This window comes from Campylobacter sp. BCW_6461 (assembly GCF_001762735.1).
GTDB classification, from domain to species: Bacteria; Campylobacterota; Campylobacteria; order Campylobacterales; family Campylobacteraceae; genus Campylobacter_D; species Campylobacter_D jejuni.
Genome location: NZ_MJXJ01000023.1, coordinates 230,687 through 345,703, shown reverse-complemented (window position 1 = coordinate 345,703; position 115,017 = coordinate 230,687). Strand labels below are relative to the sequence as shown.

Here is a 115,017-nt window from a genome sequence, read left to right as displayed (position 1 = left end):
AGCTACGGGGAGCTGTCAAGAAGCTTTGATCCGTAGATTTCCGAATGGGGCAACCCAATGTATAGAGATATACATTACCTATATAGGAGCGAACGAGGGGAATTGAAACATCTTAGTACCCTCAGGAAAAGAAATCAATAGAGATTGCGTCAGTAGCGGCGAGCGAAAGCGCAAGAGGGCAAACCCAGTGCTTGCACTGGGGGTTGTAGGACTGCAATGTGCAAGAGGTAAGTTTAGCAGAACATTCTGGAAAGTATAACCATAGAGGGTGATAGTCCCGTATGCGAAAAACAAACCTTAGCTAGCAGTATCCTGAGTAGGGCGGGACACGAGGAATCCTGTCTGAATCCGGGTCGACCACGATCCAACCCTAAATACTAATACCAGATCGATAGTGCACAAGTACCGTGAGGGAAAGGTGAAAAGAACTGAGGTGATCAGAGTGAAATAGAACCTGAAACCATTTGCTTACAATCATTCAGAGCCCTATGTAGCAATACAGGGTGATGGACTGCCTTTTGCATAATGAGCCTGCGAGTTGTGGTGTCTGGCAAGGTTAAGCAAACGCGAAGCCGTAGCGAAAGCGAGTCTGAATAGGGCGCTTAGTCAGATGCTGCAGACCCGAAACGAAGTGATCTATCCATGAGCAAGTTGAAGCTAGTGTAAGAACTAGTGGAGGACTGAACCCATAGGCGTTGAAAAGCCCCGGGATGACTTGTGGATAGGGGTGAAAGGCCAATCAAACTTCGTGATAGCTGGTTCTCTCCGAAATATATTTAGGTATAGCGTTGTGTCGTAATATAAGGGGGTAGAGCACTGAATGGGCTAGGGCATACACCAATGTACCAAACCCTATCAAACTCCGAATACCTTATATGTAATCACAGCAGTCAGGCGGCGAGTGATAAAATCCGTCGTCAAGAGGGAAACAACCCAGACTACCAGCTAAGGTCCCTAAATCTTACTTAAGTGGAAAACGATGTGAAGTTACTTAAACAACCAGGAGGTTGGCTTAGAAGCAGCCATCCTTTAAAGAAAGCGTAATAGCTCACTGGTCTAGTGATTTTGCGCGGAAAATATAACGGGGCTAAAGTAAGTACCGAAGCTGTAGACTTGCACACAACTTAGATTATTTAAGTTTAGAATATGAGAAACTAAGTTATATGTTTAGTTATATTTTTACTGATTTTTATAGAGTAAAGATAGAAATAAAACTTAGTAAAATCAGTAAAAATATTCTTAGACTAAAGTTAAGTAGTTTAAGTTGTGTGCAAGTGGTAGGAGAGCGTTCTATTTGCGTCGAAGGTATACCGGTAAGGAGTGCTGGAGCGAATAGAAGTGAGCATGCAGGCATGAGTAGCGATAATTAATGTGAGAATCATTAACGCCGTAAACCCAAGGTTTCCTACGCGATGCTCGTCATCGTAGGGTTAGTCGGGTCCTAAGTCGAGTCCGAAAGGGGTAGACGATGGCAAATTGGTTAATATTCCAATACCAACATTAGTGTGCGATGGAAGGACGCTTAGGGCTAAGGGGGCTAGCGGATGGAAGTGCTAGTCTAAGGTCGTAGGAGGTTATACAGGCAAATCCGTATAACAATACTCCGAGAACTGAAAGGCTTTTTGAAGTCTTCGGATGGATAGAAGAACCCCTGATGCCGTCGAGCCAAGAAAAGTTTCTAAGTTTAGCTAATGTTGCCCGTACCGTAAACCGACACAGGTGGGTGGGATGAGTATTCTAAGGCGCGTGGAAGAACTCTCTTTAAGGAACTCTGCAAAATAGCACCGTATCTTCGGTATAAGGTGTGGTTAGCTTTGTATTAGGATTTACTCCGAAAGCAAGGAAACTTACAACAAAGAGTCCCTCCCGACTGTTTACCAAAAACACAGCACTCTGCTAACTCGTAAGAGGATGTATAGGGTGTGACGCCTGCCCGGTGCTCGAAGGTTAATTGATGGGGTTAGCATTAGCGAAGCTCTTGATCGAAGCCCGAGTAAACGGCGGCCGTAACTATAACGGTCCTAAGGTAGCGAAATTCCTTGTCGGTTAAATACCGACCTGCATGAATGGCGTAACGAGATGGGAGCTGTCTCAAAGAGGGATCCAGTGAAATTGTAGTGGAGGTGAAAATTCCTCCTACCCGCGGCAAGACGGAAAGACCCCGTGGACCTTTACTACAGCTTGACACTGCTACTTGGATAAGAATGTGCAGGATAGGTGGGAGGCTTTGAGTATATGACGCCAGTTGTATATGAGCCATTGTTGAGATACCACTCTTTCTTATTTGGGTAGCTAACCAGCTTGAGTTATCCTCAAGTGGGACAATGTCTGGTGGGTAGTTTGACTGGGGCGGTCGCCTCCCAAATAATAACGGAGGCTTACAAAGGTTGGCTCAGAACGGTTGGAAATCGTTCGTAGAGTATAAAGGTATAAGCCAGCTTAACTGCAAGACATACAAGTCAAGCAGAGACGAAAGTCGGTCTTAGTGATCCGGTGGTTCTGTGTGGAAGGGCCATCGCTCAAAGGATAAAAGGTACCCCGGGGATAACAGGCTGATCTCCCCCAAGAGCTCACATCGACGGGGAGGTTTGGCACCTCGATGTCGGCTCATCGCATCCTGGGGCTGGAGCAGGTCCCAAGGGTATGGCTGTTCGCCATTTAAAGCGGTACGCGAGCTGGGTTCAGAACGTCGTGAGACAGTTCGGTCCCTATCTGCCGTGGGCGTAAGAAGATTGAAGAGATTTGACCCTAGTACGAGAGGACCGGGTTGAACAAACCACTGGTGTAGCTGTTGTTCTGCCAAGAGCATCGCAGCGTAGCTAAGTTTGGAAAGGATAAACGCTGAAAGCATCTAAGCGTGAAGCCAACTCTAAGATGAATCTTCTCTAAGCTCTCTAGAAGACTACTAGTTTGATAGGCTGGGTGTGTAATGGATGAAAGTCCTTTAGCTGACCAGTACTAATAGAGCGTTTGGCTTATCTTTAATAAAGCATCACTTCCTTGTTAAGGTTTTTAAGAAGACTTTGAATATAGATAATATTTAGAGTTTAATAGAAATCTTTCAAGTAGAGTTTGTATTAGAACTTGCTCTTAACATTGTTTTTTAAGTATTCTATATAAAAACTTATCAAAGATAAAAGATAAGAAAAGAAGAAAGAGAATAAAGAAAAAAGTAAAGAAATAAAAGATTAAGCTTTATTTTTTAAATTCAATCTTTCAAAGAATATTTAAATAACAATGTCCGTGATTATACAGATGTGGAAACGCCTTGCTCCATCCCGAACCAAGAAGCTAAGCACATCGTGGGTGATGATACTACGCCTTACTGGCAGGGGGAAAGTAGCTCATTGCGGACTTGTTAAATGTCTTCATTACTTACTTTATATATAAATCCTATGTTTATTTTTATTGTTGTTTTAGATGATACTTAGAATCGTGTTTAAAAAAGAGTTTGCTGCTGGTTAGGGTTTTTAGAGAGAATAGGGTGTTTTTAGGGGTTTGAAAATACTAGAAGGATAAAATTTAAAATTTTCTATGAAAAGTAAAATAAATTAAATTTTATTCACACATTCTTTAAAGACTTTTCCACGCTCTGCGTAAGAGTTGAACTGATCTAAACTTGCACAAGCGGGACTTAAAAGAGCTACTTCATTGACTCTTAAGTGATTTGAAATTTCATTTACAGCTTTAGATAAAACTTCACATTTATAGGCTTTCAAATTCGCTTTTTTTGCATAATCAAGCATTTTTTCGGTACTAATGCCTATAGCATAGAGTTCTATATCAAATCCTTTCATAAAATCAAATAAATTACTAAGATCTACACCCTTATCATCTCCCCCTATGATAAGATGGATTTTTTTATCTTTATAGCGACTAAGCGCAGCCATTACTGCACTTTCATTTGTGGCTTTAGTGTCATTTACCCAAAGCCTATTTTGACTGTCTTTAATCTCTTCGAGTTTATTTTTTTTCATTACAAAGCTATTTAAAAGCTCATAGCTTAAAGTATCAAGTAGAATTTTTTCTATAGCTAAAGCCATGATAGCATCGAGTAAAAAAGGACTTTTAAAGGAAATTTTTTCCGTATCAATGCCAAATTTAACAGCTAGATCTTTTTCATCTTCATAGCTTATTTTATGAGCTTTTGTTGGAGTATTTGCATAAATTTTAGGCAGTATTGTTACATCACATTCATTCATTCTTTTTAAAACGCTTAGCTTATCTTGAACATAATTATCAAAACTTCCATGCCAAGAAAGATGATCAGGACTGATGGGTAAAAGTGCATAAATTTCAGGTTTAGCTTTATGAGTGTAGTGTAGGGTAAAAGATGAAGTTTCAAGTATCCAAAGTTTTTCATAAGGATTAAGCTCTGCTAAAGGAGTTCCAACATTTCCACCCATAACAGCACCAATATGTGATAATAAATGTGTAGCCATTTGAGTAGTGGTTGTTTTTCCATTAGTTCCACTTATCCAAACAGATTTTGGCATGACATCGTAAAAAAAGTCATATTCACTTTGTAAATTTTTTGCTTCTTGAATGAGTTTGTGCTTTGGTGGAAAACCTGGACTAGGAATTTCAATGTCGCTTAAATTATCATCAAAATCATTAGGATTTAAAAGTAAATTTCCTAGTGTATCTTTTTTTGTTTCTGTAAAATGATCATCATAAATATCAAAAGGTCCAAATTTATCTACTAAATTTTCAGCAATAGCACGTGTGGTTTTTCCGTATCCAAAAAGTGAAATTTTCATTATCTTAGCTTTATTGATGCAAGTGCAAGCAAATTTGAAAGTAAGGCTATCATCCAAAAACGCACTATAATTTTATTTTCCACCCAGCCAACTTTTTCAAAATGATGATGAATAGGCGCCATTTTAAATACTCTTTTATTAAAAATTTTAAAACTTCCAACTTGTAAAATTACAGAAACAGTTTCAAGAACAAAAACAAAACCTATGAGTAAAAGTAAAATTTCATTTTTGCTAATAACGGCTAAAAATCCTATAAAGCCACCTAAAGCTAAACTTCCACTATCTCCCATAAAAACTTGTGCAGGATAACAGTTGTACCATAAAAATCCCATTAAAGCACCAATTAGCGCTGCACAAATAATCACTACTTCACCAAGTCCTTGAATTTTTGGCAAAAGTAGATATTCACTATAATTTAAATTTCCACTCAAATATAAGAATATCCCTAAAGTAGATAAAGAAAAAATGCCTGGAACTGTAGCTAAGCCATCAAGTCCATCGGTTAAATTTACAGCATTAGAGCTAGAAATTAAAACCAAAATCCAAAAAGCAATGGCAAAAATTTCCATATCAAAAAGAGGGTGTTTGTAAAAAGGTATAAAAAGTTCCGTGCTAAGCTCTGAACTAAAATATAAAGGTAAGATGCAAATAAGTCCAGCGATGATTTGTGCTAAAAGCTTCATTCTTGGACTAAGTCCTGAATGATTATCTTTTTTTAGAACTTTGCCTAAATCATCTATGAGGCCTATCAAACAAAAAAGTATCAAACAAAGTAAAGCACTTATAGCAAAAATATTATCAAATTTGATACAAAATAAACTTGCGATTACCGCAGAACTGATGAAAATAAGCCCACCCATGGTTGGAGTATGGCATTTGGTTTTATGAGTTTCTGGGGCGTATTCGTAAATAGGTTGACTAGCATTTTTAGCTTTTGCCCAAGTAATAAATTTAGGCATTAAAAATAAAGACAAACATAAAGCGATAAAAAATGCAAAGCCTGCACGCACACTAATATAAGTAAAAAAAGCATAATGACTTAAATCTGAAAGATAATACAAAACCTAGCCTTCTTTTTGGTTTTTAAAAGTTTAATTTTAGTAAAATCTAACCAAAAAAATTCTTATAAAAGAGAGAAAAATGAAGCAAAAATGCGTTTTAATTATTACAGATGGAATAGGGTATAATAAGAATAGTAAGTTTAATGCTTTTGAAGCAGCTAAAAAACCAAGTTATGAAAAGCTTTTTAAGGAAGTCCCAAATTCTTTACTAAAAACGAGTGGTTTAGCTGTAGGTTTGCCAGAAGGGCAGATGGGAAATAGTGAAGTAGGGCATATGTGTATAGGAAGTGGGCGTATTATTTATCAAAATTTAGTGCGTATTAATAAAGTCATTGAAAACAAAGAACTTGAAAAAAATGAGAATTTACAAAAACTTTTAGCAAAATGTAAAAGAGTGCATATTATAGGGCTTTATAGTGATGGCGGGGTACATTCTATGGATACGCATTTTAAAGCCATGCTTGAAATTTGTGCGAAAAATGGCAATGAAGTTTTTGCTCACACAATCACTGATGGGCGTGATGTAAGTCCAAAAAGTGGCTTAAATTTCATAAAAGATTTAAAAGAATTTTGTGAAAACTTAGGCGTGCATTTTGCTACGCTTTGTGGGCGTTTTTATGCTATGGATAGAGATAAGCGTTGGGATAGGGTAAAAGAGTATTGTGAGTGCTTGTTAGGTAAGGCTTATAAAGTGCCAAATTTATTAGAATACCTACAAAAATCTTACGATGAAAATGTTACTGATGAGTTTATCAAAGCAGCTCAAAATGAGAATTACAAGGGCATGAGAGAAGAAGATGGCATTATCTTTATCAACTTTAGAAATGATAGAATGAAACAACTTGTTGAAGTGTTAAATTCTAAGGATTTTAAAGAGTTTGAACGCGAAAAAATCTTTGAAAATTTACTTACTATGAGTGTTTATGATGATAAATTTAAACTCCCTGTGCTTTTTGAAAAAGAAAAAATTGAAAATACTTTAGCGCAAGTGATTTCTAAAGCAGGGCTTAGTCAGCTTCATACCGCAGAAACCGAAAAATACGCCCATGTAACTTTCTTTTTTAATGGCGGAAAAGAAGAGCTTTTAGAAAATGAAACAAGGGTTTTAATCCCAAGCCCCAAGGTAAAAACTTATGATGAAAAACCCCAAATGAGTGCTTTTGAAGTGTGTGATGCAGTGAAAAAAGGCATAGAAAAGGGTGAGGATTTTATAGTGGTAAATTTTGCAAATGGAGATATGGTTGGACATACAGGTGATTTTAATGCTGCTATAAAGGCTGTCGAAGCGGTGGATACTTGTTTGGGCGAGATTATAGAATGTGCAAAAAAGCATGATTATGCTTTTATCATTACAAGTGATCATGGAAATTGCGAGGCTATGCAAGATGAAAAAGGAAATTTGCTTACCAATCACACCACTTTTGATGTTTTTGTTTTTGTGCAAGCAAAGGGAGTTTCAAAGATTAAAGATAATATGGGGCTTAGCAATATCGCTGCAAGCGTGCTTAAAATTTTAGACTTAGAAATTCCAAAAGAAATGAATGAGGCTTTATTTTAGTTTGTTTGCCTTTTTTATAAGAAATTTGTTAAGATTGCAATTTTTAAAATTAAACTTATTAAGGATAGATAATGAAATTTAGTGGAAAAAATGTTTTAATTACTGGAGCAAGTAAGGGAATAGGTGCTTCTATCGCAAAAACTTTGGCGGGTTTTGGACTTAAAGTTTGGATCAATTATCGTTCAAAACCTGAACTTGCAGATGCTTTAAAAGATGAAATTATTGCAAGTGGTGGCGTTGCTGCTGTGATTAAATTTGATGCAAGCAAAGAAGATGAGTTTGAAAACGGTGTAAAAACTATAGTTGAGAGTGATGGAGAATTAAGTTATCTTGTAAATAATGCAGGCGTTACAAATGATAAACTTGCTTTAAGAATGAAATTAGAGGACTTTAGTAGCGTTGTAGATACAAATTTAAGCTCAGCTTTTTTAGGTTGTAGAGAAGCTTTAAAAACCATGAGTAAAAAACGTTTTGGTGCTGTTGTAAATATCGCTTCTATTGTCGGAGAAATGGGCAATGCTGGACAAGTAAATTATTCTGCTAGTAAAGGTGGAATGATAGCTATGACTAAATCTTTTGCTAAAGAAGGAGCAAGTAGAAATTTACGCTTTAACTGTGTGACTCCAGGTTTCATAAAAAGCGATATGACTGAAGTTTTAAGTGATGAAATCAAACAAACCTATCAAGACAATATCCCTTTAAAACGCTTTGCAGAACCTGAAGAAGTGGCTAATTGTGTAGCGTTTTTACTTAGTGATTATGCCTCTTATGTGACAGGCGATGTGCTTAAGATCAATGGTGGTTTATATATGTAAGGAAAAATGATGGATTTAAAAGAAATAGCACAATTTTTAGATGATAATGCACCAGCATTTTTAGCCACTTTAGGAACTTGTGGAAATCCTAGAGTGCGTCCTATACAAAGTCCATTGCTTGTGGGAGATAAAATTTATTTTTGCACAGCAAATACAAAAGGACTTTTTAAGCATATAAAAAATTATAATGGTATTGAATTTTGTTCTTGTGCAAAAGATGGGACTTTTTTAAGACTTAGAGCTAATGCGGTTTTTGAACCAAATTTAGAAGTTAAAAAAATGATGTTTAAAAAATATCCTTATCTTGTAAATCTTTATGAAACTCCGCAAAATCCAAAATTTGAAGTTTTTTATCTTGATCATTTAAGCGCTAGAATGCAATTTGTGAATGGAGAATTTAAGCTTTTTAAGGCTTAATGATTTGATAATTTTATTAACTATATATTAATTAAGATAAATATTATCTTAATTAATATTAACTTTTTGTTATTTTTTTTAAGGTATAATCATTCCGTTTAATTTGCAAGGAATAGATTATGATATATTGCAAAAATTTTTTAATATTTATTTTATTATATTCATCTATCTTCTTTGATTACTTATCTTATGCTTTTTTATATTTACTAAATTATAAATTTGTTTTTAATCCATTTTATATTGAAAGGAGAGTTTGTTTTTGGATTTTTGGCATGCGGTTATGTAAGATTGACTTACATTAAAAATTATTATTAATTTTTTTAAATAAGGAGAATGATATGGGTGAATTTTCTAGAAGAGATTTTATAAAAACAGCCTGTATTAGTGTAGGAGCTTTAGTTGCAAGTTCAAGTGGAGTTTATGCTTTAGATGATTCATCTAAGATGGATAAAGATACAAATTTACCTTCTTGCGATGTTTTGGTAATTGGATCAGGTGGAGCAGGTTTGCGTGCTGCAGCCGCAGTGAGAAAAGAAAATCCAAAATTAAGCGTTGTAGTAGCTACAAAGATGATGCCATCGCGTAACGCAACTTGTATGGCAGAGGGTGGAATTAATGGAGTTACTGATTTTTCTAATGGAGATTCCTATAAATTACATGCTTATGATACTATTAAAGGCGGAGCTTATTTGGTAGATCAAGAGGCGGCTTTAAAATTTTGCGAATTAGCTGGAAAGGCTATTTTTAATATGGATTTTATAGGAACCTTGTTTTCAAGAAATGAGCAAGGTGGAGTAGCTCAGCGTTTAATGGGAGGAGCTTCCAAGAAACGCTGTAACTATTCTGCAGATAAAACAGGTCATATTTTAATGCATTCTTGTTTAGATGATGCTATTAGTAGTGGTGTGAAATTTTTAATGGATCATGAACTTTTGGATATAGGTGTTGTGGATGGAAAATGCGAGGGTGTCGTTTTAAGAGATATACAAAGCGGTGGAATTTATCCTGTGTTATGCAAAGCTTTGGTGATTGCTACAGGGGGATACACAAGGATATTTTATAATAGAACTTCAACTCCTTTTATTGCCACAGGAGATGGTGTGGCAGCTGCTCTTAGAGCAGGACTTGGTTTTGAAGATCCTGAGATGATACAATTTCACCCAACAGGAGTTGCAAATGGTGGAACTCTTATTACAGAAGCGGCGCGCGGTGAAGGGGGATATCTTTTAAATAATCGTGGTGAGCGTTTTATGAAAAATTACCATGAAAAAATGGAGCTTGCACCGCGAGATATGGTTGCGCGTGCTATAGAAACAGAAATTCGTGAAGGTAGAGGTTATGGCGAGGGACTTGGAGCTTATGTTTTGTGCGATGTACGCCACTTAGGAAAAGAAAAAATTTTAAAAGATTTACCAAAAATTCGTCACACTGCAATGCTTTTTGAAAATATTGATTTAGTAGATACTCCTGTACCTATCCGTCCAACGGCACATTATTCTATGGGTGGAATTGAAGTGGCTAAATTTGAAGATATGAGTACTAAAATTGCTGGAATTTATGTAGGTGGAGAAGCTTCTTGCATTTCTATACATGGAGCTAATAGACTAGGGGGAAATTCTTTAGCCGATGCAGTTGTAACAGGGCATTTAGCAGGCATTGGTGCGACAAATTATGCTAAAGATGCAAGTTTTGGAAAAGGGGCAAAAACTCATGAACTTGCTCAAAAATGGCAGGTTAGATTTAAAGAAATTACAAATAATGGCGGAAATGGTCAAGAAATGTATGAATTGCGAGAAGAGCTAGGAAGTCAAAATTGGGATAATATGGGGATTTTTAGAACTCAAGAAAAACTCGATCTTCTAGCAAAAAAATTAGAAGATATACAAGCGAGATATGAAAAAATTCGTATTCCAAATCCTAATGAAGTGATGAATACTGCTTTTACAGATTATGTAGAGCTTGGTAATTTGATTTTACTTTCTCGCTGTGCTTGTTTAGCAGCTAGAAATAGACTTGAAAGCCGTGGGGCTCATACTAGAGAAGATTATCCAAAGCGAGATGATAAAAATTTCTTAAAACATAGCATTGTAAATTTAGAAAATGATGAATTAAAACTTAGTTATAAAGATGTCGTGGTAACTGAGTTTTCACTTGATGGAAGGAGAGTACAATGAAAATCATCATAGATCGTTTTAATGGCAAGGAAAAATATGAACAAAGTTATGATATTGATGATAAGGATATACAAGGAAAAACTCTGCTCTCTCTTTTACTTTTTATTAAAAAAACAAAAGATATTACTTTAAATTTTACCGCCTCTTGTCAATCTGCGATTTGTGGGGCTTGTGCAGTTCGTGTGAATGGGCATTCTTATCTTGCTTGTGATACTAAAATGCAAGATTTATTAAAAGAATATGATAATCCTTCAAGTATACGCATTTCTCCGCTTGGAAATTTTAGAGTAATTTCTGATTTAATTGTGGATTGGGAGCCTTCTATAGAAAATTTAAGAAAAATTCGTCCTGCCATGGTGGCAAAAAATGAATTTTCAGCGGAAAAGGGCTGTAAACAAAGTCAAGAAGAATTTGATCGTATTAGCAAGCAATGGGATTGTATTTTATGTGGTAGCTGTGCTTCAGAGTGTAATAAATTAGAAGCAGATAGTAGCGATTATATGCAACCTTTTGTTTTTACTCATGCTTGGCGTGCAGCGGCGGACTCTCGAGGTAAGGATCCTATGTTGCATGTAAAACCCAGCGTAATGAATGGACTTTGGCTTTGTGTTCATTGTCAAGAGTGCGCTGATCGTTGTCCAAAGGGTATAAGTTCAGTAAGTGATATAGCAAATTTAAGAGTGATGGCGATTAAAAAAGGTTTAAATGAAGGCTTAGGGCCTGATCATGCTGAAGCTTTTTATAAAGATTTAGTTGAAGGTTCAGGACGCTTGAATGAAATTTATCTTGCTTTGCGTTCTGAGGGTGTTATAGGTTCTATGGGTAAAACAGATATAGCTTTTAAACTTATGCGTGCAGGAAAAATGAATCCTATGCATGTTTTTGGCGAGGGTGAAATAGAAGGGCATAAAGATTTGGTTAAAATGATAAAGGCGGCACAAGAAGCTGCTGTTAAGGAGTAAAATATGCAAAAAGAGTACGCTTTTTTTCCAGGTTGTGTTTTATCTCAAGCTGCAAAAGAATCTAAAATTTCACTTGAAGCTATTGCACCTATTTTGGGTTGGAAGTTGAATGAAATTAAGGGGTGGAGTTGTTGTGGGGCTTCTCAAGCGCAGTGTGTTGATCCTATTGCGACTTTGGTAGCTAATGCAAGAAATATTGCTTTAGCAGAAGAGATGAAAATGCCAATGCTTACAACTTGTAGTACTTGTATGCTAACTTTAGCTAAAGCAAAAAATACTCTTGATAAGGGTGCAAAAGAACGCATCAATACTTTTTTAGCAAAAGGTGGAATGAAATATCAAGGTTCAACGCCTATTACAAGTCTTTTGTGGGAGCTTTATGAGGATTTGGATAATTTAAAAAGCAAGGTGAAAAAGCCGCTTTCAAATTTAAAAGTAGCTTTATTTTATGGTTGCCATAGTTTAAGACCTGAAGATGCTTTCGGTAAAAAAGAAAGTTCAACCAATCCAAAAAGTTTTGAAAGTGTAGTAGAAGTTTTAGGGGCTAAAATAGTTCCTTTTGAAAAACGCCTTGATTGTTGTGGTTTTCATGCTTCTTATCCTGCAGAAAAATCTGTGAAAAAAATGTCTAGTCAAATTGTCAATAATGCAAGTGAAAATCAAGCTGATTGTGTTGTAACACCTTGTCCACTTTGTCAAATGCAGCTTGATATCTATCAAGAAAGATTTCAAGATTATACTAATTCTAAAGCAAGATTGCCTATTATTCATTTATCACAATTAGTAGGACTTGCATTAGGACTTTCTAAAGAAATGGTTGGTTTAGATTATAATATTATTGATGCAAGTAAAATTGCATAAAAACATGGGCAAAAAGCCCATGTTTAAAGATTTAATTCCATTCTTAAAGAATGCTCCCAAAAAGCCACTTCTAAGCGTGTTACAGTATGAAAAATTTCGCTGAGTTTTTGGAATTTTTGTGCACCAACACTTGAAGTATAAGAATTAACAAAATCTTCAAATTCTTTAGCTTCATTTTGAAAATTTTCACTTCCATAGGTCAAAATCCATTCCTTGTAAGGATGATCTTTTAAATTTTCATTTTTTAAACGATTTATAATTTCAGCACCTATTTTTGCATAGCCTATAGCGCAAGCACTAAGAGCAACTAACATATCTAAAAAATCTCCATTTTCACCTACGCTTAACATATAACGCGAATAGGCTATATTGACTAAACTTTCATCTTTTATATCGAGTTCATCTGCATTAATGCCAAGAGATAAAATTGCACGATGAAGTTCCATTTCTCCTTCAACTATATAATTTTGAAATTTCATAGCAAAACGAAGTTCTTTTGCAGTATTTGAGTTAAGTGCTAATCTTGCATAACATTTTGCGTAATTAAGCAAATAAATATAATCTTGCTTGAGATAAAAAAGAAAATTTTCTTGCTTTAGGCTTTTATCTTCCAATTTTTTAACAAAATCATGATGTAGATAAGCATTCCAAATTTTTTGATTTTCTTTGATTAAATTAGAGAAAAGCATCATTTTTCCTTTATGTTTTAATATTTTATTTTCAAGTATAATGAAAAACTATAAATATTTTAAGCTTTTTATAGTAAAATACGCTTTATTTTAATTTTTTGAAGGAGAACAAATGGCAACATTTGATGATGTAAAAGCAGTAGTAGTAGAGCAATTAAGTATTGATGCAGATGCAGTTAAAATGGAATCAAAAATTATTGAAGATTTAGGTGCTGATTCTTTAGATGTTGTAGAGCTTATTATGGCTTTAGAAGAAAAATTTGAAATAGAAATTCCAGATAGTGATGCTGAAAAATTAATTAAAATTGAAGATGTTGTAAATTATATTGACAATCTAAAAAAATAATTTTTTTTCTTGCAAGGAGCTTATTCTTGAAAAGAGTTGTAGTTACAGGTATTGGTATGATCAATGCCCTTGGTTTAGATAAAGAAAGTTCATTTAAAGCAATTTGCAATGGAGAAAGCGGAGTAAATAAAATTACTCTTTTTGATGCTACGGACTTTCCTGTTCAAATTGCAGCTGAAGTTAAAAATTTTGATCCATTAGAGGTTGTTGATGGCAAAGAAGTAAAAAAAATTGACCGTTTCATACAACTTGGAATTAAAGCAGCAAGAGAAGCAATGCAGGATGCTGGATTTAGTGAAGAATTAGATAAAGAAGAATTTGGCATTGTTTCGGCTTCTGGTATTGGAGGTTTGCCTAACATAGAAAAAAATTCCATTATTTGTTCCGAGCGAGGTCCGCGTAAAATTTCCCCTTTTTTCATACCTTCAGCACTTGTAAATATGTTAGGAGGTTTGATTTCTATAGAGCATGGGCTTAAAGGGCCAAATATTTCTTGTGTTACAGCTTGTGCAGCAGGAACTCATGCTATAGGAGAAGCTTATAAAAGTATAGCTTTGGGAAATGCTAAAAAGATGTTAGTCATAGGTGCAGAAGCTGCGATTTGTCCTGTAGGTATAGGTGGTTTTGCTTCAATGAAAGCTTTATCAACTAGAAATGAAGATCCAGAGCATGCTTCAAGACCATTTGACAAAGAAAGAGATGGTTTTGTCATGGGAGAAGGTGCTGGAGCTTTAGTTTTTGAGGAATATGAAGAGGCTAAAAAACGCGGTGCTACGATTTATGCTGAATTAATTGGATTTGGAGAAAGTGCAGATGCGCATCATATTACTTCACCAACTTTAGATGGGCCTTTAAGAGCTATGAAAAAAGCTTTAAATATGGCAGGGAATCCAAAGGTAGATTATATCAATGCACATGGAACTTCAACCCCTGTAAATGACAAAAATGAAACAGCAGCAATTAAAGAGCTTTTTGGCAATAATATCCCGCTTATAAGTTCCACCAAAGGACAAACAGGTCATTGCTTGGGTGCTGCAGGTGCAATTGAAGCAGTTGTTAGTGTTATGGCTTTAAGAGATGGGGTAGTTCCACCTACAATCAATCAGCTTGTAAAAGATGATGAATGTGATCTTGATTATATTCCAAATATATCAAGAAAAGTAGATTTAAAAGTGGTGATGAGTAATTCTTTTGGTTTTGGTGGCACAAATGGCTGTGTTGTATTTAAAAAAGTAGATTAATATGGCTTCTTATTTAGATTTTGAAAAAAATATTCAGCAAATTGACGAGGACATTATCAATGCTCAGATTAAAGGAGATACTGAAGCTGTATCGATTTTAAAGAAAAATCTTGAAAAAGAAATTTCTAAAACTTATAAGAATTTAAGTGATTTTCAGCGTTTGCAATTAGCGCGTCATCCAGATCGCCCTTATGCTCTTGACTATATTGAACTTATTTTAAATGACGCTCACGAAATACATGGTGATCGTGCCTTTAGAGATGATCCTGCTATTGTTTGTTTTATGGGTTATTTAGGAGAGAAAAAAATAATTGTAATTGGTGAGCAAAAAGGACGTGGAACAAAAGATAAAATCGCTAGAAATTTTGGGATGCCACATCCTGAAGGATATCGCAAAGCCTTAAGAGTAGCAAGACTTGCAGAGAAATTTCAAATTCCTATTTTATTTTTGATAGATACTCCAGGTGCTTATCCTGGAATAGGTGCTGAAGAAAGAGGACAAAGTGAAGCTATCGCTAGAAATTTATATGAATTAAGTGATTTGAAAATACCGACCATTGCTATAGTTATCGGAGAAGGCGGTAGTGGCGGGGCGTTAGCTATAGGGGTTGCAGATAAACTTGTAATGATGAAAAATTCTGTTTTTTCAGTAATTTCTCCTGAAGGTTGTGCTGCAATACTTTGGAATGATCCTGCAAAAAGTGAAGCTGCAACCAAGGCTATGAAGGTAACGGCTGATGATTTAAAATCTCAAGGTTTAATTGATGATGTTATAGATGAGCCTACAAATGGTGCACATCGCAATAAAGAGGCTGCAGCAGTAGCTATTGCTGATTATGTAAAAAAATCTCTAAATGAACTTGAAAATATTGATGTACGAGAACTTTCTGCAAATCGTATGCAGAAAATTTTAAAGCTTGGAGCCTATCAAGAGGCTTAGGCTTTTACTTCGCTTTTTTAAATAATTTTATTATTTATAATTGTTATCAAAATTAAGTTAATTAAAAGTATTCTTTTTTTATACTTCAAAAATGATTTTAAATATCAAAATAATTATTTTTAAAGGAATTAATTTGACTCAAATCAAAAATATAAAATTTAAAAAAAGTTTACTGTGTTTTTTAATTTTATCTGGAGCTTTGTTAAAAGCAGAAGAAAAATATCAACTTAATGATGTTGTGGTTAGTGCTAGTGGTTTTGAACAAGATTTGGTTGATGCGCCTTGCTAGTATTTCTATCATTACAAAAGAAGAGCTTGAAAAAAGCCAATTAAGGATATAGGAGAGGCTATAGGAGATATTCCAGGTGTAGATGTGACTATGAATAAAACAGGCACTTATGATTTTAGCATACGAGGTTTTGGTAGTTCTTATACTCTAGTTTTAATTGATGGAAAACGTCAAAGTGTTGCAAATGGGTTTTATGATAATGGTTTTAGCGGCAGTGAGTCAGGATATCTGCCACCTTTGTCTATGATAGAGTGTATTGAGGTTATACGTGGTCCAGCTTCTACACTTTATGGCAGTGATGCTGTAGGCGGTGTGGATAAATATTATCACTAAGAAAAATCCTGATAAAATCGAAGCAAATATAGAATTTAATACTCTTTTACAACAGCACTCTAATCACTATGGTAATGCTGAGGGATTTAATGCTTATGTAGCAACTCCTTTGATTGAAGATATATTATCAATTTCTGCAAGGTTGAAGTATTATGATAAGGCAGCTTCTGATTTAAAATGGCCTACACCGGTTTGGAATAATAACAATCAAAGACCTGATAATTACCAAATTGCTAGTCATAGTCCAGGTGCTTTTACTAGTTTAGGTTTTGGTTCTAGGCTTAATTGGACAGTAGATGATAAAAATAATATATATTTTGATATAGAGCGATATATTAATGAAATTTCAGTGAATTCTACAAGTAGTAGGGCTATTAAAAGTGAAAGACAACTTTTTAAGGATAATATTGTTTTAAATCATGATGGTAACTATGATTTTGATTCAACTAACTCATATTTACAATATGGTAGCACTAAGGATAAGGAGCTGCATAGCCAAATTTGGGTAGGAGAAGGTAAGGTTGTTTTACCTTGGAATTTAGGTCAATACGGTAATTTAGTAAATACCTTTGGTGCAAGGATTGATTATGAGATATTAAAAAATGATCAAGCGAGCGCAGGTAGTCAAATAAGAGGTAAAAATCTTGATCAAACCACGGTTGCGCTTTATGGGGAAATGAGTATTTTATAACCGATGATTTGATTTTTACTACAGGTTTGCGTTATATTTATAGCGATTTGTTTGATTCTGAATTTACGCCTAGGGTTTATTTGGTTTATCACTTAAATGATAATATAGCCTTGAAAGGAGGTGTTTCAAAAGGCTATAAAACTCCTGCTGCCAAGCAGTTGACAAATGGATATTATAATTATGCCAATAATAATGCTTATTTTGGAAACCCTGACTTAAAACCAGAAGAAAGTATAAATTATGAATTGGGTGTTGATTTTATGGTATTTGATTTTGCACATTATTCTATTACAGGATTTATTACTGATTTTACAAATCAAATCAGTAGTGAAGATTTAACAGGTATGCAAAATGATATTAATTGTAGCAATGGCATTGTTTGTAAGCGTCCTATTAATCTTGGAAAAACGCAGACTAAAGGTATAGAATTTGCATTTAATACCAAAACTTACAATGGCTTTAGCCTAAATTCAAGTTATACTTTTATGGATAATCGCTACAAAGATGGTCAAAAAAATTGGTTTGGTGGTGATAGAATAGAAAATTTACCAAGACATATAGCAATGTTAAAATTAAACTATGAGCGAGGTAAATTTAGTTCCTATATAAAAACACGAGCAAGACTTGATACTATAGCTAAAGCAAAAGGTGGCGGTAATGGTAGTCTGCCATGGTAAAAATATAAGCCTTTTTATATAGTAGATTTAGGGATAAATTATAAAATCAATAAGCAATCTAGCTTAAGTTTTGCAGTGCAAAATCTTTTTGATAAAAATTTCTTTGATCCGCAAGTTACAAGATGGGATGGGGCTAATCCTGCTGGATATGCAAATCGCTATCAAGATTATACAGAAGGAAGAAGTTTTTGGTTAAGTTATAAATATGATTTTTAATTTTTTAAGGCTTTAATCACCTTTATATTTTCAAAAAAGCAAAAATAAAGTACAATGTGAAAAATAAATAAAAGGTTTTATTATGGCGTTTAAAAATTTAAAAGAACTTTCTTTTGAAAAATCAAATTATATTAAGCCTAAGAGATTTGTTTATGAAAGTAATGGTAGGCTTTGCACTTGGGATTTTATAGAATCTAAAGATAGTGTTTCAGTGCTTTTGTATCATAAAGAATTAGAAAGTTTTATTTTTGTACGCCAATTTCGTATACCACTTTGGTATCATCAAATGCATGATAAAGATTATGTAAAAGATGATGATATGGGCTATACTATAGAGCTTTGTTCTGGGCTTGTGGATAAAAAATTATCTTTAGAGGAAATAGCAAAAGAAGAATGTATAGAAGAACTAGGATATGCTCCTAAAAATTTAGAAAAAATAGGAGATTTTTATACAGGGTTTGGTTCAGGTGTAAGCAAGCAAAGCTTTTATTTCGTAGAAGTTGATGAAAAAGATAAAATTTCTTCTGGAGGTGGAGTTGATGATGAAGAGATTGAAGCTGTTTATGTTAAGGTACAGGATTTTGAAAAAAAATGTAAAAATATGATAAGAACGCCTTTGCTTGATTTTGCTTATATGTGGTTTTTAAAGGAAAAGTGGGGAAAATTAAAGATTATTTAGGTTAAACCTTAAAAAGGTTCAACCTAGGATTTTAATGATCTGACTCATCAAGCATTTCTTTAAATACATTGAAAAGATCAAGCGATGCATTTTCAGCAACTTCGCATTTATTAATTATGCTGTGTTGAGTAATATCTTTGCTAATATCTTCTGTATTTGCTATTGTTATAGCATTATTCATATTTTCATGAACTTTTTCATGTGGCTCGTTAATTTTTAAGAAGCTTTTATTTTGCCCAAATCTTTCTTTTCCTGTGCTAGCAAGCCATTTTCCTAAGCGACAAGATGTATGATCGGCTAATTGCTTTCCTGATTTGGAAAAAATTTCTTTATAACCATTTAATTTAAAAGCTATATGATCTAGTTTTGCTAAAGATACGAAAGCTTCTGAAGCGATACCAACTGCATTTGAATTAGTAGAATGCGCTTCATTTACTAAGTGAGTAAATTTTTCGGAAAAACTCATAATATGAGCATTAGAATCTATAGAAATTTTTTCAACTTGCTCACTTTGAGTATACATTTCATTTGCATTTTGCTTTAGAAGGTTGATATTCATTTCAACTTCTGTGGTTGCTTTTTGTGTTTTTTCAGCTAGTTTTCTTACTTCATCGGCAACAACAGCAAAACCACGCCCATGTTCACCTGCGCGTGCAGCTTCTATGGCAGCGTTAAGAGCTAAAAGATTGGTTTGATCGGAAACATCTTTAATTAGATTAATTACATTAGTAATTTCATCTACACTTCTATGCAATGTTCCTGCAACATCTCTTGTTTTATTGGCTGATTCTGTAATATTTCCCAAAGAGGCATTGATAGAATTAGCAATATGGTTAAGTTCATCCATTTCAGCAAGAGAAGTTTTAGAATAGCTAGAGATAACTTCTGCCTTATTTACATTTTCTAACATATCGCCTTGAATAATAGTAATATTTTTTAAAACCCCAGTTAATAAAACATTTAAAAGATCTGTTTTAAGTTTAGACTCTAAAGCCGCTTGTTCTAATGATGTAATTTTATTTTTTAATTCTAAATTTTCCGATTGAAATTTTTCAATTTTATGTGTAAGATTTTTATTTTCTTCTTCAAGTTTTTGAAGATCAGAATGGTTTATTTTACTTCCAAACATTGTTTTGCCTTATTTTTTATAATTTGCTAGATATTGGCTAAGTTCATCTTTTACATGAAGCTTTTCTTTTTTTAAAGTTGAAATTTCCATGCTGCTAAGAGAAGTTCTACCTTCTTCTGCATCTTTAATCATGTCATCAAGTTCATTATGACGATCAAATAGTTTATCAAAATGAGCATCTTTACCTTTTAGCTCTGACATTAATTCTCTATATTCATGTAGCATAAACTCTCCTTGTATTAGTGAAATTTAAAATTCATTTAACAAGGTATTTTACACTATTAAAAGATATTTTTAGCTTAAAAAATAATAAAATTAATAATAATTTTTAAATGTGTGTTATATAAGTGATTTGTTAAAGTTTATTTTTAAATTGGAAATTTTAAAATTGAGGAATAAATCCTCAAAATTATTTAGAATTTTGTTTTTTTAGAGTTCTTAGAGTAGAAGCTGCAATTCTCATTTTTCTCGTGGTGCCATCTTCTAAAGTTACACGAACTGTTCTGAGATTAGGTAAAAAGCGTCTTTTTGTTTTATTGTTAGCATGGCTGACATTATTACCCACCATTGGACCCTTGCCTGTGATTTGACATACTCTTGCCATTTTTTTGTCCTTATGAAAATTTTTAAATGGAGATTTTATCAAAATTAAGCTTAAAATATTCCATAATTTATAGTTTTTTTAATATATAAGTCGATAAAATATTATTTATCACATTTATATATAGTTTAAGGTTTTGATCATGTATGTAGCTCCAAGTTTATTGTCTGCAAATTTTTTGAAATTAGAAGAAGAAGTTAAAGCTATTGAAGCTGCAGGTGCAGATCTTTTGCATATTGATGTAATGGATGGACACTTTGTTCCAAATTTGACTTTCGGACCTTGCGTGATCGAAAAAATTTCAACTATTAGTAAGTTGCCATTAGATGTGCATTTGATGGTTAAAGATGTAAGTAAATTTATAGATCTTTTTATCCCTTTGAAACCAAAATTCATTTCTTTTCATATGGAAAGCGAAGTTCATCCTATAAGGCTTTGTGAATATATAAGAAGTCAAGGAATCCATCCTGCTATTGTTTTAAATCCACACACTCCTATTGATTCTATTAAACACATGCTAGAATTTGTAGATATGGTGCTTTTAATGAGTGTTAATCCTGGATTTGGTGGACAAAAATTTTTACCTTTGGTACATGAAAAAATCAAAGAATTACGCCAAATGATTGATAAAAAAAATGCTAAAGTTTTTATAGAGGTTGATGGTGGTGTTAATGGTTTAAATGCTAGCGATTTAGAGGAATCCGGAGCTGATATTTTGGTGGCTGGAAGTTATATTTTTTCTTCTAATGATTATAAAACTGCAATTTCATCTTTAAAGCTTGAATTTTGAGTTTACAGCAAATTGATCAGATTATTTCTATATTAAACAAGCAAAGCAAGCCTTATGATTGGGTGATGCAAGAGTTTGCCAAAGTTGAAGAATTAAAAAATTTTGATTTAGATTTGGAAACTTTTGAGCTTTTGGGTTTGGGCTTAACTTTGAATAAAGATAATATTTTTATCCTTAAAACACGCACAACAAAAATTAAAGATGAAATTTTTTGTATAGTAGATATAGAAAGTACTGGCGGTGTAAGCAAGGGGGAAATTTTAGAAATTGGAGCAGTAAAAATTCAAAATTCTAAAGAAATTGGACGCTTTCAAAGTTTTGTTAAAGTAAAAGAAATTCCAGAAAATATAACCGAACTTACGGGTATTACTTATGAGATGGTGGAAAATGCTCCAAGTTTAACAAAGGTTTTAAGTGATTTTAGGCTTTTTTTAAAAGACAGTATTTTTGTAGCACATAATGTGCGTTTTGATTATAGTTTTATTTCTAAGGCTTTAAATGAGTGTGGTTTTGGCATTTTACTTAATCGTCGTATTTGTACTATAGAATTTGCACAATGTTGTATAGAAAGTCCAAAATATAAACTAGAGGTTTTGAAAGAATTTCTGGGCGTGGAAAATACGCATCATAGGGCTTTAGATGATGCTTTGGCAGCTGCTGAAATTTTTAAATATTGCCTTGGAAAACTTCCCTATCATATAAAAACTACAGAAGAACTTATAAATTTTACAAAGACTGCCACGCATAAAGCAAAAATAAATATTTAAAGAGTATAATTAAGACATAAATGACGGGAGCTTGTGTAACAGGCTGAGAGTAAGCTAAAAGCTTAGACCGAACCGGATCTGGATAATACCAGCGTCGGGAAGATTTATAAATTTCAATACTTTAAAAATTTATACTCACCCTTCATTTATCCAAATTTTTTAAAGGATAAATTTATGAAAACTCAAATGAATTATGCCAAAGAAGGTATTTTTACTAAAGAAATGCAGATTGTTGCACAAAAAGAAAATTTAAGTAAAGATTTTTTGCTTGAAAATATTGCTTGCGGTAAAATTATTATCCCTGCAAATATTAATCATAAAAGTCTTGATCCAAATGGTATAGGTTTTGGACTGCGTACTAAGGTTAATGTAAATTTAGGAGTTTCAAATGATTGCGTTGATTATAGCGAGGAAATGAAAAAAGTAGAGCTTGCTCATAAATTTGACATAGAAGCGATTATGGACTTAAGCAATTATGGCAAAACAAGTCGTTTTAGAGACGAGCTTGTTAATGTTTCAAAAGCTATGATAGGAACAGTTCCTGTATATGATGCGGTAGGATTTTTAGAAAAAGATTTAAAACAAATTGGTGCTAAAGACTTTTTAGATGTTGTATATCATCATGCTAAAAGTGGGGTTGATTTTATGACAATTCATGCAGGTATTAATTCTCGCGCAGCGCATATTTTTAAACAAAGTAAAAGACTTACAAATATAGTTTCAAGAGGAGGCTCTGTGCTTTATGCTTGGATGATGATGAAAGATGCTGAGAATCCTTTTTTTGAGTATTATGATGATTTGCTTGACATTTGTTTAAAATACGATGTAACTTTATCTTTGGGCGATGCTTTGCGTCCTGGCTCTACTCACGATGCAAGTGATGGGGCGCAAATTTCAGAGCTTATAGAATTGTCACTCCTTACTCAAAGAGCTTGGGATGTTGGGGTTCAAGTAATGATAGAAGGTCCAGGGCATATGGCTATTAATGAAATAGAGGCAAATATGCAATTAGAAAAGCGTTTATGCAAAGGAGCGCCTTTTTATGTCTTAGGACCTTTGGTAACAGATATTGGCGCAGGGTATGATCATATTAGTGGTGCTATTGGAGGAGCTGTGGCTGCAGCTAGCGGTGCTGATATGCTGTGTTATGTAACACCTGCTGAACACTTAAGACTTCCAAATTTAGAAGATGTTAGAGAGGGTATAGTTGCGACTAAAATTGCAGCTCATGCGGGAGATATAGCTAAACTTCCAAAAGAAAGAGCAAGAGATGATGAGATGAGTAAGGCTAGACAAGAGATAGATTGGGAGAAAATGTTTAAACTTGCTATTGATGGAGAAAAGGCTAAAAAAATGTTTAATGAGCGTCGCCCTGATGATTTAAACTCATGTTCCATGTGTGGAAAAATGTGTGCAATGAATACTATGAATCAAATTTTAAAAGGCGAAGATGTGAGTTTAGCTTGAATAAACTTTGAGAGTAAGATCTATAGAGATACCTTGCTCTCCTGCTTTAAGATTAAGTGGATAATCAAGCTTGATTAAGTTATTATAGTTTTTTAGAGCATCAATAAAATCATAAAGCCTTCTAGGATTGTTCATTGTCGCTTTAATGGCTAAGCGGTTTTTTAGATATTTTTCTTGTTTTTCGGGCTTAGTTTCTTGAATTTTTACATTTTGAAAATATTTTTGTAAAAAAATATCAAAATTTCCTATATTAAAATTTTGCTCAAATTGCTCTAAACTTTTGTTGTTTTCGCTTCTTAGAGTTGATATTTTATCTTCACTAAAGTCAAATTTTAATTTAGCGGCTTTTAAGATAGCAAGTTGTGAATTTTCTCTAAGATTTGCTTGTTTATAATTTTTTAATGTCGGTAAAAGTAAAAATAAGATCAAGGCTGTGCAAACGCTTATAAAACTTAACGCGCAAATGATAAGCTTTAATAAATCAATTTCTTCTAGACTTTTATCTTTCATCTGCAACTCCTGGAATTTGTTTACTAATACTAACAAAACGATACCACCCATTATCTAAGCGATAATAGATTGTATAGCTTTGATCAAAGATGCTTTTTAAAGGGGTTTCTAAAAGTAGAGTAAACATTTCTCTTGTAGGAGTGACTCCGATAAGTTTTAAGGAATATTCGTCTTGTTCAACACTTTCAAGAGTAATATTATCAGTTTTTACAATAATATCAAATAGATTTCTTAAGCTTTCTTTAACAATTTGATTTTGAGTGTTAAAATTTTTCGCTATTTGGCTTTGATCAAATAAAATTTCATAAAGCATTTCATTTTGCTTAGTTTGATTTTGAAGCACTATAACTTGTTGTTTTTCATTATCGATAGAGCTATTGATTAATGCAATTTTTATTGTATATGTAAAATATACTAGCAAGATAAATAATATACTAAAACCAAAAAGTCCTAGCCAAATTTTATCAAAGAGTGTGAAAATAGGTTTTTTTCTTGGCTGTATGAAGCTATAAGTCATTTAAGCTCCTTTTGCATCAATTCTATCATAAGATCTAAGGTGTTGATTTGTTTCGTTTTTATCTCTAAAAAAGTTTCACTTTCTAAAAAATCAATAGCACTTATGTTAATATCTGATTCACTATATAATAAAATACCATTGATAAATACCCCAGCATATTTATCATCATTATAAAATTTTTCAATGCTCGTAATAATATAACGGCATAGTTCCATATCATTGCTAAATTGATTTAATTCATCAAGATTAAAATTATCATTATTATTCAAAGTTTCAAGATTATTTTCTTGATCAAGTAGATCAAATTTATTATTTAAGGCTTCATTGAAGTTATCTAGGGTAACTTCAGTATCATTGTTGTTGTTTTCAATTTCTTGATTATCTTCTGATGGAAGTTCAAGCTCTAAACCTAATTCTTGCTCAAATATTTTAAAATCACCGTATAAAATAGTATTGCCTTTAGCAACAATAATTGCCAAAAGATGTCCTTGCTTAAATCCATAAAGTAAAATTTGATCATCAGGCTGTTTTTCTTTTTGTATATTGTAGTAAAGAAGAGCAAAAGGGGAATATAAAAAATCTAAACCTCTATATTCTTCAAAAAGCTCGCTATAATATTCCACATGTTCGGTAGCCGTATAAACAAGGGCATTATTAAACAAAATATGCTGTAAGCTGATTTTTCCTATATTAAAATGCTCACAATCTTGAATATTTGTACTAGGTATTAATCCTTGTTCTTTGGCATCTAAAAATAAAGCAGTGTGGTAAAATAAGAAATGCCTGCTTAAATTTTTTATGTATTCTAGTAAATTTTCGCTTTTATCAAAAGTTTTTTCATTGCTACTGATTAGTTTATTTCCTCTATAAATAGAAGCTTTTACAATATTTTTTTTATCTTCTAAAATAATACTAATAAAAAGTTGTGGAAATATTTTTTTAAGTAAAAATAACATTTCATTCCTTAAATTGATCAGCTAAGCTAATTTTATCAAATTGTTTCATTAGAAATTCTTTAGCTTTTTCTTTATCTAAAGATAAAATATCCAAAGGTTCACTTAGACTATAAGTAATCTTACTAAAAGGTTTTGGCAAGATCATCTTATCCCAACTTTTAAATTTCCAAAAACGATTTGCTTCATAGTTTAAAATTCTTATCTTTAGTTCTTTTTTTTGAGCCAAAATGATAGAACCATCTGAAATACTATGATAAGGCCCTCGTGGACCATCGGGCGTGATAACTATATCGTCATTTTGTTCTAAAACTTTAAATGCAGCTCTAAGTGCACTGCTAGCACCCCTTGAAGTACTTCCTCTTACAGTATCAAGACCGAAAAGCTTGATGATTTTTGCAATTTGTTCTCCATCTTTATGGTGGGAGATCATGACATAGGCTTTTTTATTTTTTTGTCTATAATGTCTAAACGCAAAAGGCATGAGTGCTAATTTTCCATGCCAAAAAAGTATCACACCAGCTTTACGGTCAACTTTTTCACCTTTATAGTGCTTTTTACAGCTTAAAAAAATAAGCCATTGCAAGATGAAAATTATATATGTTAAGCAATGGATTTTAAACGATTTCCCCATATAAAACCATACGCTTTGCATTAGTTATTTTTACTTCTTTAAATTGCCCTAAAAGTTCTTCGCTACCTTCAACTTGAACTAAAAAATTATTATCTGTTCTTCCAGCAATGCTATTGCCTGCTCTTAATTCTTCAAATAAAACTTTAAAAGTTTTATTTTCTTGTTTTTTTACAATTTCATCTAAAATTTCACTATGACGATTTTGTAAGGTGCTAAGTCTTCTTGAAGCTGTTTCTTCATCGATTTGATTAGGCATGGTTGCGGCTTTTGTTAAAGGGCGTTTGGAGTATTTAAAAGAAAAAATTTGTTCAAAACGCACTTTTTCCAAAACATCCATAGTTTCTTCAAAATCTTTTTCACTTTCCCCTGGAAAAGCTACAATAATGTCTGTAGAAATGCTAACATTTGGACAAAGTTCTCTAAGTTTTAAAGCTCTATTTAAATACCATTCTTTAGTATAGCCACGCTTCATAGCTTTTAAAATTTCACTTGAGCCGCTTTGTAAAGGCATGTGCATGGATTTGCAAACTTTTGGATTATTGGCAAAAACTTCTAAAAATTTATCATCCATATGCAAAGGATGTGGACTTGTAAAGCGAATGCGTTCTAAATCTTCTATGGTGCTAAGTTCTTCTAAAAGATCTGAAAAGTCCATTTTTTTATGCTCGTTTCTAAATCTTTTGCCGTAGTTATTGACATTTTGTCCTAGCAAAAAAATCTCTTTAGCACCTTTTTCAACAGCTTTTTGAGCTTCTTTGTAGATAATGTTAAAAGGTATGGAAATTTCATCTCCTCTAGTATGTGGCACTATACAATAAGTGCAGTGTTTATCACAACCTATGGAGATATTAATATAGGATTTATAAATACTATTTCTAAAATCTGCAAAAGCAAATTCACTTTCATCATAGTCTATGTCCACGCCCATAAATTTTGGAGTTTTTATAGCTTGAGTGATTTTGGAAATATTTCTTGCTCCTAGAACAAAATCCACATAAGGAGCACGTTTGAAAATTTCATTTCCCAAATGCGATGCAGTACATCCACAAACTCCTATTTTAGCACCTTCTTTTTTAACTTTTTCAAAACCACCTACTTCTGAGAAAAGTTTATGCACAGGTTTTTCACGCACTGAACAGGTATTGATAAGAATAAGATCTGCTTCTTTGATATCTTCTGTTAGTGCGTAATTTTCTTTTTGTGTTAATTCTGCGATCATATGCTCAGAATCTCTAACATTCATCGCACAACCTAAAGTTTGGATAAAAAGTTTTTTAGCACTCAAAGAATATGTACCTCATACATAAAATCATTATCATCAAGTCCGTATTTTACGGTTCTATGATAAATGCTTACTCCTTTTTTTTCAAAATGATTTACAAGGGCAATGAGTTGTTTGTGTGTATTATCTTTATCAAAATAAAAAAACTTTTGTCCTTCTTTTTCTATAGCCTCTTCGATTTTTTCTAGGCTAATATTTTTAGGTTTTTCATTAATCAAAGTTCTTGCCAATTTTAATTCCATAGCTAAATCCTTAAGAATTTTCATTTTAATCTATAATTTTAGCAAATTTTACTTTTAATTAAACTTATTAAGGATATAATTTTTATCTACATTTTTAAATTTCCCACAAAAAAAGGTTTTATAAGATATGGAAAAGATAGCAGATATTATCGAATCTATTGCTAATGAAAAAAATTTAAACTTAGAGAATGTAAGAGAAAAGGTAGCTACCGCTTTAATCAATACTGCAAAAAGAATTTATGGACAAGAATATGAGTTTTTTGTGGATCCTAAAAATTTAAATCTTTATCAAAAAATTACCATAGTAGCAGATAATGACGAGAGATTGCAAAATAAAAGTGAGAGTTTTATCGCGTTAAGTAAGGCAAAATCAGAAGCTCCAGATGTTGAAATAGGAGATGAATTAACCTATGAATGTTCTTTGGAAAATTTAGGAAGAACTGCGGTAAATACCTTGCATAAAGAACTTGAATATCATATACAAAAATTATTAGAACAAACTATTTTTGAAAAATATAAAAACAAAGTAGGGCAAATGGTTTTTGGTACAGTTGTTAGAGTGGATAATGAAGAAAATACTTTTATTGAAATAGATGAATTAAGAGCTTTTTTACCGAGAAAAAATCGCATTAAAGGGGAAAAATTTAAAATAGGTGATGTGGTAAAAGCTGTGATACGCCGTGTTTATACAGATAAAGGTATTAAAATCGAGCTTAGTCGTACAAGTCCTAAATTTTTAGAATGTTTACTTGAAGCTGAGGTTCCAGAAATCAAAGATGGTTATGTCAATATTATAGGATGTGCTAGAATTCCAGGTGAAAGAGCAAAAATCATTCTTCAGGCCAATGGAGCAAATATCGATCCTGTAGGAGCTACAGTAGGTGTTAAAGGTGTAAGAATTAATGCGGTAAGCAAAGAGCTTCATAATGAAAATATTGATTGTATAGAATTTACAAATGAGAGTGAAATTTTAATTTCTCGTGCCTTGGCTCCTGCTATTGTAAATTCTGTAAAAATTGAAGATAAAAAAGCTATTGTAAGTTTAAATAGCGAACAAAAAAGCAAAGCTATAGGAAAAAATGGTATTAATATTCGCCTTGCTTCTATGTTAAGTGGTTATGAAATAGAGCTCAATGAATTAAGCTCATCGCAGCTAAATAATGCCATCAGCAATGAAGAAGCAATGAAAAATCTTCAAGATTTGTTTAAAATTTAAAATATTTGTGAATTTTCACAAATATTTTTTATAAAACCACTTCCAATAAAATGCCGCAAAGATAAAAATCATACCCAATAAACCTGTAATCAGTTTTAAACTCAAGCCTATTTCAAATAAAAAGCCCATAAGCATTGAAATAATAGCGCTAAAACTAAGATAAATCATATCTGTATAAGCGATCACTCTACCATGATATTCTTTGTCAGCATTTTTTTGTATCATGGTGTAGGTATAAGCCCAAAGCGCTGAGGTAAAAAAACCTGCACCAATTAAACCTAAAAAAGAAATATAAAAATTAAATTGAGTTAAAGCCCAAAGTATAATACCCAAGCCTTGACCAAGATACATATAAAATAAATTTTTATTATTAATAAATTTGCTTAAAACCATAGGCCCTATAGCTAAAGAACAAGCACGTACCGCATTTAAAAACCCTATTACTAAAGCAGCAGATAAAACTTCTTTGTATTGATGTTGTGCTAAAAGCGTAACCAAGGTTTCATAAGCAGTTAAACCTATAAAAGCGTGAAGCAAGATAAGATGAAAAATTATTTTATTATTTAAAACATAGAAAAATCCTTCTTTTATCATAGTAAAAAAGCGACTTTGTGTTTTGTGATGAAAATCAGGAATGCTTAATCTTACTAAAAAAGAAATGCCTATGAGTATAAGCATACAGTCAAATAAAAAAGCGGTTTTAACTCCTAGAAAATAAATAAAAATTCCCGCACTTGCCATACCTGCTGTATAAGAAATCGCCCAAATGACACTGTGCATTTCATTAGCGAGTTTAAGTTCTTGAGGGGTTAAAATTTTGGCCAATAAACTCATTTCAGCTTGAAAATAAATCGAAGCAACACAAAGTCTTATGAAAATTAAAATAAACAAAAGCCAAAGCATACTAAGACTTGTGACAAAAATAAGACAAAAAATAGAAATTAATTCTATGCTAATCATACTGAGTAAAAGTTTTTTAGGTTTATTTTTCTCTACTATAACCCCATTAATAGGAGCAAGCAAAACTCCAGGTAAAAAAGCAAGCATAGCACTTGTAGCTGTTGCCCAAGTAGGAGCATTAAGCTCGACTAAAAGGGTAAAAACTCCCGTTTGAGAAAACCATGCTCCAAAATATACTATAAACTGAACCGAAGCCAATATTCTGATATTTTTATTATTTTTTAATAGTTCAATGTAATTCATAAGCGAAACTATAGCATAATTTATATTTTAAATGCTATAATTATTTTAATTATGTAAAAAAACAAGGAAAAATTTTGAAAAGACTGGATAAAAAAGAAGCTTTAGATTTATTACATCATGCGAGTTTAACTGAACTTGGAGAAATGGCTTATAAAAGAAAATTAGAACTTCATCCTGAAAAAATCACCACTTTTGTTGTAGATAGAAATATTAATTATACCAATGTTTGTTGTATTGATTGTTCTTTTTGTGCTTTTTATCGCCATCATAAAGAAGATGATGCTTATATTTCAAGCTTTGAGGAGATAGGCAAGAAGATAGAGGAGCTTGAAGCTATTGGGGGTACGCAAATTCTTTTTCAAGGCGGGGTGCACCCAAAGTTAAAAATAGAATGGTATGAAGAATTAGTTTCTTGGATAAAAGAACATTATCCAAATATCACTGTACATGGTTTTTCAGCGGTTGAGATCGCTTATATCGCAAAGGCATCTAAAATTTCAATTACTGAAGTACTTCAAAGACTACAAGCTAAAGGTTTATTTTCTATACCAGGAGCAGGTGCTGAGGTGCTAAGCGATAGGGTGCGTGATATTATCGCACCCAATAAATGTGATACAGCTACTTGGTTAGAAGTACATCGCCAAGCTCATAAAATCGGCATGAAAAGTACAGCTACTATGATGTTTGGAACGGTTGAAAATGATGAAGAAATCATCGATCATTTTGAGCATTTGAGAAAATTGCAAGATGAAACAGGGGGATTTAGAGCTTTTATTTTATGGAGCTTTCAAAGTGATAATACTGCTTTAATCCAAAAACATCCAGAGATTATGAAACAAAGTTCTAACAAGTATTTAAGACTTTTAGCTTTAGCAAGACTTTATTTAGATAATTTTAAAAATTTACAAAGTTCTTGGGTAACTCAAGGCTCGCTTATAGGTCAACTTGCTTTAAAATTTGGGGCCAATGATTTAGGTTCAACCATGATGGAAGAAAATGTAGTAAGTGCTGCAGGAGCAAGTTATAGAATGAATCAAGATGAGATGATAAGGCTGATTAGAAGTTTAGGCGAAAATCCAGCTAAACGCAATACCGCTTATGAAATTTTAGAAAGGTTTTAATGCAGTATTTAGAGAGTAGGGGTATTAAAATCCCTTTTATTTTTGAAAAAAATTCTGATTTTCCTATTGTTGTTTTAAAGCTTGTTTTTAGAAATTGTGCTAGAAGTTATGATGAAATAGCAGGCTTAGCTAAGATGTTTTCACGTATTTTAAATGAAGGCGTGGATGATAAATTTTTTAAGGATTTAGAATTTAGAGCGATAAATTTAGAGGCAAGTAGTGGTTTTGAAAGTTTGGAAATCAATCTTTCTTGTTTAAAAGAAAATTTTGATTTTGCTTTAAAGAGCTTGGAAAAATTGCTTTTAAAACCAAGAATAGAAGAAAAAATTTTGCAAAAATTAAAAATCAATGCCTTAGGTGAGCTCGCGAGTAAAAATAGTGATTTTGATTATTTAGCAAAAAATTTACTTAATGCTCAAATTTTTAAATGCAAAGAATTTCAAAGCTCAAACGATGGAGATGAAAAAAGTATAGAAATCTTATCTTTAAAAGATTTACAAAATTTTTATAAAAATTTTATCCATCTTAGTGATTTGGTTGTGATTTTAGGAGGAGATTTAGAAGAAAAACAAGCCAAGGAAGATCTTTTAAAACTCTTATCAAAACTTCAAATAGGCAAAAAAAATACTCCAAAAAAATATGAATTAAGCAAAAACATTAAAGATGAAATTTTGATACGCCCAGAAAGCGAACAAGCTTATATTTATTTTGCTACGCCTTTTTTTGCTGATTTTAAAGATAAGGATTTATATCTTGCAAAAATTGCTTTATTTGTTCTAGGGCAAGGGGGGTTTGGTTCAAGGATTATGGAAGAAATTCGTGTTAAAAGAGGTCTTGCATACTCAGCTTATGCTATGCTTGATATGAATATGTCTTTTTCTAGAGTTTTTGGATATTTACAAACTAAAAATGAAAGCGCTAAAGAAGCTAAAAAAATCGTAAAAGAGCTTTTTGAAGATTTTATAAAAAATGGCATGACTCAAAATGAACTTGATCAAGCTAAAAATTTTCTCATAGGATCAACTCCTTTGCGTTATGAAGGCTTAAGCAAGCGTTTATCTATGGCCTTTAATGAATTTTATCAAGGTTTAAATTTGGGATATTATAAAGAAGAGTTAAAACTTATGGAAAAGGTTAAACTTGAAACCATCAATGCTTATATTAACAAACATCAAGAGCTTTTAAATATAAGTTTTGCAAGCATACAAAATGAAAATTAAAGAAAGTGATTTTGAATTTTTTAAAAAATTAAAAATTAAAAGTGCTATTGATTTAGCGCTTCTTTTACCTAAAAAAATTGAAAATTTAAATCCAAGTAAAAATCCTAAAGAAAATGAAATTTGCACCCAAAAAATCACTATAAAAAGCGTTAGTTCAAGAAAAAATCAACTTTTTGGTTTAGGTTTTTGTGAAGAATGGCAAGAAAATATTTCTTTTGTGTTTTTTCATCCTAGAGCTTGGCATTTTGGGATTTGTAAGGTAGGAAAAGGGCTTATTTTTAATGCTAAACTCTCGCGTTTTAATCACACTTGGCAATTTAACAATCCTAAAATTTTAACTTCTTTTGAGGGTTTTAGTCCAAAGTATCAAATTTTAGGTTTAAAAGATGCAAAAATTGCTGCTTTTATACATAAATATCTTAATTATGAAAATTTACAAGAAAGTGGCATAGGGGATAAATATATACATTTTCTTTTAAATTTGCATGCTTATGATGAAAAAAGTTTTTTTATGTTTGAAAATTTGCAAAATTTTAGCAAAGATTTAAAATATATAGAAATATATAATTTTTTAAAGCGTTTAAAAGCTAAAAAAACACATTTTAAAGCTCATCAAATCAATGTTTTTAACATAGCTAATTGGCTTAAAGATTTGCCTTTTTCTCTTACTAAAGATCAGCTTAATGCCTTAAAAGATATAGAAAAAGATTTGCATTCAAAAGAAGCTAGAAGGCGTGTAATTATGGGTGATGTAGGGTGTGGTAAAACCTTGGTTTTGCTTGGTGCGGCTTTGATGGTTTATCCTAAACAAGCTATTTTGATGGCACCTACTAGTATTTTAGCGCATCAGCTTTATGAAGAGGCTAAGAAATTTTTGCCTGATTTTATGAATATTTTGTTTATTAAAGGGGGTAAAAAAGAAAAAGATTTAGAACAAAATATTCAAAAAGCAAATCTTATTATAGGTACTCATGCTTTAATTCATTTAGAAAGCCATAATGCCGTACTTGTAATGATAGATGAACAACATCGTTTCGGCTCGGCTCAGCGTGAGAAAATTTATTCTTTAAGTAAACAAGAATTTGCCCCTCATTTTATACAGTTTTCGGCTACGCCTATTCCAAGAACCTTAAGCATGATACAATCTGAACTTTTAAATTTTAGTTTCATTAAACAAATGCCTTTTAAAAAAGATATCACAACTTATTGTATACAAAATGAAGACTTTTCTAAGCTTAGCGAGAAGATTAAAGAAGAAATCGCTAAAAATCATCAAATTATCATTATTTATCCCTTAGTGAGTGCTAGTGATAATATTCCTTATCTTTCTTTAGAGCAGGCTAAAGAATATTGGCAGAGTCACTATGAAAAAGTTTTTGTAACTCATGGGAAAGATAAACAAAAAGATGAAATTTTAGAGCGTTTTAGAGATGAGGGAAATATTTTACTAAGCACTACAGTGGTGGAAGTGGGCATTTCTTTGCCAAGATTGAGTATGATAGTGATTGTAGGAGCGGAACGTTTAGGACTTGCTACCTTGCATCAACTTCGTGGTCGTGTAGGTCGTGTAGGGCTTAAAAGCACTTGTTATCTTTATACTAAACTTAAAGAAATTCCAAGTCGTTTAAAAGAATTTGCTAGCACTTTAGATGGGTTTAAAATAGCAGAGCTTGATCTTAAAAACCGTTTGAGTGGAGATTTGCTCGATGGTTTTATGCAACATGGAAATGAGTTTAAATTTTTTGATTTTTCTAAGGATGAGGAGATTTTAGAAAAGGTAAAAAAAGATTTGGCAAAAAAAATGCCAAATTAATGTCCACCATACTTATAAAGCATATTTTGAAAATGTGAAGCTATCATTTGTGCACGCTGTAAAATAACTGTTTTCATTTCTTCATTATAAACTATATTTAAACTTTCTTCAAAAAGTCCTAGCCAAACTTCAAAAAATTCTTGAGGAAAAGGAGGTAGATCTAGATGCTTTTTTAAGGGTTGCCCATTATAATCACCTTCGCCTAAAAGCATGCCTGCCCAAAAATTTCCTATTTTTGCTTTATGTTCTTTCCACTCTTCATCACTTGTTCCAATAGCATTGTTAAAAATAGGACCTAAATCCTTATCTTTTCTAACTTTTTCATAAAATATTTCCATGAGTTTTGCTATGCTTTCTTGATTAATTGTTTCAAATTTCATATAAGCCTTTCTTGAATGTTAATTTTATGGCGTTAATATAGCAAAAATAAGATAAATTAAATTTAACATAAGTTAAGAATGGAAAATATTATATAATGAAAGATTATTTAGAACTTTTATCTAGTGTAGGAAAATTAAAAAAATTTCAAAAAAATAGTATTTTATTTTATGAAGGCGAAGAGGCTAAAAAATTTTTTATTTTACTCAAGGGAAAAATACGCATTTATAAAAGTACATCAAGTGATAAAGAAATTACTTTGCATTATTTTAATCCTCCAAATTTTATAGCAGAAATGCCTGCTTTTAAAAAATTAAATTATCCTGCTAATGCCATCTTTGAAGAAGATGGAGAAATTTTGGAAATTGATTTTATTAATTTTCAAAATTTATGCAGTGAAAATAAAGAATTCAATTTTTTACTTATCAGCTCACTTTTTGATAAAATCAAAATTTTAGAAAAGAAATTATCTCAAAATGCATTAGATTTAAGAACGAGATTGTTAAAGTATCTTTTGGAAAATGAAAAAAAATTAGATACAATTTCACAAAAACAAATTGCAATTGATTTAAATGTTAGAGCGCAATCTTTATCTCGAGTGTTAAAAGAGCTTAAAATTTCAGAACTTATTGATACAAAAAAAGGTAAAATTGAAATTTTAAATAAAGGTGTGATTATAAAAGAACTTTGGTAAAATTTAAGGTAGAGAATGGATTTTGATTTTATATTAGCTCAAGCTCCCGCTTTTTTAACAGCTGCTTGGCTTACGATAAAACTAAGCTTTTTTGGAATTATTTTTTCTTTAATAATAGGCTTGTTTTGCATTTTAATGAGTTATTTTAAAATAAAAATTTTAGAAAATATTTGCAAGCTTTATATAGAGTTTTCAAGAAATACGCCTTTATTAATTCAACTTTTTTTCTTATATTATGCTTTGCCTAAATTTAATATACATTTAGAGCAAATTCCACCGCTCAATTTAATTTGTTTAAGCGTAGAAGAAACTTTAAGACCTTCTTTTGCTTGTGCTATAGTAGGACTTAGTTTTTTAGGGGGTTCTTATATGGCTGAGAGTTTAAGGGCGGGATTTGAAGCCATAAGAAAACAGCAGTTTGAAGCAGGACTTTCTTTGGGTTTTTCAAAATTTGGAAATTTGCGTTATGTGATTTTGCCGCAAGCTTTGGCTATTTCTATGCCAAGTATTAGTGCTAATATTATATTTTTAATCAAAGAAACTTCAGTTGTTAGCATTATTGCCTTGCCAGATTTGGTAAATTTAATGAAGAGTTTAAATTCCTTAACTTATAAGACAGATGAGCTATTGTTTTTGTTGTTTATGGGATATTTGTGCATTATTTTGCCTTTGTCTTTTATTTTGCTAAAGTTTGAAAAAAGGTTGCTTTATGCTTGAACTTTTAAATACCGATACGCTTTTAAGACTCTGGCAAGGGCTTTTTGTCACTCTTGAAATTTCATTTATCAGCATTATTATTACTTCGATAGGTGGGTTATTTTTAGGAATTTTAATGAGTTTTAAAAATACCTATATCTATGCTTTTTGTCGTTTGGGTTTAGAATTTGTGCGTGTTATGCCACTTTTAGTATGGCTTTTTGTGGTGTATTTTGGTTTTCCTAGATGGTTTGGGTGGGATTTGAGTTCTGTAAGTGCAGCTATTATTGTTTTTAGCATTTGGGGTTGTTTTGAGATGATGGATTTGGTGCGTGTTTCCTTGCAGAGTATTCCAAAACATCAGTATGAAAGTGCATCATCTTTAGGTTTAAATACGGTGCAAAGTTTTGCTTATGTTATTATTCCACAAGCTATGCGTCGTTTAACTCCTATGAGCATGAATTTACTTACTCGCATGATCAAAAGTACAACCTTTGCTTATTTAATCGGCGCGGTAGAGCTTGTAAAAGTAGGGCAACAAATTATAGAATTTCATAATAGAAATGATTTTGCACCTTTTATTATTTATGGTTTGATTTTTTTTATCTTTTTTATACTTTGTTATCCTATCACTTTATATTCAAGAAAATTAGAGAAAAAATGGAGCTAAAATGAGTATACTAAAAATAGAAAATTTACAAAAGTATTATGGTTCGCATCATGCTTTAAAAGATATTAATTTAGAAGTTAAGGATAAGGAAGTTGTGGTGATTTTGGGTCCTAGTGGGTGCGGAAAATCTACGCTTTTGCGTTGTATTAATGGGCTTGAAGAGATTGCAAGTGGTAATATTTATATTGACAATGAAAAAATAGATAAAGATTTCAAAGAATGGCCAAGAATGCGTCAAAAAGTTGGTATGGTTTTTCAATCTTATGAGCTTTTTGAGCATTTAAGTGTTGAAGAAAATATACTTTTAGGGCCTATGAAAGTGCAAAAAAGAAAGAAAGATGAGGTTTTACAAGAGGCTAAAATTTGGCTTGAAAAGGTGGGGCTTTTGCATAAAATTCATGCTTATCCAAGAGAACTTAGCGGAGGACAAAAACAAAGAATTGCTATAGTAAGAAGTTTATGCATGAATCCTGAGTTAATGCTTTTTGATGAGGTTACAGCAGCGCTGGATCCTGAGATTGTCAGAGAAGTTTTAGAAGTGATGTTAAATCTTGCAAAAGAGGGTATGACTATGCTTATTGTTACTCATGAAATGGGTTTTGCTAAAGCTGTAGCAGATAAAATTATTTTTATGGATGAAGGAAAAATCATCGAAGAAAATGATCCTAAAAGTTTTTTTAAAAATCCAAAAAGCGAAAGAGCAAAGAAATTTTTAAATTTATTTGATTATCACAAATAGATAAAAATAATATTGGTTTATGATAATAAAATTTACAAGACTAAAATTTTATAGAAAAACTAAAAAAGTCTTGACAAAATTTTTTTTTTGAGTTATAATCTTACTTTTATTTTTGCTGGTTTAGCTCAGTTGGTAGAGCAGCTGCCTTGTAAGCAGCAGGTCGGGGGTTCAAGTCCCTTAACCAGCTCCATTTATTTTTAGCAGTGTTTGACCAGAATATTGAAAAAGCAATATTTTTATGGTGAGTTACTCAAGTGGCCAACGAGGGCAGACTGTAAATCTGCTGGCTTTCGCCTTCCGTGGTTCGAATCCACGACTCACCACCATGCTTTGCGGGAGTAGCTCAGTTGGCTAGAGCATCAGCCTTCCAAGCTGAGGGTCGCGGGTTCGAGTCCCGTTTCCCGCTCCAATAATTTAAAAGAACTGGGAGCTGTATTTTAAAACCTTTAACTTACAGTATATATCCCAAAGAGTTTTTGTTGTCTGTTATTGTGTATAATTTTTCTGAGCGCTCGTATGGCTCAGAGGTAGAGCACTCCCTTGGTAAGGGAGAGGTCGCGGGTTCAATTCCCGCTATGAGCTCCATGAATTGAAAAAATTATATAGATATAAGACTTGCTTTGCTCAATTTATTTTTTATACGGAGGAAAAAAATGGCTAAAGAAAAATTTTCACGTAATAAGCCACACGTAAATATTGGTACTATTGGTCATGTTGACCATGGTAAAACTACTTTAACAGCTGCTATTTCTGCTGTTCTTTCTAGAAGAGGTTTAGCAGAGCTTAAAGATTATGATAATATCGATAATGCTCCAGAAGAAAAAGAGCGTGGTATTACTATTGCTACTTCTCATATTGAATATGAAACAGACAATCGTCACTATGCACACGTTGACTGCCCAGGTCACGCAGATTATGTTAAAAACATGATTACAGGTGCTGCACAAATGGATGGAGCGATCTTGGTTGTTTCTGCTGCAGATGGCCCTATGCCACAAACTAGAGAGCACATTCTTCTTTCTCGTCAAGTAGGCGTTCCATATATTGTTGTTTTTATGAATAAAGCAGATATGGTTGATGATGCTGAACTTTTAGAGTTAGTTGAAATGGAAATTAGAGAATTATTAAGCTCTTATGATTTCCCAGGCGATGATACACCTATTATTTCTGGTTCTGCTTTAAAAGCTCTTGAAGAAGCTAAAGCTGGACAAGATGGTGAATGGTCAGCAAAAATTATGGATCTTATGGCTGCAGTTGATAGCTATATTCCAACTCCAACTCGTGATACTGAAAAAGACTTCTTGATGCCAATTGAAGACGTTTTCTCAATTTCAGGTCGTGGTACTGTTGTTACAGGTAGAATTGAAAAAGGTGTTGTAAAAGTAGGTGATACTATCGAAATCGTTGGTATTAAAGATACTCAAACAACAACTGTAACAGGTGTTGAAATGTTCAGAAAAGAAATGGATCAAGGCGAAGCAGGAGATAACGTAGGTGTTCTTCTTCGTGGTACTAAAAAAGAAGAAGTTATCCGTGGTATGGTTCTTGCTAAACCAAAATCAATTACTCCACACACTGACTTCGAAGCTGAAGTTTATATCTTAAATAAAGATGAAGGTGGTAGACATACTCCATTCTTTAACAACTATAGACCACAGTTTTATGTAAGAACAACTGATGTTACAGGTTCGATTAAATTAGCTGATGGTGTTGAAATGGTTATGCCAGGTGAAAATGTGAGAATTACTGTAAGCTTGATCGCTCCAGTAGCACTTGAAGAAGGAACCCGTTTTGCTATTCGTGAAGGTGGTAAAACTGTTGGTTCAGGTGTTGTTTCTAAAATTATTAAATAATTTAATAAAGCCAAGTTAAAAGCTTGGCTTTAATTTTTTAAGGAAAATTGAAATGAGAATTAAAGTTGGTTTAAAGTGTGAAGAATGTGGTGATATTAATTATAGCACCTATAAAAATAGTAAAAATACTACTGAAAAATTAGAATTAAAAAAATATTGCCCAAGATTAAAAAAACATACACTTCACAAAGAAGTTAAGCTAAAAAGTTAAGCTTGCGCCCTTAGGGCAATAGCTCCAACGGTAGAGCGCCGGATTCCAAATCCGATGGTTGGGGGTTCGAATCCCTCTTGCCCTGCCATAATTAAGGTTTAAATAAATGGAAAAATTAATAACTTATTTTAAATTATCAAAAGCCGAATTAAGGAAAGTAATTTTTCCTTTAAAAGAACAGGTAAGAAATGCCTATATTACAGTTTTTGTGGTTGTTGCGGTGATTTCTTTGTTTTTGGCGTTAGTGGATTGGCTTATGTCCTCTATTGTTTCTGCGATCGTATAAGGAGAGTAAATGAGTACTCATAAATGGTATGCAATTCAAACTTATGCTGGCAGTGAAATGGCAGTTAAAAGAGCCATTGAAAATTTAGTAAAAGATAACGGAATTGAAGAACAACTTAAAGAAATTGTTGTTCCAACTGAAGATGTTATTGAATTTAAGAATGGAAAGGAGAAGATTAGCGAAAGAAGTTTGTATTCAGGATATGTTTTTGCACTTCTTGATTTAAATACAGAGCTTTGGCATCGCATTCAATCTCTTCCAAAGGTTGGTCGTTTTATTGGAGAATCCAAAAAGCCAACCCCTTTAACAGAAAAAGATATTAATTTGATTTTGGAAAAAGTTCACAATCGTGCAGCGCCTAAACCAAAGATTTCTTTTGAAGAAGGGGAAAATGTGAGAATCACAGAAGGGCCATTTGCAAACTTTACTGCAATTGTAGAAGAGTATGATATGGTTCGTGGTTTATTAAAATTAAATGTTTCTATTTTTGGACGTTCAACTCCAGTGGAGATCTTATATTCTCAAGTTGAGAAAATAATTTAATTTATATCAAATAAGGAGATTTGTTATGGCTAAAAAAGTCGTAGGCGAAATTAAATTGCAAATTGCTGCCACAAAAGCAAACCCATCACCACCTGTTGGTCCTGCTTTGGGTCAGCAAGGTGTTAATATTATGGAGTTTTGTAAGGCTTTTAATGAAAGAACAAAAGATATGGCAGGTTTTAATATCCCTGTTGTTATCACTGTTTATGCAGATAAAAGTTTTACTTTTATTACAAAACAACCGCCAGCTACGGATTTGATCAAAAAAGCAGCTGGAATTTCTAAAGGTACGGATAATCCACTTAAAAATAAGGTGGGTAAGTTAACTCGTGCTCAAGTTTTAGAAATAGTAGATAAGAAAATTGCAGATTTAAATACTAAAGATAGAGATCAAGCTGCTAAAATTATTGCAGGTTCAGCTCGTTCTATGGGTGTTGAAATCGTAGATTAATCCTTTCACCGCCAAGGTAAAAGGCGGTAGCACTTTAAAATGCGGAGAAAATAAATGGCTAAGATAGCAAAAAGATTAAAAGAATTATCACAAAAAATTGATTCAAATAAAGAGTATGCTTTAAGCGATGCAATTGATACAATAAAGACTTTAAAGTCTGCTAAATTTGATGAGACTGTAGAAATTGCTTTAAAACTTAATGTTGATCCAAGACATGCAGATCAAATGGTAAGAGGATCTGTCGTTTTACCTGCTGGAACGGGTAAAAAAGTTCGTGTTGCTGTAATTGCAAAAGACGCAAAAGCTGATGAAGCAAAAAATGCTGGTGCAGATATTGTGGGTAGCGATGATTTAGTAGAAGAAATTCAAAAAGGTAATATGAATTTTGATGTTTTGATTGCTACTCCAAATTTAATGGGACTTGTTGGTAAAGTTGGTAGAATTTTAGGGCCAAAAGGTTTAATGCCAAATCCTAAAACTGGAACAGTGACTATGGATGTTGCTCAAGCAGTTAATAATGCAAAAAGTGGTCAGGTAAATTTCCGTGTTGATAAGCAAGGAAATATCCATGCAGGTCTTGGTAAAGTAAGTTTTTCCAAAGAACAATTATGGGATAATGTTAGCACTTTTGTAAAGGCAATTAACAAACATAAACCTGCTGCAGCTAAAGGTAGATATATTAAAAATGCGGCTTTATCTTTGACAATGAGCCCTTCTGTAAAGCTTGAAACACAAGAATTGCTTGATATGAAATAAGAGTTGCTTTTTTGCAACTCTTTTGTTTTAAAATAAACATTTGAAAAAATTTTTGATTTTTTGAGATGTTTATTTTAGATTGAAGATAGTCGAGGCGTAAGCTTAATTGGATTTCCACTCTACTTGAAATCTCAATCGGAAAGGAGAAAATGTGACTAGAAGCGAAAAAGTTGAGATTATTGCTAAACTTGAAGAAGGTTTTAAAGCTAGTGAAGCTATTGTAGTTTGTAATTACAGAGGTCTTAGCACAAAAAAACTAGAAGAGCTTAGAAATAATGCAAGAGAAAACAATGTAAAAGTTCAAATTGTTAAAAATACTTTGGCTAACATTGCTCTTAACAATTCCGGTAAAACAGGTCTAGTTCTTAAAGATACAAATATTTATCTTTGGGGTGAAGATCAGCTAGGTGTTTCAAAAGTAGCTGCTAAATTTGAAGAAAATAACGATAAATTTGAAATCAAAACAGCTCATATTGAAGGCGAAGTTGCAGATGTTGCTAAGGTTAAAGCTCTTGCTAAAATGCCTTCACGCAATGAGTTGCTTGCTATGCTTTTGCAAGTTTGGAATGCGCCAATTACCAATTTCACAATAGGTTTAAATGCGCTTAAAAATAAAAAAGAATCTGAATAAATTAAATAAAAGGATAAAAAATGGCAATCTCTAAAGAAGATGTATTAGAATATATTTCAAATTTAAGTGTTCTTGAGTTATCAGAACTTGTAAAAGAGTTTGAAGAAAAATTTGGTGTGTCTGCTGCTCCTGTAATGATAGCTGGTGGTGCTGCAGCTGGTGGTGCTGCAGCTGCTGCTGAAGAAAAAACTGAATTTGATATCGTTTTAACTGATGGCGGTGCTAAAAAGATTGAAGTTATTAAAATCGTTCGTGCTCTTACAGGCCTTGGTCTTAAAGAAGCAAAAGATGCAGTTGAGCAAACTCCTTCAACTCTAAAAGAGGGTGTGGCTAAAGCTGAAGCTGAGGAAGCTAAAAAACAACTTGAAGAAGCTGGTGCTAAAGTAGAACTTAAGTAATTTTAAGCTTTAAAGTTAGAAGAAGATTTGCCAAGGCAAGTCTTCTTTTTTTATTTTTACCTAATTTTTAGGTCTTCTTTTTTAAATTTACAAAATTTACCATGAGGTATGTGCGATATGTTAGATAATAAATTAGGAAATCGTTTAAGAGTAGACTTCTCAAACATTTCAAAACAAATAGAAATCCCAAATCTTCTACAATTACAAAAAAAGAGTTTTGATTATTTTTTAAATCTTGATAATGGTGAAAGTGGTATAGAAAAAGTTTTTAAATCAATTTTTCCTATTCATGATCCGCAAAATAGATTGAGTCTTGAATATGTTAGTAGTGAAATAGGCAAGCCAAAATATACCATTCGCGAATGCATGGAAAGAGGTTTGACTTATTCTGTAAATTTAAAAATGAAAATCCGTCTTACTCTGCATGAAAAAGATGAAAAAACAGGGGAAAAAGTTGGCGTAAAAGATATTAAAGAACAAGAAATTTATATCCGCGAAATTCCTTTAATGACAGATCGTGTATCTTTTATCATTAATGGGGTTGAGAGGGTGGTTGTAAATCAATTACATAGAAGTCCTGGTGTTATTTTTAAAGAAGAAGAAAGTTCAACGGTTGCAAATAAGCTTGTTTATACAGCACAAATTATTCCTGATCGTGGTTCGTGGCTTTATTTTGAATACGATGCCAAAGATGTTTTGTATGTAAGAATCAATAAGCGTAGAAAAGTTCCTGTAACTATGCTTTTTAGAGCTTTAGGGTATAAAAAACAAGATATTATTAAGTTGTTTTATCCTATTCAGACTATACATGTGAAAAAAGATAAATTTTTAACAGAATTTAATCCAAATGATTTTATGGATAGAATAGAATATGATATTAAAGATGAAAAAGGAAAAATCGTTCATCAAGCTGGAAAAAGACTTACAAAGAAAAAAGCAGAACAGCTTATTAAAGACGGTTTAAAATGGATAGAATATCCTGTAGAAATTTTACTTAATCGTTATTTAGCAAATCCTATTATTGATAAAGAAAGTGGAGAGGTTTTATTTGATTCTTTAACTTTGTTAGATGAGAGTAAGCTTGCTAAGATTAAAGAGCAAAAAAGTTTTGATATAGCAAATGACTTGGCTAATGGCGTTGATGCAGCGATTATTAACTCCTTTGCTCAAGATGGAGAAACTCTAAAACTTCTTAAACAAAGTGAAAATATCGATGATGAAAATGATTTAGCTGCGATTAGAATTTACAAAGTTATGCGCCCAGGTGAACCTGTGGTAAAAGATGCAGCGAAGGCTTTTGTAAATGATTTATTCTTCAATCCTGAAAGATACGATCTTACTAAGGTAGGTCGTATGAAAATGAACCATAAGTTAGGTCTTGAAGTGCCTGAGTATGTTACTGTTTTGACTAATGAAGATATTATTAAAACTGCAAAATATTTAATTAAAGTAAAAAATGGTAAAGGACATATTGATGATAGAGATCATTTAGGAAATCGTCGTATCCGTTCTATAGGTGAACTTTTAGCTAATGAACTTCATTTAGGTCTTGCAAAAATGCAAAAGGCGATCAGAGATAAATTTACTTCTTTAAATGCGGATCTTGATAAAGTAATGCCTTATGATTTAATCAATCCTAAAATGATTACTACAACTATCATTGAATTTTTTACAGGAGGTCAGCTTTCGCAATTTATGGATCAAACCAACCCTTTAAGCGAGGTTACTCATAAGCGTCGTTTGTCAGCGCTTGGTGAAGGTGGACTTGTAAAAGAAAGAGCAGGTTTTGAAGTGCGTGATGTTCACGCGACACATTATGGTAGAATTTGTCCAGTTGAAACACCTGAAGGTCAAAATATTGGTTTGATTAACACTCTTTCTACTTATGCAAAAGTAAATGAACTTGGCTTTGTTGAAGCGCCATATAGAAAAGTTGTAAATGGTAAAGTGACTAATGAAGTTGTTTATCTTACAGCGACACAAGAAGAAGGCTTGTTTATCGCACCAGCTTCAACTAAGGTTGATGCTAAAGGCAATATAGTAGAAGAATTTGTTGAGGCTAGGCAAGATGGTGAAACTATACTTGCAAGACGCGAAGAAGTGCAATTAATCGATCTTTGCTCAGGTATGGTTGTTGGAGTTGCAGCTTCTTTGATTCCGTTTTTAGAGCACGATGATGCAAACAGAGCGCTAATGGGTTCAAACATGCAACGTCAAGCTGTGCCACTTCTTACTGCTTCAGCTCCGATAGTAGGAACAGGTATGGAACAAATTATTGCGCGTGATGCTTGGGAAGCTGTTAAAGCAAAGCGTGGCGGTGTGGTTGAGAAAGTGGATAATAAAAGCATTTTCATTTTAGGTGAAGATGATAAAGGTCCATTTATTGACCATTACACTATGGAGAAAAATTTAAGAACCAATCAAAATACAAATTATATTCAACACCCTATTGTTAAAAAAGGTGATATAGTAAAAGCAGGACAAATTATCGCAGATGGTCCTTCTATGGATCAAGGCGAACTTGCTATAGGTAAAAATGCTTTAATCGCTTTTATGCCTTGGAATGGTTATAACTATGAGGATGCTATAGTTGTAAGTGAGAGAATTATTCGTGAAGATACTTTTACAAGCGTGCACATTTATGAAAAAGAAATTGAAGCAAGAGAACTAAAAGACGGTATAGAAGAAATTACCAAAGATATTCCAAATGTAAAAGAAGAAGATGTTGCGCATCTTGATGAGAGCGGTATTGCAAAAATTGGTACCCATATCAAACCAGGTATGATTTTGGTGGGTAAGGTTTCTCCAAAAGGTGAGGTTAAACCAACTCCTGAAGAAAGACTTTTAAGAGCGATTTTTGGAGAAAAAGCAGGACATGTTGTGAATAAATCCCTTTATGCAACCGCTTCTTTAGAGGGTGTTGTTGTGGATGTTAAAATTTTCACTAAAAAAGGCTATGAAAAAGATGATCGCGCAATAAAATCTTATGATAAAGAAAAAATGGCTTTAGAAAAAGAGCATCATGATAGACTTTTGATGATGGATAGAGAAGAAATGCTTCGTGTTTGTGCTCTTCTTTCCAAAGCCTCTTTAAATAGCGATCAAAAAATTGGAGATAAAAATTATAAAAAAGGACAAACTGCAGATATTAGCGAACTTGAAAAAATCAATCGTTTTACTTTAACAACTTTGATTAAAGCTTATTCTAAAGAGATTCAAAAAGAATACGATGATTTAAAAAATCATTTCCAAAATGAGAAGAAAAAATTAAAAGCAGAACACGATGAAAAGCTTGAAATTTTAGAAAAAGATGATATTTTACCAAGTGGGGTAATTAAGCTTGTTAAAGTTTATATTGCTACAAAAAGAAAGCTTAAAGTCGGTGATAAAATGGCAGGACGTCATGGAAATAAAGGTATAGTTTCAACTATAGTTCCTGAAGTAGATATGCCTTATTTGCCAAATGGTAAGAGTGTGGATATTGCGCTTAATCCACTTGGCGTTCCAAGTCGTATGAATATAGGTCAAATTTTAGAAAGTCATTTAGGTTTAGTTGGACTTAGACTTGGGGATCAAATTCAAGAAATTTTTGATAGAAAGCAAAAAGATTTTCTTAAAGAATTAAGAGCGAAAATGCTTGAAATTTGTTCTATTCCAAGACTTGCAAACGAAAAAGAATTTATTAAAAGCTTAAGCGATGAAGAGCTTTTAAACTATGCTAGAGACTGGAGTAAAGGAGTTAAATTTTCTACTCCTGTTTTTGAAGGTGTAAATATAGAAGAATTTAGCAAGCTTTTTAAAATGGCTAAGATAGATATGGATGGCAAAACAGAACTTTATGATGGACGCACGGGGGAAAAAATTGCAGAGCGTGTTCATGTAGGATGTATGTATATGCTAAAACTCCATCACTTGGTTGATGAAAAAGTTCATGCAAGAAGTACAGGACCTTATAGCTTGGTTACCCAACAACCTGTGGGTGGTAAAGCACTCTTTGGGGGACAAAGATTTGGAGAAATGGAAGTTTGGGCACTTGAAGCTTATGGAGCGGCTCACACTTTAAGAGAAATGTTAACCATAAAATCAGATGATGTAGAAGGTAGATTTAGTGCTTATAAAGCATTGACAAAAGGTGAAAATGTTCCAGCAACAGGAATTCCTGAAACATTTTTTGTATTAACCAATGAGCTTAAATCTCTTGCTTTAGATGTTGAGATTTTTGATAAGGATGAAGATAATGAGTAAATTTAAAGTAATAGAAATTAAAGAAGATGCAAGACCTAGAGATTTTGAAGCATTTCAACTAAGACTTGCAAGTCCTGAAAAAATCAAATCATGGTCTTATGGAGAAGTAAAAAAACCAGAAACTATTAATTATAGAACCTTAAAGCCTGAAAGAGATGGGCTTTTTTGTGCAAAGATTTTTGGACCTATAAGAGATTATGAGTGTCTTTGTGGTAAATACAAAAAAATGCGTTTTAAAGGCGTTAAGTGTGAAAAATGTGGTGTTGAAGTAGCAAATTCAAAAGTGCGTCGTTCTAGAATGGGGCATATCGAGCTTGTAACTCCTGTGGCTCATATTTGGTATGTTAATTCTCTTCCAAGCCGTATAGGAACGCTTTTGGGTGTTAAGATGAAAGATCTTGAGCGCGTGCTTTATTATGAAGCTTATATTGTTGAAAACCCAGGTGATGCTTTCTATGATAATGAAAGTACTAAAAAAGTGGAATATTGCGATGTTTTGAACGAAGAGCAATATCAAAATTTAATGCAACGCTATGAAAATAGCGGCTTTAAAGCAAGAATGGGTGGAGAAGTTGTTCGTGATTTACTTGCAAATTTAGATCTTGTAGCGCTTTTAAATCAGCTTAAAGAAGAAATGGGGGCTACAAATTCAGAGGCTAAGAAAAAAACTATCATTAAACGCTTAAAAGTTGTAGAAAATTTCTTAAATTCAAATTTAAACGCCAATACCGATAGCGACGAAGCTGTACCAAATCGTCCTGAATGGATGATGATTACAAATCTTCCAGTTTTACCGCCAGATTTGCGTCCTTTAGTGGCTTTAGATGGTGGGAAATTTGCAGTTTCTGATGTGAATGACTTATATCGTCGTGTTATCAATAGAAATACACGTCTTAAAAAACTTATGGAACTTGATGCACCTGAAATCATTATCAGAAATGAAAAAAGAATGCTTCAAGAGGCTGTTGATGCGCTTTTTGACAACGGTCGTCGTGCTAATGCTGTAAAAGGAGCAAATAAACGCCCATTGAAATCTTTAAGTGAAATCATCAAAGGGAAACAAGGACGTTTTAGACAAAATCTACTAGGTAAAAGGGTGGATTTCTCAGGTCGTAGCGTTATTGTTGTAGGTCCAAAACTTAGAATGGATCAATGCGGTTTACCTAAAAAAATGGCTTTAGAGCTTTTTAAGCCACATCTTTTAGCTAAGCTTGAAGAAAAAGGTTATGCAACCACAGTAAAACAAGCTAAAAAAATGATAGAAAATAAAACCAATGAAGTTTGGGAATGTTTAGAAGAGGTAGTAAAGGGACATCCTGTTATGCTAAACCGTGCACCTACTTTGCATAAGCTTTCTATCCAAGCTTTTCATCCTGTTTTAGTGGAAGGTAAGGCTATACAACTTCATCCTTTGGTTTGTGCAGCATTTAACGCAGACTTTGATGGGGATCAAATGGCAGTGCATGTACCGCTTTCTCAAGAGGCTATTGCAGAATGTAAAGTGCTTATGCTTTCATCAATGAATATTCTTTTACCAGCAAGCGGTAAGTCTGTAACCGTTCCATCGCAAGATATGGTTTTAGGAATTTATTATCTTTCGTTGGAAAAAGCAGGTGCTAAAGGTTCGCATAAAATTTGTACAGGCATTGATGAAGTGATGATGGCACTTGAAAGCAAGTGTTTGGATATTCATGCGAGCATACAAACTATGGTAGATGGTAGAAAGATTACCACTACAGCAGGAAGATTGATTATTAAATCCATCTTGCCTGATTTTGTGCCTGAAAATAGTTGGAATAAAGTCTTAAAGAAAAAAGACATTGCTGCACTTGTAGATTATGTTTATAAACAAGGTGGTTTAGAGATTACAGCAAGTTTCTTAGATAGACTTAAAAATTTAGGTTTTGAATATGCAACTAAAGCAGGTATTTCAATTTCGATTGCAGATATTATTGTTCCTAATGATAAACAAAAAGCTATCGATGAAGCAAAAAAACAAGTAAGAGAAATTCAAAATTCTTATAATCTCGGTTTGATTACTTCAGGGGAAAGATACAATAAAATCATTGATATTTGGAAAAGTACAAACAATGTTCTTTCAAAAGAAATGATGAAGCTTGTAGAAAAAGATAAAGAAGGTTTTAACTCTATTTATATGATGGCAGATTCTGGTGCTAGGGGTAGTGCAGCTCAAATTTCTCAGCTTGCTGCGATGAGAGGACTTATGACCAAACCTGATGGTTCTATTATCGAAACGCCTATTATTTCAAATTTCCGTGAAGGGCTAAATGTTCTTGAATACTTTATTTCAACTCACGGTGCTAGAAAAGGTCTTGCAGATACCGCTCTTAAAACAGCAAATGCGGGTTATTTGACAAGAAAACTCATCGATGTTGCACAAAATGTAAAAATTACCATTGAAGATTGTGGAACACATGAGGGTGTTGAAATCAATGAAATTACCGCAGATAGTTCTATTATAGAAACTTTAGAAGAAAGAATTTTAGGCAGGGTTTTAGCTGAGGATGTGATTGATCCTATTACAAATTCTGTGCTTTTTGCAGAAGGTACTTTAATGGATGAGGAAAAAGCAAAAATTCTTGGCGAAAGCGGTATAAAAAGTGTCAATATCCGCACTCCTATTACCTGCAAAGCTAAAAAAGGAATTTGTGCAAAATGTTATGGTATCAATCTTGGTGAAGGTAAATTAGTAAAACCAGGCGAAGCAGTGGGAATTATTTCCGCTCAATCTATCGGTGAACCAGGAACGCAGCTAACTCTAAGAACTTTCCATAGCGGGGGAACTGCAAGTACGGATTTACAAGATAGACAAGTAAGCGCACAAAAAGAAGGTTTTATAAGATTTTATAATCTTAAAACTTATAAAAACAAAGAAGGTAAAAATATCGTAGCAAATCGTAGAAATGCGGCGGTTTTACTTGTGGAGCCAAAAATCAAAACTCCATTTAAAGGTGTGATTAATATAGAAAATATTCATGAAGATGTGATTGTTTCTATTAAAGATAAAAAACAAGAAGTAAAATACATATTAAGAAAATACGATCTTGCTAAACCAAATGAATTAGCAGGTGTAAGTGGCAGTATAGATGGAAAACTTTATTTGCCATATCAAAGCGGCATGCAAGTAGAAGAAAATGAAAGTATCGTAGAAGTGATTAAAGAGGGTTGGAATGTACCAAATCGTATTCCTTTTGCGAGTGAAATTTTAGTAGAAGATGGCGAGCCTGTAGTTCAAAATATCAAAGCAGGCGAAAAAGGAACACTCAAATTTTACATCCTTAAAGGCGATGGTTTAGATAGAGTAAAAAATGTTAAAAAAGGTGATATTGTTAAAGAAAAAGGATTCTTTGTAGTGATTGCTGATGAAAATGATAGAGAAGCAAAAAGACACTATATCCCAAGAGAATCTAAGATAGAATTTAACGATAGTGAAAAAATCGATGACGCAAATACTATCATTGCAAGTGCTCCTAAAAAAGAAAGAAAAGTGATTGCAGAATGGGATGCTTATAATAATACTATCATTGCAGAAATTGATGGTGTTGTAAGCTTTGAGGATATTGAAGCAGGTTATAGTGCTGATGAGCAAATTGATGAAGCTACAGGTAAGCGTTCTTTAGTAATTAATGAGTATTTACCTAGCGGAGTTAGACCAACTTTGGTAATTGCAGGAAAAGGTGATAAAGCTGTGCGTTATCACCTTGAACCAAAAACCGTTATTTTTGTTCATGATGGCGATAAAATTGCTCAAGCAGATATTTTAGCAAAAACTCCAAAAGCAGCAGCTAAATCAAAGGATATTACAGGAGGTCTTCCAAGAGTTTCTGAGCTTTTTGAAGCAAGAAAACCAAAAAATGCGGCTGTGATTGCAGAAATTGATGGTGTTGTTCGTTTTGATAAGCCTTTGCGTTCTAAAGAAAGAATTATTATCCAAGCAGAAGATGGAACAAGTGCTGAGTATTTAATCGACAAAACAAAACATATTCAAGTAAGAGATGGAGAGTTTATTCATGCAGGTGAAAAACTTACAGATGGAGTTGTTTCGAGTCATGATGTGCTTAAAATTTTAGGTGAAAAAGCCTTGCATTATTATTTGATTTCTGAAATTCAGCAAGTTTATCGCGGACAAGGTGTTGTGATTTCTGATAAACATATAGAAGTTATCGTTTCTCAAATGCTAAGACAAGTAAAAGTTGTAGATAGTGGACATACGAAATTTATTGAAGGTGATTTGGTTTCAAGACGTAAATTCCGTGAAGAAAATGAAAGAATCATTAGAATGGGTGGAGAACCAGCTATTGCCGAGCCTGTGCTTTTAGGTGTAACAAGAGCAGCGATTGGAAGTGATAGTGTGATTTCTGCGGCTTCATTCCAAGAAACTACCAAAGTTTTAACTGAAGCAAGTATAGCAGGTAAATTTGACTACTTAGAAGATTTAAAAGAAAATGTTATTCTAGGTAGAATGATTCCTGTTGGAACAGGGCTTTATGGCGAACAAAATTTAAAACTTAAAGAACAAGAATAAAACTCTATTTTATAGCCCTTCGGGGCTATATTAATACAGTGTATCTAAATCATTAAAATAAATTTTTAAAACTTTTTCTATTTTATTTTTTTCTTCTAGAAGTATTTTTTTATTTTTTTCTCTAAAAGCTTTATTAGAGCAATAAATTAGATAAGATATACTAATGGCAGCAATTATTTTATTTTTATGTTCTATGCCTATAGCCATACATTCAATTTGAGGATTCATTTCTCCAATTTCTATGGCAATTTTTTCTTTTTTAATTTGTTTGATTTGTTGATAGAGTTCATTTATATTATTTAAGGTGTTTTCTGTAATTTTATCAAAATTTCTAGGATAAAGTTTTTCTAATTCCTTTTTATTTTTATTTGATAGTAAGGCTTTGCCTAAAGATGTTGCATAAGCAGGATACGAAGTGCCTATAAAAGATTTTAATTGTACTGTATTATTGGCATCAATTTTTTCTAAATAAAGCACATTTCCATCTTTTAAAATTCCCATTTGACAAGTTTGATTGGTTAAATTTCTTATATTTTTCATATGCTTTTTGATTATTTCAAAAATATTATTTTCATTTTTTATATTACATCCTAATTCTATAATCTTAAAATCCAAATAATAACTTTTATTTTTTAAATCACATTTGATATATTTTTTTTCTTGAAGAGTTTGTAAAATAGGCCAAAGAGTTCCAGCAGGAATGTTTAATTTTTTAGCTATAGCACTTAAGGTAAGCTTTTCTTTTGCAAGTAATTCTAGAATATTTAACACTCTAAGAGTGGGCTGATGCATATTGTCTTTATCCTTGTTTTATTTTTATAAATTTTAGCATATTTTTTACTTTTAGTAACATAAATCATAATTTTTATTATTTATTAATTTTAATATTTTTTTGTAAAAATTGGCAGTTAATAAGAATAAAATACGAATTTTTACCAAGTTAACAGCTTGATTTTTTTACAAATATTTTGTTATATTTTTTGTATATAAATATATTTTTGTATATACGAAAGGAAAAAAATGGGAATTTTAAAAGGAACTTTACCGGCTTTACTTACTCCATATAAAGATGATGGAAGTATCAATGAAAAAGAATTTATTCGCTATTGTGAATTTGGTATTTCTAAAGGCTTGAACGGATTGTTTTGTAATGGAAGTGCAGGGGATTCTCAAGCTTTGAGCGTGGAAGAGCAAGTTAAGTTAATGAAACTCACCAAAAAGGCTACAAAAAATAATATACCTATCATCACGGGTATTACCTCGACAATTTATGAAAACACTTTTATTTTGGCGCAAAAAGCTTATGAATTAGGTCTTGATGCCTTATTACTTGCTATGCCTTATTATTATAAATTGAGTGAAGATACACTTTTTGAATATGTAAAATATTTAGCTTCTGAAGTGAAACTTCCCTTATATGTTTATAATATACCTCTTTTTGCACCAGCACTAAGCTTAAAATTTATAGAAAAGGTTTCAAAGCTTGATAATGTTGTGGGTATAAAAGATAGTAGCGGAGATGCTTTGCTTTTAAATCATATTTTAGATGTAGTACCTAGTAATTTTGATGTTTTTGTAGGAAGAGAAGAATTTTATGTAGGTGCATTATTAGCAGGTGCAAAAGGTTCTATGACTAGCATAGGTGGAGTTTTTCCAGAACTTATGAGCGAAATTTACAAATCAATCAATGAAAAAAATATAGGCAGAGCTTTGCTAATACAAAAAAGTTTATTAAAGGCCATAAGATTTGGTATGAGCATAGCTTTTCCTATGGGTTTTGCTTTGCTTTTAAAGGCCAGAGGATTTGAATTTGTAAATGCTAGTATTCATCCTTTATCACCTGCTACAAAAGAAGAATTAAACACTCGCTTTGATGAAGCAAAAGAGCTTATTAAAACTATAGAAAAAGAAACAGGTATAAAACTATGAAAGGATATATTATAGTCAATGAAAAAGACAATGTTGCCACAGCTTTGCGTGACTTTAAAAAAGGCGAAAAAGTGGCAAATATTGAGCTTTTAAATGATATTGCAAGCGGACATAAATTTGCACTAAAGGATATAAAAAAAGATGAAATTATTATCAAATACGCAGAAGCTATAGCTAGTGCAAGTTGCGATATTAGTACAGGGGAATGGGTGCATATCCATAATACTGCGGGAATTAGAGGTCGTGGAGATAAGGAATGAAAATGAAAAAGATAATGGGTTATAGAAGGGAAGATGGAAAATTTGGCTTAAGAAATAAAGTCATTATCATACCAAGTGTACATTGTGCTAATAAAGTGTGTGAAAATATAGCTAGAAAATGTAATGGAGCAGTTTATATCAACCATCAGCATGGTTGCTCCCAGCTTGAATTTGATGCTTTACAAACTAGAGATGTTTTAATAGGTCATGGGAGCAATGCCAATGTTTTTGGTGTTTTAATTATAGGGCTTGGTTGTGAGGTAATACAAGCCAAAGCAGTAGCAGAAAAAATCAAAGAAGCAACGCCTTATAAAAAGGTTGAATATTTAGTGATACAAGAATGTGGTGGTAGTAAAAATACCATTGAAAATGGTATCAAAATAGTCAATGAAATGCTTGAAAGTGCTGCAAAATTACAAAAAAGTGAAGGAGATTTCAGTGATTTGATTTTAGGCACAGAATGCGGTGGAAGTGATAGCTATAGCGGACTTAGTGCTAATCCTGCTTTAGGAAGTTTGAGTGATTTTGTAATCGATGAGGGTGGTGCGGTAATTTTAGCAGAAACTACAGAACTTATAGGTTGTGAAGCCATACTAGCTAAGAGAGCAAAAAACGATGAAATAGCTAAAAAGGTATATGATAAGATTTTAGCTTATGAGAATTTAGTCAAATCTTTTCATGCTGATATTCGAGGAGCAAATCCTAGCCCAGGAAATATGGCAGGCGGGCTTAGTACTATAGAGGAAAAATCTTTAGGCTGTGTTTATAAGGCAGGAACTAGAACCTTAATGGATGTGATTGATTATGCTAAGCCTGTAGTTTCTAAAGGTTTAACTTTTATGAATACACCAGGCAATGATATAGAACAACTTAGTGCTATGGTTGCAGGTGGAGCAAATATTTGTGTTTTTACTACAGGTCGTGGCACTCCAACGGGTTCTGCTATCGTGCCTACTATCAAAATGAGTTCTAATACTTTTTGTTATGAAAATATGAATGATGCTATTGATATTAACGCAGGAAGCATTATAGATGGGGTAAAAACAAAAGAAGAAGTGCGTGATGAGCTTATAGAATTAATCGTGCGAATTTCAGATGGAGAATTGGTAAAAGCAGAGCTTAACGAGCAAAATGATTTTTCAGTTTGGAGACTTGCTACAACTTGTTAAAGGGTAAAGTGATGAAACATGCAAATTCAATAAAGTTAGAGTTAGTATGTAAAAAAATATCTTGGCGTATTTTGCCTTTGATTGTTTTGATGTTTTGTCTTTCTATGCTTGATAGGACAAATATTAGCTTTGTGAAATCTCATATAGAAATTGATGCAGGCATCGGTGAGGCTGCTTATGCTTTGGGTGCTGGAATATTTTTTATAGGTTATGCCATTTTTGAAGTGCCTTCAAATTTATTTTTGCATAAATTAGGAGCAAAAATTTGGTTGAGCCGTATAATGATCACTTGGGGTCTTGTAACTATGGCAATGATTTTTATACAAGGAGAAATAAGTTTTTATGTATTAAGATTTTTATTGGGTTTAACTGAAGCAGGTTTTAGTCCAGGCATTATTTTATACCTTAGTTATTTTTTCCCAGCTATATATCGATCTAAGGTTTATGGAATTTATCAAATGGGAGTTCCAATTGCTTTTGTTTTTGGTTCTTTAATTAGCGGTTTTATACTTGATTATACACCAAATATATATTTTAAAAATTGGCAATGGATGTTTTTAATAGAAGGAGGTATTACCGTTTTAGTAGGTATTTTTTGTTTATTTTATCTTGATTCACATCCAAAAGATGCAAAATGGTTAGATATAAAAGAAAAAGATATTTTGCTAAAACATATTGAAATTTCCAATACTAAAGCTAAGGATTATTCTATAAAAGATATTTTTAAAAGTATTTTGGTGTGGAAATTTGTATTTGTTTATTTTTGTATTCAATTAAGTGTTTATGGAGTGCTTTTTTATTTACCAAGTAAAATTGCCCAAATATTGCAAATAAATGTAGGTTTTGAAGTTGGACTTTTAAATGCCATACCTTGGATTTTTGTTTTTATCGCCTTGCCAATATTTACCTCATTGGCTGATAAAAAACATTCTTGGAATTTACATGCGATTTTATTTTTACTGCTAGCAAGTTTGAGCATGATAGCTTCAACTTTTGTTACAAATTTGGCGGCATTTTTATTTTTTATTAGCTTGGCTGCTATAGGTTTTATAGTCATTCAGCCTATATTTTGGAATTTGCCAACTCAAGTTTTAAAAGGAAAAGGAGCCGCGGCTGCTATTGCTCTTATAGGATCCTTGGGAAATTTAGGAGGTTTTGTAGCTCCTACTTTAAAAACATATATAGAAAATCATTTTGGAGTTGAGTTTGGACTTATAGTGTTAGCATTGATAGCAATTTTAGGTGTATTGGTATTAATACATTTAAAAATAACTTTAAATTTAGATAAAGGAGAATAAATGGATTTAAAAATTAAAAATAAGGTTTGTATTATTACAGGAGGGGCTAAAGGTATTGGGTATGGTATTGCTAAATTATGGGCAAGCGAAGGCGGAATTCCTGTAATTTTTTCAAGATCTATGCCTAAAGAGCACGATAAAGAATTAAAAAAATTATCTAGTGAGTATGAATTTTATGAAATTGATTTAAAAAATTATGAGCAAATTGAAAAGCTTGTAAAAAAAGTTGCTATCAAACATGGTGGAATCTATGCTCTTGTAAATAATGCAGGTACAAATGATAATTTACATATTGAAAATACAAGTACTCAAGATTTGATAAAATCTTATGAAAATAATCTTTTTCATTATTATACTATGACCAAAGAATGTTTGCCTTACATTAAAAAAGAACAAGGCAGTATTTTAAATATAGTGAGTAAAACAGGCATCACAGGACAAGGAAGAACTTCAGCTTATGCTTCGGCCAAAGCGGCTCAAATGGGTTTTACTAGAGAATGGGCTTGTGCTTTTGCTAAGGATAATGTTAGGGTAAATGCTATAGCTCCTGCTGAAGTTATGACTCCTCTTTATGAAAAATGGCTGCAAAATTTTCCTAATCCTAAAGAGCAATATGAAAAAATCGCAAAAGCTATACCTTTAGGCCATCGTTTTACTACCATAGAGGAAATTGCAAATACAGCGGTTTTTACACTTAGTCCCCTTGCTTCACATACTACAGGGCAAATTTTAATGCCAGATGGAGGTTATGTGCATTTAGATAGAGCATTAAATTGGGATGAAAACTAAGGAGTAAAAAATGACTGATTCTAAAAATATAAAAATAGCTATTGTTTTGGTAACTTCTCTTTTCTTTTTATGGGGAGTAAGCTATGGACTTATTGATGTGATGAATAAAAATTTTCAAAATCATCTTCATATTAGCCAGCATGAAAGTGGCTTTTTACAGTTTGCTTATTTTGGTGCTTATTTTATCATAGCCTTACCCGCAGGTTATATAGCCAATAGATTTTCTTATAAAATGGGAATCATTTTTGGCTTAGCTCTTTATGCCATAGGAGCTTTGCTTATTATACCTGCTACAAATTTGGCTTCTTTTCATTTGTTTTTGTTTGCGTTTTTTATTTTAGCTTGTGGTATTGGTTCTTTAGAAACTAGTGCAAATCCCTACATGACAAAGCTTGGTGATGAAAAAAATGCGAGTTTTAGAATCAATGCTGCGCAAAGTTTTAATGGTTTGGGGCAATTTGTAGGACCTATTATAGGCGGAGTTTTATTTTTATCTATTACTAAACAAGAAGAGGGTGCGAGTAAAGAGCAAATCGAGGCTGCATTGGTAGCTAATATGGGAAATGTCCAGCTTGTTTATATAGGAATTGCTGTCATTGTTATTTTGATTTTAATTGCTTTTGTTGCAAATAAGCTTCCAGAAGGAAGTGCGGTAAGTGATGATTATAAGCAAAAAGATGATTCTAAGCCCATATATGTTTTTAAACACAGACATTTTAACTTAGGGCTTTTAGCGCAGTTTTTGTATATAGCCAATCAAGTTGCAGCAGGAGCTTTTTTTATCAATTATGTTGTAGAACATAATGAAGGTTTAAAAGATGCGCAAGGTGCTTATTATTTTTCTATAGCTTTGGTTGCATTTATGCTAGGGCGCATTGTTTCTACTCCTTTGATGAAGATAATCAAAGGTGAAAAAATTTTAGGATTTTATTCTCTAATCAATGTGCTTATATGCTTTAGCTTGTATTTTGCTAGCGGGTTTTTTAGCATAGTGCTTTTAATAGCTTTATTTTTCTTTATGTCTATTTCTTTTCCTACTATTTTTGCGGTAGCAACAAAAAATTTACCTTTAAATCAAGTAAAACTAGGCGGTTCTTTGCTTGTGATGAGCATAGTAGGTGGAGCAATTATGCCTATAATTATAGGTTTTATTAATGATCATTATGGTACAGGCGCTGGGTATTTAGCAATGGCACCTTTGTTTTTATATGTGGCTTGGTATGGCTTTATAGGCTCAAAAGTGAGAAAAAATGCAAAAGATTTTTGATGCTCATCTACACCTTTGGGATTTGGAAAAAATACCTATTTCATGGATAAAAGACGATGAAAAATTAGAGCAAAATTATGATTTTTTTAGGATGAAACAAGAATATAAAGAATTTGAATTTATAGGTGCTATGTATGTTGAGGTTAATAGTGATGATTTAGAAAAAGAAGCTTTGTTTGCTTTGGAGCAAAAAAAGCTTCATAATCTTTTGTTTTGTTTAGCGGATTTTAAGCATAAAGAAGAGCTTAGTTCTTTTAGGGAAGTAATGCACACGAGCAAAAAAGGAGCTAAAAGACTATTTGAAGCAGACTTTGAAGAAAAAATAGAAATTTTAAAAACTTTCAATATACCTTTTGAGGCTTGTATTAAAAATGAAGAGCTTGGTTTTTTAGAAAAATTTTTAAGTAAAAATCCAAATTTAAAAGTGGTTTTAAATCATCTAGGAAGTCCAAAAATAAATCGTTTAAATGAATACAAAAAAGATTTAAGTTTTTTGAAAAAATTTCAAAATTTATATATCAAGCTTTCTATTCCTGATGGTTTTTCGCAAGAAACTCCTAAGGAATTTATTTTTGAGCTTTTTGCTTTTTTAAAAGAAAATTTTAGTGAGAATAAATTTATATTTGGGAGCAATTATCCAGTGGCAAAGATAACTCCAGCTAAGTGGGCCAAGCTTATTATAGAGAGTAAAATTTTTGATGATCTAGATAAAATATTTTACAAAAATGCTTTATTAATTTATAAAGGAGGATGAATGCAAAGATACGGTCAAATCATAAAAATAAAAAAAGAAAAAATAGAAGAATACAAAGAGCTTCACACAAAGCCTTATGAAGGGGTTTGTGAGATGATTAAGGAATGCAATATACAAAATTATTCCATTTATTTGTTTGGGGAATATTTATTTGCATATTTTGAATATATAGGTGCTGATTTTGAAGTAGACATGGCTAAAATGGCAAGAGATGAAAGCACACAAAAATGGTGGAAAGTAACAGATCCTTGTCAAATATCTTTAGGCTATGTAGGACAAAAATGGCTAAATATGGAAGAAGTATTTCACTTAGACTAAAAAAGGAGAAAAAATGACAACTTATTTAAATTATATTGATGGAAAGTTTATCCCACATAATGGAGAATTTATCGAAGTTTTAAATCCAGCTACCAAAGAAGTGATTTCAAGAGTAGCTAGCGCTTCTTTAGAAGATACTAAAAGAGCGATTGAAGCAGCCAAAAAAGCACAAAAAGTTTGGGAGGCTAAACCAGCGATTGAAAGAGCAAATCATTTAAAAGAAATAGCTAGTTTAATACGCAAAAATGCTAATTTCTTAACCGAAGTTTTAATGCAAGAGCAAGGAAAAACCAGAGTTTTGGCTAGCATAGAGATTAATTTTACAGCAGATTATATGGATTATACGGCCGAATGGGCTAGAAGATATGAGGGTGAAATCATACAAAGCGATAGGGCTAATGAGCATATATATTTATATAAAAGTGCTATTGGGGTAATTGGTGGAATTTTACCTTGGAATTTTCCATTTTTCTTAATCGCAAGGAAGATGGCACCTGCTTTACTAACAGGAAATACTATTGTTATAAAGCCAAGCAGTGAAACTCCAAACAATGCTTTTGAATTTGCAAAGCTTGTTTCGCAAAGTTCTTTACCAAAAGGTGTTTTTAACTTAGTTGCAGGTAAAGGCAGTGTAGTAGGATATGAATTATCAAGCAATGAAAATATAGGTATGGTAAGTCTTACAGGAAGTGTTGAAGCAGGGACTAGAGTAATGGAAGCTGCAGCTAAAAATATTATCAAAGTTTCTTTAGAACTTGGTGGAAAGGCGCCAGCTATAGTGTGCAAAGATGCGGATATTGATTTAGCAGTAGAAGCGATTAAAGCAAGTAGAATTTGCAATAACGGACAAGTTTGTAATTGTGCTGAAAGAGCTTATGTGCATACAAGCGTTTATGATGAATTTGTAGACAAATTTGTAAAAGCCATGAGTAAAGTAAGTGTTGGAAATACCTTAAAAGGTGATTTTGATATGGGACCATTGGTCAATCAAGCAGGAGTTGATAATGCTTTGGCAATGCTTCAAAGAGCTACAGCTAAAGGAGCGATTGTAGAATGCGGTGGAAAAATCATTGATACAAGTGGGTATTATTTTCCCGCAAGCGTTCTTACTAATGTTAAACACGAAGATGAGATCATGCAAAAAGAAATTTTTGCTCCGATTTTACCTATTGCTAAATTTGATACACTTGATGAAGCTATTGATATGGCAAATGATTGTGAATATGGTCTTACAAGTTCTATTTATACACAAAATTTAGATATAGCAATGAGAGCTAGCAGAGAAATTAAATTTGGTGAAACTTATATTAATCGTGAAAATTTTGAGGCTATGCAAGGTTTTCATGCAGGCTTTAGAAAAAGTGGCATAGGCGGAGCTGATGGAAAACATGGTCTTGAAGAATATTTAGCTACCCATGTGGTATATTTGCAGTATAATACTAATAAACAATGATTTTTATCCTATCTAAATTTTTAGATAGGAGTTATTATAATCTTGGAATCAAGTATGATGCTTTATAACTATGGATTAAACACTTTTTTAGTAATTTCTTAAAATCAATTTTGGAATTTTTCATTTTGTCTAAAATGAGTAAGATTATTTTTATAAGTAAAACAATAATTAAAAATTAGTTTATGTTTTATAAATATTAATGTAAATTATGTAGGTTTATTTTATAAAAATTTTTAAAAGCATTTAAATTATTTCTAGTTTATATTTTTGTAAGTAAATTTTAGATATCATCCAAAGTTTATTACATTTTTAAAGAAAGGAATTATTGTGCCTACCATAAATCAATTGGTTAGAAAAGAGCGCAAAAAAGTTTTAGAAAAATCTAAATCTCCAGCGCTTAAAAATTGTCCACAAAGAAGGGGAGTTTGCACTAGGGTTTATACTACAACACCTAAAAAACCAAACTCAGCGTTAAGAAAAGTTGCCAAAGTAAGACTTACTAGTGGCTTTGAAGTGATCAGCTATATCGGCGGTGAAGGTCATAACTTGCAAGAACACAGCATTGTTTTAGTGCGTGGTGGTAGGGTAAAAGACTTACCAGGGGTTAAATATCACATCGTTCGTGGTGCTCTTGATACAGCAGGTGTTGCAAAAAGAACAGTTTCTCGTTCTAAATATGGTGCTAAACGTCCTAAAGCAGGCGCTGCAAAATAATCATTCATACAGACAAATCCGTTAGATTTGATTTTGTTTGAGTAAAATTTAAAATTTGAAGGAAAAATAATGAGAAGAAGAAAAGCTCCGGTAAGAGAAGTCTTGCCTGATCCGATTTATGGTAATAAAGTAATCACAAAATTTATTAATTCTTTAATGTATGATGGTAAAAAAAGCACAGCTACAACAATTATGTATGGTGCTTTGGAAGCTATCGATAAAAAAGGTGGCGAGAAAAAAGGTATTGATATTTTTAATGATGCGATTGAAAATATTAAGCCTTTATTAGAAGTAAAATCTCGTCGTGTAGGTGGTGCAACTTATCAAGTTCCAGTTGAAGTTCGTCCTGCTAGACAACAAGCTTTGGCGATTCGTTGGATTATTTCTTTTGCAAGAAAAAGAAGCGAAAGAACTATGATTGATAAACTTGCAGCTGAGCTTTTAGATGCAGCAAATAGCAAAGGTGCTTCATTTAAGAAGAAAGAAGATACTTATAAAATGGCTGAAGCAAATAAAGCATTTGCTCACTATCGTTGGTAAGAAGGAGTGTGTATGTCAAGAAGTACTCCTTTAAAAAAAGTTAGAAATATCGGTATTGCTGCTCACATTGATGCGGGTAAAACGACTACATCTGAAAGAATTCTTTTCTTTACAGGTATGAGTCATAAAATCGGTGAAGTTCATGATGGTGCTGCAACTATGGACTGGATGGAACAAGAGAAAGAGCGCGGGATTACTATCACTTCTGCGGCTACAACTTGTTTTTGGAAAGATCATCAAATCAATCTTATTGACACTCCAGGCCACGTGGATTTTACAATTGAAGTTGAAAGATCTATGCGTGTTCTTGATGGTGCTGTTGCGGTATTTTGTTCAGTGGGTGGGGTGCAGCCTCAAAGTGAAACAGTTTGGAGACAAGCAAATAAATATGGTGTTCCAAGAATAGTATTTGTAAACAAAATGGATAGAATCGGTGCAAATTTCTACAATGTAGAAGATCAAATTCGCAACCGTTTAAAAGCTAATCCAGTTCCACTTCAAATTCCAATCGGTGCTGAGGATAATTTTAAAGGCGTAATCGATCTTGTAACTATGAAAGCTTTAGTTTGGGAAGATGATACTAAGCCAACGGATTATGTAGAAAAAGAAATTCCAGCTGAACTTAAAGAAAAGGCAGAAGAATATCGCACAAAAATGATAGAAGCAGTTTCTGAAACTTCAGATGAGTTGATGGAAAAATATTTAGGCGGAGAAGAATTAAGCCTTGAAGAGATTAAAACAGGGATTAAAGCAGGATGTTTAAGTCTTTCTATCGTTCCTATGCTTTGCGGTACAGCGTTTAAAAATAAAGGGGTTCAACCTTTACTTGATGCTGTTGTGGCTTATTTACCAGCTCCTGATGAAGTGGCAAATATCAAGGGTGAATATGAAGATGGCACAGAAGTTTCTGTAAAATCAACTGATGATGGCGAGTTTGCAGGACTTGCATTTAAAATTATGACAGATCCATTTGTAGGACAACTTACTTTCGTGCGTGTTTATCGCGGTTGTTTAGAAAGTGGTTCTTATGCTTATAACTCAACTAAAGATAAAAAAGAAAGAATTGGTCGTTTGTTAAAAATGCACTCTAATAAAAGAGAAGAGATTAAAGTGCTTTACGCAGGCGAAATTGGTGCTGTTGTAGGACTTAAAGATACTTTAACAGGGGATACTCTTGCAAGTGAAAAAGATAAGGTAATCCTTGAAAGAATGGATTTTCCAGATCCCGTTATTTCTGTTGCAGTTGAGCCAAAAACTAAAGCTGATCAAGAAAAAATGTCTATTGCTTTAAATAAATTAGCACAAGAAGATCCAAGTTTTAGAGTTTCAACTGATGAAGAAAGTGGCCAAACTATCATTTCAGGTATGGGTGAGTTACACCTTGAAATTATCGTTGATAGAATGCTTCGTGAATTTAAAGTTGAAGCTGAAGTAGGTCAACCACAAGTTGCTTATCGCGAAACTATTAGAAAAACTGTTGAACAAGAATACAAATATGCTAAACAATCAGGTGGTCGTGGCCAGTATGGACATGTATTCTTACGCCTTGAACCGCTTGAGCCAGGTAGTGGATATGAATTTGTTAATGATATCAAAGGCGGGGTGATTCCAAAAGAATACATTCCTGCAGTTGATAAAGGTGTTCAAGAAGCATTACAAAATGGTGTTTTAGCAGGTTATCCTGTAGAAGATGTTAAAGTAACTGTTTATGATGGAAGTTATCACGAAGTGGATTCATCTGAGATGGCGTTTAAGCTTGCTGCTTCTATGGGCTTTAAAGAAGGTGCTAGAAAAGCAGGTGCTGTGATCTTAGAGCCTATGATGAAAGTTGAAGTAGAAACTCCCGAAGATTATATGGGTGATGTTATTGGAGATCTTAACAAACGCCGTGGTCAAGTAAATAGCATGGATGAGCGTGGTGGAAATAAAATCATCACAGCATTTTGTCCTTTGGCTGAAATGTTTGGTTATTCTACTGATCTTAGAAGTCAAACTCAAGGTCGTGCGACTTATTCTATGGAATTTGATCACTATGATGAAGTTCCTAAAAATGTTGCAGATGAAATCATCAAAAAAAGAAACGGTTAAATTTTTTAGCGGGATTTTTCCCGCTTTCTGTCCTCGTAGCTCAGCAGGATAGAGCGCAAAATTCCTAATTTTGAGGCCGTGAGTTCGAATCTCGCCGTGGACACCAAGTAGTAATTCATTAAGTAATATTAAGATACAAAATACACTATTTTAACAACTTTTCTACATTAAAATTTTTTATTATGATTGAAATTTTTTCTATTTTTTCTTATAATTCTGTAGCCATTTATGTAGCCAAAGTAAAAAAGCTAATTCTGGCTACAAAAATACTAAAAAAAGGTTTTTTTAATGCTAACTCAAAAAGATATAGACAATTTAGAAATAAAAGATAAAAGGTATATGATTAGCGTAGGAGAACCAAAAGAATTATATGTCCGAGTTAATCCAACAGGTAAAAAAGTTTTTTATTTAAGAGCTTCAAAATTTAAAAATTTTATAACAATAGGGGAATGCCAAAAAGGTGTTTTAAATGTTACAAATGCAAGAGAAAAAGCAAAAGATCTTTTAAAATCAATGTATGATGGAAAATTTATCGGCAAAAATGATAAGGTTATGACACTTGAAAAAGCAAATTTTCTTTATGTTGATATAAAATCTAAAAAATTAAATTCAGCTACAATCAAAAAAGAACAGTCAATTTTTAAAAAATATATTATTCCAACTTTGGGACAAAAAGATATAAATGAATTGAAAAAAGATGATTTTCTACCTATTTATGATTTAATGCAGAAAAAAGGAATATACGAAACAATAAATAAAAATATATCTTTGCTATGTAGGATATTTGAGATTAGTAGACAAAGAGGTGACTTAAAAACAGATATAATACTTCAATTGAAAGATTTAAAGAAATTTTACAATGAAGCAAATCACAATAAAGTTAAACATTTTAAAGCTATAGTAGAAGAACAAGAAATAAAAAATATGTTAGAATGTATGAAAGAATATAAAAATCATCCACGGACAAATACAACTATAATTAATGCAATTTATTTTACGCTTTTAACAGCACAAAGAAGTAAAAATATTCGATTTGCTAAATGGAGTGATATTGACTTTGAAAACAATCTTTGGATTATAAAAGCAGATGAAATGAAAGTAAGAACTAATGGTGATAATATTATTCCATTAAATAAATATGCATTAAAAGTTTTAGAAATTCAAAGAATTTTAAATGGAGATAAAAAGTATATTTTCGCTAATAATAATGGAACTATTAGCGAGAATTTTGCTGTAAGATTTTTTAAATTTTATAATTTAGAGCACACTATACATGGATATCGTTCTACTTTTAGAAGTGTTTATACTAATAAAAGCAATGAGTTAATTCAGCAAGGTATTAGTAAAGATATAGCAGAAATGATATTACATCATATAAGCGGCAATGAAATAGAAAGGGCTTACAACAGAGCCAAGGCAATTGATTTAAGAGTAAAACTTATGCAATGGTATGGAAATTACTTAAACTCTCTTTGTGAGTTTTGCTTTTAATGTCTCTTAGCTTTAAGCCATTTTTCTATTTCTTTTATTTCATATCTTATGGATTTTCCTATGCGAATGTAAGGTATTTTACCATCTTGTCTTAACTTAAATAATGATGTTATACTAACTCCTAAATATTCGCTCAATTCTTTTTCTCTAAAATATTTTTTAACCATTTTCAACTCCTAATCTTTTATCTATAATTTCAAAAATAGTATCCTTGTAATAATTCCAAAGCCATTTCTGTTCTTCATCTTCTAAATCATTAACACTTAAATTACGCCATTCTTTTATTGTTTTAGTATCACAACCTAAATTCATCATAGTTTTTGTAAAAGTCATAACATAGGTATCAACGACAACACTAAAGATATTTTTCATATCTCCTATACAGTCCCTAAGATCTACATTTTCAAATATACAATTTTCAAATTCTGTTCTTAGAAAATTACAAAAATGGAAACTTGCTCCACTAAAATCGCAATCTATAAAAGATGCATTCTTGCTCGAAATATCATTTAAATTAGCATTTTTAAAACTAGCTCCATTTATAAATGCATTATTAAAATCTAATCCACTTAAATTTATATTTTCCAAGTTTGCATTATTTAAAGAAATACCTTCTAAAATGCAATACTCAACTAATTCTTTTTCACTTTTTCTATCATCTTCGATAATGATAGTTTCATCAAGTCTTTTTAAAATTCCCATCTTATTTCCTTAATATTTTTTTCCATTTTTCTTCAAATTCATCATAATTTTTCCAATACTTAAGCTCTTTTTCTAATTTATTTAAAACAGCTTCAAAAACAGTATCTTTACCTATTTTTTCGGCAAATAAACTCATTTCCCATTCTTTTATGCAAATCATTCCATAATCACGAGCAAGTATTTTTCTAAGCTCAAGCAATTCTTTTTGACTAAGCTTTCTTTTAAAGCTTAACTCGTTTTTATGGTCTAGGTCGTATTTTAGGGCTTTGATTTTGTTTTCATATTTTTCCTTTTGCTGTGCTAATTGTGATTTGTAGCCGATTTTTTGATGATGATTTAAAGAATTTAGTCTTTGATTTTCATCGCTTAGGGTTTTAAATCTAGCTTTTTCTTGTTCTTGTTCTAGGTTTTTAAGTTTTTCTTTCATTTTATAAAAAGCAAAAACTAAAACTTTTTTAGCATTTCTAACACTTTCGCTATTTTTCATATAAGTTAAAAGTAGCGTTGCTTGCTGTTCATTTAAGAAATAAATCTTTTTGTTGGTCTTTGCTATTTTTTGAAGTTCAAAGCCTAGTTTCCCAAAACATTCTAAGTCTTGCTTGTAATTTCTGATAAGTCTTTGTATGGAATTTATATCTACTTTAGATATTGTAGAAATTTTATTTTGGTCTGTAACCAAACCGCCATTTAAAGAATAAACTAAATTACTCATAATATAATCCTTTTTCAATGTTTAAATATTGAAATAATACTATATTATGAATGATTAGTCAATACTATTTAATTATTTTTTCATAGAAATAATAATGATATAGCATTGAAATTAGATTAACGCTCGGATTTTAAATCCGTTCGTTTTTAATATTATCAATAAAAAGATACATTATATACTGGTTTAAAGATACTCCAGCTTTTTCTGCTTTTCTTTCTAATTTATCTTTTAGTTCGTTTGGTATTTTAATCTGTATATTATAACTACCTTTGCTTTTTTTCTCTATTGTGGAAAAATGTAAATCAAATATATATTTATAGCTATCTTTAAACCATTCTATCCACATACCTACAGATTTTAGATTAAAAAACAAATTATCATCATCTTCTAATTGCCATTCTTTGTATATACTATATATTTTTTCATAAGGGTTTATTTCTTGCATATCTATTTTTAAGCCATAATCTAATAAAAGTTTATCAATTTCTTCTTTAAATTCTTTTTCTGACACAATCAATGTTGGTCTTAGATACTTTATAATCTTAGAAGATAATTCATTTACTATATTATCTGATGGTTCTTTTTTTGTTCTTCCTAAAAAACTATCTTTTATACTATATAAAAAGTTAAGGGCTTGTAGCATTTGTTCTTGATTGAGTCCAAACTTATCATTTACTATATCTATACTTTCTGCTATAACACCTTCATCACCTGCTGAAGTTTCATTTTTAAATATTTCTTTTCTATATTTTTCTAAGTTTTGCATTAATTCTCCTTTATTTAAATAAACTTTTTTCTTGTGTATAACTTGGCTCAATAATGCCTTTGATATCTTCTAAAAATATTCATTTTCTAAAACTTCCAAATCTTTGCTAATATAGGTTTTAGAAATTAAAACGCCTTTTATCTTATCCCCGTAAGATAGTTTTATACTTCTGTCTTTGAGTTTGTTTTTAAAATTTTCATCATTGATTTTAACTTTTATAACCTTGTCGTTAATAATTTCCCATTTACTTTCTCCGGTTAAATCTGGCTTTTTTATTATAAACGCACCTTGCATTTTACTTATTTGCTCCTTAACTCCATCAGCTGTTTTTGGGTTATAATCAAATGTTTCACTTATTCCATATACTTTTTCTTCAAATATTATCATAGGTTTATGTTTAAACTCCTTTGCTTTATGTGTTAGATCTGATACACAGGTTAATAGATTGGTTTCATTATTGTTGTATCCAAAATCTTTTAAGTCGCTTTTTTCTATAATGTTTTTATATTCTTTTGGAATATCTTGGCATTTTTTATCTTGTATTTTCTCTAAAATCATTTTTTTAGATTTTATAAGCAAATCAGCAAGTAATTCTCTCGGATTGCTAATATAATGTTTTATATCATCATCGCTTATTTTGTTAAGTTTTTCAGCAATCCATATTCTTATAGAGCCTTTTTCTATAGATTTAATTTGAATATTTATATCAATTTCTATACCAAAAACAGATACTAATGAATTATTCAACTTATCAATACTTAGTAAAAAATCTGTAATTTTTTGGAAAAATAATGTAGCATTTTCTTCATTAAAATATTCAAATCTTAACTCATAAGTTTGTTCTGACATGTATTTCTTTCTTTATTAATAATTATTCTTTTATTATTTTATCAAAATTTTACTTAAGCAAATAGACTTCTTTCTATATGTTTAAACATAATTTCATTAGCACTTTTAAAAAAGTCTTTTTTAATCTCAAAGCCATAAGCTTTGCGGTTTAAATTTGTAGCTGCTAAAAGAGTGCTTCCGCTTCCAGCGCATGGATCTATAACAACATCACCTGCATCTGTAAAAATAGTGATTAATCTTTCTAGCAATTTAATAGGCTTTTGTGTGGGATGTACTTTAGGAATACCTTCATCTTTTTGCCAATCCATGCAGTTATAAATCATCTTTCCATCATTGTTAAATTTTGGAAGTTTTTCACGATATAAGATTAAAGCATATTCACAATTTCCAACTATTTTCATATTTGCTTTTAAAACTTGAGATGAGCTTTGTTTTCTAAAAACCAAATTTATACAATGATTAAAGCCATATTTTTTAGCTACTTCAATTAACATTGCTTGTTGTTCAAAAGAGCAAAAAACAATCATGCAAGGACTTTTACCGCATTCTTTAGGTTCTTTTATAAGCATTTTAGAGCAAAAGTGCATAAATTCGCTAACTCTAAAATCATTATCTGTATCAAAAAACGCCTTGTTTGCTTTTTTGCTTTCTCCATTTTTATTATCCCCATTTATATACCATTCAGGAGATGAAGCATAAGCATTGTTGCCTAGATTATAAGGAATATCAGCTATTACGAGCTGTGCTTTTGGTATATTATATCTTTTAAAATTTTGAAAATGGTCGTTATATAAATTTGGTTTCATTTTTACTCCTCAGCTCCCTCGCATTCAGTGTTTATTTCTTTTAAAGTTTTCCCAGATTTGTCTTCATATATTATTGTTATCCTATAACTATACTCTCCATTTTGTTCCGAGTAACAAGGAATAAAGAATGTTCTGTTTTTATCTCCAAATCTGAAACCATAATCATTTGGCACCAGTTGAAAACTTTCTTCATCAAAGTCATAATTTAACGCTGATGGTTCTAATTGATCCCACTCTGCGTAATTGTATTCACAACAACTTTGACTATAAGTGTCCCACAATGAGTTGCCATTGTCGAACACAATTCCTTCATCATTTCCATATTTAATTATTTTCATCTTCATCCTTTCAATAATTCTTTATTTTCGTGTATATTGCCTACGACATATACATCTTCAATTGTTTTATTATTTTTATGTCTACGAAGGTCAAATAAGTACCCACCATCTCCATTAGATAATTTAGAACACAATCCCAACTCCATATCAAAACAAATAATTTCATAAAATATTTCTGAATTTTTTTCATTAGTAAATACTAAGCATTCTATAATATCTCCTATATAGATTTTATTACCTTTGTAATCATAGTAGCCTGTAAATAACTCTATCTCTAAATCATTCTTATTCTTTACAAACTCTACTTCATTAATTCTGTCAGTTTCAGTAAATGTGGCTCCTGCTTCTACAGGAGATTTGTCATATTTATGAAGTTCTATTTCATTAAGATATCTCTTTTCAGTATTATCCCAAATTCTAAAATCAAAGTCTTTTAGTTTCATTTTTATTCCTTAAAAATTTTTCAACATCTTCAAAAGCTTTAATAATAAGCTTTTTTTCATGAAAGTAATTTCTTCCGCTTGGCTTACTTTTGTAAATTTTGTAAGCCTTTCTGAGTTCTTTTTTACTTATGTGATTTTTATAATTTATTTTTTCAATTGCAATCCCATTGCTTCTTAAAAAATGACAAAAGCAACTTCTCCTCTCGCTAAATGGAACGATTTTTACAATTTCAAGATAATTAGAACGGCAAACTTTCATCATCATCTCCTATTTCGATATATTTTTCATTGTTATTGTTTTTTACTTCATTTCCATAAGGATTATAGCTTTGATTTTCTTTTGGAATAAATGATTTATTATTGTCGTTATTTAAAGATTTATGCCTTGCTTTAAAAGATTTTATAGATAAAGGCTCTTTATTATTTTGAAACTCATCCATGCTTTGCATTTTTTCATTAAAAATTCTATCAAGAAAGATTTTGTTAGCAAGTTCTCCATTTTTACTTAAATATTCTTCTGTTCCAAAACCTAAAACTAAAAGTTTATTAACTAAAGAATTTAGATAAATAACTTCAGTCTGCACCCCAAAAACATTCTCATTTCCCTTTTCGCTAAAATCAAGTTCATCAATTCCAAAGAATTTCATAATAGCATTTAATTGTCTAAATCCTAAATAATTTTCTTTTTCTCCATTTTTATTGATATAGCTAAAATCGTTATTTTTAGCTACAAAAAGATTAAAAATAGCTAGTTTTTGCTCTTTTCTGGTTAAAAATTCAAAACAAATAAAAGTATTATTGCTTCCATCGTTTGCCAATTTATCATATAAAAAGGCTTTGCGGAAAACTCCGCTATAAAGCCCACCTTCACTTAAATACTCTACGCTTGGCGAATAATTTGCCACTTCAAAACTTGCCTTAAATGCTGGTAACATTATAATCCTCCTTTTAATTGTGTTAAAAATTCATCTTTATTACTTAGAACTTCTTGTATTTTTTCACTTGTAAATAAAGAATGTTTTTTTATAAAATTGTTTTGCTCTTGGGTGTTTAAACCATTATCACTCATAAATTTTCTAAGTTCAGCACCTAAAGCTTTTATCTCTTTTGCTTTATTTTCTATAGCTTTTTCATCACTACCCCAAACTTTTAAATCTTCATTTGGATTTAAAAATCGCTTTTCCTTTATTGTTTCTAATTCACTCTCATCAAGCATTCCAAGTCCGCAAATACTTAAGGTTACACGCCTTTTTGCTTTTGTGATAGCTTTCATTATTGCGTTTGCTAAATTATCGCCACCTAAATTTTTAATATTTAAAGCACCTGTATCGCAATCAGTTCTTCCATCTGGTGTTGCTGCGTAGGCTGTAACCATATAAATATCGCCAACTTGTGCCACCTCTGTTTTTGTAATACTTACTTTTCTTATTTGTCTTAGCTGATCTGTTGCTGATTTATTTGCATATAAAGTAAGTTTGCCATTTAATACTATGTATTCAAAAGGCTTTGTAAGCATGTTTAAGCTTAAACTTTCACAAAGATTTTTAACATAACTCGCTCGTTCTACATCACTAAGTTTTGATAAATCACCTTTTACCAAAGCCAACTCATAAGGATTAAAATTTATTTCTAATTTATTTTCTTCTTTTAATACAACTTCATTACTCATTTTATGCTCCTTTTTTGATTTTTAAACACATTGAAGTACTTTCCTTATAAAATTCTTTAGGCACAGTAATATTTTTTTGCTCTAAAAAGCCCTTATAATCAATTGTAGTTCTACTTTGCGGATAAATTGTAATATCCAAACATCTTGCTTTTTCTCCATTTGCTAAGGCTATGAGTTCTTTTTTAAGACTTTCTAGCTTTTCTTTAATAGGTTTAATCGTGTTTTCAAGCCTTATAATTTCAATCGTTAGATTTTTTGCTTTAGTATCTTCAAGCTCTTTATATTCACTTTTTTGATCTATGATATAATCTAATATAAATTGCTTTATATTTTTAACCAACCATTCTTGATAAGCTTCATCTTTTGAAACTTCGCACTCTACAATCTCTTCTTCTTTATTCATGGCTACAAAAATGCATTTTTCTTTACCACTGATATAGAGTTGAAATTGCACTTGAGCGTAGTATTTATCACTTGGCTTTTTATTTCTTTTGATAAAATCATACTCATCTTGCGAATATTTAAACTCATAAACAACCCCATTTTCATCAATACCATCTAAACTTGCTATAAACATTTCATTTTCTAGACTTTGCAAAACTACAGGAGTGATACTCACAGAATGTAAAAACTCAACTCTAGCTCTAATCAAAGCTTCATAGTTATTGCCTTTTTTCATAGCTTCATTTTGATAAACTTCTTTAAGTCCCAAGATGATATCTTTTGCTTCTTCTTTGGAATTAAAAGCACCTTTGATACCTACGCAAGATGCTACCATCGATGCACCTATTTTTCCTTTTCTAAAATTTAACCATTCATGGCTACCTTGTTCTAAGTTAATTATTCTGCAATTCATTTTATCCTGCCTTTTTTATTTTTGGAGTGCTTTTTAAAATATAAAAAGTATTTCTCGTTTCTTTGTTTCTAACTGTTTCTATTTCATAACCTTTATTTCGAAGATTATAAATATAAGCTCCAAGCCTTGTAGTAATTCTTTTATCAATGCAATAGAAATTATCTATAATTCCATTTTTTAATAATAGTTCTAAAACTATTTTTTCTTGTTGTTTTGATGTTATTTGCATTCTTTATCCTTTAATCTTTTTACTTCTTTAATAGCTTTATCATCATTTTTAAAAACGCCTATAAGCCCTAAAGCATCAAGTATTTTTATACGAAAATTACTAAGTTTTACATTGATTTTAATTTCTTCTTCTAGCTTCAATGAAATTTCATTTATAGCAGTATCTTTTAATGCTATTACACCTTTTAGCCTTTGAATTTCTTTTTCTAAATATCTTATTTTTTCATTTTTTTTACTATTTAGGAACATAGTTTCGACCTTTCTTTTATATAAAGAAGCTCATAAATTTTATTTTGCAAAGAGCTAATTTCTTTTATATTTTTCATATTTGCTTCTATTTGATCTTTTAACTCTTTTAAAAGTTCTATTTTTTCATTTTCAAGATTAGAAATTTCAGTTTTTAAAGATTTATTTTCATCTTTTAAAGACTTATTTAGCTTCATTTCTTTTCTATATTCATCTTTGCTAAGTTTAATGATGACTTGTTCTTTTGTGTGATAAGCTTTCATTTTTTCTCCTTTTAGATTAATGCTTAAAAGGGACAACTGAGTTCTTTAGAATAGGAAATAAAACAAAAAGGTAAATTCTCAAGTAGTTAATTTGTAAAAGTTGCCCCATTTAAGCATTAAAGGAGTTTAAGAAAAGCCGAGTAAATCCGCAAGTCTCGGCATTGTATAATCGTTTAAGTTTATGCTAAGCGGATTTAGTTAAAATTTATCTGTGTTAAAAAATATTAGAGTTTTATAAGCTCTCTAATTAGCTCTAAGATTAAGATTAAAATTGTTAAAATTTTATCCCACATTTTAGAGCCTCCTTTCTCAACACCGAGACAAGTTAGCAACTTAAACTTTATAATTATACTTTCTTTTTCTTAAACTCTTGATTTTCTGTCGTTTTTAAAGTGCAAGAAAACCTTAAAAATAGCACTATAAACAATAATAGCGAGCCAAGTTTATGGATAACTTGCTAACCCTTCCGCTATACAGAACTATCAACGCAATAGTAAAGCTTAATTTTCAAGCGGTCAAAAGCTTAAGAAAGCCCTTTTTTAAAGGACTTGTTAAACTTTTAAAAAAGCTTTTTGCAGTGTTTTTCGAATTTTCTAACTCTATCTAAAAGCTCATAAGCATTTCTCATAAATTCATCTCCATAAGCCTGTAAAGATATAGATATTTCTTCATCATCTTCTAAGCTTATTTCCAAAGAGTTTTTAAAATCTTGCAAGTTTGCAAATATATTTTCTAAATTCTCTTTGCTTTCAAACTCATTTGTAATTAATTCTTTTGTTTGGTTATAAATTCTTTTTTCTTCTCTATCAAAATAAAAATCTATAAAACTCATTTTTTCTCCTTTTTGTTTTGTTGATAAAAGTATATAATAAAGAAACTTAATTAAAATTTAATTTAGTATATTAATTAGAAACTTTTTTAAAAAATATTTGTGATATAATTTTTAAGAATAAATAAAAATAAGGATTTTAAATAATGTTAAAAAGATTAATGGCTGTTTTATTTTTTTTAAGTTTAGTGGTTTTTATTTCTATTCTAATGATAAAAGATGATAAATATAGTAAAATTCAATATGAAAGAGAAAAATTTATATATGAAGATTTTGAAAAATATACCCAAGAACTTAAAAGTAATTATTATATATTAACAAATAAAATACCACAGATTATAGGAGATTTAATAGAAGGTGAAACCAAACATCTTCTATTAGCTGGTAATAATATTGTTGAATTAAAGTCAAAAAATGACTACATGGAAAATTTTGAGAGAACATGGGATAGACTTAATCTTTGGTGGAGATATGATAAAGTTGAAGCTTTTTTTGAAGCATGTTTTGCAACATTTATTTATTTGATTGCTTTGACTGTTTTGCAATTTATTTTAATTAAAACCACAAATCCATTCCATTTAATTTTTGAATTTAAAAAAATGTTTATTGTATCAATTTTAGTTTACTCTATATTAATTGGCTATGGATTAGTAACTTATGTAAATGCAGAATATGTAACACTTAAACCCGTTAGCGATAATTTAGAATTAGGTTATGTGCCTAGTAATTTTATAGAAGTAAGTGATTTAGAGATTTTTATTAAATATGTATTATTCTTTTCACCATTTGTTTTAAGCTTATTTTTTAGCATTTGGCTATATAAGTATAAAAAACCAAAAAAATCCTTAAAAACATTTTTAGAAAATTGGAAGGATTAATGCGATGGATATAAAAGGTTGATGGGGTATTGATTAAAAATTATATAAATCTATTTTGCCTGATATTTTATTTTTAATAGCTATATTTTTTAATATCAAATTATTATTAATTTCAAAGTCTATAATTTCTGTATCACTAATATTAATATGGTATGTTTTATAAATATGTTCTATTTGTTTTCTTATATTCATTTTACATAAACATACATATGTAGGATCCCCATTAGACATATATCCAAAATTTGAAAAAACAAGTTCACCTGATTTTAAGGAAGGTATAAAATTAATATTATATTTTCTTAATTTTTTAATGTCTTTTTCTGATATATCTTTCACAGTAAAAGATTGTGTATATTGAAGAACATCGGGCCAATTTTTCTGTATGATATCAAACATCTCTTGATAATACCAATAGCCATGAGGCAATACATCTATAAAATATATTAAATTATCATTATAATATGGCAAAAAACAATACAATAATTCACCAGTTCTCTCATATTTTTGTTCATTTTGATTATATTTTCCTAAATGAAAATGGTGTATTCCAAAAGAAGATAACATTTTATCATTATTGTCATGTCTATTGCTAAGAAAAGAATTAACATCTTCTCCTTTCTTTAATTTATATTCTATGTTATTGATTGCTTTCCGTATTTTTTTATCTAGAACTCTTTCCTTGATCTCTTTTGATATAAATACCTTTCTTGGTTTAGCTGGTATAGAAAAATATATTTCTTTAAGATATTCTATAAAATAGTCTTTTGACTTATATTTTAATAATTCTTTCTTTAATTTTTTTTCAGCACATTTATTTAGCTGTGCAATAATTTCTTCGTAAGAAAAATTATTATCCATCACAATTAAACTTATATCTTTTTATACTTAAATTATCGACTTCATAATTTGGAACTTTATAGCATTCTTTAAAATTATTACCTTTTATAATCTTGATATAAGAGCTTGGAATAGCAATTTGATTTCTTATTCTTTGTGGATTATTATCATAATTAACCAAATTTAAAACTTCTAAACTTCCAAGCTTTAAAGCTACTTGTCTTTCTCTTTTTTCAATCTTGTTCCAAACCCTTTGATTGATCTGTGGATTTTGCGGAGTAATATTACTCATTAAAAAAGTGCTTCTTTGAGCTTGAGTTGTTTTTCTCATTGAAGCATTAGAAAGAGTGTGCCCTCTATCATAACCGCTGTTTTTATAATCACTCCATGTAGTGCGGTATTTTTTAGGTATATTTGTATCATCTTCAAAGCGTGGGCGTTTTTTGATTTGTTCACCTTTTAAATTATCCGCTTCTAATCTATAAGCTACGGCTTTAGTGCCTTTATAATTATAATCATAGCAATTTAGATAATAGAATTTATCTAAAACTTGTGAGCAGTTTTGCTTAGTAAAATACTTAGCAAAATCTTCACTTGGTTTGTATTGTGTATAATCAGCTAAGGCTAGAGTGGATAACAATGGTAAGATTATAAGTTTTTTCATTTAGCTTAACTCGTTTTTTAATCATCTACTTTAAGGTTTTATTTTATAACCATAACTCATCTAAGTCATATTTTGGATAAATTACACTATATCCTATTTCATAATGCTCGAAATCTTTTTTATTAACACATAAATGAGTATTTGGATTGACCCAAACACTCATAATTTTATTTTGTTTGATTAATTCTTTAAAAGCAAATTTTAAATCTTTATCATCTATATCAAGTCTTTGCTCTAGCATTATAAAATCACTTTCGCTAACAATATTGCCATTTTGTTTGATTAATTCTAATAATTTATTTTCTACTAATTTCATTTTTTAAATCAATTATACTTTTTGATATCTTTATTATATCGTCTAAATCTGTATCGTAATTTTTAATAAAAACACTTCCATTTATTTTTAAAATAAAATTATAGCGAATAAATATTGTATCTTTTTTAAAACACAAGTTAATTCCTACATCTTTTAATGCGTTAATAAAATTGTTAGGAAAATTTACAACAAAATAGTCCAATAACTTTCTTTTGTTGTCATTTTCTTTTTTTATAAGATTATGTATTGTTAAATCGTCAATCGTATTATTGTTATCTATTTTGTTATTTTTGCTAATTTTTTCATTATTGGAACTTAACTTACAATTTGTAGATAGATATTGATTGCTCGTAGAGTGAGAAGAGTAGAAAATCATACTTTCATGTTGATTTAAATTAAAATTCTTTTTTAAATTTTTATTTCCTATAAATATACTAAAGATTTCTTTAATATCATTGTGTGTAATACAAATACTTCCATCTATTCCGTTTTTCTTTATTTGTTTCAAGGCTTGTGTTGGAGATAAATTACTATTGTTTAAATGTTTTTTTATACAACAAACATAATAGCACTTTTCATAATTAAAATAATATTCAATTGCGTCTGTAAATAGAGTATTTTTATTTTTAGGAAAAATAAAACTATTAATTTGATCTGGCTTAAATAATCCTTCTGCTTTATAGATAATTAATTCAAATTTTCCTTGACTAAAAATATTTTTTAATATTTCATATTGCTCTGTATCATTTTTTCTATTTAATTCTTTACTAATCAATTCTAATATAATTGTTTTATTTTTATTTTCAATGTTTATGTTTAAAATTGAAGCTAATTTTTGAATATCGTCTATAGGAAGTCTATTTAATTGCTCTATCATTGGTTATCCTTTTTATTATTTTAAAGTCTCTAAACCTAATCATCCCACAACTTCTATAAAATTTTTAAAGGTTTCAATCGCCATTTTTGATACTACAGCGCCTAAGATCTCGCATTGTTCAAATTCGCTATTATCTACTTTTTTATCCTCGTATTTTTTATTTTCAGAAACTAAAAAAATATAATCTTCAAAAGGTTCTTTTTTAATTTTTTTACAAAACAAATCATCATTTTTTCTAAAAATAACAATATCTGCATTTGAAATAGTCTCAAGTGAATTTTTACTTCTATCTATAATAATAAAATCTCCATTAGATAAAATAGGTTCCATACTGTCGCCATTAATTTTTATAATATCATAACTCTTCTTTATAGGTATATCTAAAATTTCTTTTAGAAAATTTTCATCAACGGAAACTATTTTAACTTCTTCACTTTGAGATGAGGTTCCAAGTCCTGCACTTGCATAAATATCTGGAAAATATCTGAAGTTAATTTGATTATCATTTCTAAAAACATCTTGCAATATCACTTCGTTAAAGGGAATATTTAATGCATTGCATAAAATTTTTATATATTGTGGTTTAGGTTTTGTTTTATTATCTTCTTTAGACATCAACCATTTTTTTATTGTTGCTTCTGAGCTTTCTATGCCATTTTTATATAAAATTTCCATCAAATCTTGATATGTAACTTTTTTATCTCTATTTTTTAAATAAAATTTAAATTTTTCAGTATCAAAATGAAAATCGAATATATCTCCATTTCTTCCCATATTCTCTCCTTTTTTAGTATAAAAATTATACACTTTTTTCAAGCAAATAATGTTCCATAATTAGAAACATAATTAAATATTTATTAAGTTTCTTTATTTTATACTTTCATTATGAAAAAAATAGATTTTTTTGATTTTACAAAAATATTGAGTAATCACTATACGGTTATTAGTGTTAAAAAGATTAGAACAAATAAATCACGCCCAAGTTTCAAAAAACAAATAGAGTTTAAAAAACTCTACGGAATACCTCATGAATTTTGGGTGGATGTTCGTAGCAATCTTATAAACATACCTAAGCGTGGGAGAAAGCGAAAGGATAGAGAATGAAAGTGATTGAGCTAAAGGTTAAAAAATGGCTTTTATAGCGAGATTTTCAATAGGTTTTTTTAGTTTATTTTTTAATTTGGCAAATCTTTTAGGATGATTAATGCTTGATAGGGTATTTGAAATAATAGGATTATTTATTTTTACTTTGATGATGTTGCATTTTAGACTGTTTCTAGTGGCTGGTATTTCGGCTGGGATTTTAATATCTTGCATTTATCATTATCTAAAACGCATTTTTTATCACGGTAGTGAGGACAAATAATGTATTTAAATTTATCTTTTTTAAAAACCATTTCAAAAGGAGTTTTTTTTGTAACTAATTTATATCCTAAGTTAGGATATAGTCTTTTTGTCAAATCGTTTTCTAGCTTCATATCTTTAATACAAACTCTTTTTAGTTTTTGTTTTTTAGTTAAATATAAAAACAAAGGACGGATACTTAAACCAAATAAAACACCTATTAAAAAATATAACAAATTTTCTAAAGTGGCGGTTTTTAGCATTTCGGATAAGAAAGAATTAAACATAAAAAACCTTTTTAATTTAAATTATAACATAAAGGAGAGTTGGTGATACTAAATTTTATAGCAAGTTTTGATGTAGCTTTGGGGCGTAAAAGCCTAAGAGAGAGAAAAGGCTATTTGAAATTATCAAACACTATAGCTTATGGTGGTCTTAGTGTTGATGCTTTAGCATTGTATATTCAATTAGCAAAGCTTAGTGAAAAAACGATTGTAAGTGAAATCTATTTAAGAGAGTTTATAAAAGTTAAAAATAATCAAAGAATTAGTTTAAATAGACTAAGAATTGCTAAAAAAGAATTAATTGAACTCAGACTTTTAGAAATTAAAAAGGTTAGAAATGGATCTTTAAATTTTTATGAATGGATTTTAAAAGATGAAAATTATCAAATTAAAAAACATTTTAACAAAGCTTTATCTTTGCTTAAAAGCAGTGATGAAAAGCTAAGCAAAACTCTTAAAAATAACACTTCATCAATCGACAGAAAATCAACTACTGAAAACGAAAAAAAAGAGAATTTACATTATATAGAAACACGCACGCACGCACACGATAATAAATTTATAAATAATATAAATATTAATAATAATAAATTTATAAAAAAAGAGAATTTAGAAAATTTAAAAAATAATCAAGAAAAGAAAGAATGCGTTTCTAATCAAAACGCCTCTTTTGTGACGAGCTTTATTGATTTTGGCAAAAAGGAGTTAGAGAAAATGGCAAAAAAAGAGTTTAAAGTCCCAAATGCAAATGAACTCATGAGACAAATAATAGCTTTTAATGAGAAAAATGGCACAAACTTTGGTGAAGAGTTGGCTAATGATTTTATAGGCTATTGGGATGCTAGAGAATGGAAAAGAAATGGAAAAAGAATGTCAAGTGTGGCAGGAAGTCTTTATACATGGCTTAAATACGCTAAAGAAAATGAAGCAAGAAAAAATCAGCGTTTTAACAGAAAAAAAGAAGCCAATCCTAGTGTGGTTGATAGCTTGATGGAGTATTACGGAATGAAAGATGAGAACAAAGACAAGATCTTAGGATGCTTTTAAGGAGTAAAAAATGCAAGAAAAAATACAAATTTTAATGGACTTATTGGAAATTAATAAGGCTCAGGCAACTGATATTGTAGGTAGATATCTCAAAAGCGTTAAGGATATTCATGCTTTCTTAGATTTTTATTTCGAAACTTTAGAAAGAGAGAATATCGTAGGGACAACCTATGAGAAATTAAGAAGAGTTTGCAAAAGGGCTGAAATCGAGTTTAAAAAGCGTTTTGAAGACAAAGAAATTTTTTTAGAATGGTTAAAAAATAAATATAAAAATAGTCCATTTTTTAGATTGCTTGAAAGTGATTTTAAATACTCATATGTTTGTTATGATGGACAGGGCAACCTTTTTAAACGATTAGCAAAATCAATTAATATGTTGGTTTGTCTAAATAATTTTGGAGAATTAACCTACGAAGATGGAGAAATGCTAAAAAATAACGAATTTAAACACGCTTTAATAGATTTTATATTTAAAAATCAAGAGCGCATAGGAAAAGATATATATATAAATACTTCTTATAAGATAAAAGGATATACATCTTTAAGCCATGAAGAAGAATATAATAACTTTAAGAAGGTGCAGAAAAAATTTTTTAAGGAGAATCAAGAAGAATTTCAAAAGAAAGTAAAAGTCAAAATGGCTTTTAAAAATATAAGCTAAATTTAAGAAAGTCTGAAATGGAAAAGTATATTTTAAAAATTGATTTAAAAAGCAACCCAGTTCCTTATAAAAGAACCACGCAAAGATCTAAATTTGCATGTAAAGATTATCTTAAATATTTAGATTTTAAAAAACTCTTGCAAATGGAGTTTAGAAGACAAAATAATATTAGCTGTTTTCAAGCCTTTGATAAGCAAAAGAAATATGAGTTTTCTTTAAAAATAGGATTTAACAGCAAAAGGCATGGCGATGGGGACAATATCGTAAAATGCGTGTTAGATGCGTTATTTGAAAACGATAAGAATGTTTTAAAAGGCGATTATGAGATTATTAGTTTTAAAAAATCTTTTTTAGACTTAGAAATCAAAGAATTTAATTTTAAAGAAGGGGTGGCTTGATGGCTAGAATGATGACAAATGGCAAAAGTATGACAAAAGAAGAGCTTGTTTCAAAAATAGAGAGTTATTTTAATGAAAGAGTTGTCTTAAAAGAAACTAAGGAGAGTATTATTTTTGCACCTAAAACAAAAGTGGGATTAGCTGTGTATTTAGGAATTACAATACAAACTTTAGGTGAGTGGGAGAAGGATAAGGATTTTGGAGAAATTGTATCTCAAGCTAAGCAAAAATGTGAAATGGATATTTTAAACCATTCCTTAATCGGCACTTATACTCCTAGCGTTAGTATGTTCTTGCTAAAAAATCAACATGGATATGTGGATAAACAAGAAGTTGTCAGCGATAACATTCAAAAAATTGAAATTATAAGAAGTGAAATCAAATGAAATTAAAAATCGATTTTTCTTACACTCCGGCACAACTTAAAGTTTTTGATGATAAAAATCCACGCTTTATAACTGTAGCAAAGGGCAGAAGACTTGGTTTTACAAGGGGAAGTGCTAAGTTTGTTATCGAAAACTTGCTTTTAGGACAAAATGTTTTATGGGTGGATACCATACAAGCAAATTTACAAAATTATTACGAGTTATATTTTACACCTGAGTTAAAAAACTTGCCAAAAGATTTTTACTCATGGAGTGTGCAAGATAAGAAACTAATTATTAATGGAGCAGTGCTTCATATGAGAAGTGCTGAAAGAAGTGAAAATATCGAAGGTTTTGGATATGACCTTGTTATTTTAAACGAAGCAGGAATTATTTTAAAAGGCAGCAAAGGAGAATATCTTTGGTATAACGCTATAAGACCTATGTTGCTTGATAACCCTAAATCAAGAGCGATTATCGGTGGAGTTCCTAAAGGAAAAAATCTATTTTATGAACTTTGCAAAAAAGAATTAAGTGATAAGAATTGGAAACATTTTCAATTCTCAAGTTATGATAATCCATTTTTAAAAGAAGAGCAAATTAAAGAATTAATTGAAGAAGTAGGCGGAGAAGGTAGTGAAGTTGTCAAGCAAGAAATTTATGGCGAGTTTATAGATAGCTCGAGTGCTGAATTATTTTCTCTAAGTGAAATTGAAAATGCGATGAGCAAGAACTCTTTTAGTATTGAAAAAATGCAAGGCGAGAATATTTGGGGGCTTGATGTAGCAAGATATGGAGATGATAAGAGTGTTCTTGCAAAAAGAAAAGGTTTTGTAATTTATGAGATTAAAAAATACTCACAACTTGGAACTATAGAATTAGCAAACAAAATACTAGCCGAATACAATCAAAGCGAAGATAAACCAAAAGGTATTTTTATAGATACTTGCGGTCTTGGAGTTGGCGTATACGATGTCTTGTTAAATTATGGTTTGCCTGTATTTGAGGCAAATTCTGCAAATTCTGCAACCAGTAATGAATACTTAAATAAAAGAGCGCAAATGTATTTTACATTTGCTAAAAACTTAAAATACATGGAGCTTGTTAAAGATGAAGAATTAAAAAAAGATATGAGAATGATTGAATATGAGTATAGCGACAAGGGGCTTTTAAAGATAGTTTCAAAAGAACAATTAAAAAAGAACTATGATAAAAGTCCTGATGTTAGCGATGCGGTGGCATTAACTTTTTTTGAAAAACTATACAGCAGAAACAATACTAATGAAGATTGGAGTTATGATGGCTGGTGAGTTTTTAATGATCTATGATGCAATTGATGTAAACAAAATAAAAAAGCTTTCAAATTTAAGCGATGAGGCTATAAAGTCAAGTCTTGCAAATGAATTTTTAGAGCTTGTATCAGGGTTTAATAATATTTCTAAAAAGAAATTTAAAAGAGAATTTGCGGAGTTTTTATTTGAAAAAGGAGTGAATGAAAAAGATATTTTAAAAATAACAAATTTAAGCAAAACAACAATATGGAGAATTATGAATGAAAACAAAAAGAACTAATGATGAGAGAGTGTCGTTTTTAACACAACTCATTAGCGAAAGTAAAAGTGGATATGAAAATTACAAACCACACTTTAAAGAGTTGCAAGATGCTTATTTACTTGAAAATAAGGTAATGCAAAAATTAAGAAAAAGAAATAAATCAAGTATTTACATACCAAAAATAAACGCTAAGGTAAAGTATTTAATCACTAGCTTAAATGATGTATATTTTAATAGTGAGAGAATGGCAGATATTGAAACTTACATTAATAGCGATGATACGATTATAGAGCTATGGCAGAATGCAATTGATTTTTACAGCGGTAAAATAAATATGTTTAAGATTTTTCAACCGCTTTTCTTAGATGTTTTACTTGTGGGAACGAGTATCGCTAAGGTTACTTGGCATAAAGGAATGCCACGAATTGAAAGAGTGGATATTGATAGTATTTATTTTGATCCAAATGCGTTAAATAGCGAGGATGTAGGATATATAGTCAATGAAATTTACTTAACATATAATCAAATCCTTGAAAGACAAAAGCTAGGTTTTTATAAAAAAATTGAAATTGAAAAGCTTTTTGATGAAGATGATGAGTATAAAAAAGTAAAGCTTTATGATATTTACGAAAGAAGAAACGATGATGAGTGGGTGGTTTCTACTTTATTTGAAAATAATTTACTTAGAAATGAAGTTGCTTTACAAGATGGTCAACCTTTTGTCTGGGGTTCAATGTTACCACAACTTAAAAAGATAGATAACGAAGACTATATAAGTGCTTATGGAGAGCCTATAATGTCTTCTGCTATGCCTTTGCAAGATGAAATTAATATAACTAGAAATCTTTTAATAGATGCGGTTAGATCTCACATTATGCCTAAAATAATCGTACCCAAATCAATGGGGATAAGTAGAGAAGATATAGAAACTTTGGGAAAGCCAATTAGTGCAGATGATCCAAAAGGAGTGCAGATATTACCACCGCCAAATGTAAATAGTGCAGGAATGAATTTGCAACTTCTAGAAAGCGAACTTACAGAAGTTACAGGGATTAGTCCTCAAAACAATGGGGCTCAAACAGCAAATAATGAAACCGCAACAGAAATAAGTATCAAAGCACAAGAAGGCGGAAGAAGAAGTGCTGATTATATAAGACAGTATAATGAAACCTTTATAGAGCCTTTATTTGATAGATTTGCAATGCTTGTTTTTAAGTATGGCGAAGATAGTTTTTTCAATGGTTATCAAAGAGAAGATATCCCTAGTTTTAGATTTAAAATCCAAACTGGCACAGGTGCCATGAATAAAGAAGTTAGAAGAGCAGGAATTCAAGCTAGTATGCAAGTGTTTTCACAATTATATCAAATGTATATGAGTATAGGTGATGCAAATTCTGCTTATGGGATTGTAAATGCTAGTAAAGAACTTACTAAAGAGTTATTACCAATTTTAGGAGTAAAGAATGTAAATAGCTTGTTTGGTTTTGAAAATAATGAAGATATTAATCCACAAATGCAAGGAGAAACTAATGCTTAATATTGAAATTAAAAGCGATATATCTAAAACTAAAGGAGGAAAGAAATTAATAGATTTTATCAAAGCAAAATATAGCGAATGCTTTTATATAGCAAAAAATAACGATGAGAAAGAGTTAAGGTTAAAAGCTTTAGATACTATGGCTTTTTTGGACATATTAATCAATAAAATAAAGGATGAAGAAGATGGAAAATGATGCTTTAAAAGATTTAATAAATGTCATAACAGATGATGATAAAGGACAAGTTGCTAATAATGGCGATGAACCTACGCAAGTAGAAGATAATGAACCTATGCAGGTTGCTAATGAGAACGAGCCTGATTATAAGGCGATGTTTGAAGCTTATAAAAGTGAAAATGACAACAAATTAAATGCTTTAATGAGTGAGCTTGAAGCTTTAAAAAATCCAAAAAAAGAGCCAAGCGAACAAGAATTACAAAGAGAGCAGTATTTAAAAGAATTAGGACTTGATGGACTTGATGAGAAATTAAAAAGGCTTGAAGAGCTTGATAAAAAGCAAAAAGACAAAGAAGAGCAAGATGCACTAATCGCTAAATACGCACAAGTAGAAAGCGAGTTAAGAAAAGCCTATCCTGATGCGGATTTAAAGGCTATGGCAGAACTTGCAACAAAATTAAATGGTTTAGGCGAAGGTAATATTGACAGCTGGAAAACCTTGCTTAATTTGGTCGGAAAATCAAATAATGCCAAAAAAGCTGAAGATTTATCAAGTGCAAATAATAATGTAAGAACTAGTGATTTTAACGATAAGTTAAAAAAAGGCGAAGTTAGCGAGATAGATCTAGGCAAAGAATTATTAAGTTTAGTATAAAGGAGAAATTATGGATTTTATAACAGCTTTAAAAGGTGGTACAGGACTAGACTCTAGCTTTGCAGATACTTTGATGAAAACAAGCAATTTTACTCCAAATTTAGCAAGTAGCAGTGGTGGTTTTTTAAATGGATTAAAAAATTCTTTTAGTAATTTTGGAGATTGGTTATTTAAAAGTTCTGATGCAAATAAAGTAACTAATTTTGATAGATTAGGAAATGTTTTAGGCGGTGCTGGTGCTTTATATGGTGCTTATAATCAGCAAAAGATGGCGCAAAAGAATTATGAGCTACAAAAAGATGCTTATAACTTCAATAAGTATCTAGCTAATGAAGAATTAAATAGAAGAAAGAATATGGAAAATAAACTTCAAAATGTTTGGAGTAATTAAATAAATTTGGATTTAAGGAGTTTGTTTTAAAGGGTAAATCTTAACCCCTTGTATAAGGGGCTTTGTTTATTGATTGTTAATTTGCATTGACAACAATAATACAAAGTAGTATAATAACTATTAAGATTTGTAGCATCTTATTTCACCGCCTTTCTAGGTGGTAATTTAGTGCTAAGGGTGGCGACCCTTGGCACCACACCTTTTAAAATTATACACAAACTTCCTTAAATCCTTTATTTTAAAAGAAAGAATAAAGGAAACAAAATGGCATTTTATAACCCACAAAGAGTAGTATTTAATCCTGATACAGGCGTTATACAAAACGCAGGAAAAGTCGGTGGTGTCTTATATGACATCATGAGCAAAAGTTTTGATGATAAAGTTAAAGCTAATGAGTTTCAGCAAGAGCAAGATTTAAGAAAGCAACAAATGGAATTTAATCAGGCTATGCAAAATAATCAGCTTTTGCAAAATGAGAGAAACTTTGATTATCAAAAAGAAAGAGCAAATATAGCAGATCAGCAATGGCAAATGAATTATAATCAAAGAGCTAGACAATATGCCATGCAAAATGCTTTAAGACAGCAAGCAATAAATGCTAATAAGGCTTACAAGGATTTAAATTATCAAAAAGGATTATTAGAACTACAAAAATTGCAAAATGAGATAAATGCAAAACAAAAAGAGCAAGATTTATTAAATGGAGTTCTTAGTAATAGTCAAGGTTTAGATAGTCAAAACAATGCAAATTTACAAAACAATACAAGATATAAAGCAGACGCTCAGTTTTTAGATTTAGCAAGTAAACAAGGTAAAACATATGATACAACCCATGGTTTTTGGAATGGAGCTATAGAGCGTGGTTTTGGTGGATGGGGAAGTCAAAGCACAGATTTAAATGATGCAAGTGATTTATTCTTAAAAAGAATGCAAAGTGATTTATTAAGAGGTGGTAAAAATGCTAAATGGAATTTAGAGAATATACAAGCCAATTTCCCTATTAATGGTTATACTATGGAAGCAAATAATCAAAGGGTAGCTCAAGCATTAGCAGGAGAATGGTTAGCAGAAGCTCCAAACTCTTTTAAAATAGAATTAGCAGAAAGACTAGGAAACGCAAAAACAAATATTGAGAAACAAAGTGCTATAGAAGATTATAAAAATAATATGGATTTTTATAACAATTATGCTCCAAAGGTAAAAGCTTTTTATTGGGATGAAAAATACTCAAAACCTAGTAAAAATGCAGTAATTATAGGTAATTCAACAACTAATCAAAATATACAAAATGATTTAGCCAAAAATACATTAGAAGTGCAAAATCAAAATACACCAAAATTACATAGCGTTAGTTTTAATGGAATTAATGCTCAAATATCAGAGCCTGATGCTAATGGTAATGTAATATTAGTTAATCAAGCAGGTAGAAAAATGCAAGTTAGCGTAGAAGAATTAAAAAAACAAGGATTAATATAATGAATATAAGAGAATTTTTATTAGAAAAACCACAAGAAAATAACATTATTTCATTTTTGCAAGATGGAGCAAGTCAAAGTGAAAATCAAAATACAAGTGAATATTTATCAAATTTAAAAAATGAAGCAATCAATGATTTTTATAAGAATAAAGACAAATATGCTAAAGAATATGAAAAATATAATATCAAAGACCAAAATTTAACAAATCCACTAGGATATATTGGCGAATACAAAAGAGATTTGTATGATTATAATAAAAATCCTTCTATGAATGCTGATGATTTAAGTAATTATATTTTAGATAAGCAATCTAAATTTAATGCCTCTAAACCTATTTTTGCTGATGATAATGAAGTAGTAAGAAAAAGTAATCAGTTTATGAGAGATTTAGGCGATGAGTTGCAAAAATCAGGGCGTGGAAGATTATTGCAAGATGATGATGGATCTTATTGGGTGCAAGATAATAACGGAAATTATTCTAAAGTGCAAGGTAGCACAATGGGTGATTTATATCGTGGATTAAGAGATAATGGTGCTAGTATGGCTTTAGGAACAGCAGGTGCCATTGGCGGTACAATGCTAGGTGGCGGAGTTGGTATGGTTGCAGGTGGTGCATTAGGTGCATCTTTAGGGGCAGGATATGATTACTACGGAAATACAAAAGATACAAATCAAGATATGAATTTAAAAGAAGCTCTTATGCTTATGGGCGAAAATGCAGGACTTTCTTTAATAGGAGATGCAGCTTTTGCAGGAGTTGCCAAAGGAGCAAGAGTTTTAAAAAATACCTATAACATGACTAAATCAGGAGCGCAAGCTGGTAAAGATATGATAGATGGCATGGCAGTAAAAGGTGGTAATTTAAAAGAAAATATAGGGGATAAGCTTAGAAAAATAAGCCCTAGTATTTTAAATGATTTAGCTTCACAAGGTAGCGAAACTTCAAAAGCTTATGCAAGAGAGCTAATAGAAAGCGGAAATAGAAATTATGATGATATATTGCAAAAATCAAGAGCTATGCCTTTAGAAGTTAATCAAGGAAATGCATTAGTTGATGGAGTGGCAAGCAAAATAAAAGATTTCTCAAATACTGCAAAAAATGGTTTTGTAAAAAATACAGCAGACAACGTAACTAATTCACTAAATAATATTAGTAAAAATATAGGTTCAAAAGAAGCAGCACTGAATCAACAAGATCTTATTAATCTTTCTTTTATGAATGATGATTTAGCTAATATGGCAAGAAGTGTTTTAGCAAATGACCCTAAAATGGCAAATAAGGTTGCAAACTCTTTACACTTACAAGATGAGGCTATATTAAAAGAGTTAAATTTAAATAATGCTTCTAAGGCTGATGAGCTTTATGCTTTAAGAGATGCTAGAGCAAAAAGAGCTTATGATGAATTTGGAAAAGGACTTGATAAACTAGATGAACTTAATCCAAATGGTGTAAAAGTAGATAAGCAAACCATAGATGATATAGTTTTAAACTCAAGTGTTTATAGTGAAAGCACACCAGCTATGATAAAAAATTTTATTCATGAAGCAAAAAGCGGTGCATTAGATGGTAAAAGCGTTAAAGAGATTTACGATAGAATTGATGCTATAGGCAATAAAATAAAAGAAAGCTCAAGTTACAACTATAAAGATTTTTTAAATAGCTTAAAAGACGCATTTTTAGAAAATATAGTAAAAAGTGCTGATAATCCCCAAGAAGCAAAAGAGATTTTAACCAAGATTAGAAAAGATTATGCAGATTTTAAAGTATATGATAAAAGTAAATTAGGAAAAAAACTAGAAGGAAGTGAAAAAGAGATATCAAAAGATATAGATAAAATACTTAATGAAACTAATCCAAAAAAGAATTATGAAGCTATAACAAAAGGACTTAATGATGATGAGATTAAAGTTTTAGATAATCAAATAATAACTAGAGCTTTAGAAAAAAATAAAGTAAATATAGGAGATGCCAATAATCCCAAATTTGCAGTAAATTATAAAGCGGTCATGGATAATTTTGAAAACTTTAAACCAAAAAGCAAATCAGGACAAGAGAAGATTGAAGTTTTAAAAACAATAGGTGATTTACGTACTAACTTTGAAACTGTAATAGATGGTATTTTAAATTCAAAAGCAAAAGAACTAGGACATGGAATAAGTACAAATTTCATAGAAAGAGCTAAAACAATGCTTGTTAATAATTTCACTGATTATATAGCTTTTTATTTTATGAGATTATGGGAAGTTGGCAAAAGAGCTGGAACAAGAATACAAATGCGAAGGGGGTTTAGCAATATAAATAATTTAAAAGATTTTGATAGATCGGCTAAAGAATTTATAGAAAGTATTAAAGATAAAACACTCAAAGAAGAAGCACAAGAGGCTAGAAAAGAATTTAATTCAAAAGTTAAAGATTTAATCAAAGGCGACAACTTCTTCATGGATAAAGCTGATCCTAAAGACAATTCTTTAAGATTTATAGGCAAAAATGGCAAAGAGTATACTATAAATAAAGATGTTAGAAATGAATGGATGAAAACTTTCAATCTTAAAAATATCGATGATGAATATATCCCTAATATACCAAAAGAAGCAAAGATAGCTTTAAAAGATAGAGAAATAAAACTTACAAAAGGAAGTTTACTAAAGCTGATTGAAAAAGATAGAATTAAATACATACCACATATCAAAGAAACTTTAGAAAGCCCACAGGCAATCTTAAAAGATAAAGATGATTTTATTTTTATTAAAAATATAGATAATCAGACTTATTTTACAAGTATAGGCAAAGACTATGAAACGCATTTGACTATAATTAGCAATTCGCCAAAGAAACAAAATAATATAAAAAATAAAATGAAAAATGCTGAAGTAGTGTATTATAATAATGCGAGAGCCTTACCGACATCTAGGGCATCTTCAGAGACAAAGCAAGTGTCGTTCTCTAACGAAAATTCTACCCAAGCTAAGCCTAAAAAAAACTTAATGGATGATATAAAAGAGAACATTAAGAATAAAGAAGTAAAGAAAAAGAATAAAAAAAGCGTAAAACAAAGGCTTGATGAAAAAATACAAAATGATAAAAAAGCTAGTGAAGATATTTTAAAAAGATATGATAATTTTCTAAAAGAGAATAAAGATTATAATCTTGATTTTTTAGATAATATGAATTTAAATACTGTTGAATACAACTTAACTAGACAGATGATAATCAATGCCAAAGAAAGCACAAATAAAGGTGTAAAAAAAGATATTCCAAGTGCTTTAAGGGGTAAAATCGAACAAGAATTAAATATACAACCTTTAAAAGAATTTGGCGAAAATTATGCAGAATATTATCACGATGGAAAAGGTGCTTTACAAAAACTACTCATTGAAAAACAAGGACAGGTAGCAGGTGCTTTTCATAGAAAAGATTTAGGTGATATTGATTTGGTTTGGGGAGATGGAAACTTTGGATTAAGTCATATTGTCAATCGAAGAGAAGAAGATTTCATTAAACAAGGGTTAAATAAAATAGAAGCAAAAAATAAAGCTTTAAATTTTATAAAAGAAATAGAAAATATTATAAATAATGGAAATGTAAAAAAAGGTAATAATAGAGCTTTTATTGAAGTTAAGAATAGTAGAGTTATGGTAGCACTTGATTATAAAGGTAAAGATAAAAAGTGGATTATAACTGCATATAATTTTTATTAATATTATCGCCCCTAGCTTAGCCGATACGCACTAAAGCTAGGCTTAATACTGACACTTTAAGCGTGAGTAGTGTCAATGGCGATTATTAATTATAGCATAAATTCATGTAATTATTTTTTAAAATATAAAAGATAATTGAAAAGGAGATAAGACAAATACATGGATAGTTGCAAACTATGAATTACAATAAGAGAAGTGAAAGTTTATATACATCTTTCGCAATTGTAAAGGGCGAGATTCTGCCCTTAAGCTCTTAATTAAAATTATAACAAATAAAATTAGGAGTTTAAATACGGCGTTTTCATAATTTCTTGAACTATTTTTTTAAATTGCTCTAAAATATTGATACTATTGTTTCCTAAATTTTTATATTCATTAATTCTTAAGTTGAACAATTGATTTTTAAGACCTATAGGTAAAGTTGAATTTTCAAGTATAAAATAATCTTTAATTATAATTTTATAACAATCGAGCGTTCCTCGTTTAATATGGTTTATTGCTCGTTCAATATTTTTTAAAAAAATATCAGTGTTTTCATCTTTATCGGATAAAGAGTAGGCGGTGCAAACATGAGACATAAAATTATTAAATTCTATTAATGCCTGTTTTGGAATATTCCCAATATGGTTAAAATCAATATTATCAATTATCTTATCCATAACATCTTTCTCTTTAAAATCAAAATAGTAAAACATTCTTCTAGATATATTTTCTTTAGCAATAATTTTACGCCCATCTTTTTGTATTTTTTGTCTAAATTGTAAAAAAAACTGTATTGATTTTAAAAATTCGTCCAAATAAGCTTCATTATTGTTTTGCAAAACATTATTTAATTTTTTATTAAAAGCTATTGTAGAGCTATGTTGACGGGATATATTATGTTTTTTAGAATTTTCCAAAATAAATTTAACTATTTTATATCTAAGTTCGACATATTTTTTTTCTTTATCAGTTTCGTCAATATAATCATTCATAAGAACAGTTACATAAAATAAAAACATTTCTTTATAATGAGAATACTGCCTTCCATAAACTAACGACATTTTCAAATCAAGCTGAATAAAACAATCGTACAGAGTAAAAAATTTATTAATTATTGATACAAAATTTGTCATGATTAATAATTATAAGTTATTTTCTTTAATGAATTTTTCTATTTCCTCATCACTAACTTTTATTTCATCTGAAGATTTTAAATTTGGATTACAAATATCACCTTTTCCATAAATGTCACTAGTATTTGAAAAACAAGCTTCATTATTTTTCAAATTTTCAAAAAAATCTAATAATTCTTTATCCTTAATTTTAGGAAACAAAAAGAAATCTGCCATTTTTTAGTCCTTTGGTTTATTTAGATAACAAAACGCGCTAAAATTATACCTTTTTTATAGTTAATTTATACTTATTTTATATGTTTTATATACTTATTTTATATGTTTTATATACTTAACTTATAGGTTTTTTATAGTCTTGCTTTTTTTGAAAATATATATTTTTATTTCAAAACACACTATTTTTGAAATAGCTATTTTTGGAAAAATCCTTAAAACTAAACTAAGGAGAATTCAAAAATGGCTTTACCTTCAATGGGACATACCTCACCCGCAACAGAAAATGTTAAGTTAAAACAATCAATATATGAAACGATTATTAAAATTGGAGCTACTGAAACACCAATTCTAAATAACATAGGCACTTCAAAGGTTACAAATCCTTTAACTCATAGTTGGATTACTGATACTTTTGAAGAACCAAAAAAGAATGCAAATTTAGAGTTAAGTAAATTTGTAGGTGAAACAAAAAACACAGCTCAAAAAACTACAAATGCTACTCAAATATTCATTACCGAAGCCATGGTATCAAAAGCTTTATTAAAAGCAAATCAATATGGTGGCAATGAAATGGAGTATCAAATAGGCAAAAAAACCAAAGAACATAAAATGGATATGGAATATGCTTTATTTGGTCTAGGCAGAGATAGTGATGTAAAAAGATCAGTTTTCAAAGATTATATTCAAGCACAAGAAGCAACAAGTGGAGAAATGGCTGGACTTTTTCATTATATCGCTAAAGGAAAAGATAGCTTTGCTGATGGAAAGCGTGGAAATGTATTAGCTTTTGATGAAACAGGAGATTGGAGCGGAACTGCAACAGAACTAACAGAAGATAAACTTAATCAAATCTTACAAACCATTTGGAATAGCGGAGTTACACCTAAAGATGTCTTTTTAGGAGCTGACTTAAAAGGAGCTATCAATAAATTTGCTACAAGAATTTTAGGTAATGAAACAAAACTAGTAGGACAAGTAGTGAGCCTTGAAACAGATTTTGGAACGGTAAATTTCCATATGCATAGATTATTAAGCCCTAAATATGGTTTGGGTGATGTTTTAATTGCTGGGGATTTTCAATATATGAAACATGGGCTTTATATTCCTACTATGATTGAAGATGTTCCAACTGATATTACTGCAAAAGCAAAAAGATTTTATACGCAAAGCACTTTAGAAGTAAGAAATGCTGATGCTTTTGCTATAGGAGTGGGATTAACTAGCGGAAATAATGCAAAGGCTAAAGCGGTTTTAAAAGCAGCAAAAGGTGCATAATGCTTTGTGCTACGGCTAAAAAACTCATTATCGCTAAAGTTAAAAATTCTTACAAAATGATAGAAGATGATGAAGTTTTGAAAGCCTATTTTATGGAAGCATTTTATTATATTTTATCAAAATGTGTTCCTAGCGTTCTTTTAAAAAATGTAGAGCAAGGCGAAAAAGTTTTTAGGCAAGTTAGAAATAATCATTTTTTGATTATTCCTGATGAGCCTGATTTTGACAATGAAAAAGAACATTTAATGATAGATGAAACACTTAGTTTTGCTGTGATTAATTATGTTTGTTATTTGATTACAAGATGCGAAGAAAAAGACTTTCTGGCATTATGTGACAAGATAATTTATGAGTATATAGCTAATGATGGCAAGGAGCTTGATGATGAAAGAACATGGTTGTAATTGTAATTTCACAAAAAAAATTAATAGAGCTTTGAGTTATAAAGACTATGTGCAAAGTATAAATAGTGCTGATTTTATAGCTTATTTAGATGATAAAAAATGGCTTTTAGCCATGGATGATCTGCTTTTCTTTTGTGAAAAGAGAATTAAAGATAGTGATTATTATGAAGGTTAAAAATGGGAACAAGCTTAAATGAATTAAAAACAGGTAGAGAAAAACTTGAAATCATAAATCAAGTTTTAGCTAGAATAAACAGCATTTCAGAAGCAATAGACAATACAAGACTTGATGAAGTTGTAGGCTTAAAACAAGCTTGCGAATCTTTAAAAAATGAATGTTTAAAATTTAAAAATGATATTGTAGATAAAAATGATGATATTTTAAGCAAATATGATGATATTAATAAAAAATATTCAAATATAAGTGAAAAATACAACAATGTAAATGCAAAATTTGATTATATTAAAGAAGCGTATGAAGATTTTTCTTTAAATAAACAAGAAATACAAAACATTAAAGATTTTTTAGAAAATAATACAGAAGAATTTGAGAATTTAAAAAAAGATATACAGAAATATGAAGAAATAAAATTTAATTTAGATACTTATATTAATGAAATTAAACAAAATAAAGATTTTGTAAAAGAATATTTTGATTTGAGCACAAAAATTAAAGATGAAATTTTAAGTGAACTTAATCATGCTTTAGAAATTGTAGATAGCTTACATTTAAATGTTGATGAATTAAAAGAAATAAAACCTGAATTAATAAGTATTAAAAAAGAAGTAAAAGATTTAGCAAATGAAGCAAAATTAGTAGTAAGTGAAGCAAGCGAAATTATAAAAAATAAAATTAACACTATATTCTTTGAAAACCAAAGATTAAATCAAGAAATGATAGATAGTGTTAAAAAGCTAGAAGAAATTAAATTTGATATTGGAGTTAAATATAAAGAAATAGCTAGTGCATATGAACTACTTTTAGAAAGCAAGCAAAATATAGAAGATTTAAGAGAAGTTATAGCTTTATATAAAGAATTTGAAAATGATATAACATCTTATTCCCAAATTATAAAAGATTTTAAAAGTAAAATAGAAAATTTAGAACGAGATTTAAAATCACAGTCTGAAAGTATCTACTCTTCTTTAAATGATAAACAAAATGAAATATTAAAAAATTTAAATGAAGTAAAAAATGAAGCTTTAGTTAAATTTGATGAACTTACAGCAAAATGTGAAGGGTATAAAATACATTTTGAGCAAAGTTATGATAGGTTTAATCAAAGAGCTTTGATAGCTAATGAAGATTTAGGTAGGTTAGCTGAAGTTGCTAAAAAAGAACTAGGTAATGATAAGTTAATTTATGAAACAGAATTAAAAGTTTTAGCTGAAGAAACAATAAAACAAATGGAAGAAATGCTCAAAGGTTTAAGTGATGAAAGAAATGAAGTCACAGAGGTTTTTGAAACTCAAAAGAAAGAATTTACTACTCTTGTAGATACTTCTAAAGTTATGATTGACAACTTAAATCATATTTTTAATGCGAATTATCAAGCAAAGAAAAATGAGTTTAGTATTATTTTTAATGAAAAATTACATAGTTTAAACGAGAATAAGCAAGATTTTTTAAATGAGCTTGTGAGCGCAAAAGAAAACGGACTCAATAAAATAAATGAAACAAAAGAGCAAAGCCTTAATGAAATAATCCAAACAAAAGAACAAGGACTTAATGAGCTTGAAACTAAAAAAGGTGAGTGCATAGATGAGATTGACAATCAAGCAAGAATCTATGATATAAGTGGTGTTAAGGCTAATGTTGAATATCTTCTTTCTTTGCTTAATGAGAAAGATGATGGTAAAGATGATGGAATTAAAGATGAAATTGCAAATATAGAGCAAGGTATAAAAGATAAAGAACAAGAGCTTGAAGAGATAAAAAAGCAAATTGAAGAAGCTTTAAACAATAATGATGAATTAAAGCAAAAAAATGAGGAATTAAAGGAAATTAAAAATCAAATCGATGAGGCTTTAAGTCAAGAACCACCTGCTGATACAAGCGAACTTGAAGAGAGAAAAGAAGAACTTGAAAATCAAATTGCTGAGCTTGAAAAAGAGATTGCTGGTGAATTAATTAACAAAAAAGAGGAAATTGAAAAAGAACTTGAAGAAGCTAATCAAAACTTAGAGGACAAAAACAATGAGTTAGAGCAAAATGAAAAAGATAAAAAGCTAATTACACAAAAAGTATTAGATATAACTATTAAAACTTTAGAAGCACTTATAGATACAAAAGTAAGTTTAAATGGCGATGAAGAGATAAATGGAAATAAAACTTTTGCTAATCCTATTTTAGTAAAAGTAGATCCAACTAATGATAACCATTTAACAAATAAAATCTATGTAGATACCGCTTTAAATACAAAAGCAAATTTAAATGGAGATAATATATTTAATGGCACAAATACTTTTAATCAGGCATTAACTTCTCCAACCAATCCAACAAATGATAATCACTTAACTAGAAAATGGTATGTAGATTATGGTGGTGGAATTAAAAATCTTGGCACAACTGGCAGTATAAATCTAGATTTAAGACAAGCTCAACATTTTATTTTAACAGCAAATGCAGGAACAAGCATAGGAATAGCTAATTTTGGAGGAGTAGGAAAAAGCGGAACAATAACTATAAATAATTGTCAAAATGTAGTAGCTTTTAATGCCCCTTTTAAATTTAGAATAGCTCAAAGTGGATTTAGTGGCACTGAAACTTTTGCTTATTTTTGCATAGCTTCGAATAATGTAAGATTAGTAAGGACTTAAAATGAACTGCCTCCTTCTTTCTAATAATGGCATAGCACTAAATTTACCTCCATCTTTAGGAGGCTCGGTTGCAAATTATAATTATATGTTAAAGCTAGACATGATTTATAAACAAGCAGTGGTATTGCCATCAAATATTAATAATAAAGAAGTGGTTATGTTAGGCGAAGTTTGGACGACTGGAAATATGTCTAATAAAACTTCTGCAAATACTTTGCATATCACATGGAACAATTTTAACTCTAGTGTAGAATTGCATGCTTTAAGTAAATATTACACTGCTAATGCAAAAATCAAAGTAGAGAAAAAATTCAATTTTGGAAATATAAATAACTTACAAATAATGCTAAGTTCTTATCAAAGTGGTAGTGCAAATGCAAGTGCTGGTTGGAACTTAAATGATGGGAATAGATTAAACCCAAGAGCAAATTTAACATTATACTGGAATTAAGAAAGGATAAATATGTTTTATGATTTAAAAAATAAAAGTTTAAAATATGATGATATTTTTTTAAAAGATGTAAAAATACAAAATGAAGAAGGTGAGATTGATGCACAAGATACTTATTTTTTAAGTGCTTGTGATGATAAGCTTTTAAAAGAGCTTGGTTTTGCTAAAGTTAAAGAAGAAGAAATCCCAAGTTTTAATGAAAAAATTGAAGAACTTCACCAAATTCAAACTTATGATGAAGAAAATAATCTTTATATTATTTCTTATGAGATTAAAGAAAAAGCATTAGAAGAGTTAAAAGAATTAAAATTAGAAGAACTAAAAGCTATAAAAGAAGAAAAGCTTTTGTTTATGCCTTTTAAAAATACTATATTTCAAATTGACACGGAAGCAAAAATTAATATTAGCGGAAAAGTTAGCGAGATAATGTTAGCAAATCTCAATAATACTCCTTTGGAAAATATTGCTTGGATTGATAAAGATAATAAAATCATTACATTTAACAAAGAAGAATTTTTAGAATTTGGGGTTGGTATCGCTAAATATACTGAAAGTATTATTTTTAAAAATGATGAACTAAGAAATAAAGTGAAAAATGCTACATCTTTAGAAGAATTAAATTTAATTGCATGGGAGAGTGAAAAATGAGTACTGAAAATATAATAAAAGAAGGTGCTATACTCGGTTCTTTAAGTGGATCTGCATTATTAGGATTGATGGTTTTTGTCTTAGCTGGGATTGCATGGCATTTATATAAAACTTTACATAAAGAAGCTGGGGAAAGAACAAAAGAACTTATAAGTGAAACCAAAAATACTAATGTTCTTATTAGAGAACAAATTGCAGTATCCAGAGTAAGTAGCGATAGTTTGGTTAAATTTATAGAAACACATTGCTCAAAAACCAATGACAAGCTAGAAGCTATAGAAACAGATCTTATGAGAATGGATGAAAGGCTTGTTAAGCTTACTCAAATAAGAAATGATGAATTAAGAAGTATTTTTAAAAAAAAGGAAAACAATGACTAAAACAGAATTAAAAAGGGTTTGTGTAAAGCCATACGATAAGGACAGGTTTGAAGTGATACAAGATTATGAGTTTATTTTGCCAAATTACAAAGGCATTGTACCACAAGGTTTTAAAACTGATGGAGCGAGTATTCCACGCCTTTTTTGGTCTTTGTTTCCACCTTTTAAAAGTGAGTATTTTAGCGCTTGTGTTGTCCATGACTATTTGTGTATAAATGCAAAATCAAGAGATGATTATAGGCTAGCTGATCTTGTTTTAAAAGAAGCAATGCAAGCTTTAGAAATAAATAAATTTAAGATTTTTGTTTTTTATTACTCTTGTAATTTATTTCATCAGATCAAATGTTTAATAAAGGGGATAAGATGAGTTTAGAACAGGTTATAAATACTCAAAATGAAAGTTTAAATCAAATTATAAGTAGTTTACAAGAATTAGTTTTAAGTTATAAAAATGGTAATTTGAGTTTAGAAGATGTTAAAAAATTAATTAACGAAACTATTGAAAATATATCAAATGATTATATAAAAGAAAGCGAGCTAAAAGAAAAACTAGAAGCCTTGCTAGAAGAGCTTGGCATCAATGCAAATATCAATAAAGAGAGTTTAAAAGAAGTTGTATTAAAAGTTGTTTTAGAAAATCAAGCTAGCTTAAAAGGCGAAAAAGGCGATGCATTTACTTATGAAGATTTTACAGAAGAACAGCTTGAAAATTTAAAAGGGCAAGATGGAGCCAAAGGAGATGATGGTAAAAGTGCTTATGAACTTTGGCTTGAAAATGAAGAAAACACTGGAAAAAGTCAAGATGAATTTTTAGAAAGTTTAAAGGCTCAAACACCAACAAAAGAAGAAATTAAACCTATTATAGAAGAGACGCTCGAAGATATGAAATTAAATTTAGGCATTAATGGAATAAAAGTATCTAATTCTATTCCCACTCCAAAAACAAAAGCTAATGTTAATGATTTAATTATAACTTATAATGAAAATGTAAAACAACTTTGGCTTTGTGTGGCAAGTGATGATAAATACACAAGTTGGATTAATTTGCTTGGAAATGAAAATATTACAGCACAAGAGTTGATTATTATTAGTTTTGATACAAATTTAAATAGTGGTCAATATGGCGGATGTTTAAGTGATTTGCGTTTTGGTTTTGAAAATTCTTTAGCAAGCACTACGCAAATTATAAAAGGACTTAATGAAGGCAGTTTTTTAATCACTAAAGATGGAATGGGTTTAAAATCTAAAAATTATACTGAAGTTAGCGTTCTTTCAAAACCAAGTAAAAATCAAATAGAAGGAAATATTAAAACGAGCGGAATTTATAATGATCCTGCTTGGCATAATATTACCAATGCTTTAAAAAAATATGATGGCAATGCAAATGAATGCTGTCTTTGGGCTTCTAATATAAAAAATAGTGTAAGTATAGAGCTTTTTACAAATGAAATTCCTATGAGTCTTTTTTATAGGCAAGCTGGATATTATGGAAATGTCAATCTTTCAAATATAAAAATGCAAAAAGCCCTTAGAGTTCAAAATGAAATTATAGTCGAGAGAAGCTTTATAGGAATAAAAAAAGAAATTGATAAAACTACCTATGGTGATAATGCTTTTTTATTTGAATTTGAAGAAGAAAAATGAGTTTAAATCTAAAAATAAAATACAAAAAATAAAAAGAAAGGAATTATAATGAAAGTAACAATTAATAGAAGATACACAGGTAAAACTTGTGTTATTGGTAAATTTAAGGTTTTAGATGATGAAGAAAAAATTCTTTTTGAATGTTTTTCTTTGGAAGAAGACAAAGAAGGTTTAGAAAGTGGCAAAGATTTAAGAATACCTGAAGGAAATTATAATTTAAAAAGACATAGTCCTTCACGATTTGAAAATACTTTAAGAAGTATTACAAAAAAAGATGATACAATGATAAATGTTTATAATGATGAAGTTCCTTCAAGTCGTGCAATTTTAATACACTGGGGAAACACTGACAAAGACACACAAGGTTGTATCTTGCTGGGGCTTACTAAAGATAATAATAATGAAAGTGTCGGTCAAAGCAGACAAGCTTGTAAAGAATTTTATGATTTGGTGTATGGTAAAAATCTTGAAGACATTAAATTAGAAATAACAAATGAGTTAGCATGAAAGGAGATAAAGTTTAAGTAGGTTAAAGTTTACACCCCACACTTAAACTTCTAAACAAAATATGATAAATCTTTTATTTGGAAATGCAAAGCTTTATATAGCCTTAGCTTTAATGGCAATCTTAACAGGATATTTTTATCTAAGACTTGATAGCACAAAGGCCAAATTAGAAAAAAGTCAAAGTGATTTAGCTTTGGCTTTAAAAATAAATGAAAATAATCAAGAAAAATTAAAAGAATTAAATCAAATTCATAAAATAGAATTAAAGGCTTTAAATGAAGCAAACAATCAAAAAAATCAAGTACAAGAAAGGGTGCAATATGTTAAAGAATATATTTATAAAAGCAATGAAAATAATATTACCAAGCTTTTTAACGATGTCGTTGATAGGTTGTGGGATGCAAACTCAACAAGTAGTAACCAAAATAGAAATTCAAAAAGTAAGAATTCCGCAAGAACTACTAACATTAAGTCCTCTTGAAAAGCCAATAGCAAAAAATGAACTAGATATTTTAAATGCTTATTCTATGCTTTTTTACAAATACAAACAGTGTGAAATTCAGATAAGCAAAATAAAGGAGCTAAATAATGAGTAATACAAATGTTGATTACAACAAAAGACTTGAAGCATTTAAAGAAATTTATCCGCAAATTTTAGAAATGAGTTTAGCGGAAAAATCTCCATTTGGAGAATTTAAAAAGCTTTTAGAACAATTTGGAAACGATAATGTTATAAGAAATGACCAACAATTTCAAAGCTTGGCACAAGCGTTGGTAAGTGTTGGACAAACCATAGTGGCTCAAAGTCAAAATACAGCTTTATCCATGATTTTACAAGGCGATGAAAACGAGCTTAATGCTGAAAAAGCTTTACTTTTAAGAGCTCAAACAGAAACAGAAAAAGCAAAACCTGCATTAATAGCTAGACAAACTTCACAGATAGATGATAATTTAAGAATAGAAGCTGCAAAAGTTACACAGAGTGTTCAATTTGGATATTGTACCGGTGGTCTTGATATACCACAAGAAATTATGAAGCTTGTTAAAGAAAAGATAGAAAATATAGAAAAGTCTTCATAATGCTTATAGATGAAAAAAGGCTTATGAGAAATTATACTCTTAAGCCTGCTTATCCATCAAACATAGGAGAATTGGATACACAAGAAGTATATAAACAATGGTTTACCTATGCTATGATAGGGGTAAATAAATATGTTGAGCTTTTACATAAACAACTTGTAAGAAAAGGTAGAAGTCAAATTCAAAATATAAACCATCCGCTATTTAAAAATTCGTATATAGTGAAAAAATATAACATTAAAAGTTCTAGCACTGCACCTTATAACAAGGAAAACTATAATGATTTAGGACTTAACCAATTTTTCGTAGGGCAAGATCCATACAAACCTTATCAGGGAGATCCTAGTAGTGAAAATGGAATATATCATGATATTTGCGAAATAAGAACTAATTATAATTTAGGAAGTATGCAGTATTATTATGGTTTTCCAAATAATTTAGCTCTTTTATTTAAAAAAGAAAAAGCTTGGAAATATAATGGAAAAGGATTTTTTTATATTGATGAAAAAATAAATTTCAAAGATATATTAAATAAGGCATTGGAAAATATAAATTATGAAATGCTTATAAATGATATAGAAGTAGTTATTTTTTCTCAAACCATCCAAAAAAATAATGAATGGATATATCCTAGTATTGATGATATTAAAATACCAGAAATTAAAGTAGAAAATGTTGAATTTAAACCAACTTTTGGAAAACCTTATAAAAAATTATGCATTGATGTTGAAAAATTTTATAATGATTTTAAAGAATTAAATAAAAATATATTTAGAATCGAAAAAGTAGAAATAGCCTATAATGTATATGAGAAAGCACAAAAAACTAGAGAGAGTGATCCGAGTAAAATATATTATACTTTAACAAGCAAAAAGATATCTTTTTTTGAAGTATTTAACTCAATAAAAGAAAATTATAAATGCAAATATGCAACTCCTTTATGTTTTTATAATGGGTTTAATTTAGTTTGTTATGAAGAGCCTTATGTTGCTTATTCTTACCTCAATAATCAAAGCTTTGGAAAAAAAGATACAAGTGTTACGCCAAGCGTATATCCGCTATATAGAAAAAGTTCAAATTTGCCTTATGGGCGTAGAGATAGATGGTTTGCATTATGGGATAGTTTTTATTATCTTTATGTATACGAAAAATCAAGCAAAGGAATTTTAAGCTTTTTGGCACCTATTGTTACTATTATTTTGGCTGTAGCTACTTGGTGGATTGGTGGACAAGGTGCATGGCTAGGAACATTGATAGGAGTGAGTGAGAATGTAGCTGCGGGTATCACACTAGGAATTAGCTTAGGTTTAGCCGTGGGTTCACTTACTGGAAATAAATTATTTTCAATTCTTAATGCTGTTTGGGGTTTGGTTAATTTTTTAGGTGCTTGGGGTGCTAATAATTGGAATTTAGCTGCAGATTTTACAAAAAATACAGCACAAGCAGCACAAGAAATGTCAACTTTTGAATCAACTTTAAATATTATTGGAAATTTACTAAGTGGAGCTAGTAAGATTTTTGATGTTGTTCAAAGCATTACAGCAGATACTCCTGATATGATAAATGAGCAAAGCGATGATTCTGATAATGAAGGTGGAAATGGAAGTGAAGCTGAAGAATTAGCAAAAGATGCAATTAATCCAACTTTATGGTATAATTTTGAAACTGCAGATATATTAAATGAAAAAATAGAAAAGAAAGAAAAACCTATTTTTATATTTTAATTTTTGTAGCCATTTTGTAGCCAAATTAAATTTGAAATATTTAAAATTTATATTTTATGGTATTTTATAGTTATTGTTAGGTGTTCGCCGTGGACACCATTTTATGAGGTGTTGTTATGATAAAAATTGCTTTTTTTATAATTTTTGTGATTTCTTTTTTTGCAGCACAAAGCCCAGCGAATTTTAAAGAAGATAATAATATAACAAAAGAACAAAATATATTTAAAGAACAGCTTCCAAAACGCATTAAAATTCCAACGCATTAAAATATATGTCAGATTTGATTACGCTAGCACAATTATCACAAGGGTATCGTTATAATAGCGATTCTTTAATTTTAGCTGATTTTATTTTAAAACAAGGAATTAAAGGCGCTGTTTTTGATGTAGGTGCGGGCTGTGGTATCATAGGTATTTTACTTAAAAAAAATATTGCAAATTTAAGTTTATCTTTGATTGATATTCAAAAAGAAAATATAGAATTGATTGAAAAAAATTTAAAATCCAACAAAATACAAGGCGATATTTTTCATGATGATTTTAATCAATTTCAAATCATAAAAAAATTTGACTTCATAGTTTGCAATCCTCCATTTTATAGACAAGGAGCTTACAAGAGTGAAGATCAGCATAAAGCTATAAGTAAATTTCAGGAATTTTTACCCTTGCATAGCTTTTTAGCTAAAACAAATTCTATGCTTAAGCCAAATGGTACTTTGTATTTTTGCTATGAAGCTTTAGCTTTAGATGAAATTTGTTTTATTTTAAAAGATATGAAAATGAAAATAACAAAGCTTTGCTTTGTACATACACATCAAAGCAAAAAAGCAAGACTTGTTTTGATACAGGTAAAAAAAGGTTCAAAATCGCCTTGTGAGATTTTACCTCCTTTTTTTGTATATGAAAATGAAATTTTAAGCAAACAAATGCAAGAAATTCACTTAAGATTTAGGTTAAAAAGTTATGATATTTGATAAAAATTTTTCTTATGCTTTTGATGAAAATGCTTGTGAGAAATGCGGTGGAAAGTGTTGCACTGGAGAAAGTGGCAATATTTTTGCGAGCAAGGAAGAATTAGAAGTATTAAGAAAGCATTTAAATTTAGAAAGCAAAGAATTTGCTGAAAAATACTTGAGAAAAGTGGGCTTTAAAATGAGTTTTAAGGAAGTCGAATGTGAAGATGGTTTTGCTTGCATTTTTTTTGATACTCAAAAAAGAAATTGTAGTATCTATGATTTTCGTCCAAAACAATGCAGAACTTTTCCATTTTGGGAATATTTTAAAACACATCAAAAGGAATTAGAAAAAGAATGTATAGGTATTTGTTATTTGTCTTAGCAGCCTTTTTTTTGGCAGCTTGTGGAAGTTCAAAAATCAATGTTGTTTATCCCGATTATACAAAATATAAAAGCAATGATTTTGATTTAAGGGTTATGAAGGCTTATAATTATGAGTATTATAAACAATACAAAGAAGCCAGAGATGAATTTTTAAGTCTTTATCAAGATTATAATAATACTAATTTTTTAGAAAATGCATTTTTACTTACTTTAGCAAACAATCTTGACAAGCAAGCAGAGTTAGATAATCTAGCAAAGCCTTATTTAAATCAAAATGACAATCTTAAGCGACTTAGTGCTCTTTATGCTTTAAATTCAAATGATATCAACAATGCTCAAAAACTTATGAAAGAGCTTTTAACAAAAAAGGATAGTGATCCTAGAAATTTAGAGCTTTACGGAGATATTTTGGTTAAAAAAAATGATTTAAAAAATGCTACAAAATACTATAGATCTGCTTATAATCAAGTGCAAAATGAAGAAATTTTATTTAAACTCATAGGAATTTATGCGATTTTGAATGATATTTTAAATATTAAAAATGTTTTAGAATTTTCAAGAAAAACCAATGGTTGCACTCTCAAAACTTGCGTCTTGCTTGCTAAAATTTATTTTGATGAAAAAAATATCGAAGCTTTAAAAAGTATATATAAAGAGCTTTATCAACTTACCAAAAATAAAAGTTTTGTATTGGCTTTAGTTGAGCTTTTAAATTCTCAAGGCAAAACAGAAGAAGCTTTAAAAATTTCTTTACAGTATGATTTAGATGATGACATTAAACTCGCTTTGTATCAGAATTTAAAACGCTTTGATGATGCTAAAAAAATGAGTTTAGCTCTTTATCATAAAACAAAAAATAAAGAATATCTTCTACGAACGGCAGTTTTTGAATTTGAAGCTGCAAATGAAGCTAAAAAAATCACTCCAAAAGTAATTGATTCTGTAAAAGAAAAATTCGAACAGGCTATCGATAAAGATAGCAATGCTTTGTATTTAAACTACTATGGATATTTGCTTATAGATTATGATTTAGATGTTAAAAAAGGTATAGAGCTTGTGAAACTTGCCTTAGAAAAAGATCCACAGAATTTGTATTATTTAGATTCTTTAGCTTGGGGGTATTATAAACTAGGCGATTGTAAGCAAGCATGGGAAATTTTAAAACAAACATTAGATGATAAAGAATTTGCAAATTCTGATGAGAGCAAAGCTCATATAAAAGCGATAAAGGCGTGTATAAAACCATGATATTGGATAAAATTTTTGAAAAAACAAAAGAAGATTTAAAAGAACGCAAACTAAAACTTCCTTATGATATGTTAGGGCGTTCTTTAGCTTCAAATCCTTTCTTTCCAAAAGATGTGATTAAGGCTTTAAAAAGAGTAGAAAAAGAAGTTAAAATCATAGCAGAAGTAAAAAAAGCAAGCCCTAGCAAGGGAGTCATTAGAGAAGACTTTGATCCTTTGAGTATCGCTTTAAATTATGAGAAGAACAAAGCTGCGGCGATTTCTGTTTTAACTGAGCCGCATTTTTTTAAAGGTTCTTTAGAATACTTAAGTCTTATACGCCGTTATACGCAAATTCCTTTACTTAGAAAAGATTTTATCTTTGATGAGTATCAAATTTTAGAAGCTTTGGTTTATGGGGCGGATTTTGTATTATTAATCGCTAAAATGCTAAGCATGAAAGAGCTTAAAAAACTGCTTGAGTTTGCAAGACATTTAGGTCTTGAGGCTTTGGTTGAAATTCATGATAAAGAGGATTTGAGTAAGGCTATTTTTGCTGGAGCGGATATCATTGGTATCAATCATCGTAATTTAGAGGATTTTACTATGGATATGAGTTTGTGCGAAAAACTTATCCCACAAATCCCAAATTCAAAAATCATCATCGCAGAAAGTGGTTTAGAAAATAAAGAATTTTTAGAGCATTTGCAAAATTTAGGCGTTGATGCTTTTTTAATCGGCGAATATTTTATGCGCGAAAAAGATGAAGGAAAGGCTTTAAAAGCTTTGCTTTAAGGAGGGAAAATGCAGTATTTGTATGCACCATGGCGGAGTGAGTATTTTGAAAAAGAAAAAAGCATTTGTCCATTTTGTGATTGTGCTAATAAGATCAAAAGCGATGAAGAATTAGGCGTGATTTTTAGAGCAAAGCATTGTTTTGGAGTGATGAACCGCTATCCTTATTCTGCAGGGCATTTTATGGTGATTCCTTATATACATGAAGAGCATATAGAAAATTTAAGTGATGAAATTTGGCAAGAAATGAGTTATTTTGTGCGTTTGGGGGTAAAAATTTTAAAAGAGCAAATTCATGCAAATGGAGTGAATATCGGTATGAATTTAAGCAAGGATGCAGGAGCTGGCATAGCTTTTCATTGTCATTATCATCTAGTACCACGCTGGTCAGGAGATACAAATTTTATCACAACCATAGGAGAAACTAGGGTTTGTGGCACTAATATAGAGCAAGTTTATCAAAAACTTGTTTTGGCTTTTAAAAATGCTCAGTGAAGTTGAATTTGTAGAGTTTCAAAAAGAAAATTTCTCTTTTTTAATCGATGCAAGAAGCCCTAGAGAATTTTTGCATTCTCACTTGATAGGAGCTTTAAATTTTTATGCACTCAATGATGAAGAATATCAAGAAATAGGAACAATTTATAAGAAAAATCAAGCTTTAGCTAAGGCTATGGGTGCGAGTTATATTTGTCAAAATACCGCTAAGCATATATTAGAAATCACTCAAAATTTTCGCATAGGAGAAAAGGTGGGGATTTATTGTTCTCGTGGGGGTTTGCGTTCAAAGTCTATCGCAGTGATTTTAAGTGAGCTTGGCTTTAGGGTGGTGCGTTTAAAAGGTGGGTTTAAAGCTTATAGAACTTTTGTAACGCATTATTTCGAAAATGAAATAAATTTTGATTTTTTTGCTCTTTGTGGTAATACAGGTTGTGGAAAAACAGAGCTTTTAGAACAACTCCCACAAGCTATAAATTTAGAAAAAATGGCAAATCATTTAGGCTCGTCTTTTGGTGATATTTTAGGAAAACAACCTACGCAAAAAGCTTTTGAAGCAGAACTTTTTCACAATATTCAAAATTTAGAAAATTTTGCTTTCATAGAAAGCGAAAGTCGCAAAATAGGGGATATTATCTTACCTTTGAAATTTTATGAAAAAATGCAAAAGGCTTTTAAAATTTATTGTTTTTGTTCTTTGGAAAATCGCGTTAGAAGAATACAAAAAATTTATCAAGAAAAAATGACTCCTTTGAAATTTCAACAATGTGTGCAAAAAATCAGTCCTTATATCAGCTTAAATTTACGCCAAGATTTGCTTCAAAGTTATGAGAGAAAAGAATGGCAAAAGCTTATTGTTATGCTTTTGGAGTATTATGATAAAACTTATAAAAAACCAGATAAGATTGATCTTGAGTTAAATACTGATGATATTTTAAAAGCTAAAGAAGAGCTTTTAGATCATTTTAAAGCACAATTACTTTTTTAATATCAGATAATTTTATTAAATAATCAAATTTTTTCTTCATTATCTTGTAATAATCCTTTTTATCTTTGTTGTTTTTTAACTTGGCTCAAATTTTTATTTTAATGCTAGTAATTTTGAATTATAGAGAAGTAAAATATTTTTTAAAATACCTATTTATAGTAATTTAATATAAAAAAATAAATTTTGATAAAAAAAATATATAAAATATTTCTTAAATTTATATTTTTTTAAATCATTTTAAATATAATTATCTCGCAAGTATATTTTGTAAGAAAGGGTAAGTAAATGAATACGATAAATTCAAGTTTTATTGTGTTGTGTACTTTACTAGTTTTGCTTATAACTCCAACTTTGGCAATGTTTATTCGGGTATAGTAAGAAGTAAAAATACTCTCAATACCATAATGAATTGCTTTATTGCTTTTGGTGTCATTACTTTACAATGGGTAGTGCTTGGATTTAGCTTTTCTTTTGGCAAAGATGAAGGACTTGGGCTTGTAGGAAATTTCGAGAATTTTCTCTTAGAGGGTATTAGCGGATATAATGCTTCAGGTGTTTCAAATATTCTTTTTGTGATTTTTCAAATGATGTTTGCACTTATTGCATCTGCCATCATAACAGGCTCTTTGGTTGGAAGAATTAAACTGGGTATTTTGGTGATATTTTTACTTTTTTTGGAGTACTTTAGTTTATGATGTGTTAGCGCATATGATTTGGAGTAGCGAAGGGTTTTTACTTAAAAGAGGAAGCCTTGATTTTGCTGTGGGTGGTGTTGTGTATATTAGCTCTGGGGTTGCTGGATTTGTAGGAGCTTTGATAGTGGGTGCTAGAAAAAGTGATGATGAGGATAAAAACGCGCATTCTATTTCTTATGCTTTCTTAGGTGTGATTTTGCTTTTTATAGGATGGCTGGGTTTTAATGCTGGAAGTGCTGGCGAAATGAATGATATTGCTATCAATGCTTTTATAGTAAGTATTATATCAGCAGCTTGTGGCTTTTTATCTTGGGTAGTGCTTGAGGGCTCATCTATAAAACCGACTATTTTAGGTGGGCTTAGTGGGCTTGTAGGGATTACTCCAGCTTGCGGTTATGTAGATAATTATGCTTCTCTTGTTATAGTGGCTTTGTCTTCTGCATTTTGTTATTTTGGTTTGAGTTTTATTAAATACAAACTCAAATAGGATGATTCTTTAGATGTTTTTTCTTTGCACGGAATCGGAGGTGTTTGTGAAGGAATCGCTACAGGGCTTTTTGCAAGTGTTAAAGCAAATCCTAATATGATTACCAAAAATGCACTTGGCGGAGGGATTTTTTATCAGTGGAAGTTTAGAGCTTTTAAAAGAGCAAATTCTTACTATTATGATTTGTATGATTTTTTTAGCTCTCATAAGCTTTATTATTTTTTAAGATCATTTCTTGTTTTACAGACTTAAGAGTGAAAAAAGAAGTAGAACAAAAAGGCTTAGATGTGAGTTTGCACGGAGAAAAAGCTTATACTTTGGTTTAGTCGGCTAAATTTTTACCAAAAAAGTTTAAAAAAATGATAGACAAGGATCTCAAATTCATTCTTAGTTAAGATCAGATAAATACTTTAAAATAAATTTCATAAATTCATCACTATTATTAGGACAACTTATCAAATCATAATCACATTTTGCTAAATGTTTATACTCCATACCTAGTTCAAAAATCGTTTCAGAACAATCAATGCAAAAAGAAATAGGATAAATCAAAGCTTTATCGTTTAAATTTGCCAAAACATCGCTTGTATTTGGTTCAAGCCATTTTACAGGGCCTAGTTTAGACTGATAAGCTAAAATAAATTCATCAAAATGATCTTTTAGTTTTTCTTTTAAAATTTCTACATGATCATTTACATGCTTTTCATATAAATCACCTTTGTCAATAATGCTTTGTGGCAAAGAATGCGCTGAAAAAATCAAAATTTTGGCATCAAATTTACTTTTTTTATCCAAAATGTGCGAAACTATCATCTCATTATAAAGCTCATTTTTATAAAAAATATCTATAGTTTTTACTTTTGCTTGAATTTTTTGCTTTGAAATTTCATTTTGCAGAACTTCTAAAGATGAAGTTACTGTGGTGCAAGAATGGTGCGGATAAAGTGGAAAAAGAATGATTTCATCACTTGCATTTAAAGTGTATTTTTGCAAAATTTCTGTGGCAAAAGGAGGAACATAAAGATTTACAAAATCAAATTTAAATTCATCTTGTTTTAAATTAAGCTTGTCACACAGGCTTTGAGTAAGTTCGTTTAAAGGGGATTTTCCGCCCATTTTTTTATAGTTTTCTTGCATGGCTTTAACGCGAGCCTTTGTTATGATCCATGCTACAAATTTTCTTAAAAATCGATTTTTGATTCCTAAAATATAAGGATCATTAAACATATTTTTTAAAAAAACTTCACAATCTTGTAAATTCGTAGCTCCGCCCATATTTAAAAATAAAACTAATTTCACGCAAACCTTTCTAAAATTTCTTGAACTTTGTAAGCATCGCTCGTGCTGGCTAAATGATTGGGTTGATTATCGATAAGTTTTAACAAAGCTTCGTGTTCTGAAAAAAGTGGACTTTGTTGAGTAAGTTCTATAAAATTTCCATCTTTTAATAAAGAAAAGTCATTTAAATTGGCTTCATAAAAATGATTTTTAGTAATAAGATGAATTTTTCTTAGTTTTTGTGTGCTATTCCAACTTTGATGTATGCTAGCAATACATTTTTCAAGCTCACATAGAATAATGCTTTCACTTTCTCTTGTTTGATCTTGGGTGTATTTTTTAAGCAAATTGGTTTTTGTTATTTCTTGTTTGCTTAAAAAACAAAGCAAATCAAGATCATGCACAGCCAAATCTTGCAAAATCCCTACATCGCTGATTCTTTGTGGGTAGGGTGAAAATCTTTGTATGTTAATGCTGATAATTTCTTCATTTTCAAGCTCTTTTTTTAGGGCTAAAACCGCAGGATTAAATCTTTCGCAAAAACCTACACCTACTTTTATGCTGTATTCTTTAGCTAAATTTGAAATTTCGTCTATTTCTTTTAAATTTAGAGCTAAAGGCTTTTCGATTAAAACGCATTTGCATTGTTTAAAAACTTTTTTTGCTATTGTTAAATGTGAATTTGTAGGTGTTGCTATGATGATAATATCATTATTTTGATTTAAAAATTTATCCAGATCATCATAAAAAATATCATCAAAAATATTTAGGTTTGGATTTTTGCAAAGATCAAAAAGTGCATTAAGTTTAAAATGAGAATTTTTACTAAGTTCATTTAAGTGGTTTTGCCCCATTTTTCCAAGGCCTATGATACCTATTTTCATGGAATCAATCTTTAAAAATACAAATAACTTGCTCTTGCTCTTCTTCACTTAAAAAAGGTGAAAAAGGCAAAGATAAGATGTGTTCGCTTGCGTATTCTGAATTTTTAAGTTCTAAATTTGAAAACTCACTAAAGCAAGGTTGTTTATGCAAAGGGGTTGGATAGTGTATAGCATAAGGTATATTAGCTTTTTCAAATTTTTGCAATACACTAGCTCTATCTTCAACTAAAACACTGTATTGTGCATAAGCGCTAAAAGCATTTGGATTAATTTGTGGAATTTGACAGTTTTTTAAATTTGCATTATAAATTTGTGCTAATTTTTGTCTTTTGTCTAATTCTTTTTCTAGGTATTTTAACTTAACATTTAAAATCGCTGCTTGTAAGGTGTCAAGGCGTCCATTTATACCTATAAATTCATGTTTATAACGCTGAGTTTGTCCGTGATTGAGTAAAATTCTTATTTTTTTAGCAATTTCATCATCATGGCAAAAAATAGCCCCGCCATCGCCATAAGCTCCCAAAGGCTTCGAAGGAAAAAAGCTTGTGCATGAAATTTTAGCTATAGAGCAGGATTTTTCTCCTTTGAAACTTGCGCCAAAACTTTGTGCACCATCTTCGATCAAAGTGATATTTTTATCTTTTAAAATTTCTTCTAAAGCCCTTAAATCACTCATTTGTCCAAACATACTCACTACTATAACAGCTTTAGTTTTTGGAGTTATTGCTTTTTGCACTGCTTCAAAATCAAGATTGTAATTTGATAAATTTATATCTACAAAAACAGGTTTTGCACCTACCAAGGCCACAACTTCAGCTGTTGCTATGAAAGTAAAACTAGGCACTATAACTTCATCATCTTTGCCAATATCTAAGGTTCTTAAGGCAAGATATAAAGCACTGGTTCCACTTGAACAACCTATAGCGTGTTTAACACCTAAAAAATGAGCTAAATTTTGCTCAAATTCGTTAAGCTTTGTACCGCCTATAAAAGAAGAGCTTGATAAAACGCTTTCAATTTCAGCATTGATTTCATCTTTGTATGCGAGATATTGGGCTTGAAGATTGATAAAATTCATAAAAAACCTTAGAGAAATAAAATTAAATAAAAATGTTTATTGTATTTTAGTTTTACTTAATTTAAAGTAATTTTGGTATGATATGTTTTTATAAAAATTTCTTTAGGAAAATTCATGGATATTAGAAAAGCTTATTTGGATTTTTTTGCATCAAAAGGACATGAGATAACCCCGTCAAGTCCTTTAGTTCCTGATGATGCAACTTTACTTTTTACCAATGCGGGCATGGTGCCTTTTAAAAGTATATTTACAGGAGAAATTCCACGCCCAAACCCTCCACGCAAAACAAGCTGTCAAACTTGTATAAGAGCGGGTGGAAAGCACAATGACTTAGATAATGTAGGATATACCGCACGCCATCATACTTTTTTTGAAATGCTTGGGAATTTTAGTTTTGGGGATTATTTTAAAGAACAAGCCATAGCTTATGCTTGGGAATTTGTAACTGAAGTTTTAAAACTACCTAAAGATAGACTTTATGTAACCGTGCATGAAAACGATGATGAAGCTTTTAATCTATGGCAAAAACACATTCAAAAAGAAAGAATTTACAAATTTGGCGATAAAGATAACTTCTGGCAAATGGGCGATACTGGTCCTTGTGGTCCTTGTAGTGAGATTTTTTATGACCAAGGACAAGAGCATTTTAACTCAAGCGAAGATTATATGGGCGGAGATGGAGATAGATTTTTAGAAATCTGGAATCTTGTTTTCATGCAATACGAAAGAAGTGCTGATGGAGTGCTTAGCCCACTGCCAAAGCCAAGCATTGATACAGGAATGGGGCTTGAAAGGGTAACAGCGATTAAAGAAGGTAAATTTAGCAATTTTGATAGCTCGCTTTTTATGCCAATCATCAATGAAATTTCAAAACTTTGTAATAAAACTTATGTTTATGAAAGCGGAGCAAGTTTTAGAGTCATAGCTGATCATATAAGATCAAGTGTATTTTTGCTTGCACAAGGGGTAAGTTTTGATAAAGAAGGTAGAGGTTATGTTTTGCGTCGTATTTTGCGTCGTGCTTTAAGACATGGATATTTGCTAGGTTTTAAACAAGCTTTTATGTATAAACTAGTTGATATTGTGTGCGATTTAATGGGCGGACATTATACCTATCTTAATGAGAAAAAAGACTTTATAAAAGAACAAATTCGCCTTGAAGAAGAAAGATTTTTAAGCACTATAGAAAATGGGATTGAAATTTTTAATGAAGAGCTTAAAAACACTAAAGAAATTTTTAGCGGAGAAGTAGCCTTTAAGCTTTATGATACTTATGGTTTTCCGCTTGATTTAACGGCTGATATGCTAAGAGAAAAAAATCTTAAAGTTGATGAAGAAAAATTTGAACTTTTCATGAATGAGCAAAAAGCACGCGCTAAGGCTTCTTGGAAAGGAAGTGGAGATAAAACTGCAAGCGGAGATTTTAAAAACTTACTTGAAAAATTTGGAGAAAATCATTTCGTAGGTTATGAAAAAGCAGAATGCGAAAGTAAAATTTTAGCCCTTTTAGATGAAGATTTTAAAGAAGTTTCCACCCTTAAAGATGCGGGTTGGGTGATGCTTGAAAACACACCTTTTTATGCAACAAGTGGGGGGCAAAGTGCTGATAGTGGATTTATAGCTAAGCGTGAAGTTTTAGATACGCAAAAGTTTTTTAATCTCAATCTTAGCTTTATAAAAGCAGGCGAAGAACTAAAAGTTAACGATATAGTTCATGCAAGAATCGATACAGAAAAAAGAGAGCAAATCGCACGCCACCACTCAGCCACTCATCTTTTACATCATGCTTTAAGAGAAATTTTAGGTTCTCATGTAAGCCAAGCAGGATCTTTGGTTGAAAGCAATAAACTAAGATTTGATTTTACTCATCATAAAGCTTTAAACAAAGAAGAGCTAGAAAGCATTGAAAAAAGAGTCAATAAAATGATTATAAACTCAAGCGAAGCTATCTTAGAAAATATGCCTTTAGAAGAAGCTAAAAAAAGCGGTGCTATAGCATTGTTTAATGAAAAATACCAAGGCAATGTGCGTGTTTTAACTCTAGGTGAAAGCAAAGAACTTTGCGGGGGAACTCATGTTAAAAATACTGCTCAAATAGGAAGTTTTTACATAGTTAAAGAAAGTGGTGTGAGTGCTGGAGTTAGACGTATTGAAGCTGTGGTTTCTAAAGCGGCTTTAGAATTTGTAAAAAATCAACTCGAAGAACTTTCTAAAGTAAAAGATGAACTTAAAAATAATGATATTTTAAGCGGGATTAAAAAGCTTAAAAATGAAATT

General features: G+C 30.6%; 122 protein-coding genes, 6 tRNA genes, 2 rRNA genes, 4 pseudogenes and 1 riboswitch (2 of these 135 only partly in view). Of the genes and pseudogenes, 91 read left to right on the top strand and 43 right to left on the bottom strand.

The window, feature by feature from the left end; all coding sequences use genetic code 11:
* A 23S ribosomal RNA gene (locus AJ882_RS06885) occupies positions 1-2,983 on the top strand (it extends 73 nt beyond the left edge of the window).
* 256 nt (positions 2,984-3,239) lie between these two features.
* Positions 3,240-3,356, top strand: a 5S ribosomal RNA gene (rrf, locus tag AJ882_RS06880).
* Positions 3,357-3,551: 195 nt separating this feature from the next.
* On the opposite strand, the gene murD is transcribed toward rrf, so the two are convergent.
* Positions 3,552-4,760, bottom strand: a complete 1,209-nt coding sequence (murD, locus tag AJ882_RS06875; protein WP_070279705.1) for a UDP-N-acetylmuramoyl-L-alanine--D-glutamate ligase — start codon at positions 4,758-4,760, stop codon at positions 3,552-3,554.
* Positions 4,760-5,821: a phospho-N-acetylmuramoyl-pentapeptide-transferase gene (mraY, locus tag AJ882_RS06870; RefSeq protein WP_002858494.1), complete on the bottom strand. Its 1,062-nt coding sequence runs from the start codon at positions 5,819-5,821 to the stop codon at positions 4,760-4,762. The genes murD and mraY overlap by 1 nt, the downstream gene beginning before the upstream one ends.
* A gap of 79 nt (positions 5,822-5,900) precedes the next feature.
* Between mraY and gpmI the strand changes: the two genes are divergently transcribed.
* The 7 genes from gpmI to sdhE all read left to right on the top strand — a co-directional run bounded on the left by gpmI (position 5,901) and on the right by sdhE (position 12,608).
* The gene (gpmI, locus tag AJ882_RS06865; protein WP_002867628.1) at positions 5,901-7,379 is read left to right on the top strand and encodes a 2,3-bisphosphoglycerate-independent phosphoglycerate mutase; all 1,479 of its coding nucleotides are present in this window, start codon (positions 5,901-5,903) and stop codon (positions 7,377-7,379) included.
* The gene (locus tag AJ882_RS09725; RefSeq protein WP_002869268.1) at positions 7,363-7,461 is read left to right on the top strand and encodes a hypothetical protein; all 99 of its coding nucleotides are present in this window, start codon (positions 7,363-7,365) and stop codon (positions 7,459-7,461) included. The genes gpmI and AJ882_RS09725 overlap by 17 nt, the downstream gene beginning before the upstream one ends.
* Positions 7,451-8,194, top strand: coding sequence for a 3-oxoacyl-ACP reductase FabG (fabG, locus tag AJ882_RS06855; RefSeq protein ID WP_002859879.1), 744 nt, complete (start codon positions 7,451-7,453; stop codon positions 8,192-8,194). Before AJ882_RS09725 ends, fabG begins: the two co-directional genes overlap by 11 nt.
* Positions 8,195-8,200: 6 nt before the next feature.
* Complete coding sequence (locus tag AJ882_RS06850) at positions 8,201-8,611, top strand: pyridoxamine 5'-phosphate oxidase family protein (RefSeq protein ID WP_072227260.1); 411 nt, start codon at positions 8,201-8,203, stop codon at positions 8,609-8,611.
* A gap of 338 nt (positions 8,612-8,949) precedes the next feature.
* Positions 8,950-10,785 carry an 8-methylmenaquinol:fumarate reductase flavoprotein subunit gene (sdhA, locus tag AJ882_RS06845; RefSeq protein WP_014517188.1) on the top strand — a complete coding sequence of 612 codons (1,836 nt, stop codon included), beginning with the start codon at positions 8,950-8,952 and terminating at the stop codon, positions 10,783-10,785.
* On the top strand, positions 10,782-11,747 hold the full coding sequence (sdhB, locus tag AJ882_RS06840) for an 8-methylmenaquinol:fumarate reductase iron-sulfur subunit (protein WP_002884828.1): 966 nt from the start codon (positions 10,782-10,784) through the stop codon (positions 11,745-11,747). Before sdhA ends, sdhB begins: the two co-directional genes overlap by 4 nt.
* 3 nt (positions 11,748-11,750) lie before the next feature.
* Positions 11,751-12,608 (top strand): 8-methylmenaquinol:fumarate reductase membrane anchor subunit, encoded by an 858-nt coding sequence (sdhE, locus tag AJ882_RS06835; protein WP_002867624.1) that lies wholly within the window; start codon positions 11,751-11,753, stop codon positions 12,606-12,608.
* A gap of 23 nt (positions 12,609-12,631) precedes the next feature.
* Here the strand turns inward: sdhE and tenA are convergent, their stop codons facing one another.
* Positions 12,632-13,300, bottom strand: a complete 669-nt coding sequence (tenA, locus tag AJ882_RS06830; RefSeq protein ID WP_002864183.1) for a thiaminase II — start codon at positions 13,298-13,300, stop codon at positions 12,632-12,634.
* Positions 13,301-13,409: 109 nt separating this feature from the next.
* On the opposite strand from tenA, the gene acpP reads away from it, so the two are divergent.
* The 5 genes and pseudogenes from acpP (at position 13,410) to AJ882_RS06805 (ending at position 18,709) form a co-directional block, all read left to right on the top strand.
* Entirely contained in the window at positions 13,410-13,643 is a 234-nt protein-coding gene (gene acpP / locus AJ882_RS06825; RefSeq protein WP_002867623.1) for an acyl carrier protein, read from the top strand.
* Positions 13,644-13,669: 26 nt separating this feature from the next.
* Complete coding sequence (locus tag AJ882_RS06820; protein WP_002867622.1) at positions 13,670-14,884, top strand: beta-ketoacyl-ACP synthase II; 1,215 nt, start codon at positions 13,670-13,672, stop codon at positions 14,882-14,884.
* A gap of 1 nt (position 14,885) precedes the next feature.
* Positions 14,886-15,824 (top strand): acetyl-CoA carboxylase carboxyltransferase subunit alpha, encoded by a 939-nt coding sequence (locus AJ882_RS06815; protein WP_002867621.1) that lies wholly within the window; start codon positions 14,886-14,888, stop codon positions 15,822-15,824.
* Positions 15,825-15,957: 133 nt separating this feature from the next.
* Positions 15,958-18,030, top strand: a pseudogene (locus AJ882_RS06810) (TonB-dependent receptor domain-containing protein).
* Between the two features lie 82 nt (positions 18,031-18,112).
* Positions 18,113-18,709 carry an NUDIX domain-containing protein gene (locus AJ882_RS06805; protein ID WP_002867620.1) on the top strand — a complete coding sequence of 199 codons (597 nt, stop codon included), beginning with the start codon at positions 18,113-18,115 and terminating at the stop codon, positions 18,707-18,709.
* Positions 18,710-18,740: 31 nt separating this feature from the next.
* On the opposite strand, the gene AJ882_RS09745 is transcribed toward AJ882_RS06805, so the two are convergent.
* The 4 genes and pseudogenes from AJ882_RS09745 to rpmB form a co-directional block, all read right to left on the bottom strand.
* Positions 18,741-19,175: a CZB domain-containing protein gene (locus AJ882_RS09745; RefSeq protein ID WP_370651196.1), complete on the bottom strand. Its 435-nt coding sequence runs from the start codon at positions 19,173-19,175 to the stop codon at positions 18,741-18,743.
* 3 nt (positions 19,176-19,178) lie between these two features.
* A pseudogene (locus tag AJ882_RS09740) lies at positions 19,179-19,427 on the bottom strand (methyl-accepting chemotaxis protein); the annotation flags it as partial.
* Positions 19,428-19,847: 420 nt separating this feature from the next.
* Positions 19,848-20,063, bottom strand: coding sequence for a YdcH family protein (locus AJ882_RS06795; RefSeq protein ID WP_002855201.1), 216 nt, complete (start codon positions 20,061-20,063; stop codon positions 19,848-19,850).
* Positions 20,064-20,247: 184 nt separating this feature from the next.
* Positions 20,248-20,442 carry a 50S ribosomal protein L28 gene (gene rpmB / locus AJ882_RS06790; RefSeq protein WP_002854974.1) on the bottom strand — a complete coding sequence of 65 codons (195 nt, stop codon included), beginning with the start codon at positions 20,440-20,442 and terminating at the stop codon, positions 20,248-20,250.
* A 139-nt stretch (positions 20,443-20,581) separates the two neighbouring features.
* On the opposite strand from rpmB, the gene rpe reads away from it, so the two are divergent.
* From rpe to thiC, 3 genes are all read left to right on the top strand, one after another.
* Entirely contained in the window at positions 20,582-21,229 is a 648-nt protein-coding gene (gene rpe, locus AJ882_RS06785) for a ribulose-phosphate 3-epimerase (protein WP_002859889.1), read from the top strand.
* Positions 21,226-21,996 (top strand): 3'-5' exonuclease, encoded by a 771-nt coding sequence (locus AJ882_RS06780; protein WP_002867619.1) that lies wholly within the window; start codon positions 21,226-21,228, stop codon positions 21,994-21,996. The genes rpe and AJ882_RS06780 overlap by 4 nt, the downstream gene beginning before the upstream one ends.
* A 13-nt stretch (positions 21,997-22,009) precedes the next feature.
* A riboswitch (TPP riboswitch) is annotated at positions 22,010-22,114 on the top strand.
* Positions 22,115-22,170: 56 nt separating this feature from the next.
* On the top strand, positions 22,171-23,463 hold the full coding sequence (thiC, locus tag AJ882_RS06775; RefSeq protein WP_002867618.1) for a phosphomethylpyrimidine synthase ThiC: 1,293 nt from the start codon (positions 22,171-22,173) through the stop codon (positions 23,461-23,463).
* On the opposite strand, the gene AJ882_RS06770 is transcribed toward thiC, so the two are convergent.
* The 6 genes from AJ882_RS06770 to AJ882_RS06745 are packed head-to-tail and all read right to left on the bottom strand — an operon-like array spanning position 23,455 to position 27,601.
* Positions 23,455-23,973, bottom strand: coding sequence for a hypothetical protein (locus AJ882_RS06770; protein ID WP_002867617.1), 519 nt, complete (start codon positions 23,971-23,973; stop codon positions 23,455-23,457). The genes thiC and AJ882_RS06770 overlap by 9 nt on opposite strands.
* The gene (locus AJ882_RS06765; RefSeq protein WP_011049681.1) at positions 23,963-24,490 is read right to left on the bottom strand and encodes a hypothetical protein; all 528 of its coding nucleotides are present in this window, start codon (positions 24,488-24,490) and stop codon (positions 23,963-23,965) included. The genes AJ882_RS06770 and AJ882_RS06765 overlap by 11 nt, the downstream gene beginning before the upstream one ends.
* On the bottom strand, positions 24,487-25,446 hold the full coding sequence (locus AJ882_RS06760; protein WP_002867615.1) for a hypothetical protein: 960 nt from the start codon (positions 25,444-25,446) through the stop codon (positions 24,487-24,489). Before AJ882_RS06760 ends, AJ882_RS06765 begins: the two co-directional genes overlap by 4 nt.
* A 1-nt stretch (position 25,447) precedes the next feature.
* Positions 25,448-26,077 (bottom strand): lysophospholipid acyltransferase family protein, encoded by a 630-nt coding sequence (locus tag AJ882_RS06755; protein ID WP_002867614.1) that lies wholly within the window; start codon positions 26,075-26,077, stop codon positions 25,448-25,450.
* The gene (gene miaB, locus AJ882_RS06750; RefSeq protein ID WP_002867613.1) at positions 26,061-27,362 is read right to left on the bottom strand and encodes a tRNA (N6-isopentenyl adenosine(37)-C2)-methylthiotransferase MiaB; all 1,302 of its coding nucleotides are present in this window, start codon (positions 27,360-27,362) and stop codon (positions 26,061-26,063) included. The genes AJ882_RS06755 and miaB overlap by 17 nt, the downstream gene beginning before the upstream one ends.
* Positions 27,359-27,601 (bottom strand): HP0268 family nuclease, encoded by a 243-nt coding sequence (locus AJ882_RS06745; RefSeq protein ID WP_002851103.1) that lies wholly within the window; start codon positions 27,599-27,601, stop codon positions 27,359-27,361. Before AJ882_RS06745 ends, miaB begins: the two co-directional genes overlap by 4 nt.
* Positions 27,602-27,728: 127 nt before the next feature.
* Here AJ882_RS06745 and nusA point away from each other — a divergent pair, with 127 nt between their 5' ends.
* On the top strand, positions 27,729-28,817 hold the full coding sequence (gene nusA / locus AJ882_RS06740) for a transcription termination factor NusA (protein ID WP_002859895.1): 1,089 nt from the start codon (positions 27,729-27,731) through the stop codon (positions 28,815-28,817).
* Positions 28,818-28,832: 15 nt separating this feature from the next.
* Here the strand turns inward: nusA and AJ882_RS06735 are convergent, their stop codons facing one another.
* On the bottom strand, positions 28,833-30,020 hold the full coding sequence (locus AJ882_RS06735) for an MFS transporter (protein WP_002859896.1): 1,188 nt from the start codon (positions 30,018-30,020) through the stop codon (positions 28,833-28,835).
* Positions 30,021-30,094: 74 nt separating this feature from the next.
* Here AJ882_RS06735 and AJ882_RS06730 point away from each other — a divergent pair, with 74 nt between their 5' ends.
* The 3 genes from AJ882_RS06730 to recG are packed head-to-tail and all read left to right on the top strand — an operon-like array spanning position 30,095 to position 34,174.
* Positions 30,095-31,141 (top strand): dehypoxanthine futalosine cyclase, encoded by a 1,047-nt coding sequence (locus AJ882_RS06730; protein WP_002867612.1) that lies wholly within the window; start codon positions 30,095-30,097, stop codon positions 31,139-31,141.
* Entirely contained in the window at positions 31,141-32,361 is a 1,221-nt protein-coding gene (locus AJ882_RS06725; RefSeq protein WP_011049682.1) for a M16 family metallopeptidase, read from the top strand. Before AJ882_RS06730 ends, AJ882_RS06725 begins: the two co-directional genes overlap by 1 nt.
* Complete coding sequence (gene recG, locus AJ882_RS06720; RefSeq protein WP_002867610.1) at positions 32,351-34,174, top strand: ATP-dependent DNA helicase RecG; 1,824 nt, start codon at positions 32,351-32,353, stop codon at positions 34,172-34,174. The genes AJ882_RS06725 and recG overlap by 11 nt, the downstream gene beginning before the upstream one ends.
* On the opposite strand, the gene ctb is transcribed toward recG, so the two are convergent.
* Positions 34,171-34,554 carry a truncated hemoglobin Ctb gene (gene ctb / locus AJ882_RS06715; protein ID WP_002867609.1) on the bottom strand — a complete coding sequence of 128 codons (384 nt, stop codon included), beginning with the start codon at positions 34,552-34,554 and terminating at the stop codon, positions 34,171-34,173. The two genes, recG and ctb, sit on opposite strands and share 4 nt — an antisense overlap.
* Before the next feature lie 95 nt (positions 34,555-34,649).
* Here ctb and nssR point away from each other — a divergent pair, with 95 nt between their 5' ends.
* From nssR to rpoC, 19 genes and pseudogenes are all read left to right on the top strand, one after another.
* Positions 34,650-35,246 (top strand): nitrosative stress-sensitive transcriptional regulator NssR, encoded by a 597-nt coding sequence (gene nssR / locus AJ882_RS06710; protein ID WP_002867608.1) that lies wholly within the window; start codon positions 34,650-34,652, stop codon positions 35,244-35,246.
* 15 nt (positions 35,247-35,261) lie between these two features.
* The gene (locus AJ882_RS06705) at positions 35,262-35,963 is read left to right on the top strand and encodes an amino acid ABC transporter permease (protein WP_002859900.1); all 702 of its coding nucleotides are present in this window, start codon (positions 35,262-35,264) and stop codon (positions 35,961-35,963) included.
* A complete protein-coding gene (locus tag AJ882_RS06700; protein ID WP_002864176.1) occupies positions 35,956-36,612 on the top strand; it encodes an amino acid ABC transporter permease in 657 nt (218 codons plus the stop codon). Before AJ882_RS06705 ends, AJ882_RS06700 begins: the two co-directional genes overlap by 8 nt.
* A 1-nt stretch (position 36,613) precedes the next feature.
* A pseudogene (locus tag AJ882_RS06695) lies at positions 36,614-37,374 on the top strand (amino acid ABC transporter ATP-binding protein).
* A 91-nt stretch (positions 37,375-37,465) separates the two neighbouring features.
* Positions 37,466-37,541, top strand: a tRNA-Thr gene (locus AJ882_RS06690).
* Positions 37,542-37,591: 50 nt separating this feature from the next.
* Positions 37,592-37,677 (top strand) — tRNA-Tyr (locus AJ882_RS06685).
* A 6-nt stretch (positions 37,678-37,683) separates the two neighbouring features.
* Positions 37,684-37,760 (top strand) — tRNA-Gly (locus AJ882_RS06680).
* Positions 37,761-37,861: 101 nt separating this feature from the next.
* Positions 37,862-37,936: transfer RNA gene (locus AJ882_RS06675), tRNA-Thr, on the top strand.
* Positions 37,937-38,004: 68 nt separating this feature from the next.
* Complete coding sequence (tuf, locus tag AJ882_RS06670) at positions 38,005-39,204, top strand: elongation factor Tu (protein ID WP_002855271.1); 1,200 nt, start codon at positions 38,005-38,007, stop codon at positions 39,202-39,204.
* A 52-nt stretch (positions 39,205-39,256) separates the two neighbouring features.
* Positions 39,257-39,415, top strand: coding sequence for a 50S ribosomal protein L33 (gene rpmG, locus AJ882_RS06665; RefSeq protein WP_002793551.1), 159 nt, complete (start codon positions 39,257-39,259; stop codon positions 39,413-39,415).
* Between the two features lie 12 nt (positions 39,416-39,427).
* A tRNA-Trp gene (locus AJ882_RS06660) sits at positions 39,428-39,503 on the top strand.
* An 18-nt stretch (positions 39,504-39,521) separates the two neighbouring features.
* Complete coding sequence (gene secE, locus AJ882_RS06655) at positions 39,522-39,701, top strand: preprotein translocase subunit SecE (RefSeq protein ID WP_002854985.1); 180 nt, start codon at positions 39,522-39,524, stop codon at positions 39,699-39,701.
* Between the two features lie 9 nt (positions 39,702-39,710).
* Positions 39,711-40,244, top strand: coding sequence for a transcription termination/antitermination protein NusG (gene nusG / locus AJ882_RS06650; protein ID WP_002851098.1), 534 nt, complete (start codon positions 39,711-39,713; stop codon positions 40,242-40,244).
* A 25-nt stretch (positions 40,245-40,269) separates the two neighbouring features.
* Positions 40,270-40,695: a 50S ribosomal protein L11 gene (gene rplK, locus AJ882_RS06645; RefSeq protein WP_002779452.1), complete on the top strand. Its 426-nt coding sequence runs from the start codon at positions 40,270-40,272 to the stop codon at positions 40,693-40,695.
* 54 nt (positions 40,696-40,749) lie between these two features.
* Positions 40,750-41,451: a 50S ribosomal protein L1 gene (rplA, locus tag AJ882_RS06640; protein ID WP_002854928.1), complete on the top strand. Its 702-nt coding sequence runs from the start codon at positions 40,750-40,752 to the stop codon at positions 41,449-41,451.
* Between the two features lie 151 nt (positions 41,452-41,602).
* Positions 41,603-42,082, top strand: coding sequence for a 50S ribosomal protein L10 (gene rplJ / locus AJ882_RS06635; RefSeq protein WP_002857585.1), 480 nt, complete (start codon positions 41,603-41,605; stop codon positions 42,080-42,082).
* A 20-nt stretch (positions 42,083-42,102) separates the two neighbouring features.
* The gene (rplL, locus tag AJ882_RS06630; RefSeq protein WP_002859903.1) at positions 42,103-42,480 is read left to right on the top strand and encodes a 50S ribosomal protein L7/L12; all 378 of its coding nucleotides are present in this window, start codon (positions 42,103-42,105) and stop codon (positions 42,478-42,480) included.
* A 108-nt stretch (positions 42,481-42,588) separates the two neighbouring features.
* On the top strand, positions 42,589-46,725 hold the full coding sequence (gene rpoB / locus AJ882_RS06625; protein WP_002859036.1) for a DNA-directed RNA polymerase subunit beta: 4,137 nt from the start codon (positions 42,589-42,591) through the stop codon (positions 46,723-46,725).
* On the top strand, positions 46,718-51,271 hold the full coding sequence (gene rpoC / locus AJ882_RS06620; protein ID WP_070279703.1) for a DNA-directed RNA polymerase subunit beta': 4,554 nt from the start codon (positions 46,718-46,720) through the stop codon (positions 51,269-51,271). The genes rpoB and rpoC overlap by 8 nt, the downstream gene beginning before the upstream one ends.
* Positions 51,272-51,301: 30 nt before the next feature.
* On the opposite strand, the gene AJ882_RS06615 is transcribed toward rpoC, so the two are convergent.
* The gene (locus tag AJ882_RS06615; RefSeq protein ID WP_011049683.1) at positions 51,302-52,063 is read right to left on the bottom strand and encodes an IclR family transcriptional regulator; all 762 of its coding nucleotides are present in this window, start codon (positions 52,061-52,063) and stop codon (positions 51,302-51,304) included.
* Positions 52,064-52,291: 228 nt separating this feature from the next.
* Here AJ882_RS06615 and AJ882_RS06610 point away from each other — a divergent pair, with 228 nt between their 5' ends.
* The 14 genes from AJ882_RS06610 (at position 52,292) to AJ882_RS06545 (ending at position 65,341) form a co-directional block, all read left to right on the top strand.
* Positions 52,292-53,200, top strand: coding sequence for a dihydrodipicolinate synthase family protein (locus AJ882_RS06610; RefSeq protein ID WP_002867603.1), 909 nt, complete (start codon positions 52,292-52,294; stop codon positions 53,198-53,200).
* Complete coding sequence (locus AJ882_RS06605) at positions 53,197-53,460, top strand: UxaA family hydrolase (RefSeq protein WP_002779462.1); 264 nt, start codon at positions 53,197-53,199, stop codon at positions 53,458-53,460. Before AJ882_RS06610 ends, AJ882_RS06605 begins: the two co-directional genes overlap by 4 nt.
* Before the next feature lie 2 nt (positions 53,461-53,462).
* Complete coding sequence (locus tag AJ882_RS06600) at positions 53,463-54,629, top strand: UxaA family hydrolase (RefSeq protein WP_002837600.1); 1,167 nt, start codon at positions 53,463-53,465, stop codon at positions 54,627-54,629.
* Positions 54,630-54,640: 11 nt separating this feature from the next.
* Complete coding sequence (locus tag AJ882_RS06595; protein ID WP_002837601.1) at positions 54,641-55,927, top strand: MFS transporter; 1,287 nt, start codon at positions 54,641-54,643, stop codon at positions 55,925-55,927.
* A complete protein-coding gene (locus AJ882_RS06590) occupies positions 55,928-56,716 on the top strand; it encodes an SDR family oxidoreductase (protein ID WP_002825115.1) in 789 nt (262 codons plus the stop codon).
* A gap of 10 nt (positions 56,717-56,726) precedes the next feature.
* Entirely contained in the window at positions 56,727-57,983 is a 1,257-nt protein-coding gene (fucP, locus tag AJ882_RS06585) for an L-fucose:H+ symporter permease (RefSeq protein ID WP_002837603.1), read from the top strand.
* Positions 57,967-58,737, top strand: coding sequence for an amidohydrolase family protein (locus AJ882_RS06580; protein WP_002837605.1), 771 nt, complete (start codon positions 57,967-57,969; stop codon positions 58,735-58,737). The genes fucP and AJ882_RS06580 overlap by 17 nt, the downstream gene beginning before the upstream one ends.
* Positions 58,738-59,055, top strand: coding sequence for an L-rhamnose mutarotase (locus AJ882_RS06575; protein WP_002858606.1), 318 nt, complete (start codon positions 58,738-58,740; stop codon positions 59,053-59,055).
* Between the two features lie 13 nt (positions 59,056-59,068).
* Positions 59,069-60,508: an aldehyde dehydrogenase gene (aldA, locus tag AJ882_RS06570; protein ID WP_002823713.1), complete on the top strand. Its 1,440-nt coding sequence runs from the start codon at positions 59,069-59,071 to the stop codon at positions 60,506-60,508.
* Positions 60,509-60,835: 327 nt separating this feature from the next.
* Complete coding sequence (gene rpsL, locus AJ882_RS06565) at positions 60,836-61,222, top strand: 30S ribosomal protein S12 (RefSeq protein ID WP_002782934.1); 387 nt, start codon at positions 60,836-60,838, stop codon at positions 61,220-61,222.
* Positions 61,223-61,291: 69 nt separating this feature from the next.
* On the top strand, positions 61,292-61,762 hold the full coding sequence (gene rpsG / locus AJ882_RS06560) for a 30S ribosomal protein S7 (RefSeq protein WP_002779471.1): 471 nt from the start codon (positions 61,292-61,294) through the stop codon (positions 61,760-61,762).
* A 12-nt stretch (positions 61,763-61,774) separates the two neighbouring features.
* Positions 61,775-63,850, top strand: a complete 2,076-nt coding sequence (gene fusA, locus AJ882_RS06555; protein WP_002779472.1) for an elongation factor G — start codon at positions 61,775-61,777, stop codon at positions 63,848-63,850.
* Between the two features lie 29 nt (positions 63,851-63,879).
* A tRNA-Arg gene (locus AJ882_RS06550) sits at positions 63,880-63,956 on the top strand.
* Positions 63,957-64,138: 182 nt separating this feature from the next.
* On the top strand, positions 64,139-65,341 hold the full coding sequence (locus tag AJ882_RS06545) for a tyrosine-type recombinase/integrase (RefSeq protein WP_032593176.1): 1,203 nt from the start codon (positions 64,139-64,141) through the stop codon (positions 65,339-65,341).
* Here the strand turns inward: AJ882_RS06545 and AJ882_RS06540 are convergent.
* The 16 genes from AJ882_RS06540 to AJ882_RS06465 form a co-directional block, all read right to left on the bottom strand.
* Complete coding sequence (locus AJ882_RS06540; protein WP_002864902.1) at positions 65,338-65,508, bottom strand: helix-turn-helix transcriptional regulator; 171 nt, start codon at positions 65,506-65,508, stop codon at positions 65,338-65,340. The genes AJ882_RS06545 and AJ882_RS06540 overlap by 4 nt on opposite strands.
* A complete protein-coding gene (locus AJ882_RS06535; protein ID WP_070279700.1) occupies positions 65,501-66,043 on the bottom strand; it encodes a pentapeptide repeat-containing protein in 543 nt (180 codons plus the stop codon). The genes AJ882_RS06540 and AJ882_RS06535 overlap by 8 nt, the downstream gene beginning before the upstream one ends.
* A gap of 1 nt (position 66,044) precedes the next feature.
* Positions 66,045-66,755, bottom strand: a complete 711-nt coding sequence (locus tag AJ882_RS06530; RefSeq protein ID WP_052789479.1) for a Rha family transcriptional regulator — start codon at positions 66,753-66,755, stop codon at positions 66,045-66,047.
* Between the two features lie 130 nt (positions 66,756-66,885).
* Complete coding sequence (locus tag AJ882_RS09670) at positions 66,886-67,521, bottom strand: toxin-antitoxin system HicB family antitoxin (RefSeq protein ID WP_224385547.1); 636 nt, start codon at positions 67,519-67,521, stop codon at positions 66,886-66,888.
* A 69-nt stretch (positions 67,522-67,590) separates the two neighbouring features.
* Entirely contained in the window at positions 67,591-68,370 is a 780-nt protein-coding gene (locus AJ882_RS06520; protein WP_186820454.1) for a hypothetical protein, read from the bottom strand.
* 53 nt (positions 68,371-68,423) lie between these two features.
* Entirely contained in the window at positions 68,424-69,176 is a 753-nt protein-coding gene (locus AJ882_RS06515) for a DNA-methyltransferase (protein WP_070279698.1), read from the bottom strand.
* A gap of 2 nt (positions 69,177-69,178) precedes the next feature.
* A complete protein-coding gene (locus AJ882_RS06510; protein ID WP_002874350.1) occupies positions 69,179-69,514 on the bottom strand; it encodes a hypothetical protein in 336 nt (111 codons plus the stop codon).
* 2 nt (positions 69,515-69,516) lie between these two features.
* Complete coding sequence (locus tag AJ882_RS06505) at positions 69,517-69,957, bottom strand: YopX family protein (RefSeq protein ID WP_002801610.1); 441 nt, start codon at positions 69,955-69,957, stop codon at positions 69,517-69,519.
* Entirely contained in the window at positions 69,938-70,216 is a 279-nt protein-coding gene (locus AJ882_RS06500; protein WP_002874351.1) for a hypothetical protein, read from the bottom strand. The genes AJ882_RS06505 and AJ882_RS06500 overlap by 20 nt, the downstream gene beginning before the upstream one ends.
* Complete coding sequence (locus tag AJ882_RS06495; protein WP_052805131.1) at positions 70,197-70,892, bottom strand: hypothetical protein; 696 nt, start codon at positions 70,890-70,892, stop codon at positions 70,197-70,199. Before AJ882_RS06495 ends, AJ882_RS06500 begins: the two co-directional genes overlap by 20 nt.
* Complete coding sequence (locus AJ882_RS06490) at positions 70,892-71,626, bottom strand: hypothetical protein (RefSeq protein ID WP_002874353.1); 735 nt, start codon at positions 71,624-71,626, stop codon at positions 70,892-70,894. Before AJ882_RS06490 ends, AJ882_RS06495 begins: the two co-directional genes overlap by 1 nt.
* Before the next feature lies 1 nt (position 71,627).
* Positions 71,628-72,482 carry a lambda-exonuclease family protein gene (locus AJ882_RS06485; protein WP_002874354.1) on the bottom strand — a complete coding sequence of 285 codons (855 nt, stop codon included), beginning with the start codon at positions 72,480-72,482 and terminating at the stop codon, positions 71,628-71,630.
* A 1-nt stretch (position 72,483) separates the two neighbouring features.
* The gene (locus tag AJ882_RS06480) at positions 72,484-72,711 is read right to left on the bottom strand and encodes a helix-turn-helix domain-containing protein (protein ID WP_002874355.1); all 228 of its coding nucleotides are present in this window, start codon (positions 72,709-72,711) and stop codon (positions 72,484-72,486) included.
* Complete coding sequence (locus AJ882_RS06475) at positions 72,702-72,959, bottom strand: hypothetical protein (RefSeq protein WP_002865124.1); 258 nt, start codon at positions 72,957-72,959, stop codon at positions 72,702-72,704. Before AJ882_RS06475 ends, AJ882_RS06480 begins: the two co-directional genes overlap by 10 nt.
* Positions 72,950-73,219: a hypothetical protein gene (locus tag AJ882_RS06470; protein ID WP_002874357.1), complete on the bottom strand. Its 270-nt coding sequence runs from the start codon at positions 73,217-73,219 to the stop codon at positions 72,950-72,952. Before AJ882_RS06470 ends, AJ882_RS06475 begins: the two co-directional genes overlap by 10 nt.
* Positions 73,220-73,778: 559 nt before the next feature.
* Positions 73,779-74,051 carry a hypothetical protein gene (locus AJ882_RS06465; protein ID WP_002874359.1) on the bottom strand — a complete coding sequence of 91 codons (273 nt, stop codon included), beginning with the start codon at positions 74,049-74,051 and terminating at the stop codon, positions 73,779-73,781.
* A gap of 143 nt (positions 74,052-74,194) precedes the next feature.
* Between AJ882_RS06465 and AJ882_RS06460 the strand changes: the two genes are divergently transcribed.
* Entirely contained in the window at positions 74,195-74,926 is a 732-nt protein-coding gene (locus AJ882_RS06460; RefSeq protein WP_002861653.1) for a hypothetical protein, read from the top strand.
* Positions 74,927-74,959: 33 nt separating this feature from the next.
* Here the strand turns inward: AJ882_RS06460 and AJ882_RS06455 are convergent, their stop codons facing one another.
* Genes AJ882_RS06455 through AJ882_RS06435 form a run of 5 tightly spaced genes read right to left on the bottom strand, consistent with a single transcriptional unit; the run spans position 74,960 to position 78,394 of the window.
* The gene (locus tag AJ882_RS06455) at positions 74,960-75,784 is read right to left on the bottom strand and encodes a hypothetical protein (protein WP_002874362.1); all 825 of its coding nucleotides are present in this window, start codon (positions 75,782-75,784) and stop codon (positions 74,960-74,962) included.
* A complete protein-coding gene (locus AJ882_RS06450; protein WP_002874366.1) occupies positions 75,777-76,427 on the bottom strand; it encodes a DNA/RNA non-specific endonuclease in 651 nt (216 codons plus the stop codon). Before AJ882_RS06450 ends, AJ882_RS06455 begins: the two co-directional genes overlap by 8 nt.
* A gap of 43 nt (positions 76,428-76,470) precedes the next feature.
* The gene (locus tag AJ882_RS06445) at positions 76,471-76,743 is read right to left on the bottom strand and encodes a hypothetical protein (protein WP_002795981.1); all 273 of its coding nucleotides are present in this window, start codon (positions 76,741-76,743) and stop codon (positions 76,471-76,473) included.
* Positions 76,724-77,620 (bottom strand): hypothetical protein, encoded by an 897-nt coding sequence (locus AJ882_RS06440; RefSeq protein WP_002874367.1) that lies wholly within the window; start codon positions 77,618-77,620, stop codon positions 76,724-76,726. The genes AJ882_RS06445 and AJ882_RS06440 overlap by 20 nt, the downstream gene beginning before the upstream one ends.
* Positions 77,621-77,659: 39 nt before the next feature.
* Complete coding sequence (locus tag AJ882_RS06435) at positions 77,660-78,394, bottom strand: helix-turn-helix transcriptional regulator (RefSeq protein ID WP_002874368.1); 735 nt, start codon at positions 78,392-78,394, stop codon at positions 77,660-77,662.
* A gap of 111 nt (positions 78,395-78,505) precedes the next feature.
* Between AJ882_RS06435 and AJ882_RS09720 the strand changes: the two genes are divergently transcribed.
* Positions 78,506-78,724, top strand: coding sequence for a hypothetical protein (locus AJ882_RS09720; RefSeq protein ID WP_002826741.1), 219 nt, complete (start codon positions 78,506-78,508; stop codon positions 78,722-78,724).
* 161 nt (positions 78,725-78,885) lie between these two features.
* Here the strand turns inward: AJ882_RS09720 and AJ882_RS06430 are convergent, their stop codons facing one another.
* A complete protein-coding gene (locus tag AJ882_RS06430; RefSeq protein WP_002874369.1) occupies positions 78,886-79,251 on the bottom strand; it encodes a hypothetical protein in 366 nt (121 codons plus the stop codon).
* Between the two features lie 42 nt (positions 79,252-79,293).
* On the opposite strand from AJ882_RS06430, the gene AJ882_RS06425 reads away from it, so the two are divergent.
* From AJ882_RS06425 to AJ882_RS06370, 12 genes are all read left to right on the top strand, one after another.
* Positions 79,294-80,295, top strand: coding sequence for a hypothetical protein (locus AJ882_RS06425; protein WP_052805132.1), 1,002 nt, complete (start codon positions 79,294-79,296; stop codon positions 80,293-80,295).
* A gap of 10 nt (positions 80,296-80,305) precedes the next feature.
* Positions 80,306-80,956 carry a hypothetical protein gene (locus AJ882_RS06420; protein ID WP_002871222.1) on the top strand — a complete coding sequence of 217 codons (651 nt, stop codon included), beginning with the start codon at positions 80,306-80,308 and terminating at the stop codon, positions 80,954-80,956.
* 17 nt (positions 80,957-80,973) lie between these two features.
* A complete protein-coding gene (locus tag AJ882_RS06415; protein ID WP_002788333.1) occupies positions 80,974-81,354 on the top strand; it encodes a hypothetical protein in 381 nt (126 codons plus the stop codon).
* Positions 81,354-81,740 (top strand): terminase small subunit, encoded by a 387-nt coding sequence (locus AJ882_RS06410; RefSeq protein ID WP_052791614.1) that lies wholly within the window; start codon positions 81,354-81,356, stop codon positions 81,738-81,740. Before AJ882_RS06415 ends, AJ882_RS06410 begins: the two co-directional genes overlap by 1 nt.
* Positions 81,737-83,029 (top strand): terminase, encoded by a 1,293-nt coding sequence (locus AJ882_RS06405; protein WP_070279696.1) that lies wholly within the window; start codon positions 81,737-81,739, stop codon positions 83,027-83,029. The genes AJ882_RS06410 and AJ882_RS06405 overlap by 4 nt, the downstream gene beginning before the upstream one ends.
* Entirely contained in the window at positions 83,019-83,291 is a 273-nt protein-coding gene (locus AJ882_RS06400; RefSeq protein WP_002781524.1) for a hypothetical protein, read from the top strand. Before AJ882_RS06405 ends, AJ882_RS06400 begins: the two co-directional genes overlap by 11 nt.
* Positions 83,272-84,810 carry a hypothetical protein gene (locus AJ882_RS06395; RefSeq protein WP_032593207.1) on the top strand — a complete coding sequence of 513 codons (1,539 nt, stop codon included), beginning with the start codon at positions 83,272-83,274 and terminating at the stop codon, positions 84,808-84,810. Before AJ882_RS06400 ends, AJ882_RS06395 begins: the two co-directional genes overlap by 20 nt.
* The gene (locus AJ882_RS06390; protein WP_002875072.1) at positions 84,803-85,006 is read left to right on the top strand and encodes a hypothetical protein; all 204 of its coding nucleotides are present in this window, start codon (positions 84,803-84,805) and stop codon (positions 85,004-85,006) included. The genes AJ882_RS06395 and AJ882_RS06390 overlap by 8 nt, the downstream gene beginning before the upstream one ends.
* Positions 84,996-85,643, top strand: coding sequence for a hypothetical protein (locus AJ882_RS06385; RefSeq protein WP_002791793.1), 648 nt, complete (start codon positions 84,996-84,998; stop codon positions 85,641-85,643). The genes AJ882_RS06390 and AJ882_RS06385 overlap by 11 nt, the downstream gene beginning before the upstream one ends.
* A 10-nt stretch (positions 85,644-85,653) precedes the next feature.
* The gene (locus tag AJ882_RS06380) at positions 85,654-86,034 is read left to right on the top strand and encodes a hypothetical protein (RefSeq protein WP_044258278.1); all 381 of its coding nucleotides are present in this window, start codon (positions 85,654-85,656) and stop codon (positions 86,032-86,034) included.
* Positions 86,035-86,298: 264 nt separating this feature from the next.
* Positions 86,299-87,510, top strand: a complete 1,212-nt coding sequence (locus AJ882_RS06375; RefSeq protein ID WP_002801306.1) for a hypothetical protein — start codon at positions 86,299-86,301, stop codon at positions 87,508-87,510.
* Entirely contained in the window at positions 87,510-91,211 is a 3,702-nt protein-coding gene (locus tag AJ882_RS06370) for a PBECR2 nuclease fold domain-containing protein (RefSeq protein ID WP_044258275.1), read from the top strand. The genes AJ882_RS06375 and AJ882_RS06370 overlap by 1 nt, the downstream gene beginning before the upstream one ends.
* 278 nt (positions 91,212-91,489) lie before the next feature.
* Here AJ882_RS06370 and AJ882_RS06365 read toward each other — a convergent pair whose 3' ends face one another.
* Together AJ882_RS06365 and AJ882_RS06360 are read right to left on the bottom strand one after the other, a co-directional pair.
* The gene (locus AJ882_RS06365) at positions 91,490-92,185 is read right to left on the bottom strand and encodes a hypothetical protein (protein WP_172670321.1); all 696 of its coding nucleotides are present in this window, start codon (positions 92,183-92,185) and stop codon (positions 91,490-91,492) included.
* Positions 92,186-92,335: 150 nt separating this feature from the next.
* A complete protein-coding gene (locus tag AJ882_RS06360) occupies positions 92,336-92,542 on the bottom strand; it encodes a hypothetical protein (protein WP_002801300.1) in 207 nt (68 codons plus the stop codon).
* 240 nt (positions 92,543-92,782) lie between these two features.
* Here AJ882_RS06360 and AJ882_RS06355 point away from each other — a divergent pair, with 240 nt between their 5' ends.
* The 22 genes and pseudogenes from AJ882_RS06355 (at position 92,783) to AJ882_RS09375 (ending at position 109,826) form a co-directional block, all read left to right on the top strand.
* Complete coding sequence (locus tag AJ882_RS06355; RefSeq protein WP_070279694.1) at positions 92,783-93,817, top strand: DUF5309 family protein; 1,035 nt, start codon at positions 92,783-92,785, stop codon at positions 93,815-93,817.
* Entirely contained in the window at positions 93,817-94,221 is a 405-nt protein-coding gene (locus AJ882_RS06350; protein WP_002861675.1) for a hypothetical protein, read from the top strand. Before AJ882_RS06355 ends, AJ882_RS06350 begins: the two co-directional genes overlap by 1 nt.
* Entirely contained in the window at positions 94,202-94,396 is a 195-nt protein-coding gene (locus AJ882_RS06345) for a hypothetical protein (protein ID WP_002874379.1), read from the top strand. The genes AJ882_RS06350 and AJ882_RS06345 overlap by 20 nt, the downstream gene beginning before the upstream one ends.
* A 2-nt stretch (positions 94,397-94,398) precedes the next feature.
* A complete protein-coding gene (locus AJ882_RS09665; RefSeq protein ID WP_052791620.1) occupies positions 94,399-97,041 on the top strand; it encodes a hypothetical protein in 2,643 nt (880 codons plus the stop codon).
* Position 97,042: 1 nt separating this feature from the next.
* The gene (locus AJ882_RS06335) at positions 97,043-97,492 is read left to right on the top strand and encodes a hypothetical protein (protein WP_002875080.1); all 450 of its coding nucleotides are present in this window, start codon (positions 97,043-97,045) and stop codon (positions 97,490-97,492) included.
* Positions 97,493-97,504: 12 nt separating this feature from the next.
* Positions 97,505-98,140: a DUF4376 domain-containing protein gene (locus AJ882_RS06330; protein WP_052784859.1), complete on the top strand. Its 636-nt coding sequence runs from the start codon at positions 97,505-97,507 to the stop codon at positions 98,138-98,140.
* Positions 98,137-98,520, top strand: coding sequence for a hypothetical protein (locus tag AJ882_RS06325; protein WP_002874384.1), 384 nt, complete (start codon positions 98,137-98,139; stop codon positions 98,518-98,520). The genes AJ882_RS06330 and AJ882_RS06325 overlap by 4 nt, the downstream gene beginning before the upstream one ends.
* Positions 98,513-98,887, top strand: coding sequence for a DUF1353 domain-containing protein (locus tag AJ882_RS06320; protein ID WP_002874385.1), 375 nt, complete (start codon positions 98,513-98,515; stop codon positions 98,885-98,887). Before AJ882_RS06325 ends, AJ882_RS06320 begins: the two co-directional genes overlap by 8 nt.
* Positions 98,884-100,164, top strand: coding sequence for a hypothetical protein (locus tag AJ882_RS06315; RefSeq protein ID WP_011049724.1), 1,281 nt, complete (start codon positions 98,884-98,886; stop codon positions 100,162-100,164). The genes AJ882_RS06320 and AJ882_RS06315 overlap by 4 nt, the downstream gene beginning before the upstream one ends.
* Positions 100,165-100,212: 48 nt before the next feature.
* Positions 100,213-100,671 carry a DUF5675 family protein gene (locus AJ882_RS06310; protein ID WP_002858146.1) on the top strand — a complete coding sequence of 153 codons (459 nt, stop codon included), beginning with the start codon at positions 100,213-100,215 and terminating at the stop codon, positions 100,669-100,671.
* A 61-nt stretch (positions 100,672-100,732) separates the two neighbouring features.
* A complete protein-coding gene (locus AJ882_RS06305; protein WP_070279692.1) occupies positions 100,733-101,152 on the top strand; it encodes a hypothetical protein in 420 nt (139 codons plus the stop codon).
* A complete protein-coding gene (locus AJ882_RS09260) occupies positions 101,070-101,267 on the top strand; it encodes a hypothetical protein (RefSeq protein ID WP_002781772.1) in 198 nt (65 codons plus the stop codon). Before AJ882_RS06305 ends, AJ882_RS09260 begins: the two co-directional genes overlap by 83 nt.
* Complete coding sequence (locus AJ882_RS06300; RefSeq protein WP_002861686.1) at positions 101,260-101,751, top strand: hypothetical protein; 492 nt, start codon at positions 101,260-101,262, stop codon at positions 101,749-101,751. Before AJ882_RS09260 ends, AJ882_RS06300 begins: the two co-directional genes overlap by 8 nt.
* Positions 101,751-103,475: a hypothetical protein gene (locus tag AJ882_RS06295; protein WP_070279690.1), complete on the top strand. Its 1,725-nt coding sequence runs from the start codon at positions 101,751-101,753 to the stop codon at positions 103,473-103,475. The genes AJ882_RS06300 and AJ882_RS06295 overlap by 1 nt, the downstream gene beginning before the upstream one ends.
* Before the next feature lie 116 nt (positions 103,476-103,591).
* Positions 103,592-103,741 (top strand): hypothetical protein, encoded by a 150-nt coding sequence (locus tag AJ882_RS06290; RefSeq protein WP_002867600.1) that lies wholly within the window; start codon positions 103,592-103,594, stop codon positions 103,739-103,741.
* Between the two features lie 5 nt (positions 103,742-103,746).
* Entirely contained in the window at positions 103,747-104,448 is a 702-nt protein-coding gene (locus AJ882_RS06285; RefSeq protein WP_002864161.1) for a tRNA1(Val) (adenine(37)-N6)-methyltransferase, read from the top strand.
* A complete protein-coding gene (locus AJ882_RS06280; RefSeq protein ID WP_002864630.1) occupies positions 104,438-104,812 on the top strand; it encodes a YkgJ family cysteine cluster protein in 375 nt (124 codons plus the stop codon). Before AJ882_RS06285 ends, AJ882_RS06280 begins: the two co-directional genes overlap by 11 nt.
* Positions 104,785-106,062 carry a tetratricopeptide repeat protein gene (locus AJ882_RS06275; protein ID WP_011049727.1) on the top strand — a complete coding sequence of 426 codons (1,278 nt, stop codon included), beginning with the start codon at positions 104,785-104,787 and terminating at the stop codon, positions 106,060-106,062. Before AJ882_RS06280 ends, AJ882_RS06275 begins: the two co-directional genes overlap by 28 nt.
* Complete coding sequence (gene trpC, locus AJ882_RS06270) at positions 106,059-106,835, top strand: indole-3-glycerol phosphate synthase TrpC (protein ID WP_002854779.1); 777 nt, start codon at positions 106,059-106,061, stop codon at positions 106,833-106,835. Before AJ882_RS06275 ends, trpC begins: the two co-directional genes overlap by 4 nt.
* A gap of 9 nt (positions 106,836-106,844) precedes the next feature.
* The gene (locus AJ882_RS06265) at positions 106,845-107,330 is read left to right on the top strand and encodes an HIT family protein (RefSeq protein ID WP_002854919.1); all 486 of its coding nucleotides are present in this window, start codon (positions 106,845-106,847) and stop codon (positions 107,328-107,330) included.
* Positions 107,320-108,318 (top strand): tRNA 2-selenouridine(34) synthase MnmH, encoded by a 999-nt coding sequence (gene mnmH / locus AJ882_RS06260; protein WP_002854897.1) that lies wholly within the window; start codon positions 107,320-107,322, stop codon positions 108,316-108,318. The genes AJ882_RS06265 and mnmH overlap by 11 nt, the downstream gene beginning before the upstream one ends.
* 285 nt (positions 108,319-108,603) lie before the next feature.
* Positions 108,604-109,826 (top strand): annotated as a pseudogene (locus AJ882_RS09375) (ammonium transporter).
* A gap of 61 nt (positions 109,827-109,887) precedes the next feature.
* Here the strand turns inward: AJ882_RS09375 and hemH are convergent.
* Genes hemH through AJ882_RS06230 form a run of 3 tightly spaced genes read right to left on the bottom strand, consistent with a single transcriptional unit; the run spans position 109,888 to position 112,740 of the window.
* Positions 109,888-110,799 (bottom strand): ferrochelatase, encoded by a 912-nt coding sequence (hemH, locus tag AJ882_RS06240; RefSeq protein ID WP_011049728.1) that lies wholly within the window; start codon positions 110,797-110,799, stop codon positions 109,888-109,890.
* Positions 110,796-111,662 carry a Gfo/Idh/MocA family protein gene (locus AJ882_RS06235; RefSeq protein WP_002859910.1) on the bottom strand — a complete coding sequence of 289 codons (867 nt, stop codon included), beginning with the start codon at positions 111,660-111,662 and terminating at the stop codon, positions 110,796-110,798. Before AJ882_RS06235 ends, hemH begins: the two co-directional genes overlap by 4 nt.
* Before the next feature lie 4 nt (positions 111,663-111,666).
* Positions 111,667-112,740 carry a DegT/DnrJ/EryC1/StrS family aminotransferase gene (locus tag AJ882_RS06230; RefSeq protein WP_002867665.1) on the bottom strand — a complete coding sequence of 358 codons (1,074 nt, stop codon included), beginning with the start codon at positions 112,738-112,740 and terminating at the stop codon, positions 111,667-111,669.
* A 114-nt stretch (positions 112,741-112,854) separates the two neighbouring features.
* Here AJ882_RS06230 and alaS point away from each other — a divergent pair, with 114 nt between their 5' ends.
* A protein-coding gene (gene alaS, locus AJ882_RS06225; RefSeq protein WP_002859051.1) for an alanine--tRNA ligase crosses the window boundary here: on the top strand, positions 112,855-115,017 show its 5' portion. 366 nt of this gene lie beyond the right edge of the window; the window shows 2,163 of its 2,529 coding nt (coding positions 1-2,163); it begins with the start codon at positions 112,855-112,857; its stop codon lies beyond the right edge, outside the window.

Coding starts and splice junctions, on each gene's coding strand:
- AJ882_RS06430 (WP_002874369.1), bottom strand. CDS start 79,251: ATGTTTAATTCTTTCTTATCCGAAATGCTAAAAACCGCCACTTTAGAA.
- AJ882_RS06440 (WP_002874367.1), bottom strand. CDS start 77,620: ATGATAGAGCAATTAAATAGACTTCCTATAGACGATATTCAAAAATTA.
- nusG (WP_002851098.1), top strand. CDS start 39,711: ATGAGTACTCATAAATGGTATGCAATTCAAACTTATGCTGGCAGTGAA.
- AJ882_RS06530 (WP_052789479.1), bottom strand. CDS start 66,755: ATGAGTAATTTAGTTTATTCTTTAAATGGCGGTTTGGTTACAGACCAA.
- AJ882_RS06300 (WP_002861686.1), top strand. CDS start 101,260: ATGAGTAATACAAATGTTGATTACAACAAAAGACTTGAAGCATTTAAA.
- AJ882_RS06770 (WP_002867617.1), bottom strand. CDS start 23,973: ATGAAAGATAAAAGTCTAGAAGAAATTGATTTATTAAAGCTTATCATT.
- AJ882_RS06405 (WP_070279696.1), top strand. CDS start 81,737: ATGAAATTAAAAATCGATTTTTCTTACACTCCGGCACAACTTAAAGTT.
- AJ882_RS06795 (WP_002855201.1), bottom strand. CDS start 20,063: ATGCTACATGAATATAGAGAATTAATGTCAGAGCTAAAAGGTAAAGAT.
- AJ882_RS06415 (WP_002788333.1), top strand. CDS start 80,974: ATGGAAAAGTATATTTTAAAAATTGATTTAAAAAGCAACCCAGTTCCT.
- rplL (WP_002859903.1), top strand. CDS start 42,103: ATGGCAATCTCTAAAGAAGATGTATTAGAATATATTTCAAATTTAAGT.
- AJ882_RS06320 (WP_002874385.1), top strand. CDS start 98,513: ATGACTAAAACAGAATTAAAAAGGGTTTGTGTAAAGCCATACGATAAG.
- mnmH (WP_002854897.1), top strand. CDS start 107,320: ATGCTCAGTGAAGTTGAATTTGTAGAGTTTCAAAAAGAAAATTTCTCT.
- AJ882_RS06590 (WP_002825115.1), top strand. CDS start 55,928: ATGGATTTAAAAATTAAAAATAAGGTTTGTATTATTACAGGAGGGGCT.
- gpmI (WP_002867628.1), top strand. CDS start 5,901: ATGAAGCAAAAATGCGTTTTAATTATTACAGATGGAATAGGGTATAAT.
- AJ882_RS06355 (WP_070279694.1), top strand. CDS start 92,783: ATGGCTTTACCTTCAATGGGACATACCTCACCCGCAACAGAAAATGTT.
- AJ882_RS06400 (WP_002781524.1), top strand. CDS start 83,019: ATGGCTGGTGAGTTTTTAATGATCTATGATGCAATTGATGTAAACAAA.
- AJ882_RS06375 (WP_002801306.1), top strand. CDS start 86,299: ATGGCATTTTATAACCCACAAAGAGTAGTATTTAATCCTGATACAGGC.
- AJ882_RS09745 (WP_370651196.1), bottom strand. CDS start 19,175: ATGAGTTTTTCCGAAAAATTTACTCACTTAGTAAATGAAGCGCATTCT.
- AJ882_RS06700 (WP_002864176.1), top strand. CDS start 35,956: ATGCTTGAACTTTTAAATACCGATACGCTTTTAAGACTCTGGCAAGGG.
- AJ882_RS06735 (WP_002859896.1), bottom strand. CDS start 30,020: ATGAATTACATTGAACTATTAAAAAATAATAAAAATATCAGAATATTG.
- AJ882_RS06265 (WP_002854919.1), top strand. CDS start 106,845: ATGCAGTATTTGTATGCACCATGGCGGAGTGAGTATTTTGAAAAAGAA.
- AJ882_RS06815 (WP_002867621.1), top strand. CDS start 14,886: ATGGCTTCTTATTTAGATTTTGAAAAAAATATTCAGCAAATTGACGAG.
- AJ882_RS06455 (WP_002874362.1), bottom strand. CDS start 75,784: ATGGATAATAATTTTTCTTACGAAGAAATTATTGCACAGCTAAATAAA.
- rplK (WP_002779452.1), top strand. CDS start 40,270: ATGGCTAAAAAAGTCGTAGGCGAAATTAAATTGCAAATTGCTGCCACA.
- AJ882_RS06335 (WP_002875080.1), top strand. CDS start 97,043: ATGAACTGCCTCCTTCTTTCTAATAATGGCATAGCACTAAATTTACCT.
- AJ882_RS06360 (WP_002801300.1), bottom strand. CDS start 92,542: ATGGCAGATTTCTTTTTGTTTCCTAAAATTAAGGATAAAGAATTATTA.
- rpmG (WP_002793551.1), top strand. CDS start 39,257: ATGAGAATTAAAGTTGGTTTAAAGTGTGAAGAATGTGGTGATATTAAT.
- AJ882_RS06280 (WP_002864630.1), top strand. CDS start 104,438: ATGATATTTGATAAAAATTTTTCTTATGCTTTTGATGAAAATGCTTGT.
- AJ882_RS06485 (WP_002874354.1), bottom strand. CDS start 72,482: ATGAATTGCAGAATAATTAACTTAGAACAAGGTAGCCATGAATGGTTA.
- rpsG (WP_002779471.1), top strand. CDS start 61,292: ATGAGAAGAAGAAAAGCTCCGGTAAGAGAAGTCTTGCCTGATCCGATT.
- rpoB (WP_002859036.1), top strand. CDS start 42,589: ATGTGCGATATGTTAGATAATAAATTAGGAAATCGTTTAAGAGTAGAC.
- AJ882_RS06465 (WP_002874359.1), bottom strand. CDS start 74,051: ATGAGTTTTATAGATTTTTATTTTGATAGAGAAGAAAAAAGAATTTAT.
- nssR (WP_002867608.1), top strand. CDS start 34,650: ATGAAAGATTATTTAGAACTTTTATCTAGTGTAGGAAAATTAAAAAAA.
- AJ882_RS06725 (WP_011049682.1), top strand. CDS start 31,141: ATGCAGTATTTAGAGAGTAGGGGTATTAAAATCCCTTTTATTTTTGAA.
- AJ882_RS06575 (WP_002858606.1), top strand. CDS start 58,738: ATGCAAAGATACGGTCAAATCATAAAAATAAAAAAAGAAAAAATAGAA.
- aldA (WP_002823713.1), top strand. CDS start 59,069: ATGACAACTTATTTAAATTATATTGATGGAAAGTTTATCCCACATAAT.
- AJ882_RS06230 (WP_002867665.1), bottom strand. CDS start 112,740: ATGAATTTTATCAATCTTCAAGCCCAATATCTCGCATACAAAGATGAA.
- AJ882_RS09670 (WP_224385547.1), bottom strand. CDS start 67,521: ATGCAAAACTTAGAAAAATATAGAAAAGAAATATTTAAAAATGAAACT.
- sdhB (WP_002884828.1), top strand. CDS start 10,782: ATGAAAATCATCATAGATCGTTTTAATGGCAAGGAAAAATATGAACAA.
- ctb (WP_002867609.1), bottom strand. CDS start 34,554: ATGAAATTTGAAACAATTAATCAAGAAAGCATAGCAAAACTCATGGAA.
- AJ882_RS06345 (WP_002874379.1), top strand. CDS start 94,202: ATGAAAGAACATGGTTGTAATTGTAATTTCACAAAAAAAATTAATAGA.
- AJ882_RS09720 (WP_002826741.1), top strand. CDS start 78,506: ATGAAAAAAATAGATTTTTTTGATTTTACAAAAATATTGAGTAATCAC.
- AJ882_RS06495 (WP_052805131.1), bottom strand. CDS start 70,892: ATGTTACCAGCATTTAAGGCAAGTTTTGAAGTGGCAAATTATTCGCCA.
- murD (WP_070279705.1), bottom strand. CDS start 4,760: ATGAAAATTTCACTTTTTGGATACGGAAAAACCACACGTGCTATTGCT.
- AJ882_RS06450 (WP_002874366.1), bottom strand. CDS start 76,427: ATGAAAAAACTTATAATCTTACCATTGTTATCCACTCTAGCCTTAGCT.
- AJ882_RS06470 (WP_002874357.1), bottom strand. CDS start 73,219: ATGAAAGCTTATCACACAAAAGAACAAGTCATCATTAAACTTAGCAAA.
- AJ882_RS06460 (WP_002861653.1), top strand. CDS start 74,195: ATGTTAAAAAGATTAATGGCTGTTTTATTTTTTTTAAGTTTAGTGGTT.
- AJ882_RS06390 (WP_002875072.1), top strand. CDS start 84,803: ATGCTTAATATTGAAATTAAAAGCGATATATCTAAAACTAAAGGAGGA.
- AJ882_RS06325 (WP_002874384.1), top strand. CDS start 98,137: ATGAGTACTGAAAATATAATAAAAGAAGGTGCTATACTCGGTTCTTTA.
- AJ882_RS06505 (WP_002801610.1), bottom strand. CDS start 69,957: ATGAAACTAAAAGACTTTGATTTTAGAATTTGGGATAATACTGAAAAG.
- sdhE (WP_002867624.1), top strand. CDS start 11,751: ATGCAAAAAGAGTACGCTTTTTTTCCAGGTTGTGTTTTATCTCAAGCT.
- AJ882_RS06515 (WP_070279698.1), bottom strand. CDS start 69,176: ATGAAACCAAATTTATATAACGACCATTTTCAAAATTTTAAAAGATAT.
- AJ882_RS06540 (WP_002864902.1), bottom strand. CDS start 65,508: ATGGTTAAAAAATATTTTAGAGAAAAAGAATTGAGCGAATATTTAGGA.
- fucP (WP_002837603.1), top strand. CDS start 56,727: ATGACTGATTCTAAAAATATAAAAATAGCTATTGTTTTGGTAACTTCT.
- rpoC (WP_070279703.1), top strand. CDS start 46,718: ATGAGTAAATTTAAAGTAATAGAAATTAAAGAAGATGCAAGACCTAGA.
- AJ882_RS06420 (WP_002871222.1), top strand. CDS start 80,306: ATGCAAGAAAAAATACAAATTTTAATGGACTTATTGGAAATTAATAAG.
- AJ882_RS06315 (WP_011049724.1), top strand. CDS start 98,884: ATGAGTTTAGAACAGGTTATAAATACTCAAAATGAAAGTTTAAATCAA.
- AJ882_RS06365 (WP_172670321.1), bottom strand. CDS start 92,185: ATGAATGATTATATTGACGAAACTGATAAAGAAAAAAAATATGTCGAA.
- AJ882_RS06480 (WP_002874355.1), bottom strand. CDS start 72,711: ATGCAAATAACATCAAAACAACAAGAAAAAATAGTTTTAGAACTATTA.
- AJ882_RS06510 (WP_002874350.1), bottom strand. CDS start 69,514: ATGAAAATAATTAAATATGGAAATGATGAAGGAATTGTGTTCGACAAT.
- AJ882_RS06310 (WP_002858146.1), top strand. CDS start 100,213: ATGAAAGTAACAATTAATAGAAGATACACAGGTAAAACTTGTGTTATT.
- AJ882_RS06600 (WP_002837600.1), top strand. CDS start 53,463: ATGAAAAAGATAATGGGTTATAGAAGGGAAGATGGAAAATTTGGCTTA.
- AJ882_RS06580 (WP_002837605.1), top strand. CDS start 57,967: ATGCAAAAGATTTTTGATGCTCATCTACACCTTTGGGATTTGGAAAAA.
- AJ882_RS06395 (WP_032593207.1), top strand. CDS start 83,272: ATGAAAACAAAAAGAACTAATGATGAGAGAGTGTCGTTTTTAACACAA.
- AJ882_RS06235 (WP_002859910.1), bottom strand. CDS start 111,662: ATGAAAATAGGTATCATAGGCCTTGGAAAAATGGGGCAAAACCACTTA.
- sdhA (WP_014517188.1), top strand. CDS start 8,950: ATGGGTGAATTTTCTAGAAGAGATTTTATAAAAACAGCCTGTATTAGT.
- AJ882_RS06290 (WP_002867600.1), top strand. CDS start 103,592: ATGATAAAAATTGCTTTTTTTATAATTTTTGTGATTTCTTTTTTTGCA.
- tuf (WP_002855271.1), top strand. CDS start 38,005: ATGGCTAAAGAAAAATTTTCACGTAATAAGCCACACGTAAATATTGGT.
- AJ882_RS06275 (WP_011049727.1), top strand. CDS start 104,785: ATGTATAGGTATTTGTTATTTGTCTTAGCAGCCTTTTTTTTGGCAGCT.
- AJ882_RS06535 (WP_070279700.1), bottom strand. CDS start 66,043: ATGGGAATTTTAAAAAGACTTGATGAAACTATCATTATCGAAGATGAT.
- AJ882_RS09725 (WP_002869268.1), top strand. CDS start 7,363: ATGAGGCTTTATTTTAGTTTGTTTGCCTTTTTTATAAGAAATTTGTTA.
- AJ882_RS06765 (WP_011049681.1), bottom strand. CDS start 24,490: ATGACTTATAGCTTCATACAGCCAAGAAAAAAACCTATTTTCACACTC.
- secE (WP_002854985.1), top strand. CDS start 39,522: ATGGAAAAATTAATAACTTATTTTAAATTATCAAAAGCCGAATTAAGG.
- AJ882_RS06595 (WP_002837601.1), top strand. CDS start 54,641: ATGAAACATGCAAATTCAATAAAGTTAGAGTTAGTATGTAAAAAAATA.
- AJ882_RS09260 (WP_002781772.1), top strand. CDS start 101,070: ATGCAAACTCAACAAGTAGTAACCAAAATAGAAATTCAAAAAGTAAGA.
- rplA (WP_002854928.1), top strand. CDS start 40,750: ATGGCTAAGATAGCAAAAAGATTAAAAGAATTATCACAAAAAATTGAT.
- AJ882_RS06805 (WP_002867620.1), top strand. CDS start 18,113: ATGGCGTTTAAAAATTTAAAAGAACTTTCTTTTGAAAAATCAAATTAT.
- AJ882_RS06380 (WP_044258278.1), top strand. CDS start 85,654: ATGGATTTTATAACAGCTTTAAAAGGTGGTACAGGACTAGACTCTAGC.
- AJ882_RS06490 (WP_002874353.1), bottom strand. CDS start 71,626: ATGAGTAATGAAGTTGTATTAAAAGAAGAAAATAAATTAGAAATAAAT.
- AJ882_RS06745 (WP_002851103.1), bottom strand. CDS start 27,601: ATGGAATTAAAATTGGCAAGAACTTTGATTAATGAAAAACCTAAAAAT.
- AJ882_RS06755 (WP_002867614.1), bottom strand. CDS start 26,077: ATGGGGAAATCGTTTAAAATCCATTGCTTAACATATATAATTTTCATC.
- thiC (WP_002867618.1), top strand. CDS start 22,171: ATGAAAACTCAAATGAATTATGCCAAAGAAGGTATTTTTACTAAAGAA.
- AJ882_RS06475 (WP_002865124.1), bottom strand. CDS start 72,959: ATGTTCCTAAATAGTAAAAAAAATGAAAAAATAAGATATTTAGAAAAA.
- tenA (WP_002864183.1), bottom strand. CDS start 13,300: ATGATGCTTTTCTCTAATTTAATCAAAGAAAATCAAAAAATTTGGAAT.
- AJ882_RS06350 (WP_002861675.1), top strand. CDS start 93,817: ATGCTTTGTGCTACGGCTAAAAAACTCATTATCGCTAAAGTTAAAAAT.
- AJ882_RS06610 (WP_002867603.1), top strand. CDS start 52,292: ATGGGAATTTTAAAAGGAACTTTACCGGCTTTACTTACTCCATATAAA.
- trpC (WP_002854779.1), top strand. CDS start 106,059: ATGATATTGGATAAAATTTTTGAAAAAACAAAAGAAGATTTAAAAGAA.
- rpe (WP_002859889.1), top strand. CDS start 20,582: ATGTATGTAGCTCCAAGTTTATTGTCTGCAAATTTTTTGAAATTAGAA.
- AJ882_RS06295 (WP_070279690.1), top strand. CDS start 101,751: ATGCTTATAGATGAAAAAAGGCTTATGAGAAATTATACTCTTAAGCCT.
- AJ882_RS06500 (WP_002874351.1), bottom strand. CDS start 70,216: ATGAAAGTTTGCCGTTCTAATTATCTTGAAATTGTAAAAATCGTTCCA.
- recG (WP_002867610.1), top strand. CDS start 32,351: ATGAAAATTAAAGAAAGTGATTTTGAATTTTTTAAAAAATTAAAAATT.
- AJ882_RS06520 (WP_186820454.1), bottom strand. CDS start 68,370: ATGTCAGAACAAACTTATGAGTTAAGATTTGAATATTTTAATGAAGAA.
- AJ882_RS06385 (WP_002791793.1), top strand. CDS start 84,996: ATGGAAAATGATGCTTTAAAAGATTTAATAAATGTCATAACAGATGAT.
- AJ882_RS06615 (WP_011049683.1), bottom strand. CDS start 52,063: ATGCATCAGCCCACTCTTAGAGTGTTAAATATTCTAGAATTACTTGCA.
- AJ882_RS06760 (WP_002867615.1), bottom strand. CDS start 25,446: ATGTTATTTTTACTTAAAAAAATATTTCCACAACTTTTTATTAGTATT.
- fabG (WP_002859879.1), top strand. CDS start 7,451: ATGAAATTTAGTGGAAAAAATGTTTTAATTACTGGAGCAAGTAAGGGA.
- AJ882_RS06605 (WP_002779462.1), top strand. CDS start 53,197: ATGAAAGGATATATTATAGTCAATGAAAAAGACAATGTTGCCACAGCT.
- fusA (WP_002779472.1), top strand. CDS start 61,775: ATGTCAAGAAGTACTCCTTTAAAAAAAGTTAGAAATATCGGTATTGCT.
- AJ882_RS06435 (WP_002874368.1), bottom strand. CDS start 78,394: ATGGGAAGAAATGGAGATATATTCGATTTTCATTTTGATACTGAAAAA.
- nusA (WP_002859895.1), top strand. CDS start 27,729: ATGGAAAAGATAGCAGATATTATCGAATCTATTGCTAATGAAAAAAAT.
- AJ882_RS06410 (WP_052791614.1), top strand. CDS start 81,354: ATGGCTAGAATGATGACAAATGGCAAAAGTATGACAAAAGAAGAGCTT.
- AJ882_RS06305 (WP_070279692.1), top strand. CDS start 100,733: ATGATAAATCTTTTATTTGGAAATGCAAAGCTTTATATAGCCTTAGCT.
- AJ882_RS06850 (WP_072227260.1), top strand. CDS start 8,201: ATGATGGATTTAAAAGAAATAGCACAATTTTTAGATGATAATGCACCA.
- AJ882_RS06330 (WP_052784859.1), top strand. CDS start 97,505: ATGTTTTATGATTTAAAAAATAAAAGTTTAAAATATGATGATATTTTT.
- AJ882_RS09665 (WP_052791620.1), top strand. CDS start 94,399: ATGGGAACAAGCTTAAATGAATTAAAAACAGGTAGAGAAAAACTTGAA.
- rpmB (WP_002854974.1), bottom strand. CDS start 20,442: ATGGCAAGAGTATGTCAAATCACAGGCAAGGGTCCAATGGTGGGTAAT.
- AJ882_RS06285 (WP_002864161.1), top strand. CDS start 103,747: ATGTCAGATTTGATTACGCTAGCACAATTATCACAAGGGTATCGTTAT.
- AJ882_RS06445 (WP_002795981.1), bottom strand. CDS start 76,743: ATGAAATTAGTAGAAAATAAATTATTAGAATTAATCAAACAAAATGGC.
- AJ882_RS06545 (WP_032593176.1), top strand. CDS start 64,139: ATGCTAACTCAAAAAGATATAGACAATTTAGAAATAAAAGATAAAAGG.
- AJ882_RS06370 (WP_044258275.1), top strand. CDS start 87,510: ATGAATATAAGAGAATTTTTATTAGAAAAACCACAAGAAAATAACATT.
- AJ882_RS06705 (WP_002859900.1), top strand. CDS start 35,262: ATGGATTTTGATTTTATATTAGCTCAAGCTCCCGCTTTTTTAACAGCT.
- acpP (WP_002867623.1), top strand. CDS start 13,410: ATGGCAACATTTGATGATGTAAAAGCAGTAGTAGTAGAGCAATTAAGT.